Source organism: Mailhella massiliensis (assembly GCF_900155525.1).
Taxonomy (GTDB): Bacteria; Desulfobacterota; Desulfovibrionia; order Desulfovibrionales; family Desulfovibrionaceae; genus Mailhella; species Mailhella massiliensis.
Genome location: NZ_LT706952.1, coordinates 568,406 through 683,748, shown reverse-complemented (window position 1 = coordinate 683,748; position 115,343 = coordinate 568,406). Strand labels below are relative to the sequence as shown.

The following is a 115,343-nucleotide window of genomic DNA, read 5'->3' as shown; positions in this document are numbered from 1 at the left end:
GGCCGCACGGCTCCTGCACCAGGGGGGAAGCATTCCGAAGACGGGTTTTCCCCTGGCCGATGCCAGCCCGCACGACTGGGTGGAGGTGCGCAAGGTTCTTGCCACGGGCATTCCGCAGATCTGTTCCCTCCTGCGCCTGCCCATGGCCACGGTGGTGGTCAGCCGTATGCCTCTGGAGTACAACGGCGTCACGGCGGGCGTCATTACCATGATGCAGGACATCAACAACTTCAGCGCCATCATCCACGAGTTTCCCGAATATGCGAATCTGGCGCGGGAATTTGAAACCGTGGTCGATCAGTTCGAGGATATTTTCCTCACGCTGAACAGCCGCGGCGTCATCCGCAACGTGAATTCCGCCTACGAAAAGCTCATTCTTCTGGGCAGGCAGGGACTTGTGGGGAGGCATATCGAAGACATTCAGCGTTCTCCCCGCAACCTCGTGGCGCTTTTCAAAAAGGCGGGAGCTTCGGGAACGCGGGTCACCATGCCCGTCACGCTGCCCACGGGGCAGACCTATCAGGGCAGCGCCACCCCCGCCTTCGATGATTCGGGCAATCTTTTCCGCGTGATGCTCCAGCTCAAAAGCGAGGCCGCGCCTCAGCCGGAAGCGGAAACGAGCGCCGTTTCCGCCGCTCCCAAGCCCGGCATCCCCTCCGCGGAGCTTCAGCGCATCTGCAATGCCTCGGGTTTTACGGTGCACAGTTCCGTCAAGAATCAGGTGGTGCAGCAGGCCCTCAAGGTGAGCAAGACGAATTCCTGCGTGCTCATCACCGGCGAATCGGGAGTGGGCAAGACCATGCTGGCCTCCCTCATCCACAACAACAGCAGCCGCAGTTCCCGGCCCTTCGTGGTCATCAACTGCGGCGCCATTCCCGAACAGCTTCTGGAAAGCGAGCTTTTCGGCTACGAGAAGGGGGCCTTCACCGGCGCCAGCGCCCACGGCAAGATGGGACTTATCGAAACGGCGGACAAGGGCACGCTTTTTCTGGACGAAATCGGCGAGCTGCAATACAGTCTTCAGTCCAAGCTGCTGGAAGTGTTTGAGAAAAAGTCCTTCATCCGCGTAGGCGGCACGAAGCGCACCTCGGTGGACATACGCATCCTTGCCGCCACCAACAAGAATCTGGCCGAAGAGGTGGAGAAGGGGAGTTTCCGGCGCGACCTTTTCTACAGGCTCAACGTCATTCCCAACGTCATTCCGCCCCTGCGCGAGCGGCCGGAAGACGTCCGCGCCATGATCGATCAGCTCATAGAGCAGTACAACACGCAGAACGACGCCTCCAAGACCATGTCGCCGGAACTTCTGCGCTGGCTTCTGCGTTACCCCTTCCGGGGCAACATGCGCGAGCTCGTCAACATCATGGAATGGCTGCTGGTCATGAGCGAGGGCGATACCCTCGGCCTGCACGATCTGCCCGCGCGCCTGCAGCAGGAGTATCAGCTCACCGCAAAGGAGCGCATGGAGCCCGTTTCTCTGCCCGATATTTCCCAGCCTCCGCCCCCTTCGGGAGGGGCTTGCTTTTCCGCGGGGCTTCAGGAAGGAACCTTGTCTCTCAAGGACGCCATGGCCGCCTTTGAAAAGGAATATCTGGAAAGGGCCATGGAAAAGTACGGCACCATTCAGGCCGTTTCCGAAGCGCTGGACGTGCATTTCTCCACGCTGTGGCGCAAGCTGGTGAAGTATGAACTGGTGCAGAAACATGCCGCGCAGGAGAAAAAATATGTCCCGTGAATCCATGCCGCTGCTCATCAGTGGAATCCAGCATTTTTCTCCCTGTCCCGGGCACGGCCTGCGTACCACCGTGTTCTTCACGGGCTGCCCGCTGCGCTGCTACTGGTGCTGCAATCCCGAATGCCGCCGCAACAGGCCCGTGCTCGTTTGCAATACGGAAAAGTGCATCGGGCCTGCCGTTTGCAGGCACTGCGTGGGAGCCTGCCCGCACGACGCCATTTATGTGAGCAAGAACGCCATCCGCGTGGCGCGCGACCGCTGTACCGACTGCGGGGAATGCGTGTCCCGCTGTCCTTCGGGCGCGCTGTTCATGAGCGGCCGCGCCATGAGCCTTGAAGAGATCATGGAGGATATCCTCAAGGACAAGGATTACATCATGAACGGCGGCGGCATTACCCTGAGCGGCGGGGAACCCATGATGCACCCGCAGCAGGCGGCCGATCTCATGCGCCTTGCCCATGAGGAAGGGCTGCATACGGCCATGGAAACCTGCGGCTTCTTCGACCTCGACGCACCGCATACCATAGCCGCGCTGCGTGAGACGGATCTTCTTTTCTTCGACATCAAGCACAGCGATCCTCTGGCGCACCGCAGGGGCACGGGGGTGGACAATTCCCGCATTCTCTGCAACTTCCAGCGCATCGTGGAAGAATTTCCCGGCCTTGAGATCAACAGCCGCACCCTTGTCGTTCCCGGTTTCAACGACGATACGGTCACCATGCGCAACATCGCCCGCATCGTGAAAAAGACGGGGTCCTTCTTCCATATTCTGGAAACATGTTCCACCCTCTGCGGGGACAAGTACGCCCAGATGGGCCTGCCTTTCGGCTACGACCGTCTTTCCCTGCCGCAGGACAGGCTGGAAGCCATTGCGGACGTATTCCAGGAAGAAGGCCTTTCCGTGGAAATCCGCTGAAGGGCCGGAGCGGAAGAACCGTTCCGGGCTGGCTTTCCGTGTTTCCGCGTATGCGTTTTTGCAAACGCCGGGAGCGGCGTGCCGCCGGGCGGGCTCCGGCGCGGCGGAAGAGCGCAGGAAGGGCCCGGCCTTCCGTTTTTCGGCCGGGAAAGAGGAAGGCGCGGCTTCCGGGGCTTTTGCGTTTGTGCAAGCGACAGGGCGGAAAAACGGAAAGAATGTCTACAACACGCTGAAAAAGAAGAAAAAACAGCGTATGGCATGAAATGTGCAGAAGACTTCGGCATTGTTCATTTCAACGTGGGGGCAAGCCATGCTGCAACTTCAGTTCAAGCCGGAACTTCATTATTTCGATACCTGCCGGGAATTTGCGGAACAGTTCCGCATCACGGCGGATGACGTCGTACTCAGCAACAGGTATATTTACGAGCCTTTCTTCGGGCATCTGAACCTTCCCGCCCGGGTGATCCATCAGGAGGAGTTCGGAGCCGGGGAACCGACCGACGTGATGGTGGACGCCATTCTGGAGCGTATGGAAGGCTTCGGCAAAGGCCGCATCATCGCCATCGGCGGCGGCACCGTCATCGATATCGCCAAGGTGCTGGCCGTGGCTCCTGCGGGCGCGCGCACGGACGATCTTTACCGCGACATGGCGCATCTTGAGGCGCACCGGGAGCTTGTCATTCTGCCGACCACCTGCGGCACGGGGAGCGAGGTGACCAATATTTCCATCCTCAACCGGACCAGGCTGGGCAGCAAGACGGGCCTGGTTTCCCCGGCCATGTTCGCCCGTCAGGCCGTGCTCGTGCCCGAGCTGCTTTCCGCCCTGCCGTGGGGGGTGTTCGCCACAAGTTCCATCGACGCGCTGGTCCATGCCGTGGAATCGGCCCTTTCTCCAAAGGCCACGCCCTATACGCTTCTTTTCAGTCACAGGGCCATGGAACTCATCCTGCGCGGCTATCAGGCCATACGGAACGAGGGCCGGGAAGCGCGCGGAAGGTTCATGAAGGATTTCCTCATCGCCAGCAACTTTGCGGGACTGGCCTTCGGTACCGCGGGCTGTGCCGCCGTTCATGCGTTGAGCTACCCGCTGGGCGGAACGTACCATGTGCCCCACGGGGAATCCAACTACGCGCTTTTCACGGCCGTGCTCGAAGTCTACGGGGAAGCAGGGCTTGAAGGCCGCCTTGCGGAACTTGCGGATACGCTCGCCGCGCTCCTTGCCTGCCGCAGAGAGGAAGCATTTGCACGGCTTGCGGAGCTTCTTGCGGCCATCCTTCCTTTGAAGAGACTGCGCGAATACGGCATGACGGAGCAGGATGTTTCCCTTTTCGCCCGCACCGTCATTGTTTCGCAGCAGCGGCTGCTTGCCAATAATTTCAGGCCGCTTTCCGAGGAGGAGATAGCGAAGATATACGCTTCCCTCCTGTAGCATGAGGCCGGGCCGAGCCGGTACGGCCGCCGTTTCTCTAGGCGCGCCTTTTTGGCGCAGCCCGGGAAAACGGACGGTTACGGAAAACGCCTTTTCGATTCACGGAATCCCAGGTTCCGTGCGTTTCGAAAAGGCGTTTTTTCATGCCCTCGGCTCAGGAGTGGCGCGGGCGTTTTTTCCCGCAGGCTCAGAGCGGCACGATGCTGCCGGAAAGCTCCCGGAACAGCATGTCTATGCAGGCCGCGCTCTGGGGCGGCAGGTGCCTGCGCCGCCGCGTGATCAGAGAATACTGGCGCAGCACGCCTTCTCCGGGCAGAGGATAGATGTCCAGCGTATCTTGGTACCGGCGGACGGTGAAGTCTTCCAGAATGGTCACGCCCATGCCGGCCCGCACATAGGAGAGAATGACGGCGGAATTGTTGGCCGTGGCGGCGACGGAGGGCGTGGCTCCGCTTTTGTGCAGTTCGTCCGTAACCACTCTGCTCAGCGTGCTTGCCGAGGAGAAGGCGACGAAGGGCACGCCGTCCAGTTCCCGCGGGTCGCACAGCACGCCGTTTTCATCGCGTGTGAAGCCGCTGCCGCGCGGGCAGACCAGGACGAGACGGGAGAGAAACAGCGGGCGCGCCTCTATGGTGGGAGGAAATTCCCTGCCCGCCAGAATGCCGAAGTCGATGGCGGAACTGTTGACCAGATCCAGCGTGAAGCTCGATTCCCCGCCGGATTGCAGGGTGAAGCGCGTGCGCGGATACTTCTGATGAAAGAGCGCCAGAGGCCCGGCTATGATGTTGGCCGAAACGCTGTGGGTGGTGGAAAGCGATATCTCCCCCTTGTATTCCGCCTTGCCTCCGCTGCCCACCTCGGAGCGGATTTCCTTCACCAGATCGAACATGGTGATGGCCTTCTCGTGAAGAATGCGCCCCTCGTCCGTAAGTTCCATGCTCTTGTTCCGCCGGTGGAAGAGCTGCACCCCGAGTTCCGCCTCAAGGCACTGCACAAGGTAGCTTACGGCGGGCTGCTTCAGATGGAGGCTTTCCGCCGCCTGCGACATGTTGCCGTATTCCGCCACGGCGTAGAAGCCGCGCAGCCATTGCAGAAAGTTTCCGCTGAAAGGTTCTATCATGGCGTTTTCCCCGGACAAACGCGGTTTTGTCCGTGCCCCTGTGCTGAAAAGGGGCGCAGAACGGAGCGATGGGAGCTGCTATCAAAGCTCTCTATATATCAATCAATACATTTTATCAATAATTGTTTTGACAAAAAAATTTTTAGAGTGTTAGAACGGACCTGACCCTCCGGCGGAAGCCGGGCGTCCCGCCCGGAGTCGTTTTCCCCGGCAATGTTTTCGAGAGGCCGTTATGACTACGCTTATCGCCTGTTCCCGACTGTATGACGCTACCCCCTTCCATGCGGAGGCATGGCGGACCGTGTTTGCCGAGGCGGGCAGACTTGCCGGGGTGGATCTGCGCGTCGTGGAATGGCGGGCGCCCGCGCCTCTCGGGGAGCTGTGGAAGCGGCCCGACATGGGGCTGGTGTTCCTTTGCGGGCGGCCCTATGTGCAGGCCGGAGCAAGGCACCGCATCATCGGCGCGCCTCTCGGCCCCGATTCCGGGGAAAAGGCCGTCTACCGCACGCTTCTTCTGGCGCGCGCCGGAAGCGGCTGGACGAAGGTGGAGGAGAGCTTCGGCGCAAGGCTCGGGCACATGGGCGCGCATTCGCAGTCGGGGTACAATGCGCTCCGTTTTCTGCTTGCTCCCCACGCTTCGGGCCGGAAGCTCTACGCCGAAAGCGTGGAACTCGAAACCCCGGCCGCATGTCTGAATGCCCTGCGGGAAGGGCGCGTCGACGTCGTTCCGCTGGACAGCTACTTTTATCATCTGCTTGTTTCCGCGCGAAAAGAACTGCGGGAAGAGCTCGTCATACTCGGCCGTTCTCCCCTGACGGCCATGCCCTTTCTCGCAGCGTCGCCGGAGGCGGAGGATGCCGTCGTCGCGGCGCTGCGGGGGGCTCTGGCGGAGTGGAGCCTCGCCCCGGGAGGCGAAGAGCTTCGCCGTGCGCTGTGTATGAAGAGTTTTTCCCTGCCGTCTGTTTCCGACTACGCGGTACTGGCGGAGCAGGAGGCCGCGGCGCTTCGCCTCGGCTATCCCTGCCCCGTCTGATATTCACCTGAACCTTCCGGAGTCCACACCATGCAGGAAAGTTACCTTACCTATCTCAACGGGCCCGACGTGGCCGCCCTGAAGATGACCGACGCCGAAATTCTCGCCGCCGTGGAGGAAAGTCTCCGCGCCCAGGGCCTCGGCCAGACGCGCATTGAACCCAGGGTGCATCTTGTGCCGGAGGATTCCGCCAAGGGGCATTTCAATGTGCTGCGCGGCTACATACAGCCCCTGCACGTGGCGGGCGTGAAAATCGTGGGCGACTATGTGGACAACTACAAGCAGGGCCTGCCCTCGGAAATGGCGGTCATGAATCTGTTCGACCCCGAAACCGGCATGGTGAAGGCCATTCTCGACGCCACGTCCATCACGGACATGCGTACCGGCGCGGTGACGGCCCTGGGCGCAAAATACATGGCCCGCAGGAATTCCCGCATTCTCGGCCACATCGGTTCCCGCGGCACCTCGTACTGGAACGTGCGCCTTCTCGATTCGCTTTTCGATTTCGAGGAAATCCGCGTGCATTCGCGCAGGCCGGAAAGCCGCGAGGCCTTCGGCAGAAGACTTTCCGAAGACCTGGGCAAACCTGTGCGCGTGGTGGACGACTGGGAATCCTGCGTGAGGGGGGCCGACATCGTGGTGGAAGCCACGCGTCTGCCCGCTCCCTGCCCCATGCTGAAGACGGAATGGATCAAGAAGGGCGCCTTCGTGGTTCCCTACGGCACCATGAGCGCGGTGGAGCTTTCGCTCACCGACATCATGGACAAGATCGTGGTGGACGACTGGGGCCAGTGCCGCAAGGGCCTGCCCTACGGTTCCCTGCGCCCTCATGTGGAAGCGGACAAGCTCACGCAGGAAAACCTGCACGCCGAAATGGGGCAGATCGTGGCGGGACTCAGGCCCGGCCGTGAAAGCGACGACGAAACCATTCTCTTCTGGCATCGCGGCCTGAGCACCAACGACATCGCCCTCGGCTGCGCCATGCTGGAAAAGGCCGAAAAGCTCGGCATAGGCCAGAAGCTGCGCTACCGCTGATGTACGGGCGAAGCGGCTCGCGCCGCTTCGCCTTTTCCCCGAATCCTTTTTTATTCCCCCTCTTTTCGTCCCCGGCTGGTATGACCATGCGTTCCCGTTCCTTCTCCTATGCCTGCCTGCTTTTTGCCGCGCTGTGCGGCGCCTATTTTCTCGTCTTCTTCCAGAGACTCAGTCTCGGCGTCATCATGCCGGAACTTGCCGCGGAGCTTCAGCTTGCCCCGGCCATGACGGGCTGGCTGGGGTCCGCCTTCCTGTATGCCTACGCGGCCACGCAGATACCGGCCGGACTCATGGTGGACGGCTGGGGTCCCCGCCGGACCATGCTGCTGCTTTTCGGACTCGGCGGCGTGGGCGGCATACTCTTCGCCTCGGCCGAAGGCGCGGGGCAGGCCTTTGCGGGCAGGGCCCTTGTCGGCATGGGCATGGCCGTGGTCACCACGGCATCCTTCAAGATCATGAGCCGCTGGTTCCGCGAGGGCATCTATGCGCGCCTCGTGTCCATATTCATGGCCGTGGGCGGACTCGGCACCTTTTTTGCCGCAGCCCCTCTGGCTTCGCTCAGCGCCGGCTTCGGCTGGCGGCCGGTGTTCTGGTTCATCGCCGTTTTTTCCCTTTTCTGGGGCGCGGTGCTCTTTTTCCTGGTGAAGGACGCGCCTTCCCCCGCGCAGAGGCGGGAACTGGGCCTGCCTGACGATGCGGCGCCTTCCGCTCCTTCCGCCGCGGAACGCGGGCCGGGGGCCTTCCGGGTGCTGTTTTCCTCGCGGCAGTACAGGCTTGTGGTGCTCTGGTACCTTACGGGCGCGTCGCTGTTCTTTTCCTTCGCCGGGCTGTGGGCCGGGGATTATTACCGCAACGTGCATCATCTTTCCGCCGAATCCACGGGGGCGCTGCTTTCTCTCGGCGCTCTGAGTCTCGTCATCGGCACGCCTGCCGGGGCGTGGCTTTCCGACAGGCTGCATTCCCGCAAGATCGTGCTGGCGGCAGGCTCGCTCTGCGCGACGGCAAGCTCGCTTTCGCTCTGTTTCTGCCCCGCGCCTCTTCCGGTATGGGCGCTGTGGCTTCAGTTCGGCGGCATCTGCATCGCGGGCAACGCCACGGCGTCGGTGGTGTTCACCGCCGCGCGTGAGGCGCTTCCGTCTTCGGTGCTCGGACTTTCCACCTCCATGCTCAGCTTTTCCATTTTCGCCTGCACGGCCTGCCTTCAGGCCGTCATCGGGGAAATGCTGGAACGACTGGCCCCCCTCGGCACGGAAGCGGCGTATTCCCGGGCTTTCCTCATCTATCTCGTCTTTTCCGTCATCAGCCTCGTTGCGGCCTTGATGCTGCGCGGGCGCAGCCGGGCCTGAAGGCCCTCGGAGCGAATATGAATGTCATCATACGTCTGACCGGTTCCGACCTGACGCTGGAACAGGTTGCCCTTGTGGCCCGGCAGGGCGCGGTCGTGGAGATTGCGCCGGAAGCGGAGGAGCGCATCCGCCGCACCAGAAGCATGGTTCTTTCCATGGCCGAGGACCGCAGTCTGCCGCGCATCTACGGCTTCAACACCGGCGTGGGCATGAACAAGGACTGGGATATCAGCCGGGAAGGCCTTGCCGCGTTCAACACCATGCTCATCCGTTCGCACAGCGCCGCCGTGGGACCGGAACTTTGCGAAGCCGATGTCCGCGCCACGCTTCTTGTGCGCCTCAACTGCCTTCTGGCCGACGGCACGGGTGTTTCCTGGGAACTGGTGGAGCGCTACCGCGATTTTCTCAACCTGCACATGCACCCCGTCATGCCGGGCCGCGGTTCCATAGGTGAAGCCGACCTCGTTTCCCTGGCCCACATTGGGCTGGCCGTCATGGGCGAGGGCGATGTCGTGTTCCGCGGCGAACGCATGAGCGCAAAGCGTGCCCTGGAACTTGCGGGACTTGAGCCTCTCGTGCTCGGCTGCAAGGAAGGGCTCGCCATCGTCAGCAGCAACGCCATGGCGGCGGGCATGGCCGCTCTGGTGCTGGAAGACTGCGAACGGCTCATGGACGCGGCCGACCTCATCTATGCGCTGGCGCTGGAAGGGTACGGCGGCAATGTGTCGCCGCTGGACCCGGCCTGCTATGCCCGCCGCCCCGTGCCCGGCCCCACGCAGACGGCGGCGCGCGTGCGCCGTTACCTTGAAGGCAGTTTTCTCTGGAAGGGCGGCGTGGCCGCCACCATGCAGGACCCGCTGTGCTTCCGTTCCGCCTGTCATGTGCACGGCGCCGTGCGCGACGCGATTTCCTACCTGAAGCCTCATCTTCTGCTGCACATCAACGCCACGGACGACAACCCCTGCGTGCTGGCGGAGGAGAGGCGCTTCGCCCACAATTCCAACTTCGAGGTCACCTCGTGGGTGCTCGGCTTTGAAATGCTGGGGCAGGCCCTCAGCCATCTGGCGCGCAACATCTGCTATCAGGTCATCAAGATGGACAGCAACGGTTTCAGCCGTCTGCCCCGTTTCCTCAGCCCGGACGGCACGAGCGTCATGGCCTATACCACCAATCAGAAGACCTTCTCCGCGCTGGAAGCGGAGATACGGCATCTGTCCAATCCGGTGAGCGTGGACTACATGGCTCTTTCCGGCGAGGTGGAGGACCATGCCTCCAACGCGCCTCTGGTCGTGCGCAAGACCGCACGGATTCTGGACAATCTCCGTTATATGCTGGGCATGGAGGCCTACCATGCCGCCCAGGCCGTGGATCTTCGCGGTCTGGCTCCCCTCGGCGCGGTCACGGCGCGGGCCTATGAGGCCGTGCGCGCCGTCATCCCCTTCCTTGAACATGACCGCGTGATCAGCGCGGATATTGAACGCGGCTATGACCTCATGGCTTCGGGACGCATGTCGGAGATCGCACGCGACATGACCGGAGTCTGAAATCCGACATTTCAACATGGGAGAGTGTGTTATGCAGGATGTGGTAGTTAACTGGACCGGTCTCGACTGGCTGGCCATCTTCTTGTACCTCGGCATCATGATTCTGGTGGGGTGGTACGTTTCCCGCAAGGTGCGGAACTCGGAAGACTATCTCATGGCGGGCAGGGCGCTGTCCTACCCCATGGTGGTGGCGACGGTGGCCGCCACCTGGTACGGTTCCGGCGCCGTGTTCGGTACGGCGGAACTGGCCTTCAATGCCGGTATCGCGGCCTTCGTGGTATGGTGCGTACCCGCGCATCTCGGCCGTATTCCCCTGGCCCTGTGGGTGGCTCCCCGGGTGCGCGGCGTGAAGGAAAACACCATTCCCGCGCTTCTCGGCAGGCTGTATGCCCGCCCCGTGGCCTTCCTCGGCGCGGTGCTCATCGTGTGCTATTCCAGCCGCCTCATGGACATCGTTTCCGTGGGCATCATGGGCAATACCGTCACGGGCCTGCCCAACTGGGTCATCGGCGCGGTGATCGTGGGCGTGGTCATCTGCTATTCCATGTTCGGCGGACTGTGGTCCGTGGTCATGACGGACGTGCTCCAGTTCTTCCTCATGACCAGCCTCACGCTCCTTCTGCTTCCGGGCGTATGGAGCAGCGTGGGCGGCTTCGAGGGGCTGCGCGCGGCGCTTCCCGCCGGGCACTTTTCTCCCACGGGCGGCCTGCCCATAAGCCAGCTTCTCGTTTTCTTCCTGCTGGGCTTCCAGGTTTATGCCGACCCCGCCGCCTATCAGCGTTTCGGCGCTTCCAACAGCGCCAAGACCGCCAAGCGCGCCTATCTGACCTGCCTGCTCATCTGGATGGCCTTCGATACCGTCATGACCATGCTCGGCCTCGGCGCCCGCGCCATGTATCCGAACCTGCAGGGCAGCAAGGCCTTCCTCACCATGGCCATCAACGCCATGCCTCCCTTCCTTACCGGGCTCTGGATATGCTCCATTCTCGCGGTCATCATGTCCACCATGAGTTCCTTCTTCCTCGTGGGCGCCACCACGCTCACCTGCGACCTCATCAAGCCGCTGCTGCGGCCCTGCATGACGGATAAGGAACAGATCCGCCTGACGCGTTTCTTCATGGTCTGCATCGGCCTGTGCGGATGCCTGCTTGCCTTCCAGTTCTCCGCCGTGCTGGACGCCGTCATCTTCCTCGGCGGCCTGTATCTGGCTTCCGCCTTTGTCCCCGTGCTGGGCGGCCTGTTCTGGCGCTGGCGCTTCACCGTGGCGGGCGGCTTCCTCAGTATGCTCGGCGGCATGGGCACCACGCTCGTATGGCAGTTCATGGGCAATCCCTTCGGCCTGAAGCCCATGCTGGTGGCGCTGCCCGTTTCCTTCATCCTGTTCCTGCTGGGCAACATGATAGGCAAGCCCATCGACCGCGACGCCGAACCCGTCAATGAATGTGAATAAGGGGGTTTCTCATGGATCAGATCCTTTCCGCCGATATCAGGTTTGTTGTGGCCATCATTCTGGAAGCCGTGGTCCTCGTGTGGGGGCTGGTCAGCGGCGTGAGCCTGCTCGGCTATATCCTGCCGGTGATCGTGGCCATAGTCTGCACGACCATCACCGTTCTCGGCATTCGTGATTTCTTCCGTCAGCACCGCTGATGTCTTTTACTGCCCTGCGGGGCGCAATCAGGAGTCGTTCATGGACATGATGGCCACGCCCGTCACGCTTGCCAGGGAAGAGGTGCTTCGCAGGGCGAAGGGTAAAGGAGGCCTTCTGGGCAGGCTTTTCGTCAGGGCGCCTCTTACGGAACTCAGGCTGGAATACGTCCGGTTCTACATGATCCGCCTTCCGTATGAGGTGGAGGCGCGCCGCTTTCCCTTCCGCAGGCATGAAACGGGCGGCGTCATGTCCGTGGCCGTCAACGCGCTGTACGGACGCTGCGCCGTGAAGGATACGGAGCTTGCCCTCGCTCCTGTGCAGGGCGAGCATTTTCAGGGAGGCCGTTTCGAGATGGAGGCGGGCGAAGCCGACGAGCTCGCCATGAACTTCGCGCGGCGCATCATCATGCGCATGTGCCGCAATCTGCCCCGCTTCGGCGAGGTGCAGCACGAAACCTTCTTTCGTCCGTACTGGATGGCCTATTACGGCAGGCCGGACGGCGTAAATCCCCGTTATCTGCCCTTTGAGGCCGACGGCCTGACCTTCAAGCGCTGAGTTTTCAGTCCGCAGAACCTATGTTGAAAGCCCCGGTTCCGGTGCCCGCCGGCCGGGGCTTTTTGTGCATTTCCCGGCGGCACGGAGAAGGCGAAAAGCAAGAGAACAGGGGCTTCTTCCTGCATGGCCGGCGGCGTTTTTCTGCGGAGCCGGATATCCCGGCAGAGGGGCGTGAGGGGAGGGCGTTCCCCTTCGCGCGGCTTTGTGCTAGTCTTGCGACCGCAGGCTTTTCCCGCCGCCTGAACAAGGGCGGGCCGCGGCAGGATGCCGCCATCATTTTTTTCCCAGGGCCAGACATGAAGATTCTTCTCGACAGCGGCAGCGGCGGCAGGGCGTCGCAACGGCTCATTGCCGACGTTTTTCTCAGGCATTTCGACAACGGCATCCTGCGCCGCATGGACGACGCCGCAAGGCTGGAGATTTCCGGCCCCGTGGCCATGAGCACCGACGGCTACACCGTGACGCCGCTGTTCTTTCCCGGCGGCAGCATCGGTACGCTTGCCGTACACGGCACGGTGAACGACGTGGCCATGATGGGCGCACGGCCGAGGTATCTTTCCTGCGCCTTCATTCTGGAAGAAGGCCTGGAACTTGAGGTGCTGGAAAGGGCCGTGACCGACATGGCCCTTGCCGCGCGTGAAGCGGGGGTGCAGATAGTCACGGGCGATACCAAGGTGGTTCCCCGCGGGGCGTGCGATTCTCTGTTCATCACCACGGCGGGCGTGGGGGAAATCATTCCCGGAGCCGCGCCTTCGGGTCACGCCGCCAGGCCGGGCGACGCCGTGCTGGTAAGCGGCTCCATGGGCGATCACGGGCTTGCCGTCATGGCGGGCCGCCTTTCCTTTGTGAGCGACGTGAAGAGCGACAGCGCCCCCCTGAACCGCATGGTGGAGCGCCTTATCCTCGAAGTGGGGGATATTCATGTGCTGCGCGATCCCACGCGCGGCGGCCTTGCCACCACGCTGAACGAAATAGCCGAGCAGTCCGGCGTGGGCATCACGGTGGACGAAGCGGCCGTGCCCGTGCACGACAACGTGCGCGCAGGCTGCGATATTCTGGGGATGGACCCCTTGTATCTTGCCAACGAGGGCAAGCTCATCTGCATTCTTCCCCGCGAAAAGGCGGAGGCGGCGCTTGCCGTCATGCGCGGGTGCCGGTTCGGAGCCGAGGCCGCCGTGGTGGGCGAGGTGACGGAGGCGGAAAAGCCCCGGGTGGAACTTCGCACCCTCATGGGAGGGACGCGCCTTCTTTCCATGCTCGAAGGGGCGCAGCTGCCCCGCATCTGCTGAGGTTCCCATGCGTATCGCCGTCTGGAATACCGCGTTTCTGGGAGATTCCGTTCTTACCCTGCCGCTCATACGCACGCTCAAGGCCGCGTGGCCCGAAGCGGAGGTGGATTTCTATGTGCGCGGCGGACTTGCCGCCCTGTATGAGGAGCAGCCCGAAATAGCCCGCGTCCATGCCTGCGACAAACGCGGAAAGGACAGGGGGATTGCCGCCGTGCTGCGTCAGGGCAGGGCCGTGGCGGAGCGGAAGTACGATATCTGGGTGGACGCCCACCTCAGCCTGCGCAGTTCCTTCATGGCATGGGCCTCCCGCGCGCCCGTACGCGTGGGCTACCGCGAAGCCTGCCTCTCCGGGCTGGTCTTCACGAAGAGCGTCGGCCGCAGATTTCATGAACTTCAGGAAATAGAGCGCCTTCTGCTGCTTGCCGGAGCGCTCGGCGTGCCTTCCTCCCTGCTGGAGGATGAGTCTCTGCACTGGCCGAAGCTCGTGCTGCCCGCCCGCGCCCGGGAGGATGCCCGTGAACTGCTTGCCTCCCTGCCCGAAGGGCCGACCATAGGCCTGCACCCCGGCTCGGTATGGCCCACCAAGCGCTGGACGCCGGAAGGCTTTGCCTTTATTCTGCGCCGTGCGCTGGAGAGCGGAATCAACGCCGTGCTTCTTGCCGGCCCCGGCGAGGAGGAAACGGCGGAACATGTGCGTACCCTTGCCGGACTGAGCGGAAAGGAAGCGCATTTTCTCGATCTTTCCGGCAGAACCTCGCTTCCTTCCCTGGCCGCCGTGCTGGGTATGCTCGACGATTACGTCACCAACGATTCCGGCCCCATGCACCTTGCCTGGGCGCAGGGCACGCCGGTGACGGCACTGTTCGGCCCCACGGTGCGCGCGCTGGGCTTTGCGCCGCGAGGCGCAGAAAGCAGCGTGCTGGAAGTGGAGCTTCCCTGCCGCCCCTGCGGCCTGCACGGCCACAAGGCCTGCCCGAAGGGGCATTTTGACTGTATGAAGCGTATCGACCCCGAAGTTGTATGGCGCGACGTGGAGCAGAAGCTTGCGGCGCGCAATCAGGAATGAATCATGTCTTCTTCCAAGCAGCGGCCCCTGCCTCAGAGCCTGGGCCTTCCCTTCACCGGCGCGGACAGCCACGCCCATCTTGACGACGAACGCCTCCTGCCCGACCTTTCCGGCATGCTGGAGCGCGCCGCTTCTTCCGGCGTATCCCTCATCGTACACATGTTTCTGCTGCATGAACGCTATGCGGCCAACCGCGATACTCTTCTCCAAGCGGCCGCAGCTCTTCCCCAGGCCCCGGCCATCTGCTTTGCCCGCGGCCTGCACCCGGAAGACGTGCGTCGTGCGGGCGAGGAGGAATGGGAACACCTCGCAGAGGCTGTGAGGAACGATCCGCTCATCCGGGCCGTGGGTGAGATAGGGCTGGATAATCATTATGAGGAAGGCTACTCTCCCTCCTCATTGCAGGTGCCGTGGTTCCGCCGCCAGCTCAGACTGGCGAAGGAGCTGGACAAGCCCGTCGTCATTCATTCCCGCGACGCCTGGGACGAGACGTTCGCCATACTCGACGAGGAGAACATGCAGGGCCGCCCGATTCTGTGGCACTGCTTCGGCGGCGACGCGGCACGGGCGCGGCAGATCGTGGAACGCGGCTGGCATATCGCCTTCGGCGGCGCGTCCACCTTCAAGGCCAATGCCTTCGTGCGCGAGGCGCTGCATGAGGTACCTCTGGACAGGCTGCACCTTGAAACGGACTGCCCCTACCTTGCGCCTCAGCCGTGGCGGGGCAAAACCAACGAACCGGCGCTTACCGTGTTCACGGCGGAATGCCTTGCCGGAGAACTTGGCATGAGCACGGAAGAACTCTGGACGCTGACCGGGAAAAACACGCGTCGCTTCTTCGGCATGTAGCGGGGCGCATTTCGACCGCGGGGTAAAAAAGCTCTCAACGGCCTCATATCTTCCCAAGACACCAACGCTCCGGCGAGCGGATATTTTTTCAGGAGACACGATGGGCAAGCCCGGATTTCACTGCATCACCTTCGGCTGTCAGATGAACGTCAACGATTCTCAGTGGGTCGAAAGAGCGCTCATGCGCCTCGGCTTTGAGGAAAAGCCCCTGGAAGAGGCCGACGTGGTGCTTCTCAATACCTGTTCCGTACGCGAGAAGCCGGAACAGAAGGTGTACAGCGCCCTCGGGCGCGTGCGGCAGGCCAACCCCCGCGCCGTGGTGGGGGTGGCGGGCTGCGTGGCTCAGCAGCTCGGCGAAGAGCTCATGCGCCGCCACCCGCAGGTGCGCCTGGTGGCGGGGAGCGACGGCGTTTCCTCCATTCCCGAAGCCTTCGTGCGCCTTCTGCACGAGCCGAAGCTGCGCCTTTCCTTCCTTGATTTCACCGACGTCTTTCCCGACCGCGATCCCTGCCTTGAAGGCGAAACGGCAAAAGGCGGCGTCACGCCCGTGGCCTATGTGAACATCATGCAGGGATGCGACAATTTCTGCGCCTACTGCATCGTGCCCTATACCCGCGGGCCGCGCAAATCCCGCTCCACCAAAGCCGTGCTCGATGAATGCCGCGCCTGGGTGTCCCGCGGCGCGGGGGATATCACCCTGCTCGGGCAGAACGTCAACGTCTTCGGCAAGGATAAGAGCGGCGACGGCACTTCCTTCCCCGAACTTATGCGTCAGGTGGCGGCCATTCCGGGCCTTCGGCGCATACGTTTCGTTTCCGCCCATCCGCGCGATTTCTCGCAGGAAACCATCGACATGTTCGCGGAGCTTCCGCAGCTCTGCCCGCGTCTGCACCTGCCCCTGCAGTCCGGTTCCGATTCCATGCTCAGAAAAATGGGGCGCGGCTATACCATGGAACGCTATCTTTCCGTGGTGGAGGCGCTCAGGAAGGCGCGGCCGGACATCGCCCTTTCCACCGACCTCATCGTGGGCTTCCCTTCGGAAACGGAGGAGGAATTCGAGGATACTCTGAAGGCCGTGGACAGCTGCGGCTTCATGTCCAGCTTTTCCTTCTGCTATTCCGACAGGCCGGGTACGCGCGCTTCGGCCATGCCGTTCAAGATTCCCCATGAGGTGCAGCTGGAAAGGCTGGAGAGGCTCCAGAGCCTGCAGAACGACCGTGCGGAAGCATGGCTGCAAAGCCGCGTGGGCCTTGTGACCGACGTGCTTCTGGAAGCGCCGAGCCAGAGAAGCGCAGAGGGCAACAACGAATGGCAGGGGCGCGACGCCTGGGGCGACATGGTGAATGTGAGCCTGCCCGAAGGGCAGGGCCGACCCGGAGAATTTGTGGATGTGAAGATGGAAAAGGCCCTTAAGCATTCGCTCAAGGCTTCGCCCGTGCAGGCGTAAGCCCGGCCTTTCCCGTAGAAGTCATGAAAAAGGCGACCGGACATCCGGACGCCTTTTTTCATGAGAAGGGGGAACGTATCAGCAGTTGCATTCCGCGCCGGAAACGGCGTCCACGCGCAGCGACTGCTTGGCCTGTTCCAGGGCCTGTCTGTCCATGCCGGGCACGTCGGAAAGCTCGTCGATGGACATGAAGTCGCCCATTTCCTCACGGTAGGAAACAATGGCTTTGGCCATGTCGGCGTTCAGGCCGGGAACGGAGGCAAGTTCCTCCTGCGTGGCGGTGTTTACGTTGACGCCTTCTTCTTCGGCAAAGGCGGCGGGGGCGAGGCTGAGCATGAGGGCCAGGGCAAGGGCGGAAGCGGTAAAGTGTTTCATACAAGGCTCCTTGGGAACGTTTTGCCTTCCGAAAAAGGCGCGGGCACGGCGTTTCCGGGCCGCTTTTCGGAAATGAGCGGGTTTGCGGAGAGGGGACTACCAGCTGAGGTAGGACCAGGAATACAGGAAAAAGCAGACGACGAAGGAAAGCAGGGAGGACGCGGCAAGGCGGAGATACCTGCCTCCTGTGCCGTACCCTTTGCGTCCGGCGCGGAATACGCCCAGGTAAAGGGCCGCCGCCACAGCCTGGAAGAGCAGCAGGGCGAACAGTATCTGAAGGTAGAACGTGATGCCTGTCATAACGGTTCCTCGGGAATCCGGCCGCAGCCGCGGCCGGGGCGATGTTTCGGTTCCGGCCGGGTCTGGTACCCCGGCCGGGCGTTTCGGAGTTCCTGACGCGGTGAGTGCTCCGTCAGGAAACGGGGGGCGGGGCTTTTACAGCAGGCCCGTGCTCTGGAAGAGCACCGCAAGAAGAAGGAACGCAACGGCAAGGAGAATGCCCACCATGTCGCGGTCGTGTTCCTCCTGTCCGGTGTTGTCCATATAGTCGAAGCCTTCCGCGTCGGTGGTGTGGGAATGTTTCATGGCGTTTTCCTCAGATGAGCGGGAAGTGGAACTTTGCCGCCGCGAGCAGACAGGCGGCAAGAAGGACGATGCGGAATATGCCCGAGGCGAAGGTGAGGATAAGTCCCTTCAGTCCCCACTGAGCGATTTCCCGCAGGGGAAGCGAAAGTCCCAGCGCGGCGGCCGCAAGGGAGAAGTCCCACTTCACAAGTTCGAATATCGCAAGGTGTGCGGGTTCCTTCACCACATGGAACTGTACGGCGATCCAGACCGCGATGAACACCGCAATGAAAAGCGGGAACGACCTGTGGGCGCGCGTGGCGTGCACGTTCTCATCGTTGCGCCGGATGCGGGCACGCAGGAACATGACGAGGAACACGAACAGAAAACCTGCGGGCATGAGGGCGTGGCGCACGGGTTCCACATAGTGCGCCCAGTGCCCGGCCTCGTAGCTGTAGCCGAAGGCCGCGTTGAACATCTGCCCCGTGTTGCCGATGCCGAACACGGAAAGTACGGCGAAGGCCTCATCGTCCATGTTGAAGGCACGGCCCAGTACCGGCAGCAGGAAGGAGGCGACAAGCCCGAAGAGCAGGATGCAGGAGAGGGCGTTGATGACCTGCCCGCCCTTGGACTTCAGCATGGGCATGAGTATGGCCACCACATGGGGGTCGCCCGTGGAGAGCGCGCCTGCGATGGTGGAATAGTGGCGGTCGTCCATGGAAAGGAGCCTGCCGAGCGCCAGCGTGAGGGCGGAGGTGAGAATCATGATGGCGAAGGCGAAGAGAATAAGGGGCAGTCCCGCCTTTTCCGCATGGCTGAAAACGAAATGCGGCGCCAGCATGATGATGCCGAGGGGCATGAGTATGTGAATGTAGGAAAGCCCGCGCTTCCAGCAGTCCGGCACGCCGAACACGTTGCCGATGACAAGTCCCAGAAGGAAGGGATTCCACACGAAGTTGGAGTTGAGTATCTGGAAAAGAGGCTGGTGGTTCACCGGGCCGATCACGTTGTCGAGCCAGTGAAACAGGTTTTCCAGGGTGAAGGGATTGGGGCTTCCCGCGAGGTTGTTGGAAAACAGCGCGATGAAGAACATGGCCAGCAGACCGGGCAGGACTTCGCTCATGCCGTAGAGGCAGCTCAGGAAGGAGCGGCGGCGTTCTTCGTAGGATACGTTCATGGTATTTACCTGCCTATTGGAACTTGCGGCTCAGCCATGCGTCGAGCCCGCGTTCGGGGTGGGGATGGGCGCCGGTGCGCCAGTATTCCTGCCAGGCGGAACGCTCCATGAGCGAGGCGCGCAGAAAACCTTCGATGGTACCGTTCACGCCCATGAGCACGTCGACGTTGTTGCGCGGCTGGAAGGCCAGATTGGCGCTTTTGAACACGCGCTTGCGGTAATTGGTTTCGATGTGCCAGGCATGGATCATTTCCCCGTCGAAGCTGTCGATGACGATGCTGAACTGCGGCTTGCCGTCGGCGGTAAGCGGGCCGTCGAAGCGGGGATGCTCCCTGTCGAGAATGATGGGTTCGGGATTGTCGAGCAGCACTTCGTTGAGCTGGTAACAGTGGCCGCACACGTCCGGCCGTACCATGAAGCGGGGATCGCCCTCGAAGGGAGTGTCGCTTTCGAGTTTTTTCAGGTCCACATAGGTGTAGAAGGCGGCTTTGCCCTTTTCAAAGGGCGTTTTCACGTCCACTTCCGCGAGCACCCTGTTTTTCCCTTCATCGAAGGGGAACTGCAGGGAATTCACCACGCGCTGATGCTGGGGCAGGAAGGCGCGCGTTTCGGCATTGAGCGGGCCGAGCACCTTCGTCTGTACGAGGGAGCCGTCGTTTCTGCGGATTTCCACCTCGCTGGTACCGGCCGCTTCGTCCAGGGCGACAAGCTTCAGGGTGTGATGTTTGCCGAGGGCCTTTTCCTCGCCGGGGGCGAGCAGCACGCGCACGGGCTTCTGATAGGTGTATTCCACGCTCTGTATGGCCGGGGTGCCGAAGCTCTTCACGCGCACATAGTCCTCGCCCACGAATTCCGGCTCGATCCAGGTCGCGCCTTCCGCGAAGCGGTCGTGCAGGTAGTAGCGGTCGCCCTGTTCGCGGCTGAGTCCCTGGGCCAGTTCGAAGGGCGCGCCGAAGTTGTTGCCCGAATACTTCACCACGTTGATCTGCGCCATGGGCCTGTCGTCGAGCAGGTGCTTTTCCGTGAAACGCAGCACCTTGTTGTTTACGCCAAGGGGCTGATCCTGCCAGTAGACGGGGTGCAGGCTGGCATCGGGCTGTACGCGCCAGAAGTCGATGTCGAAGTTGCGCCGCGTGAAGGTGGTGGATTCAAAGGTGGCGATATAGGCGCGTCGGCCCAGCATGTAGAAGGTTTCTCCGTTCAGCGCGCGCACGTTGCGGGCGTTGCGCGAGGTGTAGAAGAGGCCGGAGGGCGGAATCACGATGCGGTTGTTCTTCCAGTCCACATAGCTGCCGCGTATGACGAGGCCTTCGGAGGAGGTGAGTCTCTCGCCGCGGCGGTTGGTCACCTGTTCGCGGCCGAAGCCGCGCATGAGTCCGCCGAAGGGCGCCGTGGGATCGGGCGCGTGGAAGGCCATGTCGGGCATGACGGAGGGGAAGGACGTGAAGTGCGAACCCTGTACTTCGGTACCGAATTTCGGCGTGGCGAGGCGGGTGAGGAAGCTGTCTTCCAGAATGGAAATGAAGGTCGGCGTGCGGCCGATGAAGCAGTCGATATTCCTGCGGCCCTTGTCCGTGAAGGCAAGGTTGTCCGTGCGCTGGAAGAAGGCGTCGCGCACATAGTAGCTGAAGACCCTGCCGTCTCTGATGTCGTCGGCCACCAGGCGGAAGGCCGGGCGGTTCCAGATATCGGAATACTTCACCGGGCCGTCGAAGCTGTCGTTGCCGCTGTCGAGAGTGAAGGCCTCGGCGTTTTCCAGGGTAAGACGCTGAAGTTTGCCGGTGAGAAGATTCGCCTCAAGACCCACGGTGTAGCGGTCGTCCAGAGGCCAGGCTTCGCCGTTTTTCACGGTGACGAGGTCGCGGTAGACGACGAGGCTCAACATGCCGTCATGCCAGTCGTGGGGCACGTCCGTGGACCAGGGCATGAAGTCGGAATGACGCAGGTATTCCGGCTGCACGGCTATTTCAATGCGCATGTCCTCGCCGGGCACGGTAAGGCTGTAGGCGTCTTTTTCCTCATCCCTGTCCTTGTAGCCCTGGGAGCTTACGGGACGCACCAGCTTTTCCGCCAGCACCCTGTCGCCGGAAAGGTCGGTCACGCGCACGCGGAAGCCTGCGTTCTCGCGGAAGGCGTAAATGCGTTTCGTACCGTAGAGGCGGTACTCCTCCTGCCTGAGGTCGAGCACCACCGGGCGGGAAAGGGAGAAGGTGGCTTCTTCGATGACGGGGTAGGAAAGGGCGGCGAAATGCGCCATTTCAAAGTCATGATCCTTCACCTCGAAGCGGCTGGCTCCGTATTCGAACACGGGGTCGAGGAAGAATTCGTCAAGCTGCTCCACGTCGCCTTCCATGTGGCTGCGGTCGGGCAGATCCCTGATGGCCGGGAATTTGGAGGAGACGGAGAATTCCATGGGCCAGTGGCCCGAAGGGGCGATGAGCGCCATCTGAATATAGGGCAGGTCATAGTGGTCGGTGGCGTAGTCGAACCACAGGCGGTAGCCTGCATCGTCCACCGTGACCTTCTGGCCCTTTTTCAGCGAGATGTCGCGCACGGTACGCACGCCTGCCTTGCTGTCCACCAGATAGGCGTGTTCCCCGAGAACAAGGAACGGATCGCGCCTGAAGGGCGCCGCATCCTGTTCCGTTTCCGAAATGTAGCAGAGCCCGCCCGCAGGAACGAGGGCCTTGCCGTCCTTGACGGAGCTTTGCCGCACGAGCACGGCTTCGGAAAGGTTGCGCTGCTGACCGTACTGGTTTTTGAAGGCCTTGTGCCGCAGGCCGCCAAGGTCGGGAATGAAGGGCATGTCGCCCGCCGGGGCCAGGCCGTGCGGACTTTCCGAGGCCGGCGCGCCGGAAACGAGAAGGCATACAAGGGCGGCGGCGACGCCGGAAACGAGAAGTTTGCTCATCAAAACTTCCTTGTGGTTTGAAGTGTCTGGCGGGAGGCGTCTTTCCCCGCCTTCATGTGCGCCGAAGGAAACGGGGAAAGGCCGCCGCACAAGAGATATGCATGAATCATTCCAAATTCATTATTATGAATGATGACAATGTGTTATGATGTAACGGCGATATGGGCCGCGCCGCGCGCACGGGCGGGAATGTACGGCGCGCTGCACACTGTGCCCTTCCCCGCGCAGAGCCGTACCGGCAGGGGTTTTTCTTTACGAGGGCACGTCTTGCCGTTACTATGACAGCGCTAAAACGGCCTCAAGGTAAGGATATGAGCGAAAAGAAACAGAGCGGATATCAGATTCTGGTGGTGGATGACGACCCGGAATGGCATGAGATTCTTGCCCTTCTTTTTTCCCGCAAGGGCTGGAGAACGGAAACCGTTCTTTCCGGGGAAAGGGCGCTTTCGCGCATCGCCGCAGGCGGTATCGACGTGGTGGTGTGCGATCTTTCCATGCCCGGCATGAGCGGGCTGGAGGTGCTCCGGCGCGTTCGCGCCATGAATTCCCGCCTGCCCTTCATCATGATGACGGGCGTGGGCACCATTGAAAGTGCGGTGGAGGCCGTGCAGCTCGGTGCCTACAGCTATCTGACCAAGCCCGTGAACAATGCGGAGCTTGCCGCCCTCGTGCAGCGTGCGGCGGAACACGCCCGCCTGCACAGCCAGCTTCAGGAACGCCCCCGCGAGGAGCAGGGGCCGGTTTCTCTGGTGTACAACAGTCCTGCCATGAAGCAGATGCTGGAAATCATCCGCAAGGTGGCGAGCACCAGCGTGCCCATCCTCATCACCGGGGAAACGGGTACGGGCAAGAGCAGGCTGGCGGAATACATACACCGTGCAAGCGCCTTTCGGAATATGCCCTTTCTCACCATCGACTGTGCGGCGCTTCCCGAATCGCTTCTGGAAAGCGAGCTTTTCGGGCATGTGAAGGGGGCCTTCACCGGTGCGGTGAACAGCAGGCGCGGCCTTCTGGAGGAAGCTCAGGGAGGCACGGTGTTTCTGGACGAGATAGGCGAGCTTTCGCCCTCCACGCAGGCCAAACTTCTGCGCGCCATTCAGGAACATGAGATTCGCCCCGTAGGCAGCAACAGAAGCGTGAGCATCAACGTGCGCTTCATTGCCGCCACACACCGCAGGCTGGAAGAGGATGTGAAGACGGGGCGCTTCCGCGAGGATCTTTTCTACCGTCTTTCCGTCATTCCCCTGTATCTTCCGCCGCTGCGCGAACGCCGGGAGGATCTGGCCGCGCTCATCGGCTTCTTCATCAACCGTTTCAACGAGCGCTACGGCCGCAATGTAACGCAGATAAGCCCGGCGGCCATGAACATTCTCTACAGTCAGCCGTGGAAGGGGAACATACGCGAACTGGAAAACGTGCTGGAGCGCGCCTTTCTGCTGACGGAAGGCGACAGGCTCATGCCCGAATCCCTGGGTATGCTTACGGACGGCGCCCCTCTTGTTTCTTCGTCCGCCTCCGGGCAGGAAGCTCCGGAAACGCCCCTTTCCCTTTCCGATGCGGTACGCAATGCGGAAGTGCAGGCCCTTCAGCAGGCTCTTTCCCTGTGCAACGGAAATAAGACGCAGGCGGCCGAACTTCTGGGCATAGGCCGAAGAACGCTTTACGACAAGCTTGAACAGTTCGGACTTATGGAAAGGAAGGGATAGAGCACAGCGTTTTTCCTGCCCTTCTGCAGACCGATTTCGGTAGATAATGTGAAACATCAAAAGGCCTGCATGACGAGATTTCATGCAGGCCTTTTTTCATAACGAATGTGTATGAAATAAGCAGTTCTGATTTTTTGTTCAGTAGCCGATAATGCTTGTTATGGAACGGGCGATATAATACCAGGCTTCAAAGACATCCTTCCATTCGTCGGCGTGACTTTTGACGAAGGTGTTGATGCTGTATGCCGTAGCAAAGACAAGCACCTGCTTCCCTTCATAGTTTTTTTCAGCCAGTACGCCTTTGCCCATGGTGTTGGCATCCTTCATTTCCTTTTCGTTCAGGCAGGCACGAATGATATCGCCGGCCAGAGATTCTTCGGAAGGATTGCCTATGACGAGGCATTTCTCCACGTCCTTGAGCTGTTTTTTATCCTTGATCTGAACGAATGGTACGCCTTCGTTTTCACAGTAGCTTTTCATACCGGTGAGGCTGTTGAACACGGTATCGGAAGCGACGACATAGGCCGTGATATCCTCATTTTCCTCGGCAAGGGCCGGGGTAACCATGGAACACACGGCGAGAAACAATACAAAAGTTTTGATGGCAGCAATCAGTTTCATACTACTTGTCCTTGGTGCGGGGCGGAACACGGTTCCGCCCCGCTTGTCAGTTATTTCTGGATGGTGGGAGCGATGTGGAAGTCTTCATTCTTGGGAGGAACCACGGCGAAGGGCTTGGTCACACGCTTGATCTGCTTGAACTGCGGGCAGTAGTCGTCAAGATAGATGCGGCTGCGCTGAGAGTAGGTAGGCATCATGTATTCCCAGACGATTTCGCCGCCTTCAGGATTCTTCACATCACGGGTAACTTCAAACAGACGGCCGGTGTTGTCTTCGGAAATGAAGGTGTTGCCGTTGGGCAGACGGGATTCGGAGCCCATGGTCTTGCTGAAGAAGTGCATGTTGGAATAGCCCTTGCTTTCATACTGCCATTCCAGCTCGCCGGTGACGGGGTTGAGTTCGCCGAGCAGCGTCAGGCCCACACGGTCTCTGGTCTTGGCAAAGAGGCCGTTGTCGAAGAAGATGATGTTGCCTTCACCGGGCAGACCCTTTTCAATCATCTGAGGTTCATGGCAATGAGCAAGACCGGTCTTGTAGGAGTGGTTGCCCGCCCAGACCACCTTTCCGGTTTCCTTGTCAATGATGTAGAATTCATCGAGGTTGCGGGGGTTCACGAGAAGGTTGCCGGGCTTGAAGCGCTTGTCGCCGCCGTCATACCATTTGTTTTCCGGCAGCTCCTGAATACTGTTCATATGAGTCCAGTCGGAGTTGGGGCACACGGGGGAGAACTTGTTCAGGTCAAGGTGTTCCCATGTATTCCAACGCCAGACAATTTTATCCGTTTTGGGATTGACTTCAAGCAGAACGTCGCCGCGCATGTTTACGCCGCTACGCTTGAAGGTTCCCCAAGGCAGTTCCACGTCTTTGATTTTTTTCTGATATTCTTCAGGAATGACGGAATAGGCGGTGTAGACGATGTTGCCGTTTTTCAGCTTGGTCACGTCGTTGTGCCAGTCCAGTCCCTTGGGCACGGCATGACGCCAGTTTTCTTTACCGTCCCAGCTGAATTCTACTATATAAGAGGGATGTTCTTCGGTCAGCGCTGCGGTGGAGCTCATATCCATGACGGTACCGGCAAGAAGGAGGTTGCCGCTTTTATCCAGACGTGCACGGAGATTTTGCCAGTTGGCGGGAACCTTCCAACTGTGATACTCGTTGCCGTTGCGGTCCATAATCGTCACTCTGTCGTTGTGGACAGCCATGATAAATACATTACTCATGGCCTTTTCAGGGTTGAAGATCGTGGTGCCGGTAGGATAGACGGTCGGTCTGGCGTCGGCAGAAGAAGCCAGAAGCAGAGCTGCGAGTCCACATGCCGTGCAGGTAGCCTTCAGGAAGTTCATACACTACTCCTTAGTTGATGTGTGGATGAAGTAAATAAGCTGTGCCGCATATGAAATACATACGGAGATGCTATGCAAAAAATGTGCCTGTTGTATTTTTTCATGTTGATTTGATAAACGATGAAAAAACAACCGCACAGAGAACGTTGCTGTGCAGTCTGTCGCACAGCAGCATTGTTGCAAGAGAATGCGATGCTGTTAGTACGATCTCATGCCGGGCAGCGCATTGGGGTTGAAAACGAGGTCGTTTTCTTCCTCGATGGGGTCGAGTTCCTTGATGAGCTCTTCCGTCATGCCGGGGATGCCGGTAAGGTCGCCCGAGGTGGTGAAGCGTTTTGTCTCACGCGCCGCTACGATGGCGTTGGCGACATCCATGGGAAGGGTAACGCCTTCCTCCGCGCAGTCGCGCACCATTTTTTCCGCACCGGCCCTGTTGAAGCTGAAAGACCCGGCATACGCGGGGGCAGTCATGATGCAGACTGCAAGCAGCGGTACGGCAATACGGGTCATGTATAAAAATCTCCGGTAAAATCAGCACTTTGACGGGGCCAGCGTCAGTTCGGCGTCAGGATCGTACCACAGTGTGCCATCATGCTCAATGGGATTGATGGCCTGGAGCGTATGGTTGTCCAGTCCCGGAACCTTCAGAAAATCTTCAGGAAGTTCAAAAGGCTTGTTTTTGGCCATGTCCACGATGGTGTTTGCCATTTCCGGGGTGATGTTGGCGTCGGGAATTTCCATGAGCTGTTCGGCCGTTGCCTTGTTCAGGTCGAAGGCGTCGGGGCCGAGTTCCACGTCTTCGGCCAGGGCCGGAGAGGCGGCACAGAGGAATGCGCCGAGAAGAAGGGAAGAGAGCGTTTTTTTCATAAAGGCTCCGCAAGAGCGTTGGAGTGTTTTATTCGTTCGGGCATCCGCCTTCCCCTTCCCCGCAGGGAGGAGGAAGAGATGGAGGCGAAGGCGGATGCCGTTACGCAGGAGGTTATGCCTTGTAGGGCGTCTTGCTGGCGGGAATGGTGAAGGTGGTGTTTTCCGGCGGGGTCACGGCGAATTCCTGCGGCTTCTTGAGCTGGGGCACATAGTCGTAGGGCACGCGGTAGGCGCGGTACACCAGGTTGAATCTGCCGTTGGGGTTGTACCAGGGGCTTATGTATTCCCACACGATTTCGTGATCGGGAGTGACTTCCTGGAACTGCCCCACGGCGCCGTTGGTGATGAGGGTGTTGCCGTTGGGCAGGCGCTGGGCGGAGCTTACATAATCGCTGTAGAACTTGTAGGTTTCGCGCAGGCCCATGGTGGCGGCGGAGTGCTCCCACACCTTTTTGAGCGTGACCGGGTCGAACTCGAGGACGCGGGAATAGTCGCGCCGTGCGTTGCTCCAGCCCATGGGGGAGGTGGGGTTCCGTTCGCCGTAGCCGGCGAAGCCGCCGTTGTCGTACACGAGAATGTTTCCTGCTCCGGGCAGGCCCCTGGGAATCATGTGGCAGTGGTGCTGACCAACGATCTGGCCGAGCCTGTACAGGGCGCGCTTGTATTCCTTGCCGCCGAATTCCCACTTGTCGTCGGGGTAGAAGGTGGGGCCTATCTGCCACACGATTTTCTTGCTCGCCTTGTCGATGATGAAGCAGGTGTTGAGCTGACGGCAGGAGCAGATGATGTTGTCGGGGTGGAAGACCGCGTACTTCACCGGGTCTTCGTCATACCAGTGGTTGGGGCCGAGGGTGGAGGCGGAGTTCATGTGCATCCAGTCCGCCGCCTTCACGCCCGGGGTGCGGGTCATCTGCCAGGTGGGGAACTTGTACATGGTTTTCTTGAGATCTTCGGGGAGCTTCAGCTCGTCGAAGTGCTCGCAGGCCTTCCAGTCCCAGATGATGTTGTTGTCCTTGTCCATCTCGAAGATATAGTCGTCGTCCAGGGGCTTTTTCTTCGTAATGGCCGGGTTTTCGGTGAACAGGTGCGAAAGCACGAGAATTTTGCCTTCCGGCTTGTATTCCACGGGCATGTCCGGGCTGTGGTATCCGGTGGGGTTGCCTTCCACCTGAAAGTCGTGATGCATACCCGCAAGGGGAATGTTGCGTACGATCTTGCCGTTCCAGTCGCAGATGGAAAGGTCGGCGGACATGGGGTCGCCGTAGGTGCGGCCCTTCATTTCCGGCTTCTGGCGGGTGGCGCCCATGATGTAACCGCCCCTGAGCAGTTTTGAGGGGTGTTCGAGCTCGTTCACGTTTTTCCATTCATGCACGACGTTGCCGTTCATGTCGATGAGCACGCAGCCCTGTCCGGCCGTTTCCACACCGAACACGGTATAGCCGTTCCAGCATTTTTCCGGCTTGTAGATGGTAGTGCCGTGGGGGAACACGGATGGGAACGCCCAGCTTAAAGAAGGCGCTGCCGTGGCGGCAGCGGCCGCGGACAGCCCCATGAGAAATTGACGACGGTTCATGTATCTTCCTTTGTGGTTGAAGGCGGAACGTGTTTATCCATGCTTTAGCAAAGAACGTGCCATTGTGATTTTTATTGTTATATCAGGGGGATTTTTATTTTTTGCAACCGGATGCGTGAGGATTTCCGCACAGAGAAGAGCCTTGTGTGCGAAAAACCGCACGCTTTTTTCCCTTGCGGCAAAAGGGCGCATGGTGTTTTATCATGGCGAGGAGTTTTGCCATGCGTCGTACGTTCTTTGCACTTGTCGCCGTTCTGATGCTGTGTCTTGTGCCGTCGCTTTTGTGGAGCGCTCCCTCCGGTCAGGGAAACGGAACGAGGAGGCTCGTCATCGGCGTGCCTCCTCATTCCGCGCCTCTTTCCTTTCTGAACGAAAGCCGCGACGGTCTGCTCGGACTTGCCGTGGACCTCAGCGTGAAAATGGCCCGGGAACTCAAGATGGATATTGTTTTCGTGCAGAGCAACGCGCGGAAACTGGAACAGAAGCTTCAGCGCGGCGAAATCGACGCCATGGTGGGCCTTCTGCCCGTCAATTTGAAGAACGATTTTTCCGATGTTCTGGTCACGCCGCTGGCTCTGAACCGCGCCATTCTGGTGGCGGGGCAGGAGCATCAGTTCACCATGGAGCGCGACCTTGCCGGGCGCAGGGTCATTCTTCAGCGCGGCGATACCTACATTCCCAAGATGCTGGACATGGGCTGCACCGTGGTGCAGGCCGATTCCATCACCAATGCGCTGAACCGTCTGGTGGGGGGCGAGGCGGAAGCCTACATTGCCAGTTCCGTGGAGATGGCCTTCCATATCGTACAGAGCAAGAAATACAAGAATATCCGTGTGATGGGAGGTTCCCTCGAACGTATTCCCATGGTCATGATGGTGGGTCGGCAGTCCGGCCTTCTGGAGCGCATGACGAGCGCTCTGGTACATCTTGAGGAAAGCGGAGAGGTGGAGTCTCTGCGTTCCAAGTGGCTGGGACGTTCGCTGTATGTGCCCGGCATCTGGGAACTGTACCGTTACCATATTCTTTGTACGGCGGCGCTGCTTTTCTGCGTTTTTCTCGCCACGGTCACCTGGATATACGCGCTCAAGCGACAGGTGCGCAAAGTCTCGCGCAGGCTCATACGTTCGGAAAGAAAATATCGCGACCTTATCGAGGAATCGCCGGATATCATCCTTCTGCTGGATGCGGACGGACAGATCAGGCTTTCCAACAGGGCGGCGCGAAGCGTGCTGCATATCGGTGAGAGCGGGCACAGCGCCGTGCTTATGGAGGCGCTCTGCCAGGAAACCAACGGATGCCTGGAACGCTTTGTGGAACTTATTCCGCAGAAGGGCGCCCTGCGCCGGGAAATCACTCTGGCCCCGGGTACGGACAAGGAACTCGTGCTGGAGATCAACCTCTTCATGGCCGATATGGAGGCTTCTCCCTACGCCATCTGCCTCATCGGGCGCGACATGACGGAGCGGCGCAGGCTGGACAGGCAGGTCATGGAAATGGAAAGGCTGGCCGTGCTCGGTAAAATGGCCGCCGGGGTGGCGCACGAAATCAACAATCCCATAGGCATCGTCATGGCCAACGCGGAACTGGCGCTGGAAGACTGCCCGGAAGAAAGTCCCCTGCGGCCGCTTCTGAAGGCCATACACCGCAACGGAGAAAGGGCGGTGAACACCACGCGCCGCCTCATGCATCTGGCCCTGCCCGATTCCGTGCAGTATGAAAGTCAGAACCTTGCCCTCATCGCTCGGGAGGCTCTTTTCTTCCTCAGGCCGCGCCTGCGTACGGTAAGGGTGGATGAGAGTCTGCTGCCGCAAAGCCTGCCCATGCGGGGCAACCGCACGCTTCTGGAACAACTGGTGCTGAACCTCATGATCAACGCGCTGGACAGCATGGAAGAGAAGGATTTCCGCGCGCTGGTGCTGGAGGGCCGCTGCGAGGAGGGGCGCGTGGTGCTGGAGGTATCGGACTGCGGCAGCGGCATAGATGAGGAGAACAGAAAGAAGATTTTCGAGCCGTTCTTCTCCACCAAGGGGAGCCGCGGCTTCGGCCTGGGGCTGTACATTTCCCGGCATATCGTGGAACTGCACGAGGGGCATATCGAGGCCCATTCCGCCGTGGGGGCAGGCTCCACCATGTCTCTTTCCTTCCGTGCGGAAAGAGAAACGCCGTAGTTTTGCTTTTCAGGTCTGCCTGCCGCAAGAGCGTGCGGGGGGGGGAGTCTCAGAATCGTGCGGAAAACAGGGCCATTCCACGGAACAGGGAGAAGTTGCCTTTTGTCGCAGAGAAGAGAAGGGGGGAAAAGCCCGAATCCTGCCGCGGTCTATGCGCTTTCGGCATGTCCGAGCGGCAGGTCGTAAAAGGCCCCGCCTCCGTTCCGGGAAAGGGGGAGGCTGCATGATGAGGGATTGCCGCATGGTTTTGGTTTTGCCATACGTTTCCCCGTACCGGAATGCTGTTCCTTCGTTCTTTGGGTTACACGCGATGGAAAAAGCCGGGCGGAGCTGTCTCCGACCCGGCTTTTATGCGCAGTCATGCCGCAGGGGTACCGCAGGGAACCCCGGCGGCGTGCATCGTGCTGCCTACTTGATGTACTGATTTTCCCACTTGGCCATGGTGCCGTCGGCCTTGATGCCGGCCATCCATTCGTTCACGGCCTTGAGGAGGCTGGGGCATTCCTTGCTCATGAGCACGCCGAAGTGATTCTGCGTGAAGGGCTTGTCCACCAGGGGAGCGGCCACCTTGGGGTTGTCCTTGACGTAACGCACGGCTTCCATGGTTTCGGTGATCATGACGTCGGCCTTGCCTTCGCCCACGAGACCGGGAATTTCGGCGTTGTGTTCATGCATGATGAGCTGGGCCTTGGGCGTGGATTCCTTGGCGAACTTCTCGTTGGTGCCGCCGGGGTTGTACATCACGCGCACGGAAGGCTGGTTCACGTCGTCCAGAGACTTGAACTGGGCTTCCTTGGTCTTGGTGACGAGGATGGTCTTGCCGAAGGTGAGGTACGGGTCGGACATGGCCATCATCTGCTTGCGCGCATCGGTCACGGTAATGCCGCACATGGCCACGTCGAACTTGTCGGCCAGGGTATCTTCCTGAAGGGTCTTCCAGGTGGTGGGCACATACACGAGTTCCACACCGAGCTTCTTGGCCAGAGAGGCGGCCATTTCCGCATCGAAGCCTTCGTACTTGCCGGTTTCCTTGTTCAGGTAGCTCATGGGCTTGTAGTCGCCCGTGGTGCCGACCAGAAGCTTGCCGCTGGACTTGATTTCCGCAAGGCTTCTCGCCTCGGCATCGTTGACGGTGAGGCCGGTGACGGCGGCAAGAATGATCGAGGCCGTAAGGAACTGTTTGAGCATGGGAGGTCCTCCTCAGTTTTGCTCTGTCATGAAAAGTGTTCTTAGACTAGAGTGAAACCGGCCCCGCTGTCCAGAGAAGAGGGGCTTTTCCTGCGGCGGAAACCCCATTTTTCCGCATGAGTTGCCGCCTGCGGCGTTTTTTGCTGCTGCGGCGCGCGTTCTTCCCTCTTGTCCGGTCCGAATGATGCCGTCCGCGCAGCTTCGGGGACTTCCCGTGTCCGGGCAGCCCCTGTCCCGGCGTTTCTCTCTGCGGCATGTTTTTGGGGCATGTTCTGCGCCCGGTTCATGGTGCCCCGTGCAGCGTGGCGCACCGGTTTCGGGAAGCCGCGCCTCCTCTTCCCGCTGCCGTACCGCGAGGAAGCCCCGGGCTGTTCTGGGCGTGGAGCAGTTCTTCGGGGAAGGTTGGCCACAGGAAAAGAGACGGCGCGTTTTGCCGCAGGACTGGGCGCGGGACGTACCGTGCGCTGGTGCGGAGGCGGGGCGATGTGCCGTGAGAGGGGCGCACGGAACGGAAAACTCCCGCCTGTTCTTTCTGCCGGCGAGGAGGATTTTTGGCAGAGCGCATGTTCCCCGGAACGGCAGGTATGTTTCCGGGCATAAAAAAAGCGTCGGCTTGTGCCGACGCTTTTTTACGGAAGGTTCAGTCTACAGCCAGCGGAACCAGTCCTTCCAGCTGCCCTGCTGATGTTCCCTTATGCTCTGGGCTTCTTCCTGGCGGTATTTCAGGTATGCCGCCTCGCCCTTGGTTTTCGCGTATTCCGCTTCTTCCTTCACGTCGGGGTAGGTACGCACGACATGCTGGTAACGCGTCCACGCGGCCTGGTAGTTTTCCATGCCCCAGAACACGTTGGCAATGAACAGCTCTCGCTGGGCCAGCGTTTTCCGGCATTCGGCAATACGCTCGGCGGCGTTTTTGCCGTATTCCGTGTCGGGGTATTCCTGCTGAAGCCTGGTGAAGTATTCCAAGGCCTCGTTCACCGCCGTGGCGGAGTGGTCGATGGAATTATAGGATTTCTTCAGCGACATGCCGAGCTGATAGAGCACATAGGGGATGGCTTCGTGACGGGGGTGCAGCGTCTCGAAATCCTTGTAGGCTTCCGCCGCAAGGATATAGTCCTCATCGAGATAGTGCGCGTCCGCCAGCGCCAGTTCGGATTCTATGACGTAGGGGCTGAAGGGGAATTCATCCTTGATGCGGGTATAATACACGATGGCCTGGGAATAGTTCTTTTCCCGCATGGCATCGTTGCCGGCCTCAAAGATTTCCTGCACCGTATCGTCGGGCGGCGGCAGGAAGTATTCATCCACTATGCTGCAGCCGCTCAGAAAGAGCGTGCAGACAAGCGCCCCCATGACAAACAGTTTACGCATTCCAGTGCTCCAGATAGGACGAAGCCGCGGTGGCCGCGGTGGCTCCGTCGCCCACGGCGCTGCTGACCTGGCGGCAGCGCTTGGAACGTATGTCGCCCGCGGCGAAAATGCCGGGGAGGTTCGTGCACATTTCGGCGTCCGTCTTCACGAAGCCTGCGGCATCGCGGTCAACCCCGGCGGGGAGATAACCGCTGATGGGCTCCATGCCCACATAGATGAAGATGCCCTCGGCGGCGATGGTGCGCGTTTCCCCGCTGTCCACGCGGCGGACGACCACGGAGTCCATGCCGGCGCTGCCGCCGCGGATTTCCTCCACGACGCAGCCGGTCACAAGCTCGATGTTGGCGGCTTCGCGAATCTTGTTCTGGTAGACCATGGCCCCGCGGAAGGCGTCGCGGCGGTGCACGATGTACACCTTGTTCACGATGCGGGAAAGGTACAGGGCTTCTTCCAGGGCGGAGTTTCCGCCGCCCACCACGACCACGTCGCGGCCGCGGTAGAAGTTGCCGTCGCACACGGCGCAGTAGGAAACGCCCCGGCCGAGGAAGCTGTCTTCCCCGGGAGCGCCCAGCGTGCGGTGATGCGCGCCCGTGCAGGCGACCACGGTTTTCGCTTCCAGCTCCCTGCCTTCGGCAAGAGAGATGCGGAAGGTTTTGCCTTCCTGTTCCTCTACGGCAAGCACCTTGCCGCGCACGCGCTCCACGGGGTAGCCGTTAAGATGCGCGTCGAAGAGGTCGGCCAGTTCCCAGCCCTTGATGCTCTTGGGAAAGCCGGGATAGTTTTCTATTTCTGCCGTGCTCAGTATCTGCCCGCCCGTGGCGGAGTTCTCCACCAGCGCCACGCTGAGGCCGGAACGGATCAGATACAGGGCCGCGGTGATCCCGGCCGGCCCCGCGCCGATGACAGCGGCATCGTACAGCATCAGAAAGCCTTTTCAAGCATGGACACAAGGTGGGACTTGGCCACGGCGCCCGTCACCTGATCGACCACTTCGCCGTCCTTGAAGACGATGAGGGTGGGAATGGCGCGAATACCGAACAGGCTGGGAATACGGGTGTTTTCGTCCACGTTGACCTTGCACACGAGAGCCTTGCCTTCGTATTCGGCGGCAAGTTCCTCCACGATGGGGCCGATGCCGCGGCAGGGGCCGCACCAGGGAGCCCAGAAGTCGACGAGAACGGGAATGGAGGACTTGATGACGACGCTTTCAAAATTGGCATCAGTGACTGCGGTGGACATGTTGTTCACTCCTTCATGAAAATGGCTTACAGGAGCGCGGGAACAGTTCCCGGCGCACCCTTGTCTTATCACGGAAAAAAATGATGCGGAATGATTGTAGGTGCAGGGTACTTTGCTGTCAAGGCAGGCATTAACAGCTTTTCCAGTCCTGCGGAATGACCTGCCCCCGGGGTATGGCCGAAAGGGAAAGATCGTGAACGCGTCCCGCCGCGGCCATGTGCCAGCCCGCCTTCGCTATCATGACGGCGTTGTCGCCGCAGAGGGAGAGGCGGGGAATGATGAGGGGGATGCCGCGCTTCTGCGCGAGGCGGGAAAATTCCTCGCGTACCACGCTGTTGGCGGCCACGCCCCCGGCCACCACGATGCTCCCGGGGGAAAAGCGTTCCATGGCGCGGCCCGCCTTGATGGTGAGCGTTTCGGCTATGGCCAGAAGGTAGGATGCCGCCGCATCGCACAGCTTTTGCGAGGCGAGGTGCAGGCGTTCCTTTGCCGGAGTGTCTCCGGCGGGGAAGTGCGCTTCGGGGTGCTGGGAAAGCCAGAGCGCTCCCGCCGTCTTGAGTCCGCTGAAGCTGAAGTCGAGGTTGTCGTTGTGGGTGTAGGGGCGGGGGAAAAGATGCGGATCGGCCTTGCCGCGTCTGCCCAGCGCGTCGAGCAGCGCGCCGCCGGGATAGGGGAGCCCCGCGGCCTTGGCGAACTTGTCGCAGGCTTCGCCCGCCGCGTCGTCCATGGTCTTGCCGAGAACCGTCATGTCCACGGGGCCGTCCATGCGGTAAAGGTGCGTGTGGCCGCCGGAGATGAGAACGCCGAGGGCGGGCCAGGCGATGTCGTTTTCCAGTTCCGCCGCCAGCAGGTGGCCCTGAAGGTGATCGACGCCGATGAGCGGAATGTCGTGTGCCATGGCCAGCCCCTTGGCGAAGGCCACGCCTACGAGCAGGCTTCCCATGAGGCCGGGCCCCCGCGTGACGGCGATGTAATCCACCTTCTTCCACGGATCGGGGCCGAGGTCGGCCTTTTCCAGAAGGCTGTCGAGAAGAGGCCCGATGAGACGGGCGTGTTCCCGGGAGGCGAGTTCCGGCACCACGCCGCCGAAAAGGGCGTGTATGTCGGCCTGACTGGAAATGACGGAGGCGCGGATGCCGGTGTCGTCCACCAGCGCAAGCGCGGTTTCGTCACAAGAACTTTCGATACCCAGAACCAGCATGATGAACCTGAACATGTCGCGGCTTTCGCCGCCGGTGAAGCGTTGCGGAAATCCGGCGGGGCAAGGTCCGGCCCGTGTCGGGAAATTCGGAGTCTTCCTTCGCCGTGGCGCTCGGCGGCCCGGAACACGGGCCGTCTTGCAAAAAAGCGTTTCGTCCTCGGGCGTGGCGGGGGCATGAGGCCGTTTCCGCCTTCTGAGAGAACCAGCCGCGCGTCGGAAAACCGGCGCGCGGCTGCATGGGGGTTATGATTTACGTTCTGAAGACATCAGATCTTGCCGCATTCTCTGTACACGTCGAGCACCTGATCCACGTCGTCGGCGGAACCGATGATGAGCGGAGTGCGTTCATGGATGGTGGCGGGCACCTTTTCCAGAATGCGCATCTTGCCGTCCACGGCCTTGCCTCCGGCCTGTTCGGCCAGGAACGCCATGGGCGCGGCTTCGTACATGAGGCGCAGCTTGCCGTTGGGGTGCTTGGAATCGTCGGTGTAGAAGAACACGCCGCCCTTGAGCAGGGTACGGTGGAAGTCGGCCACCAGGGAACCCACATAGCGGGTGGAACGGGGAGGCATACCCGTAGGCCGGGAGAAGGAATGCACGGCCTTCTGCGTGGCTTCGTCCCAGTAATTGTAGTAACCGTGGTTGGCGGAATAGTACTTGCCCACGCGCGGAATCTGGATGTTGGGATGGGTCAGCAGGAATTCACCGATGGAGGAGTCCAGCGTGAAGCCGTTGACGCCGTGGCCGGTGGAGTAGACCAGCATGGTGGAGGAGCCGTAGAGGAAGTAACCGGCGGCCACCTGTTCCAGGCCGGGACGCAGAAGCGCTTCGGTGTTGAGTTCCCAGTAGTTCTGGGTATCGGAGCGGCGGTAGATGGAGAAGATGGTACCGATGCTCACGCCCACGTCGATGTTGGAGGAGCCGTCCAGCGGATCGAAGAAGATGACGTAATGACCGTGGGGTTCGTTTTCGGGAACGAAGAAGGGTTCGGCCATTTCCTCGGAGCCTACGGCGCACACCGCACCGGAACTCTGCATTCTGTAAACCAGGGTGTTGTTGGCGAAGGTATCGAGCTTCTGCACCTGTTCACCCTGCACATTGACGGCGCCGGTCGCACCCAGAATGTCGACCAGACCGGCCTGGTTGACGTTTCTGGAAATGATTTTTGCCGAAAGAATAAGGTCGTGCATCAGCGAGGTGAACTGCCCCGTTGCCTGAGGCGACCATCTGCGTTGCGATGCGATAAGGTGTTCAATTGCAGTGACTTCAGACATATCCAGGCTCCTTGGTGTCGGCTCCGGTCTGTCGCATGTGGATATATGCTCTGCGGAAGGATCGGAGCAGCTGTTATTTGACGGTATCTATACCATAAACAAGGATGAATGTGCAATAAGGATCAATATACGATTCACAGTTCCTGCAACGCGGAAAGCGGCTTTTCTAACGCAGCGGGGAGGCGAAAACCAGAGGCTTTCCGCCGACATAGCGGGATATCCACATGATGGAGCCGTTTTCATTGGTCAGAATGCCGTCGGAATGTTCCTTGAGATATTCTTCCCAGTTGATGGAAGCCATGGGAGTCGCGGCATAGTCCATGTCTCCGCTCCAGATGAGCACGTCCGCGGAACGGACGATGATGTCGCCCGGCGAGGAGGCGAAGGGCAGCAGCGCGCGGAAGTCGAAGGTGGCCACAAGCAGCACCTGAAGCTGATCTTCCTGCAGGAAGGGCCGCGCGATGAGGATTTCCGGCCCGAGGGGCGTATCCTGCACGCTGGAGCGAAGGTCGCGGGGCAGGGCCTTGGGCGCAAGTTCGAGAAGCGGCGTGTAGTCGAGCTGCTTGAGCGGCACGGAGGGGATGGAGGCGCCGAGCGTGCCGTCCGGGGCCACCATGGCAAGCCCGGAAAGCCACGGGAAGCGGCGCAGGAAGCTTGCGGCGGCCTCGCCGTCGGGCGGGGAGGCCAGAGCATCCAGCGCCTTTTCCAGCCTGGTCAGCTCTTCGTCGATGGGCATGATGCTCTGCACCATGGAACGCTGCGGGGCCTCCAGAACGGTGCGCTCTTCCGTATTCAGCGTGGAGGGGCGGTTGATATGCGTATGATAGAAGGTCTTCGTCTCCTTATAGGCGCTGTTGACCTGCGCGCAGCCGGAAAGGGCAAGGGCCGAGGCTGCGAGAAGACAGAGAACGACGGGGAGTATGCGACTGCGCATGGTATCTCCTGCCGCGCATCAGGCGCGGGATTTGTTTTCCAGCCTGACGGCCAGCGTTTCCAGCATGTCCAGAATGCCGGAGGAGGCGGGTTCGGCGGCGACGGGGTTTTCCGTGCTCTGCCGGAGGCTGTCGAGTTTCGCATTCAGTTCCGCGCGCTCCTCGGGGGAGGCGCTGCTCTCCAGAAGTTCGCGGTAAATATCGGCCGCTTCCACCATGGCGCCCTGTTCTTCCAGAATGCGCGCCATGGAGCGGGTGCACAGGGAGCTTTTGCCTTCCAGAGAGGAACGGGGCACGGCATGGGCCGCGGGATCGCCCAGCCCGTCCTTCCGCGCTTCTTCCGCCGGAGGCTCGGGGAAGAAAAGCTCCTGAATCGCAGGGGAAAGCGCCGGAGCGGGCGCGGCTGTTCCGTCGCTTTCCTCGTCGAAGACATCGTCGTCATCGGGCACGGAATCGAGGCTGTACCAGGGCGTGTCCTCGCTCATGACGAAGCAGGGCGCGGCAGGCGCAGGGGGCACGGGCGCGTTTTCTTCCGTTACGTGCGGCGCGGGGGCGGCATCTGCGGGAAGGGGCGGCGTTTCTTCCTTTTCCCGTGCGGGCAGGGCGTTTTCTTCCGCGTGCTCCTTCGGGGCGTCTTGTGCGGAAACGTCCATGCCGAGGGCCGAGAGGCCCGCACGGAACACGTCGGCCATGCTCGGGCCGCCTTCCTTGAAGGTGGCGCCGAAAAAGAGCAGCAGGGATGCCTGATCGGGCCTTACGCCGGGGCTGCGGCTCCAGACCTTCCAGAGGGAAGGGCACTGCGAAAGAGCCTCGATGAGGGGCGCGGCCTCAAGGGCAGCCGCGTTTTCCTCCCCGGAGGCATGGAGCAGATCGATGAAGAAAAGCCGCGCTTCGAGAAATTCCGGGTGCCTGGCGAGTCCTGCGCGCAGTATGTCCAGCGCTTCGGTACGGCGGCCGTGTTCCACGAGCAGGCGGGCATAGGGAAGAAAGATACGGGAAGCGGGGTCGAGCGAGAGCACTTCCTGATACCAGAGCGCCTTTTCGGGACGGGAATTTTCCGGCAGGGGCGGATTCATGGATGAGGAGCCTTCAGTCATTCTTGCTGTCCGTTCCGGCTTCAAGCCATGCGGAATTCTCCCTGCTTTTGTCGAAGAGGTAAAGAATTTCGTTCTTTCTCACATAGTTGAGGCGCTGACGGATCACCTTTTCCACATAGGCGGGGTCGGTTTTCAGCAGGCGTATCTCACGGGAGAGGGCGGCGCGCTTTTCATCGAGGGCGGCAAGCTCTTCGGAAAGCTCGTTCTGCTTTTCCTTGAGCACGCGCCAGGTGTAGAGACTGTGGGAACCCCATACGATGCGGCTTGCAAGCGCCACGTTGAGCATGACGGCGAGCACGAGCAGGGAGAGCTTCCACCAGAAGGCCTTGTTGGAGGTACGTCGATTCGTGGACACGGGCATACCGTAAGAAGGTTAGCGGTTTTCCGTCAGGTGATCGCGCCACTGGCGGTAGAACAGGTAGAAGTAGTTGCAGCCGGAGAAGATGGTGAGCACCAGCGCGATGTAGAGGATGACGGTGCCTATGAGATGCACGGGCAGCCCCAGGAAGGGGAAGTGTATGAGCAGCGGCACCATGGCGATGATCTGGAACACCGTCTTCCACTTGCCGTACCAGTCGGCGGCAATGACCACGCCCTTGTCGGCGGCCACGGCGCGCAGGCCCGTGACGGCGAGCTCGCGCATGATGATGATGATGACGATCCATGCGGGCACCCAGCCGAGCCCCACCATCTCGATGAGAATGGAGCAGATGAGGAGCTTGTCGGCCAGCGGATCGAGGAATTTGCCGAAGTTCGTCACCTGCTTTTCACGGCGGGCGATGTAGCCGTCGAGAAAGTCGGTGACGGCCGCCGCCACGAAGAGGAACATGGCTATCCAGCAGGTGTAGACGTTGGGGAAGTGGATGAGCAGAAGGATGGGCAGAACCGCCCCGATGCGCATCATGGTGATGCGGTTGGCCCAGCCCATTTTTCTGAAGATCTGCATGATGTCGGAAAGAAACATATCTCAACTCCCGCTCAAGAACGTATCATGGGTAGGGCTTATCACAAACTGTGCCTGCGCGGCAAGGAGGAAGGCGGGGGCGGGAAGGGGAAAAAGCGTGTCGGGGGAAGATAATAGCGCGGGAAAAAAGCTCTTGCGCCAAGGGTGCGGAAAGAAAAATCTCTTTCCCAGCTTCTTGACTTGTTCGCCCACTATGCGGAAAATACCTTCTGCCGTGTCAGCTGGTGGCCCGGCCAGACCTTGGGCCTTGCGCCCGGAAAGGAATCAGCCTTGTTCAAAAGACAATCCATATACCGCTCGTCGTCCCGGCGCTCGTCCTCCGGGCTGTCCGTCGTTGCCATGCTCGTGATTCTGGCTCTTGCCGGGGCCGGTGCGTATTTTCTTCTGCGCGACATGAGCGGCCCCTCCGTGACCATCTCGCCCGAGCTCAAGGGCAGGGTGGGGCTTGCCCAGAACATGGAGCTCGACATGTCCGACAAGTCGGGCGTGCAGTCCGTCACGGTCACGGTGAAGCGGGGCGAGCAGTCCATGACGGTGCTGCAGCAGACCTTCGGCACGCTGGAGACGCAGCGCAGGGTTTCCTTCAATCTTAAGGAAACGCGCCTGCCCGAAGGAGCCTTCGAACTCGAAATCAAAGCCGTGGACGGTTCCTATGCCGGTTTCGGCAGGGGCAACGCCACCACGCTGAACCTGCCCCTCGTGCTCGATTCCCAGCCTCCGCGTATTGCCGTGAGAACCGGGCCTCCCGCCGTGTACCGGGGCGGCAGCGGTCTTATCGTGTACACCGTGTCGGAAGACGTGGATCAGACGGGCGTTCGCGTGGGCGAGCTCTTCTTCCCCGGCTACAAGCAGCAGAACGGGGCCTATGCGTGCCTCTTCCCCTTCCCCATTTCCATAAGCACCGGGAACTTCCTGCCGGAGATCATGGCGCGCGACCTTGCGGGCAACGTGACCTCCAGCCGTCTTCTCGTGCGTGCCCTGAACCGCAACTACCGTTCCGACACGCTGAACATTCCCGAACCCTTCCTTAATTTCAAGGCTTCCGAGCTTGCGCAGCTCTGCCCGGAAATGAGCACCCCCCTGGAGCAGTACCTCTGTTCCAACAACAAGGTGCGCCTGAGCAACGACGCCACCCTCATTGAAGTAGGCTCGAACCCGGCGAACAACTCTCCGCATTTTCTGTGGAAGGGTACCTTCCGCCGCCTGCCCCGTTCTGCGGTGAAGGCCAATTTCGGTGATTTCCGTACCTATGTGGACGGCAACCGGCAGAAGATCGACGAACAGACGCACATGGGGCTCGACCTTGCCTCCGTGGCCCACGCCGAGGTTCCCGCCGCGCAGGCGGGCCGCGTGGTCTGGGTGGACTATCTCGGCATACACGGCAACATGATTCTCGTGGAACACGGCATGGGCCTCATGACGCAGTATTCCCACCTCAGTGAATACGGCGTGAAGGTGGGCGATGTGGTGGAGGCCGGGCAGATCATAGGCCGCACGGGAACGAGCGGTCTTGCCGGCGGCGATCACCTGCACTTCGGCGTGCTGGTGGGCGGCGTGCCCGTCCAGCCTCTGGAATGGCTGGATCCGACCTGGGTGAAGAACAACATCACCTCGCGTCTGAACATTTCCCTGTAGGAAATATCCCCGCCTCAGGGCGGAAACATGGGCAGGGCCCTGCGGAATACCGGTTCCGCAGGGCCTTTTCTTGTTAACTTCCGGACTCCGCATGCAGGGGAAGGCGCGGGCAAGGCGCCCGGCCGTGAGCGTCTCACGCCGTTCTGCGGGCAGAAAACGCGGGTGCGGAGCGGCCCGCGCACGGGCTTTTCCGGCAGCAAGGCATGGAAGAAGAGGGCCTGTACGCAGCATGCAGACGTGGAGCGGCGCAGAAGAGCATGATCTTCGGCTTATGTGCGCGGCGCGGCGATGTACCATGCATCGACTGCGGAGTGTATGGCGCTGAAACAGCGGCCCGGGGCATGGAAAGAGATGCCTGCACCGGCGCAGTTGCTGAGAAGCGTGTCCCGGAAGGAAATCCGTACTGTTGCGCGACATCCCTGCCGGTATTTTCATCATGAATGTCCAGAAGGAAAAGAGGGAAGATGCAATACTTTGTGTTTATTGTCACAATGTCTTGCGTGCGCTGGGGAATGACGAATATTCCCGTGCAGGAATGATAGCTGTCGCAGAAGTTGCGAATAGAGGCGGTTCTGTCGCCTTATGAGGAGCTTTTCTGCATTTTTTCCTGCGGAGTTCTTTCTGCGGGAGCGGAGCCCGGCATTGTGTGCTCGTATATGAACACTTTTGCCCGTATATGGGCGAAAATGGGAAACGGTTTGCGGAATTAAGCACAAATAACTATTTGATATTATTATCATACATATTTTGGCACGGTATTTGCTTTAAAAGGAAATATCTTCACAAGCGTCGTAGGGCATAATCAATTACCGTTCTTTTTAGCAGTAAAGGAGTGAGATTATGGCTGTAGAGTACTTGAAAAAGGCCAGCAGGACCCCGGAAAGCAATACTTCAGCGGCCCAGCAGGTAGTTACCGAAATGCTGGCCGAGATACAGAAGCGCGGAGAAGACGCGGTTCGCGATTACGCGTTGAAGCTGGACAAGTGGTCGGGCGATATCATCATGTCTGAAGCTGATATCGAAAAGTCGATCAAGGAAGTTCCTGACTCCATTAAAAAGGACATCGAATTCGGCGCAAAGCAGGTATATGACTTTGCCCTCGCTCAGCGCGAATCCATCAAGGATATCACTGTCGAACTGTATCCCGGCGTGACGGCCGGTCAGAAAGTACTGCCTGTGAATGTGGTGGGCTGCTATGCCCCCGCGGGCCGCTATGCGCATATCGCTTCCGCCTACATGGGCGTGGCGACGGCAAAGGCGGCGGGTGTGAAGACCATCATCGCCTGTTCTTCTCCTTTCCGCGGCGGCGGCATGCATCCTTATCTTCTTTATGCCTTCAAGGTCGCCGGTGCCGACATCATCATGACTCTGGGCGGGGTGCAGGCCATCGCCTCCATGGCCTACGGTCTGTTCACGGGCAAGGAAGCCGATGTCGTCGTCGGCCCCGGCAACAAGTTTGTGGCGGAAGCCAAGCGTACGCTGTTCGGCAAGGTGGGCATAGACGTCTTTGCCGGCCCGTCTGAAGTGGCCGTGATTGCTGATGAAACCGCCGATCCTGAACTCGTCGCCTATGACCTCGTGGGTCAGGCCGAACACGGTGTGGAATCTCCCGCATGGCTCATCACCACCAGCCGCGAACTGGCCGAGAAGGTCATCAAGCGCGTGCCCGAACTCATCGACGCCCTTCCGCCTCTGGCCAAGGAAGCTGCGGGCAACGGATGGCGTGATTATGGCGAAGTCATTCTCTGCTCCACCCGCGAGGAAGTCGTTGCCAAGTCCGATGAATATGCTCCCGAACACCTCGAAGTGCACGCGGCCGATCATCCGTGGTGGCTCGATCATCTCACCTGCTACGGCTCGCTGTTCATGGGCGAGGAAACCACCGTGGCCTTCGGCGACAAGTGCAGCGGCCCCAACCATGTGCTTCCCACCAAGCGCGCGGCCAAGTACTCCGGCGGCCTGTCTGTTCACAAGTTCCTGAAGACCCTCACCTGGCAGGAAATGACCCGCGACGCGGCCGTGCATATCGGCGGCGTGTCGGCCCGTATTTCCCGCCTGGAAGGCATGGAAGCCCATGCCCGCACATGCGACGTGCGTCTTGCCAAGTATGCTCCCGGTCAGAAGTTCGATCTTGGTGAACCGGTGAAGGTGTAACTCCGTTTCCGACGGTGCGCTGCTTCCGCCAAGCGGCAGGAGCGCACCGTCGCTGGAGGAAAAGATATGAATATTGCAGGGCTGTTTGACCTTACCGGCAGAACCGCGCTGGTCACCGGCGGAAATTCCGGCATCGGAGAGGCCATGGCGCGGGCTCTCGGGCTGGCAGGTGCGAAACTTGTCCTTGTGGCCCGTCGTGAGGCCGCTCTCCGTGAAGCTGCCGACAGGTTCCGTGCCGAGGGCGTGCATGCGGATATCCTGCCTGCCGACCTTTCTTCTCCCGAAAACGCCCTCGCGTGCGGCAGAAAGGCTCTGGAGGCCTTCGGCCCCATGGACATTCTGGTCAATGCCGCAGGCGTCAATCTGCGTCAGCCTTTCATGGAAATCACGCCGGAAACCTGGAGCCGACAGATCATGCTGCATCTGACGGTGCCGTTTTTCCTCACGCAGGCGCTGGCCCCCGTCATGGCGGAAAGAAAATGGGGCCGCATCATCAACATTGCTTCGCTTCAGTCCTTCCGCGCCTTTGCCAACAGCGCGCCCTACGGTGCGGGCAAGGGCGGCGTCGTGCAGCTCACCCGTGCCATTGCGCAGGAATGGTCGTCGAAGGGCATTACCTGCAACGCCGTGGGCCCGGGCTTCTTCCCCACCGGACTGACCAGACCCGTGTTTTCCGATCCGGAACTTGCGGCGCGCAACGCGGCGCAGACCTGCATAGGACGAAACGGCGTTCTGGAGGATCTGTACGGCTGCACAGTGTTCCTGGCCAGCGAGGCATCCTCGTACATCACCGGACAGACCATCATGGTCGATGGAGGTTTCACCGCACGCTGACGTCTTGCAACCGGTTCGGGAGTCTGTGAGAGCGGGGCGCCGTCCCGTCTCACAGGCAAAGGCATGCCGTAATCCTCAGAGTATCTGGAAGGAGTGTTTCATGAAAGCTCTTGTCTATACAGCTCCGGATGAAATCCAGCTTCAGGATTATCCGGATCCGCAGCCTGCTCCGGGGGAGGTCATCATCCGTCTCAGGGCTTCGGGCATATGCGGTTCGGACATGCACGCCTACCACGGCCATGATCCGCGTCGCAAGCCGGGCCTTGTCATGGGACATGAGATCGCCGGTGAAATATGTCACAGCGAATCACCGCTTTTCACGGAAGGACAGAAGGTCACCGCCGACCCGCTCATCACCTGCGGGCACTGCTTCTACTGCCGCACCGGACACGACAATCTGTGTGTGAACCGCGGCATGGTGGGCATGACCAGACCCGGCGCCTATGCCGAATACATGTCCATTCCCGCATCATCCATCATTGTACTGCCTGAGCGGATGTCCTTCGTCACGGGGGCTCTGGCCGAACCGGCCGCCACTGTGGTGCATGCGCTTAACATTTCCATGCCCAGAATGCTCCGGCCCGTGCAGGAGCAGAAGGTGCTCGTCATCGGCGGGGGCGCCATAGGCATGCTCATGGCTCTGCTTCTTGCATCCTACGGGGTGCGTCACGTTCATCTTGCCGAGTCCAATCCCCTGCGGCGGGCCGCCGTCGCTGAACACACCGGTGTCAAGGTCATCGATCCGGCGGCCCAGCCCCCTGCGGAAAGCGCCTATCAGTATGTGGTGGACGCCGTGGGCCGCGAGCAGACACGGAACATGGCCATACATGCGCTCTGTCCCGGCGGTGTTCTGATGCATATCGGCCTGCAGGACTGGGGAACGAAAGTGGACATGCGCAAGATCACGCTTTCGGAGATGGTGGTGCTCGGAACCTATACCTACACGTTTGCGGATCTTCAGGCCACGGTCGCCGCGCTGGATGAAGGCATTTTCGGAGATCTCTCCTGGGTGGAGAGTCGTCCGCTCGATGAAGGCCCTCAGGCCTTCCGCGAACTGGCTGCGGGGCGGATTTCCGCTGCAAAGATCGTGCTGCTTCCGTGAGGCGGCATGTGCGGGGCATGAGGCATTGTCCCGCACGGTTTACAGACTCGGTCAATCATATGTCAAAGGACCATAGCCAAAGGAGTCAAGGATGAAGAAACGTTTGTTTGCCTGTCTGACTGCCGTCTGCATCGGCGGCGCGCTGCTGCTCTCGTCTTTTGCCACTGCCGAAGCCAAACCCGTTGTACGCACGAGCGCGCAGCCCTGCCTGCACGGTATGGAACTCTGGTACGCCGAGCAGGCCGGCTGGCTGAAGGATGCTCCCTTCTCCAGCGAATTTCTGTTCTTCCCCTCCGGCGGCGGACAGACCGAGGCTCTGGCGGCTGCACAGTGGGACTGCGGCGCCATGGGTACCGTGCCCACGATGATGGCCAGCATGCGCTACGGCTACAAGCTCATCGGCATCTCCAATGTCGAATCCGAAACCAACGACCTGTGGGTTCGTCCTGATTCCCCGCTGCTGAAGACCAAGGGCGCCAACCCTCAGTATCCCAACATCTACGGCACCGCTGACGACTGGAAGGGCAAGAAGATTCTCGGCCCCACGGTGACGACGGCTCACTATGCGCTTTCCGCCACGCTCCAGGCTCTGGGCCTGTCGGACAAGGATGTGAACATCGTTCACATGGAACTCGGCCAGGCCATGACTGCGTTCAACGCCGGTGAAGGCGACATCATCATGCTGTGGGCTCCCCAGAGTTACATGGCCGAAGCCAGAGGCTGGAAGAAGGTGTCTTCCGGTACGGCCGCCAACGCCGTCATTGCCGGTGGCATCGGCGTGCGCAAGGAATTTGCGGAAGAACATCCCGACCTCGTGGTGGAATGGCTCGACGTCTATATGCGCGGTGTTGAGATGATGCGCGACAATCCTGCCGGAAGCGTTGATCCTCTGCTGTCCTACTTCAATGACTACTGCGGCCTCGAACTGAGCCGCGATATGGTGGAGAAGGAATTCAAGTATCGTGATCTGTTCAATGTGAGCGAACAGATCGCCGCACTGGAAGACCCGAACAAGCTGCCCACCTGGCTGCGCGGGGTGGCTGACTTCATGCTTGAACAGGGACGTATCAGCCAGAAGGAATACGATGCCTACGTCAATGCGAACTTCAACATCGATTCCTCGTTCATGAAGAAGCTGGCGGAAAAGCGAGCAGCCGCCGCGGCAAAGTAAGAGGTCGAAAAAGCTGCCGGGGCAGCGCACGCTGCCCCGACGTCCCCGTTACCGACAAGGTAAGGAGTCTTTTTTATGCAGGAATCTTCAGACCGCAGTAAAAATGCCCCTACCCAAGCGCTGAATCTGGAAATTGAAAAGGCTAACTATTTTATCTCGGCCGCGAGAGAAAACTGGATTTCCGTCGTTAGCTTCGTGATGTTCATTCTCGCTTGGGAACTGATCTGCCGTTTTGAAATCATCGGTCCCTATCAGCTTGTTCCCCCTTCCCAGGTCGTTGCGCTTTTCATCGACAAGTTCTCCAATCCCAATCCTGACGGTGCGCTTCTGTATCAGCATGCCGCCGCCAGTCTGAGTCTTGCCCTTGTCGGCTTTGTCGTCGCCGTCATCATAGGTGTGCCGCTCGGGCTGTTCATGGGGTGGTATCCCGGGGTGAACATGGCCGTACGCCCCCTGTTTGACGCCATACGTCCCATCCCTCCCATTGCCTGGATTCCCATCGCCATCCTGTGGCTGGGCATCGGCACCACGGCCAAGGCCTTCATTATCTTCCTTGCGGCTTTCGTCCCCTGTGTCATCAACGCGTATACGGGGATCCGTCTTACGAATCCCGTGCTTATCCGCGTGGCGAAAATATACGGAGCCTCCAACTGGGAAACATTCATAAAAATAGGCATTCCGTCGGCCGTTCCCATGATTTTCACGGGTATGAAGCTTTCCCTTAATGCGGCGTGGACGACGCTGGTGGCGGCGGAGCTGCTGGCGGCCTCCATGGGTCTTGGCTACATGATTCAGCTCGGACGAAGACTGGCCCGACCCGACATCATCATCGTGGGTATGCTCACCATTGGTTTCCTCGGCGCGCTCATGTCCTGGATACTGACCAGAATCGAAGCCCGCTTCGCTTCCTCCAGGAGGCTCACATGACTCTTTCCAAGCGCAAAATGGCCGTTGTCGCGCCTGTGGCGTCCATCTGCATCTTTATTCTTCTGTGGGAACTTGTCTCCCTCAATGTGAGCGCGGAATTTCTTCCCTCTCCCCTGGCGGTGGTCAAGGAAGCCGTGCGTCTGTTCCATGCCAACATCAGCGGAACGAGCCTCATCGGCCATATCGGCTGGAGCCTGAGCCGCGTGCTCATCGCCTTCTTCCTGGCCATCATTCTGGGGCTTCCCCTCGGTCTGTACATGGGCTGGAGCCGCATCTTTGAAAAGATCATTTCCCCCATCTTTGAAGTGCTGCGTCCCATTCCGCCCATCGCGTGGATTCCCATCGCCATCCTCTGGCTGGGTGTGGCCGAAGGTTCCAAGATCTTCATCTGCTTTGTGGGCGCCTTCGTCATCATGATCCTCAACGCCTATACCGGCATGCGCTATGTTGATCCGCTGCTGATCGACGCCGCCAAGTCCTTCGGCGCCTCGCGTTCCCAGCAGTTCTTCAATGTTGCCGTTCCCGCATGCATGCCTTCCATTTTCGCCGGTGTGCAGAATGCGCTTTCCATGGCGTGGATGTGCGTGCTGGCTGCGGAAATGGTCGGGGCGCGTCAGGGCGTGGGCTTCATCATCATTCAGGGCATGGACCTGAACAAGCCCGCCATGATTCTCGTGGGAATGGCAATCATCGGCATCGTCGGCTCTCTGCTTGCCGCGGCCTTGCGCTGGGTGGAAAGGCTGCTCTGCCCCTGGCGCAGAGAACTGGTGTAGGAGGATGCAGCGTATGGCAAATGAAAATCAGACCCACGACGGCAGACAGGCCCGGGTAAAGATCGAATGCGACAACATCTCCAAGGCCTTTCATGTTCCCGGGCAGAATCAGCTGCTGCATGTGCTGGATAGGGTTTCCCTGAAGGTGTACGAGAATGAGTTTCTGGTCATTCTCGGCCCCGGCCAGAGCGGCAAGACCGTACTGCTCAACTGCATAGCCGGCCTCATTGAACCGAACGCCGGGGAAACCCGCATCGACGGCAAGCCCATCACCGGCCCCGGCCCGGATCGCGGCATGGTGTTCCAGCGCTACGCCCTGTTCCCCTGGAAGACTGTGGAACACAACGTGGCCTTCGGGCTGGCCGTGCGCGGCGTTCCGCTCAAGGAACGCCTGAGCAAGGCCCACTACTACATCAAGATGGTGGGGCTGGAAGGCTTTGAAAAGGCGTACCCCGCACAGCTTTCCGGCGGCATGAAGCAGCGCGTGAGCATCGCGCGCGCCTATGCCAACGACCCTGATATCCTGCTCATGGACGAGCCCTTCGGCGCTCTGGACGCGCAGACCCGTTACGCCATGGAACAGGAACTCAGAGCCATCTGGGAAAAGGAACGCCGCACGGTTCTGTTTGTGACCAACAACATCGAGGAAGCCATTTATCTTGGCGACCGCGTAGTCGTCATGTCGGCTTTGCCCGGCAGAGTGAAAACGGAGTATCCCATAGATATTCCCGCACCGCGCAACTATACGGATCCGGCCTTCCTTGCTCTGCGTAAAAAGGTGTCTGACGATACTGAGCTGGTTCTGTAAAAGTTCAGCCTTACGCTCCGGTGCAGGGAAACGCTCCCTGTAGATGGCGTTTTTTCAAGACCGTTTTTCTTATCATTACCAGCTCACCAGATTCAGGAGCCCGTCATGCACGTCGGTAACATAAAAGAATACTCAGAATCCAGGGAAGTCAAGGTATCGGTAAAGAACCTTACCAAATGCTATGGCGATCTGCTGGTGCTCAACGACATCAATTTCAACATCTACAAGGGAGAGATGCTGTGCATTGTCGGCCCTACCGGCTGCGGTAAGACGACGTTTCTCAACTGCCTTTCCCGCTTCATCCCCATCACGGAAGGTTCCATTCTCGTGGACGGCGTGCCCGCCGACCCCAGAACGCATAACATTGCCTTCGTCTTCCAGGAAGTTTCGGCCATTCCCTGGCTGACCGTCGAGGACAACATCCGTTTCGGGCTCCGCATCAAGCGTCTCCCGGAAGATGAAATCGAAAAGCGAGTGGAACGGATGCTGGATATCGTGGGCCTTCGGAAATACAGAACGTATTATCCGCAGCAGCTTTCGGCCAGTATGGAACAGCGAGTGGTCATTGCCCGTAATTTCGCCATCAATCCTGACCTTCTTCTCATGGACGAACCGTATGGTCAGCTTGATGTCAAGTTGCGCTACTATCTTGAAGATGAGCTTATGCGAATCTGGAAAGAGCTTGGAAGCACGGTAGCGTTCATTACTCATAATATCGAGGAGGCTGTGTACCTGGCAGAACGTATTCTTATTCTTTCTCCAAAGCCCTGTACCATAAGAGAAGAAGTCATTGTGGATCTGCCGAGGCCGCGGCGTTATGACGACCCCGAATTCGTCAAGATTCGTGATTATGTGACGGAACGTATCAAATGGTGGTAAAATTTATTTTATATTTTATGTCTCATCAGATATAAAATATAAAATAAACTGAATAACAGTAATATCGAAAAGGAGGCACACGATGTCCGTACAGTTTTTGGTCCATCAGGATGGCGACAGTGTTGGCGTCATCACGGTAGAGGGGGTCAAGGCCGGTCAGGAACTGGAAGGCTGGGTCATGAAGGAAGACTACCTTATCAAATTCGTCGTACTCGACGACATTCCCATCGGACATAAGGTGGCCCTCAAAGACCTGAACGTGGGTGATACTGTTATCAAATATGGCGTGGATATCGGCAAGGTCGTCGCTCCCATCAAGAAGGGCGAACATCTGCATGTCCACAACGTCAAGACCAAAAGGTGGTAAATCATGGATCTCAAGAATACGAAAGTTATGGCGTATCGCCGTGAAAACGGCCGAGTCGGTGTCCGCAGCCATGTCATCATCCTGCCCCTCGATGATCTTTCCAATGCCGCCTGTCTGGCGGTGGAAGCTGCGGTCAAGGGAACCATGGCACTGCCTCATCATTACGGACGTCTCCAGTTCGGCGCCGACCTTGAACTGCATTTCCGCACCCTCATAGGTCTTGGCTGCAACCCCAACGTTGCCGGCGTCATCGTCATCGGTATCGAACCTGAATGGACCAAGGTCATTACCGACGGCATCGCCAAGACGGGCAAGCCGGTGTATGGTTTCGCCATCGAACAGCATGGCGACCACAACACCATCTGCGAAGCCTCCCGCAAGGCCCGGGAACTGGTGCAGTACGCCACGGAACAGCAGAGAGTGGAATGCTCCATCGATGAACTGTGGGTTTCCTGCAAGTGCGGCGAATCCGACACCACCTCCGGCATCGCGGCCAACCCCACCGTGGGCAACGCCTTCGACAAGCTGTATGAAAACGGCAACACGCTGTTCTTCGGTGAAACCTCCGAAATCACCGGCGGTGAACACCTCGTCGCCCAGCGCTGCCGCACTCCCGAGATCGCCAAGCAGTTCATGGACATGTGGACGGAATACAATGATTTCATCATTGCCAACAAGACCAACGACCTGTCCGATTCCCAGCCCACCAAGGGCAATATCCTCGGCGGCCTGACCACCATCGAGGAAAAGGCTCTGGGCAATATCCAGAAGATCGGCAAGAAGTGCATGGTTGACGGCTGCCTTGATTATGCCGAGGCTCCGACGCATCCCGGTCTGTGGTTCATGAACTCCTCTTCCGCCGCCGCCGAAATGGTCACGCTGGTCGCCGCCGCCGGTGCCGTCGTTCACTTCTTCCCCACGGGGCAGGGCAACGTCATCGGCAACCCCATCGTGCCCGTGATCAAGATTTCCGCCAACCCGCGTACTGTGCGCACCATGAGTGAACACATCGACGTGAACGTGAATCCGATCATGAGAAGGGAAATGAACCTCGACCAGGCCGGCGATCTGCTGCTGGAAATGATGGTGCGTACCGCCAACGGTCGCTTCACCTGCGCGGAAGCCCTCGGCCATCGTGAACTTGTCATGACCAAGCTGTATCGCAGCGCATAGCGCTTCTTTTGGTATTCTTCACTTTTTCAGATGAGGAGCGGCGGAACTTTCCTTGCGGAAAGTTCCGCCGTCGGATTTTTTATGCCTTCATGTTTATGATACATAAGAGAGCATGCCTCGGCATGTCGTATTAATATTGATTTATTCCTGTAAATGAAATTTTATTTTTTAATCTGTATAGTTCAGTAACTTTCCTGTTGTATGGTTCAATATTGAAATAAAGCATCAATTACTGTAATTGAATTAATTTTTATAAAATTATTTATGTGTGTTTATAATATTATTCCAAATTGATATTGTTTAATATGGATCTTTGGTATTAAAAATGAATGAAGTGAAATCGGATATATGTGATTTTTAGCTAATTTTGCAACGGTTTTATGAATATTATTGCTTTCAGTGGAAATTTTAATTATAAGAGGCCATACAATGTTGTTTAGACTGTTTATCCTTACAAAATAAGGTGGAAAATTTCTGTTCCTGAATCGACGTTGCCTTTCCTCAGATATGAAGAAAGGCTTCTTCCGTGTATGGGGAAGTGTGAAATTTCATAACAGTCCCATAGAATTGTTGTATTTGTTATAATATATTTGTTTCGTCAATTTTTCTAAAAGCATTTTCCTATTAGTTTCTCGTTTTTAAGTTTGATTCAATAGATAATAGTGAATTATAAAGAATTCAATATTATGTATTGGGGGTCTATTTTTATGCAGACTAAAAACTTTCACCAGAAATCAGAGTATGTCATAAAAAATTTACTTCATAGTTTAACTACAAGCGTTTCTCGTACAAACTTTTGCAAAACGCTTTATAATGAGTTGTTGTCGGTTTTTGAATTTGATAGAATGGCTATCAATTTGTATGATTCCGAATGCAGAATGCTTTCCTATTTTACCTCCGTTGAGGGGGTGGTCATCAAGTCGCTGTCGACCATACGTCCTGCAGATCCTATGCAGACCGTTGCGGGAAAGGTGATCGAGGAACGCAAGCCTGTGGTCATTACCGATCTGCCGGGAGCGTTTCCCGATATCATTCAGCACCCTCTGGTGGAAGCCGGGCTGACGACGACCATGGCCTTTCCGCTGATGCTCAATGACAGGATCTTTGCGACGCTGCACTGTTCGTTCTTCAAGCAACCTGTTGATCTTTATGCTATTACCAATTTTTTAACGGAAATTTCCCCCGCCATATCCATCTGCCTGGGAGTGATTCTTTCCCCCCAGTTTTCTTCCACGCCGTTCGTGCTTCAGGAACATGGAGAGCCGCCAGCAAAGGTTTCCTGTTCCGAAAGTGACCTGAAGAGCAATGACCTGAAAGGCAATTTTTTATATTATAACTCCTCCATGCAAACTTTCAGGAAACAGGTTGTATCCATATCAAAATTTGATATTCCCGTGCTGATCATCGGTGAGAGCGGAACCGGCAAATCCATGCTCGCCCGGGAAATTCATTTGAGAAGTCCGCGACATAACAACGCATTTATCAAAGTGAACTGTCCTTCGCTCTCGTCCACGCTGTTTGAGAGCGAGCTTTTCGGACATTGCAAGGGGGCTTTTACCGGGGCAGAGGAAAAACGCATAGGGCGCCTGGAAATGGCCCAGAAGGGCACGCTGTTTCTGGACGAGATAGGCGATCTGAGCAAGGACATGCAGAGCAAGCTGCTGCAGGTTCTGGAGGAATCGACCTTTGAACGTGTGGGGGAGAGCGTCTCACAGAAGGTCGACGTGCGCTTCATTGCGGCGACCAACATTGATATTGACAGTGCCATCAGGGAAGGGTCCTTCCGTACGGACTTGTTCTACCGGCTTTCGGGCTATGTGCTGAAGATTCCGCCGCTTCGGGACAGAAAGGATGATATTCCGTATCTCATGGATAAACTGGTGTCGCAGTTGTCGGAAAAGTATGTCATTCCTTCAGTCCCCATGAACATACTGGTCTCCAGGGAGATGATGAGGGTCTTCAAGGGGTGGGACTGGCCCGGCAATATACGGGAACTGCGCAATGTTCTGCTTCATATCATGGTGATATACAATGAAGCGAAGCGGATCAGCGTCAGGGAGGTCGACGAGCTCATCCGAAGCGGCGTCACCGGCAGCGAACGGTCCTCGCCGCCCTCTTCCGACACGAAGATGAACAGCCGCCTGCAGACGCTGGCGGAAATGGAGCGGGACATATTCTGCAGGCATTGAAGAAAAGCGGCGGAAAGCTGGGAGGAGAGTACGGAGCTGCTTCCCTGCTGGGCATTAATCGTTCGACACTGCAGCACCGCATGAAGAAGCTGGGAATCTGCACCACGGAAAAGCAGATGGACGAGCCCCCTTCCCTGATGTGATGCGTCCCGAGACGGCTGTGTCGCTTTCTGTTCCTCCGGCGTTTGGGAAAGCACGGGAGAGGAAGGCGGAGAAAGGGGCTTCTGCACGGAGAAACTTCGTGCGGCGGATGTGGGCTTTTCAGTTTCCGGGGCGGCGTGAGTCTGCCGCACCGGGGCTTTCTGCCTGCGAAAAAGGCGCGCTTGGGAAAAGCGCGCCTTTTTTTCATGCCGTCATGCTGTCCTTCCGGGGAATTCGCGGTTCTCCGGCACATGTCGTGCAGCATGGGCCGCGCTTTCTAACCCCGCGCAGAAAGCCGGGAGCGCTCATACCCGGGGGAAGGCTTCCGAAGAAGAGGCAGGAGGTCATGTTATCCTCATGATTTCCCGTAGTTGCCATGATGTCGGCAGGGGAAGACACGCCGGCGGGGCCTTTGCCGGTCTCTTGCCAATTTTTGACGGACAGGCTATGAAGGAACGCTCCGGGGAGTTTTTGTTCCTTCCTTTTTTTCTGTGGCACCACCTTCTGCATCGCGCAGAGGTCGGGGCGGCGCGGAAAAGGCGCATTTGCAGCGTAGTATATAATAATATATTGATATTACTATCTATCGGAATATAGTTAAAGAATCGAAATTTTGTTTTCAAGGAGAGAGCCATGCCCCATAAAGGGCCCCACATTTCCATATCGGCAGAATATGTGGTCAACCGCATACTCCGCATCAATCTGGATGAGTTCGAGCGCTGGCCCCAGAGCGTCCGGCAGCTTGCCATTGATATAGCGGAAGAGCTTTTCCTCGTCGCCTACAACCCCTTCATTTCCGCAGGCGACGTGAAGAAGAGCGTCAACGAGCATTATCAGGCGGAATCTCCCTCCCTCGCCCATCAGTACGCCACGGCCATAAGCGAAGGCATCACCATGTTCTGGAGCGCCCACGAGGCGGAGCTGGAATTCTGCCGGGAGCTCACGGGACGGCTTTCCTCCATCATGCCCGACGACTGCATCCTGCGCCGCCGGGGCGCGCTGGTGGCCGCCGCCACCGACGCCACGGACCTGCGCATGGAACTGCCTCTTCTGGTGGTGGAACCCGATACGCCGGAACAGATCAGCGCGCTGGTGCGTCTTGCCAACGAAATGAAGTTCGCCATCATTCCCCGCGGCGGGGCTTCCGGCCTTACCGGCGGCACCGTGCCCACGCGCAAGCGTACCGTGGTGGTGAGCACCACGCGCCTTACGGCAAAATCGGTGAACAGGGCCGCTCGCACCATGACGTGTCAGGCAGGCGTGGTCACGCAGGACGCCATCGACTTCGCCTCTTCCAAGGGGCTGCTCTTCACCGTGGACCCGGCTTCCAAAACGGCCTCCACCATCGGCGGCAACGTGTCGGAAAACTCCGGCGGGCCCTTCTGCTTCGAATACGGCACCACCATCGACAATCTTCTTTCCTGGAGCATGGTCACGCCCACGGGCGAGATCATCCGCATTGAAAGGGTGAATCACCCGGGCCACAAGATTCTGCCCGAGGAAACCGTGGTTTTCGAGGTGAAGGATCTTTCCGGCGGCATGCGCAACGTGGTGCGCCTCAAGGGCAACGAGGTACGGCACGACGGCCTCGGAAAGGACGTGACCAACAAGCTGCTGGACGGATTGCCCGGCATGCAGAAGGAAGGCATAGACGGCATCATCACCGAAGCCACGTTCCTGCTGCATCCCAAGCCTTCCGTTTCCCGCGTGATGGTGCTGGAATTCTACGGCACGTCCATGGTTCCTGCGGCGGAGCTGGTACGCAAGATCGTGAATTTGCGCGACAGAATACGCGAGCAGGGCGGCGACGTGCGCGTTTCCGCCCTTGAGGAGTTCAACTCCAAGTATGTGCAGGCCATCAATTATCAGCGCAAGTCCGACAGGCACGAGGGAAGCCCCATTTCCGTCATCATCGTGCAGGTGGACGGCAACGACGCCTATGTGCTCGACGATACCGTGCAGGCCATACACGCCCTTGCCGAAGGCGACCCGCATGTTTTTGCCGCCATTGCGAAGGACGACAAGCAGGCCGCCGAGTTCTGGGAGGACAGACACCGCCTTTCCGCCATTGCCAGGCGTACCTCCGGCTTCAAGATGAACGAGGACGTGGTGCTCCCCATGAGGAGCATCCCGGAATTCGCCCGTTATCTGGAAGCGCTGAACGTGGTGGCCGCGGCGGATGCCTACCGTTTCGCCCTTCAGGAACTTTCCCGCCTTCAGGGCTTCCCGCTGGAAGACCCGGCCTTCAATGAGGAGTTCTCCTTCGCTTCGCACGTTGCGGCGAGCGACGAATCCAATATCGACCCCGATCTGGTGGATGAAGAGGTGGCCGCCCGTGCCGAAACGTGGCTTCTTGCCCAGAAGGAACGTTTCCCCCGTCTTGCCTCCCGCGTGGACGGCATCATCGCATACATGAAGAGCAGCCGCATCGTGGTGGCGAGCCACATGCACGCGGGCGACGGCAACTGTCATGTGAACATTCCGGTGAACTCCAACGATCCGCGCATGATGGAACATGCCGAGGATGTGGCCATGCAGGTCATGGCCAAAACGCAGGAACTGGACGGCGCGGTTTCCGGCGAACACGGCATAGGCATCACCAAGATCGCGTTTCTGGATGCAAAGCAGATGGAGAGCCTGCGCGAGTTCAAGATGCGCGTGGACCCGCGCGATCTGCTGAACCCGGGCAAACTCGTCACGCGCAAGCTTCCCGTGAGGCCCTTCACCTTCTCCTTCAACAGACTCATTGCGGATATCCGGGAATCGGGCCTGCCGGACAAGGAGTGCCTCATCCGCCTGCTTTCCCAGGTGCAGACCTGCACTCGCTGCGGCAAGTGCAAGCAGGTATGCCCCATGGTGTACCCCGAGCGTTCCTTCCAGTACAATCCGCGCAACAAGAACCTCATTCTCGGCGCGCTTACCGAGGCCATCTATTATTCCCAGGTGACGAGCGGCAAGCCTTCGCAGGAACTTCTGGGCGAGCTGCGCCATCTGGTGGAGCACTGCACCGGCTGCGGCCGCTGTACCTCCGTCTGCCCGGTGAAGATTGAATCGCCGGAAGTGGCCCTGAGCTCCCTTGCCTATGTAAAGCGCGAGGGCATGGGCGGGCATCCCGTCAAGTCGCAGGTGCTGAACATACTCGCGTCCGATCCCGAGAAGCGCCTTCCCGCCTTCGCCAAGATGGCGGCGCTCGGCCAGAACGTGATGAACCAGTTCATTCCGCTGGTGCCCCGCGTCTGGCGCAGACGCATGAGCAGCCCGCTCTTTTCCGCGCGCGGCCCGGCGCTGGGGATGGTGAGCATCTACGAAAGCCTGCATCTCGACAGAAACGCCCCGGCGCATCTCTTCCTTCCCGTGAGCGGCGACATTTCCGCCCAGGGGGTGCTGGAAGGCCGCGTGCCCGCGGTGCTGTATTTCCCCGGCTGCGGCGGCAGCCTGTTCTACCGCCGCATTGCGCTGGCCTCCATCGCGCTCATGATGCACGCGGGCGTGCCCGTGGTGCTGCCCGGCCGTCATCTCTGCTGCGGTTACCCCCTGCTTGCCGCCGGCGGGGCCGACAAGTATGAGGAGAATCTGCAGCACAACCGGCAGGTCATCGCGGCCACGCTTCAGGCCGCATACGAGGCGGGCTTCGACGTGAACATGCTTGTCACCGCCTGCGGTTCCTGCCGTGATTCGCTCATGCGGCACGGCATCACGGGCACGGACGGCAACGTGCTGCCCCACAACGATATCGTGCAGCTGCTGGTGGACCGCCTGCCCCACGGCGTGGAAGTGAGCGACGAGCACATCATCTACCATTCCTCCTGCCATCCGGCATGGTCGGGCGTGAAGGCCACCAAGGACGGCGGCAAGGTGGCGCGGGCGCTTGAACGCATCACCGGCGCATCCATCCTCATCAATCCCGGCTGCTGCGGCGAATCCGGCGCGGGGGCCTACACCTGCCCGGACATCTACAATGTTCTGCGCGAACGCAAGCGTGACCGGCTGCAGAGCGCTCTTGCGGGCTACAAGGCCGATGCGCCCATTCTGGTGGGCTGTCCCTCCTGCAAGATAGGCATTGCCCGTACGCTCATGACCATGGATATGAGTCATCCCGCGCGCGGCAAGAACAAGGCTGCGGGGGATACTCCCGTCATCGATACGCACCGCCCGGTACTGCACAATGCCGAGTGGCTGGCGGAAACCCTGCTCGGCAAAAACTGGCTTGCGCTCTTCAAGGCGCAGGCTTCGCGCACGGAAGGGCATCCCGGCGTGCGCGTGGTGTGCATGGAAGAGAAAAAGCGCTAGTCTGCCGCAATCATGCATGAAAAAGGCGGAACCGACAAAAGTCGGTTCCGCCTTTTGTCGTCCGGGGGAGTCTTCTTCGCGCCGTCTGGGCAAAGGGCGGAAAGGGCCGTCCTTTGCCGCGCGTTTTTGCTGGAGACGCTTTTTTTTGGGGGGGGACACGTTGCGCGGCAATGCGGGAGGCTTCTGCCGCAGGGGGATCGGCAGGAGGCCTTTTTTCGGAACGAATCGCAGGAAAGAAAAAGACGGAATCGGCGAGGAGGTGCCGGTTCCGTCTTCATGCTGCGGCGTTCTGTGCGCTTGCGGCTCATGGGGGGAACGGAGCCGGAAGCGCGCATTGCGCGAAGGGAAGGGGGCGCGTTTTTCGCGCCGGATCAGAAGCTGTAGGTGATGCCGCCGCCGAAGATGTGCTGCGTGTCCCTGTCCACCATGGGGCTGTCTTTCACTTCGTCGCTGAGGAAGGTGATCTTCCATGTGGCGAAGAGACTCCAGTGATCGCTGAGCCTGTAGTTTGCGGCGACGCCGAGGAAGGGCGTGAACGAGGCTTCGGGATCATAGTGGGAAAATCCGCTTCTGGCCGCTTCGGCATGACTTACGCCGTAATAATAGTCGTTGAAGTCGGAACTGGCGAAAATCACGCCCGCGTTGGGGGTAAGGGTCAGCGCGCCCCGGCGCAACGGATAGGCGTAGACTGCGGAAGCGAGAAAACCGTCGCTTGTTCCGGTGACGTCGCCGGACGCCGTGAGCCTGAGCCGTCCGTATTCCGTTTCCAGTTCATAGCCCAGCGTGCCGAGCACGATGATGTTGCGGTTGTCGAGCTGCTTCATGGCCTGATCGTCGCACTTGCCGGTGCGAAGATACAGGGGAAGAAGCGTGAGCCCCGCGGAGAGCCTCTGCCTTTCGTCGCTCCATACATAAACGCCCGCTTCCGCATTCTTGAGAAAGAAGCGGTTGCCTTCATACTGAATCACGGGCATGGGCAGTACTCTCGTGTCGGCGCCTTTGTATTCGGACTGCGTCGCAAAGGCGCCGACGCTCAGGGAAAGCTCGTCGGCAAAGGCCGCGTTCCACGGCAGCAGCACGGCGGCCGCGAGCAGAAACAGGTTGCGCAGATGCATGGGATTCCTCCTGGTCGAACATGATGCGGATGGAGAGTTAAAGGGTTTTCGTCATTAAGTCAACAAGTGTTTACTTGCGTTCGGCCATGAAGCAGGGTATAAGGGAACATGGCGTTATTGTATGAGATTCAAGGTGGATGCGTATGAATGAGGATGTTTTCGAACCTCTGGATTGCCCGTGTGAATCCGGCGCAAGGCCCGGCCGTAATGCCGCGCAGACCAGACTCAGAATACTGAAAAATGCCGAAAAGCTTTTTTCCCGGTATCCGTATGAGCTTGTGTCGCTGCGCCGGGTGGCCGACATGTCGGGGGTCAACGTGGCGCTGATCTCCCGTTATTACGGTTCGAAAAAGGATCTGTTCCGCGCCGTGTTCGAAAGCATTTCCAGCCGCAGGCCGCCGCTCAGCGATGAGAACAAGCTGGGGGATCTGGCGGGCAGAATCGTCCGTTCCTTCGAGATCGGCTTCGAGGATGACGGTCTGCTCGAACTGCTGAACATACTCATGCTTTCTTCCATGTCGCAGGAGGCTTCTCCCGTGATTCAGGAAAAGATGCAGAGCTTTCTTACGGACATTGAGAAGACGGAAGGGGAAGGGGGCGTGCCCTCGGCCCGCATTCTCACATCCTGTATTCTGGGTATGCTGCTGTTGCGTCGTCTTCTGCCCGAAGGCGTGCCTCCCACCGTTTCCACCTCGGAAATGCGCGAGGCGCTGCGTATTCTGCGCCATGCTCTGGACTGCCGCAGCCCGGGCGCGCCTCTGTAAGGTTCCGTATTTTTCCGCTCCTGTTCCGCGCTCTCGGGAATGCGCTGCCTGAGGGGCTGCGCATTCTTCGGCAAGTCATGGTTCCGCCTGTTTTCCGTTCCCTTCTGCAGCAAGGGCGGAGCGTGCTCAGGGGCGGTGTGTGCGGGCAGGAAAGCGGGGGCCCGGTTCCTTCGTGCTTCCGGCAGAAGGCGTGCGCCTTGCCCGTTGCCGCTTTTTATGCAACATTTTGTCCATGACATACGAAGTTGCATTTCCTTTCGGGTTCGACACCCCGGGCGAAGCGTGCCGCGGCGTGCTGCGCCGTTTTTCCCCGGAAGCCGCGGCCGTCCTTCTGGACATGGCCGGAAAGGGAGCTTTTCTGCTCGGCGATGTGACGCTGCTTTCTCCCGCTTTTTCTCTTTTGCTTTCGGAAGAGGAGAGGCTCGCGCTGGGAAGGAGCGAAGACGAGGGCGGGGAGGGACTTTCCGTGTTCTGCCGCATGATCGTGCCCGATGCCGAGCCTCGTTCCGCAGGATTCGACCTGTCGCGTCTTGTGTTGGTGGATACGGGCACGGGCAGAGCGCTTTGCGTGTCGCGCCCCGGTCTTTCTCCGGTGAGTGTGAAGGCGGATGCCGGTCAGGGGTAGGGCGTTTTCCGTGCTCTTTTGAGCGTTTTGATGCTGCATGTGGAAGGCGGGGCTGTTCCCCGCCTTTTTTGTCGTCCTTTTGGGGGAAATTTTCGTAGATATTTTTTATCTATTTGATATACTTGATGATAAAAAGATGGAACGGTTGTCGGAATCTGGCACGATGTTTCCGTAGACTTCTTCGGCATGAGAAAACTGCATGGAAAACGCACAAAGAGGAGCTGCGTTATGATGTCGAAGAATACGGGCGATGTGGAAGTCAGAGATGCCCGGCGCAAAACCGCATTATGGCTCATGCGCGTACTGGAACAGCGCATTCCCATGGATGATCCTTTTTTCGAATGTCTGTTCTGGGTTCTGGGGGAAAAGGAACTGCTGCTCAGGGCCGTGTTGCAGGCCATGCAGACGGGGCGGAACAAAAACGGCGTGACTGCCGCCGTGAAGGCCCTTCAGGATGTGCTGACGAATATGCGTATGCTGAACGCCGCCTCCGTATGCGAGGAACTCATCGGCGATCATCCCTGCATGGAGGCGTTTTTTTATGCCTGCGCGGAAGAAGCCTGCCGGGCAGCGGTCACGGACGGAACGGACGGAAGCGTTTTCGAGCAGGCATCTTGCGGCTTTGAACGTGTGTTCGGACTCGGGCCCGAGGCGTGGAGACTCTGCGAGTTCATTTTTCTGATCCAGCATTTTTCTGCGGTGGAGCACTATTTTGAAGATGAACTCAGGGTGTTCCGTTTCGGCCGCCGGCGTCTGCTTTCCTCCATGCTGGACATATCCTTTTCCCGTCTTCGTCCGCTCATCAATGAACTTATCACTCTGGGCCTCATGGATACGTTCGGCGATTCCCTGAGACTTTCCGAAATCATGCTTGCGTTCTGGGATGGTGAGGAACCCCGGCAGGATCTGCTTTTCTGCCGTCCGCTCGAAGGGGAAAGTCTGCCTCTTTCCGCCTTCCGCATTCCTGAGGAGGTGAAGCGTCATGTGCTGAAGCTTCTGAAGAGCGGGGGCGGGGAACCCGTGCATATTCTGCTTTACGGAGCTTCCGGCACGGGCAAGAGCAGCTTTGTCCGGGCTCTTGCGGAGGCGTGCGGCGTAAGCGCCTGGTCCGTGAGCAGCCGGGAGAACGACAGCGACGCCGACCGCCGCGCCTCGCTTACGGCATGTCTGAATCTGTCCTCCCGTCACAAGGGTTCCTTCGTGGTGGTGGATGAGGCCGAAAGACTGCTCGATACCGATCTCGTCTTCGGCCGGCAGACCAAGGACAAGGCCTGGCTCAACGATTTTCTGGAAAGGCCGGGGCAGCGCATCATCTGGATAAGCAATCAGGTGGAGCACATCGACCCTGCCGTGCGGCGGCGTTTTACCTACAGCATTCATTTTGAAAAACTCGACGTGCGCGACCGCGTGGAAGTGTGGCGGCAGGTCATGAGAAGGCTCGGCATGGCAAGGAGCTTTTCCGAACCGCGCATGAAGGAACTTTCCCAGAAGTATCCCGTGGAAGCTGCGGTGATTCAGGAGGCCGTTTCGCAGGCGCGCAGGCTGTACGGCGGAAGCCGGGATTTTTCCCATGCGCTGGAGCGCATCCTTAAGGCACACCTCACGCTTCAGGAGGGAGGAGACTTTCAGCCCCGGACGATTCCTTCCTCCGAAGAGGACTTCACGATGAACGGCGTGTGCCTGGAAGGCGATGCGGAACGGCTCATGCAGCGCTGCCGTCGTGTGGATGCCGCCCTCCGCAGGGGCGATGCGCCGCGTCCCGGCTGCGGCACCATGCTTTTCTACGGGCCTCCCGGCACGGGCAAGACGGCGCTGGCCCGCCATATCGCGGGGGAACTGGATCGCGAATGTCTGTGCAGGCGGGCAAGCGACCTTATGGGCGCCTTTGTGGGGGAAACGGAAAAGAACATTGCCCGGGCCTTCCGGCAGGCGGAAGACACCGGTTCGGTGCTTGTGATCGACGAGGCGGACAGTTTCCTGATTTCCCGGGAATCGACCCGCCATTCCTGGGAGAACACCATGGTCAACGAGTTTCTTACCTCGCTTGAACAGTGCCGGACGTTCTGCGTCTGCACCACCAACCGCCGGGAGATGCTCGACGCGGCGGCCATGCGGCGTTTTTCGTACAAGGTGGCTTTCGGCTACGCCAAAAGCGGGCAGATTCGCACGCTGTATGAAACCATGCTTGCGCCGCTCTGCGGGGAGTCTCTGCCGGAGCAGCTCTGCCGAAAGCTCCTTGCCCTTCGGAATCTTGCCCCCGGGGATTTTCATGCCGTGCGTATGCAGTACGATCCGCTTTTTACGGAACCCGGTCAGGTGTCCCACGGGGAACTGGTGCAGGCCCTTGTCCGCGAGGCGGAACTCAAGCTGGAAAAGCGGGAAGGCACCGTCGGTTTCCTTTCCCGAAAGGCCTTGTGATTTTTCCTTTCTTCTTGCCCGCAGTCTGCTTTTTTTCTACGTTCTGAGGAACGTCGTACCGCCGTTTCCGGCGGCGCAGAAGGACGGGAAGAGTATGGGCAGGAAATGGAATCAGGATGTGACGCCTGCGGAAAGGCTGCTTTTCGTGTACACCATGCTGCTTTTCAGCGGCCGGGAAATGAGTCTGACGGAGCTGGCCCGCAGGCTGGACTGTTCCAAGCAGACGGTGAGAAGACTCATCGACCAGCTGGAGGCCTCGCGTTTCGGTACGCTGCTTCGTGAAATGCACGGGCGCGAGGTGGCCTACCGTCTGGAGAGGCCCCGGAATCTGCCGAAGCTCAGTCTTGATCCCGAAGGGCTGCGTCAGCTTGCCCTGTGCCGGGCCTTTCTCATGCATCTTCTGCCGGAATCCATGCGCAGAACGGTGGATGCCACGCTTCAGAAGGCTTCGGCCTATCTGCCGGAAGGGGCCGAACCGTGCGGTATCGAGGAGGTGGGCTGCGCCTTTGCCAAGGGGCCCATCGACTATACGCCGTTTCAGGAAACGCTGAGGGAACTTATGGAGGCCATACGGCTGCATCGGGTATGCGAGGTGTCGTACCGGGCGACCCTTCAGGGCGAAGTGAAGCGGCACTGCTTTGCTCCGGTGAAAATCGTGGCCTATCACGAGGCACTGTATGCGCGCGGCTGGCTGGTGTCGGAAAAGGGCAGGGCCGGGGCGCTTTTTTCCTCGCCCACCAGCCTTGCCGTACACCGCATGACAGGGGCCCGCATGACGCGGAGAAATGCGGAATCCCTCCCCGGGGATGCGGATGCGCTGGAAGGCTGTTTCGGCCTGATGGGGGAAGAACCCTTCACCGTGCGCGTGCGCTTTGCCCCCTCGGCCGCGACCTATGCCTCGGAACGGACGTGGAGCCGCGACCAGAAGATCACAAGACATAAGGACGGCTCCGTCACGCTGACCATGACGGCCCGGAGCGAGGCCGAGGTCATCGCCTGGGTGATGAGCTTTGCGGATACGGCGGAAGTTCTGTCTCCGGCAGCGCTCAGAAAGGCGGTGGCCTGCCGCGTGCGCGCCATGAACGCCGTGTACGCCCGGAAGTCCGGCAGAGGGCAGGGCCGCCGGGGAAAACATGCGGAGTCTGCAGGCGGGGAAGAATTCCGTGCGGAGCGGCCCTTTTCTTCGGAAAAACCTGTTTCCGCCGCGTATGCAGCGCAGCAAGAGGAGCCCCGTTCTTCACGAAAGGAGCCTTCCTCCGGGCCTTCGGAAGAAGCGCCAGGTTCTTCCGGCATGATTTTTTCCGCCGGCGCGGAAGGCGGAGCGTTCAGGAGCGACTAGTACAGCGGCACATGAAAGTGCAGAAGTTCGGGCCTTTTCGCTATCCAGAACACCAGTACGCACATGATGAGTATGGCGTATTCCCCGAAGCTTCCGGTACTGCATATCTTCAGGGAAAAGCGCACCCTGCCGAAGGGCAGCAGCGGCACGCCGTGGGAGGTGCACATATCGAGGAGCACATGGGTGAGCGCGCCGAAGCCGAAGCCTCCCACCAGAGCGTCGGGCAGGGGGCCGAGCTGGCCGGTGAGCGACCATATCCATACGGCCAGCCACCAGCCGAACCAGTGCGAGCCCTTTCTGTGCACCTGATTGAATTTTTTCTGCCGGAAAAAGGCGCGATTGGCACTGCGCTGGTCGATGACGTCGGGTATCACGGAACCAGCCCAGGCGGCGGCAATGCCTGCAAGAGGGAATCCGGCGGAAAAGGCGGCCATGAGCGCCACGCTCTGATGGGTGATCCATTTCATGCGTTTCTTCTCCTGTCGAGTTCTTCGGCCGCGCGGCGACGGCGCGCCTCGGCGGCGACTTCGCAGGGGACCACGGTTTTTCCTATGGGGAAGAGGGCGAGTTCCGCCAGCTTCAGGTGCTGCCAGGCAAAGGGGATGCCCACGATGCTGAGTCCGAGGCACACGGCCATGGCCACATGGCCGAGGGCTATCCACAGCCCGGCGAAGAGGAACCAGAGCGCGTTGCCCACCATGCCGGGCGCGCCCGTACCCATGTCGCCCCGTCCGTAGAGAACGTCGCGGGAGATGGATTCATAGCCGAAGGGCATGAAGACAAATCCCGCCATGACGAAGCAGGCTCTGCCCCAGGGCAGGCCGACAATGCTCAGGCAGGCCAGCACTCCGGCCAGAAGCCAGAGCAGGGCCGATATCCAGCCGCCGAGGATGATCCAGAGTATGTTGCCGATAACGCTCATGTTTTTTCCGATATGGTTGGGGAAGGGCCGCGTACTGCGCGGGAGGGGCAGTATAGCGGGCCGGGCCCCGGCCCGCAAGGGGCTGCTGCGCCGTTTCCGAACCTCCGCCGGTATGACGGCATCCCCGCATTCCCGGCTGCGGCGTTTTCCTGGGCCGCGCGCTTTTGCAGAGGCCTTTGCGGCGGTTGCAGAGCGTGCCGCTATGGCGTATGCTGACACACCATTCAAGAGCGGAGCGTTTTTTGCGTAAAAGGCGTGCGGACTGCCCGCGCCGCCGGGCAGGGCGTCTTTTCCGCGCCGTGTTCCGCCTTGCGTTTAAACATCAACCGCCATGCCTCTCTGGAGAGATGTTCCATGCAGCGTACCAGTATCAGCGAAGCTCTGGCTTCCGCCGGACCGCGCGCCGGCATTACCGTATGCGGATGGGTGAGAACCCGCCGCGATTCCAAGGGATTTGCCTTTCTTGAACTCAACGACGGTTCCTGCCTGAAGAACCTGCAGTGCATCATCGACGAGGGCACGCAGGCCTGGGGCGCCCTTGAGGGCGTGAACACGGGCGCAGCGGTGAGCGTTTGCGGCGACCTTGTGGAATCTCCCGGCAAGGGACAGAAGTGGGAAGTCCATGCCCGGAACATGACGGTGTTCGGCCTTGCCGATCCGGCGGTGTTCCCTCTTCAGAAAAAGCGCCATTCCGATGAATTTCTGCGCACCATCGCGCACCTTCGCGCCCGTACCAACAAGTACGGCGCGGCCTTCCGCATCCGTTCCGAGGCGGCGCTCGCCGTGCACGACTATTTCCGTTCCCTCGGCTACTATTATGTTCATGCGCCCATCCTCACCGGCTCCGACTGCGAGGGCGCGGGCGAGATGTTCCGCGTGACCACGCTTCCCGTGGACGGCGGGCCGAAGCCGGAATCCGGCAACGTGTTTGAAAACGACTTCTTCGGCAAGCAGGCCAGCCTTACGGTGTCGGGCCAGCTTGAGGCCGAGGCCCTGGCCTGCGCGCTGGGCAAGGTGTACAACTTCGGCCCCACCTTCCGCGCCGAACATTCCTACACTCCGCGTCACGCCGCCGAGTTCTGGATGGTGGAACCCGAAGCCGCCTTCAACGACCTGTGGGACAACATGGAACTGGCCGAAGGGCTGATCCGCCATGTGGTGCGTCACACGGTGGAGACCTGCGCGGACGACGTGGCCCTGTTCGACAAGTTCGTCTCTCCCGGCCTTCTGGACGGACTCAGAGACATGATGGAAAAGAAGTATGCCCGCATCAGCTACCGCGACGCGGTAAAGCTCCTGCAGGAAAGCGGCAGGAAGTTCGAGTATCCCGTGTCTTTCGGTACCGACCTGCAGACCGAGCATGAACGCTTCCTTGCCGAGGAATATTTCCGCTCTCCCGTAACGGTGTACGACTATCCCAAGGACATCAAGGCGTTCTACATGCGCATGAACGACGACAACGAGACCGTGGCCGCCATGGACCTTCTCGTTCCCCGCATCGGCGAGCTTGTGGGCGGCAGCCAGAGAGAAGAACGCCTCGACCGCCTTGTGGCCCGCATTGCGGAGCTCGGACAGAAGGAAGAGGATTACTGGTGGTATCTCGACCTGCGCCGCTTCGGCAGCGTGCCTCATTCCGGCTTCGGCATGGGCTTTGAACGCATGATCATGCTGCTCACGGGTATTTCCAATATCCGCGACGTGCTTCCCTTCCCCCGTACCACGGGTTCTCTGGAGTTCTGATGCGCGCCATGACCGAACGCCGCCGGGCGAAGATTGAAAAGGTGCTCACGCAGCGCCAGAAGGGCCTCACCCTCGTGATGGACAACGTGTGGGACCCGCACAACGTGTCGGCCATATACCGCAGCTGCGACGCCTTCGGGGTGCCGGAGGTGCATCTGTATTATTCGCGCTGCGCCTTTCCGCAGCTGAGCCGCAAGACCTCGGCCTCCGCCTTCAAGTGGGTGAACACCGTGCGCCATGCGAACAAGGAAGAACTCATGGAATGCCTGCGCGCACAGAACATGCAGGTACTTGCCACGAGCTGTTCCCCGGCCTCGAAGCCTCTCACCGAATATGACTTCACAAAGCCCACGGCCATCATCATGGGCAACGAACACGCCGGCGTCTCGCCCGAGCTGGTTCCCATGGTGGACGGCGAGGTGTACATTCCCATGTACGGCATGGTGCAGAGCTTCAACGTGTCCGTGGCTTCCGCGCTCATGCTGTCCGAAGCCTCGCGCCAGCGTTCCCTTGCGGGCATGTACGAACGCAGGCTCTGGAGCGACGAAGAATATGAAGAGCGCCTGAACGCCTGGCTGGAAAAGGCCTGAGGCGGAAGCGGCGGAGCGCTTTTCCCGGAAAAGCCGGGAAGGGCGTTCCGCCGCCGGGCGCTTTCGGCGGAGTTTTTTCGCCTGACAGGCCCCCGTTTCCTGCGAAACGGGGGTTTTCGTATGCCCGGGCACGTTTTTTTTGCCTCTTTCCCGCCGGAGGCCATTGCCAAGAAAGGGTATGCGGGCTTACACTATGCACGTTTTGTGACGAATGCCTCCTGCGGAGTTTTCATGCTGTTCGACGATCTGCGCGACCTGCTCGGCCGCGCGAGGAATATCGCCATCGTAGGCGCCAAGGACAGGCCCGGTTCCCCAGTGGACCATGTGGGTCGTTATCTCCTCAATGCCGGTTTCAACATCATGCCCGTGCATCCCGTGCGCAGGCAGGCGTGGGGCATTCCCACGGTACGCAACATCACGGAACTTCCCTCCCGCGGTTTTCAGCCCGACATCATCTGTCTTTTCCGTGCGCCGCAGTACTGCGCCGAACATGCGCGCGAAACCCTTTCCCTGCCCAGACTTCCGCTCATCTTCTGGATGCAGGAGGGCATACGCAGCCCCGAGGCCGGGAAGCTCATGGCCGGGGCCGGAGTGAAGGTGGTGGAGGACCGCTGCCTTCAGACCGTGCACACCGCGCTTTTCGATGAATCCTCTTCCGTCTTTGCCTGCCGCATGTGCGGCAAATGCTGCGAAGGCCGCGGCGGCATCGTGGTCGGCCCCCGCGACCTGCCGCGTCTCTGCGCCCATTTCAACCTTCCCGCGGAAGAGGTGCTCGCGCGTTATACCGAGAATCTGGGCGGCAAGCCCACGCTCAAATGCGGGGAGGACGGTTTCTGTCTTTTCTTCCGTGCGGGCAAGGGCTGTTCCATCCATCCCGCGCGTCCTGCCGTGTGCCGTGCATGGCCCTTTTTCCGCGGCAATCTCGTGGACGAGGTGAGTTTCGCCATGGCCGGAGAGGACTGTCCGGGCATAGTACGGCAGACGTCTCATGCCGAATTCGCCCGCGAAGGCTACCGTTATCTGAAGGAGTACAAGCTCCTTGCGGACGACATCCAGCATGAGGGACGCGCCCTTGTGGTGAAGGAAGAGGAGCTTCCGCCTCTGAACAGGGGCTGATATTTTCCTCCCGCATACGGGAGGAGCCGCCGAGGGCGGCATGGTCCGGGGTAGGCCGCGCACGGCGCGGCAGAGGTTGTTAACCATGGGAGCGGGCGTCGCATGATGCCTTTGCTCCGCGTGTATGCCGGGAGCATCCACGCAGGAAGCCCGCCGGGAAGGAACCCCGGGGGCGTTCACGCGCGAAAGCGCCAGAGGATTCTGATGAATATTCTGATTTTTGGCCCCAACGGCAGCGGCAAGGGTACCCAGGGTGCCCTTCTCATGGAAAAGTACGGCATTCAGCACATCGAATCCGGCGCCGTTTTCCGTCAGCACATTGGAAATGGCACGGAACTGGGCAAAAAGGCCAAAGCCTATATCGATAAGGGCGAGCTTGTTCCCGATGAAATCACCATTCCCATGGTGCTGGACATCCTTGAGGCGCAGGGCGACAAGGGCTGGCTTCTGGACGGCTTCCCCCGCAATATGGAACAGGCCCGCAAGCTGGAAGACGCGCTGGAAAAGGAAGGTCTCAAGCTTGACTATGTGGTGGAAATCCTCCTGCCCCGCAAGGTGGCCCGCGACCGCATCATGGGCCGCCGCCTCTGCGTGAACAACAACAATCATCCCAACAACATCTTCATCGACGCCATCAAGCCCAACGGCGACGTGTGCCGTGTGTGCGGCGGCGCGCTGAAGACCCGCCCCGACGATCAGGACGAAGAGGCCATCAACAAGCGCCACGACATCTACTACGACGAAAAGAACGGCACCCTGGCCGCGGCCTACTACTTCAAGGATCTGGCCGCCAAGGGCATGACCAAATATATTGAACTGGACGGCAGCGGCACCATCGACGCCATCCGCGAAGAGCTGCTTTCCAAGCTGAAGTAACGGCATTTTTGCCTGCGGCACAAGGCCCCGGTTCCTCATGAGGAACCGGGGCCTTTGTCGTGCCTTGCAGGGCGGCGTGTCAGCCCGGAGCCTTCGGCATGTTTTTGGGCTCAGGCCGTCGCGAACCTTCGCGGAAAGCGCCTATACGTTTTTCAGCCGGGCGATGGAGCTGCAGTCGTCCTTGTCGTAATCGGAGGCCTGCCGGTAAAGATCATAGGCCAGGCGGGAAAGCGGCAGGGCAAGTTCCGGGTGTTTTTCCGCGCACTGCAGGGCTATGCCCATGTCTTTCCGCAGCAGGGCGAGGGTGAAGGTGGGCTTGTAGTTGTCTTCCACCATCTTGAAGAAGTTTCTGTCGAACTGGGTGGAACCGCCCGCGCTTTTCTTCACCACCTCGGCCACTTCCTCCATGTTCAGCCCCATGGCGGAGGCGAAGCGGTAGAATTCGCCCACGGCGGCAAGGTTCACGGCGCCGAGCAGGTTGGTCATGGCCTTGATGAGCTTGCCGTTGCCCACCTTGCCGAGCTGGAACACCTTTTCGGCCATGGGAGCGAACACCGCTTCCGCTCTCTGGAAGTCTTCCGCCCTGCCTGCGCCCATGATGGTCAGCGTGCCGTCGATGGCCTTGGGCAGTGCGCCGGTGATGGGCGCGTCGATGACGCCGACGTTCTTGTCCGCATAATAGGCTTCCACTTCCTGCACCACCTCGGGGGAGCAGGAGGTCATTTCGATGATGATGCTTCCGGGGCGGACGGCGTTTTTCATGGTTTCGTTGAGGTAGATGTCGCGTACGGAATCGTCGTTGGGCACGACGCTGATGATGAATTCGGCCTTTTCCAGCATGCCTTCCAGATTGTCGTGAATGACGCCGCCAAGTCTTTCCACCTCTCTGGGGCCTTCCATGATGCCGCGGAAGGGCATGACGTGAAGGCAGTGCCCCGCCTTGAGCAGATTGAGGGCCATGGGCAGCCCCATGGTGCCGAGTCCGAAGAATGCGATGTCCGCCATAGATGTATTCTCCTTGCAGTATGCGTGTCCGAAGGACGTTTCTGAAAAGTAGCAATATCCGTGCCAGAGAACCAGCTTGAATTCATTGCAGAAAAAAGTCCGCCATGTATGCAGGAGAAACATGTATGAAGGATACATGTTTATTAAGGATACATGTTGTTTATGGAAGGCGCAAAAAAAGACCCCTCCAGGGAGGGGTCTTGAGGGCGGGGATGGGAACGGCTGTCCCGCCCTGTTATCCGGCGACGTGAGCGCCTACGCCTTCACGACGTTCGGATCTGCAGAAATGCAGGAAGAGAGCAAGGCAGGCAAGGGAAACCACGATGCCCGTGAGGGTGGACACTTCCATGGACAGGCCGAGACCTATGGGCGCGTAGCAGATGTAGGCCGTGCACACCGTGGTCATGAATACGGCCGGAACGGTGGTGATCCAGTGCAGGCGGCCGTGGCGGGCAAGCCACACGGAGAAGGCCCACAGGCTCACGCAGGACATGGTCTGGTTGGCCCAGCCGAAGTAGCGCCAGATGATGGGGAAGTCGAGCAGGGTGAGCGCCACGCCGCCCGCAAACAGGGGCAGAGCGGTGAGCACGCGCTTCGTCACGCTTTTCTGGTCGATGTGGAAGTGATCGGCCAGCATGGCGCGTGCGGCACGGAAGGCCGTGTCGCCGGTGCTTATGGGCAGCAGCACCACGCCGAGGATGGCGAAGATGCCGCCCACCGGTCCGAGCAGCGTGAGGGCGATTTCCTGCACCGCCAGGGTGGGAGCGCCCTTGGGGCCCATGGCCGCGGAAAGAGCGGCGGAATCGGGGTAGAAGGACAGGGCGAGCGTGGCCCAGATGAGTCCGAGAAGGCCCTCGGTGATCATGGCGCCGTAGAAGACGCGGCGACCCATCTTTTCATTGGTCATGCAGCGGGCGCGCAGGGGAGACTGCGTGGCATGGAAGCCGCTGATGGCGCCGCAGGCGATGGTGATGAACAGAAGCGGCCAGACCGGAACATCGGCGGGGTGCACGTTGGTGAAGAAGTCCGTATTCGGCAGGATTTCATAGCCCTGCGCAAAGAGCGCGATGATGAGCCCGAAAGCCATGAAGATGAGCAGCACGCCCACGATGGGGTAGAAGCGGCTGACGATACGGTCGAAAGGAATGATGGTGGCTACGAAGTAATAGGCGAAAATGAGCACGCTCCAGGCCAGCGTGGGCGCGGAGGGGAACAGATTCGTAAGGAAATGGGGGAAGAGGCTGGCAAGCAGCGCGGCCGGAGCCAGCACGAAGGTGGCCCCCACCATGATCATGAAGAGAATGGTGAAGCATTCCATGAACACACGCATGCCCCGGCCGAGGTTGCGGCCTATGATCTCGGGGTAGCTTATGCCGTCTTCACGGATGGAAATCATACCGGCGACGTAGTCGTGCACCGCACCGGCAAAAATGGAGCCGAGCACCACCCACAGCAGGGCCACGGGGCCGTAGAGAGCACCGAGAATGGTGCCCAGCACGGGGCCGAGCCCGGCGATGTTGATCATCTGGCTCATATAGAGCTTCCAGAGGGGCATGGGTTCGAAGTCCACGCCGTCCCTTCTGGTCATGACGGGAGTTTCGCGGGAGCCGTCAGCTCCGAAAACACGTTCAACAAAAGCGCCGTACAGCGCATAGCCGGCTACGAGCAGCGCGCAGCAGCCGAAGAAATAAAGGGTGCCAAACATAACAGATCCGGCCTGAGCCGGCCCTCCATGCCCTCTCCATAAGGGCGTTTTTCGCGATCGGGCGGGTGAAGAATACCCCTTCCGGGGCGGCGGGCTCCCGCTTTGCGGGGCCGCTTCTACCTGAGAGCGGAACGCCGGAGAACAACCCTTCCCTCAATGTTGCTGCCGCGCGGCGGGAAGTCGGCATGTTCTTTGCGTGCGGCGTGTCTTCGCCCTCGTGTCCGTGCGAGTGGAGTTTTCATCTGCTCCGCTCTTATCCCGTTGCCTGAGGAACCGCAATTCCTTGTCACGGGGTAGGGAATGCACGTTGCTCCCGAGCAAGGGGATTTGTCAAGTCTGAATTTTGATACATTTTTGTATTAAAGCGTGCCGTTATGAGGAACAGGCCCCGGCACGAAAGCCTGCGGAGGGCTTTTTCCGCAGAGCGGGGACCCGAAAAAAGGAATTGACAGAAGAAGACAGTAATGAGATTCTTTTCACATGCGCCCTTCGTTCTGGAGGGTCGGTGTTCCGCTTTTCGACGGCGCTGGAAGCGCACGCGCAGGAGCGGACATATCCCGGGTTCAAGGAGAATATCATGAAATACGATCTGGTCATCCATGTAAACGCCAATAACGCCGAAATCTTCAAGCTGGCCTTCAGCCAGGCTGCCAACTACAAGAAGGAAGCCATGCTCAAGCGGCACAAGATTTCCGCCGTGGATATCGCCGCCAAGGCCGGTTTCACGGCCCTGAGCGAGGTGGAGACCTTCAAGCTCATCATGGTGGTCAACGGGCCTGCCGTGCAGCAGCTCGTCAAGGAAAATACCGAACTTCTGGCCAAGGCTCAGGAAGCCGTGGCCAACGGCCTGAAAATCCATGTGGGCCAGTGCGCCATGGATTCCTATAAGCTGGACAAGAGCATGATCTGGTCGTTTGTGGAAGTGGTTCCTTCTGCAACGCTGGATCTGGTGCAGCTTCAGAATTCGGGATTCGCCTACATGAAGGTGTAATCTGAAGCATGAGCGTTACGGGCGGAGGGCCGCGGCCTTCCGCCTTTTTTATCAGGCGGCCTTTTCTTTCCGCACGGCGGAAGGAAGAGGCTTTTTTCTTCTTTTTTCCAGAATACTCCCGGACAGAAAAAACGACGGAAAGGCGCTCAGGCGAAAATGAGGGCTTTCCCTGATAAAAGGGAAGGGAAAGGAGAAAAACGGGGCGGAGAAGGCGTTTTCGGCGGTTGTACGGCCCTTTCTGCCGCAGAAGGGCATACGGAGAGGGCATAACGCGCATCTGCCGCAAAAAGCGGTGTGGGCGGGGTACGGCGCAAACGCCGCCGGAGATGCAGGAGAAAAAAGCGCCGCCTCCGAAGAAGCGGCGCTTTTTTCATGCCCGTGCGGCCTTATCCTACGCGATGGAGGCTCCGGCGGGAGCCTCGGCCGAGAGCAGCGCGAGTTTGCCTTCAAATTCGGCGGTGAGAATCATGCCCTGGGATTCCACGCCGCGCAGCTTGCGGGGCGGGAGATTGGCCACCACCACGACACGGCTTCCCACCAGGTCTTCCGGCTTGAAGTGGGCGGCGATGCCGGAAACGATCTGCCGGGGCTTTTCTTCGCCGAGGTCCACCTCGAAGCAGAGCAGCTTGTCCGCATTGGGGTGCTGCTTTGCGGAAAGGATGTGACCCACGCGCAGATCGAGCTTCTGGAAGTCCGCGAATTCAATGGGAGCCTTGGCTTCTTCCGCAGGTTTGGCAGGGGCTTCCCTGGGAGCGGTCTTCTTTTCCTTCTTTGGCTTGGCGGGCGCTTCTTCCTTTTCCATTTCCAGGCGGGGGAAGAGGTTGGAGGAAGCGGCGATTTCCATGCCGGTACGCAGGTGCATGCGGTAGCGCAAAACATCGTTCAGAGCGTCTTCGGAAAGGGGCGGCTGCGGACGGCCGAGCTGGGCCTGCATGGCGGCGGAAGCGCCGGGCATGACGGGCCAGAGCAGATAGGCCACCTTGTACATGTTTTCCAGAAGCGTGCGGATGACGGTGCCGAGGCGTTCGGTTTCGCCGTTCTTGGCCAGCGTCCAGGGGGCCTGTTCGTCCACATACTTGTTCATGGCGCGGATGGGCGTCCAGAGCGCGTCGAGCGCCTGGGAGAAGCGCAGTTCCCCGAAGAGCTGCACATAGTTTGCCGCGCCGTTGTCCGTGGCTTCGGAAAGCACGTCGTCGGCCTCCAGCTGTTCGCCGAGGGCCGGAATCCTGCCGCCGAAGTATTTGGCGTTCATGGAAAGCACGCGGCTGAACAGGTTGCCGAGGTCGTTGGCGAGGTCGGCATTGACGCGGGTGATGATGGCTTCCGGGGAGTAGGAGGCGTCGGAACCGAAGTTCATCTCACGCAGCAGGAAATAGCGGAAGGCATCCAGTCCGAAGTGCTCGGCGGCCTTGAGCGGGTCCACCACGTTGCCCAGAGACTTGGACATCTTGGTGTCCTTCACCAGCCAGTAGCCGTGCACGTTGAGGTGCCTGTAGAGCGGAAGACCGGCGGCCATGAGCATGGTGGGCCAGAAGATGCCGTGGGGCTTCAGAATATCCTTGGCCACCAGATGTTCGCCGGGCCAGAAGGTCTTGTACGCGCCGGATTCGTCGTTTTCGTTTTCAGGCCAGCCGAGGGCCGTGATGTAGTTGGCCAAAGCGTCGAACCACACATAGCTCACATAGTCCTTGTCGAAGGGCAGTTCGATACCCCAGGTGAGGCGGGACTTGGGGCGGGAGATGCACAGATCTTCCAGCACGCCGCCTTCCAGCATGGCGAGGGCTTCGTTGCGGTAGCGTTCGGGGCGGATGAAGTCGGGGTGATCGAGAATGTACTGCCTGAGCGCGTCCTGATACTTGGACATCTTGAAGAAGTAGTTCTTCTCGCTGATGAATTCCGGCTTGGTCTGATGCTGGGGGCAGAGGCCGTTTTCCAGTTCCTTTTCCGTATAGAAGCGTTCGCAGCCGTAGCAGTAGTGGCCGCCGTATTCGCCGAAGTAGATGTCGCCCTTGTCGTAAAGGCGCTGCAGCAGCACCTGCACGGCCTTCTTGTGCGCGGGATCGGTGGTACGGATGAAGCCGTCGTTCTCAATACCGAGCTTGGGCCACAGGTTGCGGAACACGCTGGAAATGTCGTCCACGAAGGCCTGGGGCGACACGCCCGCGGCGGTGGCGGCCTTCACGATCTTGTCGCCGTGCTCGTCGGTGCCGGTCTGCATCCGGGCGTTTTCCCCGAGCATACGGTGAAAGCGCTTGAGCGTGTCGGCCACGATGGTGGAATACGCGTGCCCGAGGTGGGGACGCGCATTGACATAGTAAATGGGCGTGGTGATGTAGTAGCTTTTCACAAGAACTCCTGTTTACCTGGCGTCGGCGTCCTGCTCGGGAGCAACTTCGGGAGCGGGGCGCTCCTTCTGTTCGCGCGCGGGCCGGGGGCGGCCTTTTCTTTCGTGGTTTTCCTGATGGTGATGCGGGCGTTTGCGGCGGTGCGTCGCTTCCTCGGAATTCATCATGCTGGGTTCGTGGGAAGGGGCCGGAGCGGGGCTGTCCACGACCTCAAGGTCGGCGAGGTCGTCGTCCAGCGTGTCCGGCGCGGTGGAGAACACCATCATGCCGGGGGCGGGCTGGCTTTTCTGTTCCTTGCCGGCGGGGGAGGATGGGCCTTCGCTGCGGCTGGGCTTGAGCGCCTGCCAGTCTTCGAGACTCATTTCCGTTTCCTGGCCGCCGTCGGGCAGCACCACCACGGAATTGCGGAACATGTTGCTGCGCAGCACGCGCATGGGGCCTTCCGTGGTCTGGTAGCGCTTGCCGAGCCTCGGACAGCTGCGGTGGAAGGCGTCGTAATTTTCCTGTTCGTAGCTCAGGCAGCACAGCAGGCGGCCGCAGATGCCGGAAATTTTCGCAGGATTGAGAAAGAGGTTCTGCTCCTTGGCCATTTTGATGGTCACGGGCGCAAACTTGTGCAGGTAGCGGCGGCAGCAGCACACCATGCCGCAGTTGCCGAGCGCGCCGAGCATCTGCGTTTCGTGGCGCACGCCTATCTGCCTGAGCTCGATGCGCGTGCGGTACTGGCGCACCAGATCCTTCACCAGATCGCGGAAGTCGATGCGCGTGGGCGCGGTGAAGAAGAAGACCATCTTGCTGCGGTCGAAGAGAATCTCCACGTCCACAAGCTTCATGTCGAGCCTGCGCTCCGCAATGCAGCGGCGGCAGAACTGATAGGCCTCCCGGGAAAGCAGGGCGTTGTCCTGCGCGGCGAGCTTTTCCTCTTCGGTGGCGCGGCGGGCCGAGGGCATGGGCGTCTGTGCGTTCTCTTCTCCGCCTTCTTCCGTCTCCGTGTTGCCGTTCATGTTCTGCACGGCGGCGTTGGCGGCCTTGAGCGCCTGTTCCAGTTCTTCCTGCCAGGGCCTCTGCCAGACCACCTGGCCGCAGTTCAGGCCGCGCTCCGTCATGACCATGGCGCTTTCGCCCACGGTGAGGGGAGCGTCGCCTTCGGCGTCGTACAGGCAGGCAAGCACCTGACCGTAGCGGCTGAATCGTATGCCTATCGTTTGCTTCATAAATTCGAGGGGGAGTTAAAGAGGTTTCCGTCCGCGGACGGCACGGCCGCCGTCGGGTGCATCCGCCCGAAAGGGCCTTGTGAGCGCCCGCTGCCCGCCGGGGGAATGCGGAACGACAGGCATCGGCACGGCCGATGCGTCAACGCCGCTTCCCCGGAAAGGGATATCCCCGACCCTACGCATGGCGATGAAAAAGGCGGCGTCGCCCGCAGGGAATATCCTTTGGAAGATATCCCCCCCGTAAAACTCTTGTCAATGCCCAAGGCCGCCCGCCGGGCCGCTCCGGCGCAAAGAAAGGGCCCGTACGGAGCGCGCTTCCGGCACGGGGCGGAGGCGCACTGTCGTCGGGCCCTTCACAAGGCTCCGGGGAAGCATCCGCTCCGGGGCGACGCGCGCCGTGCGGAAACGGATGCTCAGTTCCTTTCGTTGCCGGCGGAGGCTTTGTCGTCGGGTTCCGTCACGGTCACTTCGTACACGATGCCGGCGCTCTTTTTTGCCGGGACCTCGAGGTTCCAGAAACGGAGCGCTCCGTCTTCCCCTGCCTTCGCTTCCGGTTCCGCCGTGAAGGCGACCTTCGTGGACGCGTCGCGCACGATGGGCGATGCCGCCTCCACGCGCACGGTCACGGATCTGTCGTGCCCGTTGCGGATGTCCACGCTCTTTTTCCACCGCCGGACGATCATGCCCTCGTCCGTTGCAGGAGCCGCGGAAACGGGGAGATTCCGTTCCGAGGCGCTCACAAGCTGATCCACGCCGAAGAAAAGCTCCTTCCGTCCCGGTTCGAGGCTGAAGACGCCGCGTGCGTTTTCCACGCCGTCCACGAGGAACAGGGCCTGCCCTGCGGGCAGTACCGGTATGACGTCGTCCCTGATTTCGGCCGCAATCCATGCCTTTTCCTCCAGCGCCGGGCGGGCGAGGCGGAAGAAGGAGGCGGAAAACTCGTGGGAGGATACGGGCCGCGTGAGGCTCCCTTCGGCGGGCACGTCCACCTTGCCGAGATTCCACAATGTTCCGGCGGCGTATTCCTGCACGGGCGCGGCATCGGCAACGGCCTTGGCCGCCATGAGGTTGGCCGAGCGCATGACGGGCAGCGTATCTTTGATGATCCAGTCGGGCAGCGCCGGGGGGCTGACCCTGCCGGACGTATCGGCGCCGGAAAGAGTGACGTTCACGCCTTTCCAGTCCGCGCCGCTTGTCTGGCGCAGCACGGCGTCCATAAGCACACGGGCCTTCTGATCCTTTTCTCCGGCCAGCACGCGGTAGCGGGGCTGCCAGGAGGCTCCGGCCAGAAAATAGGTCCAGCGTACCGTCACCGGTTCTTCGCCTTCGAGAACAAGAACGCATTCCTGCACGGCGTCGTTGTGCCTGCCGAGGCTCTCCATGCGCGATTCCAGTACCCGCAGGCGCCGTTCCAGCTCTCTCTGGCGGGAATCGAGCGCAACGTCCCGGTCGGCGATGGCGGCAAGGCGCTCCTGCGTTTCCTTCGCCTGCCTGTGCAGTTCCTTCTTGTTCTTTCCTTCAACAGTGACGGGCGGCTCGGCCCAGAAAAGGCGTTCAAAGGAGATATTTTCGCGTTCGGCCGCCACGCGGGCAAGGCCGCTTTGCACTTCGTCCCGTTCCTTCTGCAGCTTTTTCATGGCAGGGGAGGGCGTGTTCCGGATCCTCATGCGCGATTCCTGCACCGTGCCTGCGGAAAGGGAGACGGAAAGGCTTTCCGCATCCGCTCCGGCGGGCAGAGAAAGGATGATGCGGCCCTGTCCGGGCCGGAAGACTTCCTCTTCCGTCACCATGGCTCCCTGCGGGTACATCGTGACGGAAACGGGCTTCGCCTGACTTTGAAGGGGCAGGGCAAGGGAGATAAGAGCGAGGAGGGAAAGGGCCTTTTTCATGCGTCGTCCTCCCTGAGCGCGCGGTTCAGAAATTCGCGGCGTCTGTTGTGTTCCTCCACCAGGAAGGTTCCCGTCACGGAGGCGGGATTCTTCATGATTTCCTCGGGCGTGCCGGATGCGATGATGGTGCCGCCGTTTTCGCCGCCGCCGGGGCCGAGGTCCAGAATATGGTCGGCCGCCATGATGACGTCGGTATTGTGTTCGATGACCACCACCGTGGCTCCGCGTTCCACCAGGCGGTGCAGCACGCTGATGAGCTTGCCCACCTCGTGCATGTGCAGGCCCGTGGTGGGTTCGTCGAGAATGTAGAGCGTGCGCGGCAGGGATTTTTTGCCGAGCTCGCGCGAGATTTTGATGCGCTGCGCCTCGCCGCCGGAAAGAGTGGTGGCCGCCTGACCGAGGCGTATGTAGCCGAGGCCCACGTCTTCCAGCACTCCGAGCCTGCGTTCCAGAGCGGGATAGCTGGAGAAGAAGTCCCGCGCTTCGTGCACGGTGAGGTCGAGCACTTCGGAGATGTTCAGATCCTTGTAGCGCACTTCCAGCGTTTCGCGGTTGAAGCGGCGGCCCTTGCACACGTCGCAGGTGACGAAGATGTCGGGCAGAAAGTGCATTTCCACGCGGATCTGCCCGTCGCCCTTGCAGGTTTCGCACCTGCCGCCCGGCACGTTGAAGCTGAAGCGGCTGGCGGTGTAGCCGCGCTTTCTTGCGTCCGGCGTCATGGCGAAGATCTTGCGGATGTCGTCGAACACCTTGGTGTAGGTGGCGGGGTTGGAACGGGGCGTGCGGCCGATGGGCGTCTGGTCGATGGATACGATGCGTTCTATCTGTTCAAGACCCTCCACGCCCTTCATGGGGCCGGGCTGTTCGGTACGCAGGCCGCAGTGCCGCGCCACGCGGCGGTAGAGCGTGTCGATGACGAGGGAGCTTTTGCCCGAACCGGAAACGCCGGTGACGCAGGTGAGCGCGCCCAGGGGAATGGCGCAGTCGATGTTCTTGAGGTTGTTGGTGGTCACGCCGCGCAGGGTGAGGAACTTGTCGGAGCGGCGGCGCGTTTCCGGCACGGGAATGGAAAGATCGCCGCGCAGGTAGCGCGCGGTGAGGGAATCGGAATGGCGGATGAGTTCCTTCACCGTGCCCGCGAACACGAGTTCCCCGCCCTGAGAGCCGGAACCCGGGCCCATTTCCAGCACGGTATCCGCCTCGCAGATGGTGGCTTCGTCGTGTTCCACCACAAGTACGGTGTTGCCGCGCCTCTGGAGACTGCGCAGGGTGCGGATGAGCCTTTCGTTGTCGCGCGGGTGCAGGCCTATGGAAGGTTCGTCCAGCACATAGGTCACGCCCACGAGGCCGGAACCGAGCTGCGAGGCAAGGCGTATGCGCTGGGCCTCGCCGCCGGAGAGCGTGGCCATGGAACGGCCGAGGGTGAGGTATTCCAGCCCCACGTTGACCATGAAGCCGAGACGGAAGGAAAGTTCCTTGATGAGCGGCTCGGCAATAAGGGCGTGGCGGCCCGTGAAGGAAAGCCCCTTCACCCAGGCAAGGGCGCGCTCGATGGAAAGGTTGCAGAAGTCCTCGATGGTGAGGCCGTTCACTTTGACGGAAAGCGCTTCCTTCCTGAGCCTTGTGCCGTGGCAGGTGGGGCATTCCACTTCGTAGCTGTAGCGGCTCAGAATGTCGCTCCAGGCGTCGCCCCGCTTCATGCGCTGTTCCAGAAGATACATGACGCCCGGCCAGTGGGAGGTGGAGAGGCTTTCCCCCGCATCGTCGCGGTTCAGGCTCGTGCCGCCCATGAAGTTGCGGCGCAGGCTTCCCGTGCGGGTGATGCCGCCCGCCTCGCCGTTGAAGAGCGCCTTTCTTGCCTTGGCGGAGAAGTCCTTGAGGGGCGTATCCATGGTGAAGCCCTGCCGTTCGCCGAGAGCTTCCAGCGCCTTGCCTGTCTTGGCCATGAAATAGGGGCTGGAGAAGGGGGCGAGGGCTCCTTTTTTGAGCGAGAGCGTTTCGTCGGGAGCGATGAGGGATTCGTCGAAGGCCACCACCGTGCCTATGCCGAGGCACTGGGGGCACGCGCCCTGAGGGCTGTTGAAGGAGAAAAGCTGCGGCGAGGGCACGGGCGCGCTCACATGGCAGGCGGGGCATACCGATTCGGTGGAATGCACGATGTCGGGCTTGCCCGGCACGCTCACGATGACTCTTCCCTTGCCGTGGCGCAGGGCCAGCTCCACGGAGTCGGCAAGGCGGGTGCGCATGTCGTCCTTGATGACGAGCCTGTCCACCACAAGGTCGATGCTGTGCTTTTTGTTCTTGTCCAGAGCGGGAACTTCGTCGAGATTGTATATTGCGGCCTCTTCTCCCAGCGTGGCCACGCGCACGCGCACGAAGCCCTCGGCCCGCAGCTTCTTGAAGCGGTCGGCATGGGTTCCCTTCTGAAGTTCCACCAGGGGAGCCATGAGCATGATGCGTTCGCCCTCGGGCATGGCCATGATGTCCGCAATGATTTCGTCGGAGGCGCGTGCCTCGATGGGCGCGCCGCAGTGCGGGCAGTACACCTTGCCGAGGCGGGCGAAGAACACGCGCAGAAAGTCGTACACTTCCGTCACCGTGCCCACGGTGGAACGGGGGTTGTGCGCCGTGGTCTGCTGCTCCAGCGATATGGCGGGGGAAAGCCCCTCTATCTTGTCCACCAGCGGCTTGTCCATCTTGGGCAGGAACATACGCGCGTAGGTGGAGAGCGATTCCACATAGCGGCGCTGGCCTTCGGCGTACACGATGTCGAAGGCCAGGGTGGACTTGCCGGAGCCGGAAGGCCCGCACACCACCACGAGCTGGTCGCGCGGAATGTCCACGTTCACGTTTTTAAGATTATGCTGACGGGCGCCCTCGATATGGATGCAGGGGCCCGCATGTTTTTCGGGCAGATTCATGTTGTTCCTTGTTGCTTGCGCGGCGACTCAGCGCCGGAAAGAGACTCAGCGCCGTCCGTTTCTGATAAGCGTGATGCGGCGCACCACTTTTTCATAATAAGGATCATTCTCAGTTATGGCAACGGAACGGGAACGGCGGCTTTTCATGCGCATGAGGATGACGTCGAGCTTCTGCATCTGACGCAGTTTTTCCGCGCCGTCCTCACAGTGTTCGAGAAGGTCGAGTATGGTGTTTATTTCCTTGCGGTCGGCAAGTTCGGGCGGCAGATAGCCCGCGTTCTTCAGCACCTTGTAGGCCATGCGCAGTTCCTGGGGAACGGCGGAATCGTCTTCCAGGTCAAGGGGCCGCCCCTCGCCGGGAAGATGGTCGAACGCGCCTTCCTTCTGCGCCTCCTGAATGCGACGCTCCGCCCGGTTCGCCAGAAAATGCAGGAAATTTTCCGCCATGGCCCACCCCCTTGCAACGCCTTCACCTATATCCTCAGCCGCTGGCTTTTTCAATGCGGACCGACGGCCGGGGCGGGCGTGAAAAAGCGGCGGGCCCGGGAAAGGCTCCGCCGCGGAGAGTGAGGGAGAGGAAATGTCAGCGCGCAAGAAAGCGCCGGTAGTCGATGCCGTATTTCTTCATTTTGTAATAGAAGATGCGGTAGGTGATGTCGATGTCGCGCGCGGCCTGATGAATGTTGCCGCCGGAACGGGCGAGGGCCTCTTCCAGCCGGGTTTTCTCAAGCAGGCCCACTTCCTCGTGAAAGCCGAGGGGCGCGGCGTGCGGACTTCCGGCAATGAGTTCCGCCTCCCCGGAGCGCAGTTCCCGGGGCAGGTGGCAGGGGTGCACGGTATCGCCTTCGCAGAGAAGCACCGCGCGTTCCATGACGTTCTGCAGTTCGCGCACGTTGCCCGGCCAGCGCCATGCGGTGAGCGCGTCCGCCGCCTGGGGGGAAAGGCTCTGCGCTTCCCGGCCGTGCCTGCGGGCGAAAAGGTGCAGAAAGTGTTCCGCAAGGGGCAGAATGTCGTCTTTGCGTTCCCGCAGGGGCGGCAGAAAAAGGGGAAAGACGTTGATGCGGTAATAGAGGTCTTCGCGGAAAAGGCCCTGTTCCACCAGTTTTTCCAGAGGCTGATGCGTGGCGCAGATAAGGCGGACGTCCACCTTCACGGCCTTTTCACTGCCGAGTCTGGTGATTTCTCCTTCCTGTATGGCGCGCAGCACCTTGGCCTGCGCGGGCAGGGAAAGGTCGCCTATTTCGTCCAGAAAGAGCGTGCCCGAAGAGGCCTGTTCGAACACCCCGCGCCGCGCCTGCTGCGCCCCGGTGAAGGCCCCCTTCTGCCAGCCGAAGAGTTCGCCCTCCACAAGGTCGGCGGGCAGGGCCGCGCAGTTGAGCTTGACGAAGGGCCCCGCAGATCGGGAACTGCACTGATGGATGGCCGAGGCCATGAGTTCCTTGCCCGAACCCGATTCCCCGCGCAGCAGCACGGTGGTGCCGCTCGGCGCCACCTGCGCCACATGGTGCAGCACATGATTCATGCTCTGGGAACTCACCACGATGGAGGGCATGTTCCGAAGCTCGGAAGGCAGGGGGGCGTCGTCCTGCCGGGTGTAGTGCCCGCTTTCGCGCAGCATGTCTTCCTGCAGGCAGGCTACCTGATGCCCCAGCAGCGCGGCCACGATTTCCAGAAAGCGGCAGCGCAGCGCAAGTTCGGAGGCTTTTGCCCGGGGGGTGTCGGCGCTCAGCGTGCCCACGACGACGGGCCTGGCCCCGCCGCCTTCGGCCGGGCGTTCGCGGGAGATGACGGGTACGCACAGAAAGGCCAGGGAACGCAGCTCCTCGTCACTGCGTTCAAAAAGGCGGTTCTGAAAGTCGGGGTGGTCCTTCATGCATTCCACGATGATGGGTTTGCCGGAGGAAAAGACCTGCCCGGTGATGCCCCTGCCCGGGGCATAGGTAAGGTGAGGCACGCAGGTCTTTCCCTCGGCCATGGAAAGGTGGAGTCTGCCGTTTTCCGGGTGCTGCACCACGATGTGCGCCCGGGTGAAGGGCATATCTCGGGAAATGGCGGCAAGCACGCGGGAAAGGGCCTCCCTGAAGGGCAGACCCGGTTCGAGAGTGCCGACGACGTGGTACAGACCCTCGAGAAAGGGCTCCGGCGAAGAAAGGGAAAAATCGTGCTCGGACATGGGGTATTTTTCCGCAGGATGGGGCCGCGGCGGATTCGGGCCGCCGCGGCCGGGGAGGCGGAAGGGCTTCTTCCGGGGGCGCAGGAAGCTCTTCCGCTGGAGCTCTACAGGGCCTTTTCCAGCCTTTCGAGCGCCTTGACAGTGTTCTCGGGAGAGTTGAAGGCCGTAAAGCGCGCGTAGCCTTCGCCGCTTGCGCCGAAGCCCACGCCCGGGGTGCAGACCACGGCGGCCTTCTCCAGCATGAGATCGAAGAAGCTCCAGGAAGGCATGTTTTCCGGCGTCTGCAGCCAGACATAGGGGGAATGCACGCCGCCGAAGGCGGAAAGCCCCATGCGGCGGAAGGCGTCGAGCATGAGATCGGCGTTCTTCCGGTACACGGAAAGGGCGGCGTCGAGCTGCTGCCGCGTTTCCGGCAGGAACACGGCTTCCGCCGCGCGCTGCACGATGTAGGGGCAGCCGTTGTACTTGGTGCACTGGCGGCGCAGCCACATGTCGTGCAGCTTCAGCGTGCGGCCGTCCGCCGTGCGTGCGGAGATTTTTTCCGGCACCACGGCATAGCCGCAGCGCAGCCCGGTGAAGCCCGCCGTCTTGGAAAGGCTGCGGAATTCCACGGCCACCTCGTCCGCGCCGGGGATTTCGTAGATGCTGTGGGGCAGGGAATCGTCGCGGAGGAAGGATTCATAGGCCGCGTCGAAGAGGATGAGGCATTCCTGCTGCCTTGCGTAGTTCACCCATGAGGTGAGCGATTCCCGGTCGAGCACGGTGCCTGTGGGGTTGTTGGGGCTGCACAGGTAGATGACGTCGGGCCGCGTTTCGGGAAGTTCGGGCTGAAAGCCGTTGGCCCGGGTGCAGGGCAGGTAAACGAGGCGGCTCCAGCGGCCGTTCCGGAACGTGCCCGCACGGCCGGACATGGCGTTGGAATCCTCATACACGGGGTAGACCGGATCGGTGAGGGCCACGACGGCATCTTCGCCGAAGAGTTCCTGAAAGTTGCCGATGTCGCTTTTTGCGCCGTCGCTGATGAAGATTTCCTCTGCGCTCACATTCACGCCGCGCGGCAGAAAATCATGCCTGAGTATGGCCTCGCGCAGGAAGGCGTAGCCCTGTTCCGGGCCGTAGCCGCGGAAGGTTTCGGGCCGGGCCATTTCGTCCACGGCCTTGTGCAGCGCGCTGATGACGGCCGGAGCCAGAGGCTGCGACACGTCGCCGATGCCGAGACTGATGACTTCCGTTTCCGGGCGGCGGGCCTTGAATGCGGAAACCCTGCGCGCCACTTCGCTGAACAGATAATTGCCGGAAAGGCCCGCGTAGGCGTTGTTGATGCTTTTCATGGAAGCTCCGAACATGTTCTCCGGCCGTACCGGAGGAAAGAGTTATGCGACCACGCGCCCTGCGGGGAAGTACATGGGGTCGTTGTTTTTCATGGTCCACACGCCGCAGGGGCATACGCCCGCGCAGATGCCGCAGCCTATGCAGCGCGCCGGGTCGGAAACATAGGCGAAGCCGCCGTCCGTCTCCGTGCGGGAAACGGCTCCTTCGGGGCAGGAATTCAGGCACATGCGGCAGTCGCGGCAGGTGCCGCAGCTGATGCAGCGGGCATCGTCGGCGGCGGGGGCGGGCAGGTCGGCCACGCGTACGCGGCTGAAGTATTCCAGGCTGAGTCTGGCGGAGGCCACGGGTCTTGCCGCTTCCTTTCTGGGCTCACGGCCTTCCAACTGGTTCTTATACACATCTAGATGTGAATAAGAGAGAGGCCTTTGGCCGGGCGTTCGGGGGCGAGGACGGGGGCGGACAGGCAGGCCAGGGAAAGCAAGTCACCGACACTCCGCTAGTTGTGTATAAGAGACGGCCGGAGCCTATGGCCGCGGCAAGCAGGCCGGGCCGCAGTACGTCGCCCGCGGCGAAGACGCCGGGCAGGACGCTTCCGTCCTCTCCGGGAACGAGCCAGTGTTCCCGGAAGGTGGGCGCGCCTTCGGGCAGGAAGGAGATATCCGGTTCCTCGCCCACGGCCACGATGACCATGTCGCCGGCAATGAGGCGGCCCGTGTCGTCCACCACACCTTTTTCCGTGACGGCCTGCGTCCTGAAGGGCCATACCAGCGTGCCGCCGAGGGATTCGATATGGGCGATTTCCCCGTCGAAGGCCGCGGGCTTCTGCACGTCGATGCAGGTCACATGTCCGGCGCCTTCCGCATAGGCTCCGGCCGCCACGTCCATGCCCGCGTTGCCGCAGCCGATGACGATGACGTTTTTGCCCGTGGCGGGGTGTTCGCCCCTGTTCACGGCCTTCAGGTAGTCGATGCCGGGCACGACGCGTTCCTTCCCGGCCCAGGGGAATACGCGGGCCTTCGTGCCGCCCACGGCCACGATGACGGCGTCGTTTTCCCGGCGCAGAGCTTCAAATTTTTTTCCGTCCACGGGGCAGGAGGTCACGAAGGTTACGCCCAGGGACGCGATGCGGGCGATTTCCGCTTCCAGCACGGCGTGGTCGAGCCTTTCTCTGGGAATGACCTGCTCCATCTTGCCGCCGATGACGCGGTCGGCCTCGTACACCGTGACGCTGTGCCCCCTGCGGGCAAGCTGCCATGCCGCGGAAAGCCCGGCCGCGCCGGAACCGATGACGGCAACCTTCTTTCCGCTTGCCGCGGCGGGGGCATCCGCGCGAAGGGCGGCGGATTCCCTGCCGAGAGCGCCTATCTGCACGGGCAGGTCGATGCGCTTGCCGCGCGTGCAGGCCTCCATGCAGGGGTTAGGGCACACATGGCCGCATACGGAACCGGGGAAGGGGGAATAGTCGAGCACCAGGCGCAGGGCCTCTTCGGTGCGTCCTTCACGCAGCAGATTGAAGCGCCTGTGCGTGGGAATGAGCGCGGGGCAGGCGTATTCGCAGGGAGAGGCCGTGGCCGCATTGTCCCACGAGGGGACGCGCAGGCGGAAATCGCCGCGCATCACCAGACTGTTCACATGAAAATCGTCGCCCACCACGTCGCTGAAAATGCCGCCCTTCACCCACTTTTCTTTGCGGTACTCGGTCATGGAAAGCCTGCGGTGAGCATGCTCGCCCTTCTGCAGGGGGAGGAGCTTCTTCCATTCGCTCCAGTTCGTGAGGCGTTCCTTCACGTCCGAGCGTTCCACGGCGTGGAGAAAGTCGTCCATGCCGCCGGAAAGAAAGGCGATGTCTTCCTCGTTCAGGTCATGCACGGCCACGTCGTCTTCGGCGAAGGAACCGGGGTTGCCCCGGAAGTAGACCACGCCGCCCACCATGCCCACGCAGGCCCTTTCGCCGAGGACGGAGGGAAGGTGTTCCGAGTCGAGCCCGCATACCACCATTCTGCCGCCGCCCATGAATTCGCAGGGGAAGGAACCCGTGCTCTTGAGAATCCACATTTCCGGTTCGGGGTAGAGCGGGTCGTGCTTCATGAGCGAACCGGAGCGCGTGCCCGCCCGGCCGCCGATGTAGATGATGCCCGAGGCGGCGCAGTGCCCGGCAGTGTCGCCGGCGTCGCCCTTGATGGTGATGCGGGCGCCGGAGTTGAGCCAGCCCACATCGGCCGGGGCCGGGCCTTCCACCATGATGTCGGTATGGTCGAGGCCCATGCAGCCCACCCTCTGGCCGGGGTTGGTCACAAAAAAGCGCAGGGTGCGGCCTTCTGCGTTCCACAGGGGGCCGCCGATGTCGTGCTGACCGGAAGCATGGATATGAAATTCCGTTTCGCCCCGGGCCACTGCTTCGGATATGGCGAGCAGCAGGCTCTGCGTGGACATGCGTTCGTGCTGAGTGAGGGTATCTATGCAAAACATGGAATTGCCTTTGTGGGATGAGGTTCCGGACTTTTGTCCGGGAGCGCCGGGGCGCTCCCGGAGAATCAGCAGGCGTAGGCTATGCCGAGCTTGTCGGCCACGGCGCGATCCGTGGCTACGAGAGCGTCGGAGCGGCCCACGGGCAGGGAGCTGTTGCCTATGGGAGCCATGAGTTTTCGCATTTCGCTGTCGAAGGCCAGAACGTAGTCCACAATGGCCTGCGCCCCTCTGTCCACATCGAGCCGCGCCACGAGGCGCGGGTCCTGCGAACAGATGCCGTTGGGGCACAGGCCCGTGGAACAGTTGTTGCAGCGGCCCGTTTCGTTACCCACGCAGCCCAGAAGCTGAATGAGCATCTTGCCGATGAACACGCCGTTGGCGCCGAGGCATATCATCTTGAAGGCGTCGGCCGCGGCGTTGCCGGTAAGGCCCACGCCGCCGCCCGCCCACAGGGGAATCTGGCCCTGAAGGCCCTGCCCCACGGCGGCGAGGTAGCAGTCGCGCAGCTTGGAAACCACGGGGTGGCCGGTATGGTCGAGGGAAACCTCGTTGGCCGCGCCGGTGCCGCCCTGTATGCCGTCGATGAAGAAGCCCCCGCAGATGCGGTACGGGTCGCGCAGAAGATTGTTGTACACGGAAACCGAGGTGGCCGAGGCTGCGCACTTGATGGCCACGGGTACGCGGAAGCCGAAGGCCGCGTTGAGGGAAAGGTGCATCTTCTGCACCGATTCCTCGATGGAATACAGGCCCTGATGGTTGGGCGGGGAATGCAGGGTGGACTTCGGTACGCCGCGTATGGCCTGAATGTGCGGGGCCACCTTGGAGGCGGGCAGAAGGCCGCCGTCGCCGGGCTTGGCGCCCTGGCCTATCTTGATGAGCACGCCCGCCGGGTCGACCTTCATGCGGGGAAGGGCCTTGACGATGCGGTCCCAGCCGAAATGACCGGAGGCGATCTGTATGATGAAGTACCTGAGCTTGTCCGACTCCATGAGCTTCACGGGCATGCCGCCCTCGCCGGAGCTCATGCGTACGGGAAGCCCGCATTCCTCGTTGAGGTAGGAGGCGGCCAGGGCGATGGCCTCCCAGGCGCGGGTGGAGAGCGCGCCGATGGACATGTCGCTGAAGATGAGAGGATAAATCCAGTTCACCGGCGGGGTGCGGTCGGTTCTTACGAGCTTTCCGTCCTTCACTTCCAGAGGCATGGAGCCTGTGGGCAGCACGCGGCCCAGGGGGGCGCGCATGTCGAAGGTATGGCGTTCCGAGTCGAGCGCGGGGTCGGTCATCTGGCTGATGCGTCCCACCACCACGGCATCGAGCGTGCGCTGCGTGTTCAGGTTGGTGCGCCCGCCGCGGCGGATGGGACCCTGCGCGCGGCCGATGAGCGGGAAGCGCTGGTCGGCGTTGCGTTCGGGGTGAATGGCCCCGTTGGGGCATACCTTGGCGCAGAAGCCGCAGCCCACGCACAGGTGGGCAAGGTCGGCCTTCTGGCGGATGACGGGCCGGGTGAAGTGCTTTCTGGCCGGTTCGGGCCAGGGCTTTTCGGAAACGGTGATGTCGCAGCGCAGCATGACCGCTTCAATGGCGTTCTGCGAGCACTGGGCCACGCAGCTGCCGCACATGGTGCAGCGGGAAGGATCGTGCCGGATGACCCAGCGCAGATCGCCGGTACAGATGTCGAGAGCGTTTACTGCCTGCATACGCGCACCTTGAGGTCGTTGTCGATGATGATGGTTTCCCGTTCGCCGGGGTAAAGATCGAGGGAAGCGTTGCGTTCCGGCATGACGGCGTTCAGGCCGCATACTTCGGAGGAAACGGCGATCATGCCGTTTGTGCGTCCCACCACCACGGGGCGGAGCTTCTTGGAATCGCAGCAGCAGATCATGCGGTTGTCGGGAAGCATGCCGATGACGGCGTTGGGGCCGTTGATTTCCAGGTGGGCCAGAGTCTGGCGGATGAGGCGCAGCACGTCCGCATCTTCTCTTTTGTCGATTTCCGCAAAGGGCAGGGGGGTGATGACGTGCTTGAAGTATTCCAGCGGCCATTTGAGCTCGTGCAGCACATAGTGCAGGCTGTAGAGCAGGCACTGGGAATCGGATTCGAAGCCGGTGTAGCCCCGGTGCAGGGATTTCTGAAATTCCTTGTTCTTGGTGTAGAAGGTGTTTTCACCGTTGACGCATACGGTGTAGCCCTGAAGGAAGAAGGGGTGGGCGGCGTAGCGCACGATGTCGTAGTTGGTGTTCTGGCGGCACTGGGTGACGATGTTGCGGGCGAGCAGGGGGCAGGAGTCGTCCCAGAGGCGGAAGTAGGCGGCGATGTCGCGCGGGTCGCCTATTTCCTTGAGGGTGAGCACGTCAGGCCAGAAGGAATAGACGAAGCCGTCGTTTCTTTCTTCCAGCATGGAGCGCAGGGCGAGGCGCGTATCGAGCAGAAGGGCGGCCTTTTCCTCTTCGCTGCTGTAGCGGTAATAGGAAGGGTAGTCGTATACGCGGAAGATGTAGCGCTCCATGGGGCGTATGTTCAGGCCGGGCCTTGCGTCGTACTTGGGCGTCCAGCTGAAGAGCAGGGTGAAGTGATGCTCAGCCATGTAGTCGTCCACGGCGCGCATGCCTTCGCGCGTGCATGCGGCGGAAAGAAGGGGCTTGTCCTTCCATTCGCCGAACACCCCGGCCATGTCCTGCATGACCATGGCGTAACCGGAGTTGTCGTGTCCCTCCTGCTGGGGCAGCATGAGGGTGAGAGCCGTACCCGGCCCCACGGGGGTGATGCTTTTAATCGACCCTATTCTGCACATGGTGTATAGTCCTTGAAGGTTTCGCTTTCAGGTTCTTCCCGAAAGGGGCTTCGTCCCGCCCTGCCGGAACGATAACGGCCCGCGATGCGTATTTGTACCGCTCCCTGCGTGGGAGAGGGGCGAACCGGCGTGCGGCCCGCCCCCTCATGTTCCGGGGAGGGAATGTATCAATGCGTCCACATGAGCTCGGCGTAGCCGGGCATGGGGTAATCGGACGCGGACATGACGGATTCCAGCTTGTCGGCCAGGGCACGGCATGCGTTCATGGCCGGGAGCACCTCGTCGCGGGCGAAGCGGGCGCATTCTGCGGCGCCTTCCGCGGCGGCCAGAGCCATGCGCTTTTCGTCGAGCACGCGCAGGGCCAGCATGAGATCGCCGGTGAGGGAACAGAACATCTCGAGGTAGGAACCTTCCGCTTCGGGCACGCCGCCCGTAGCAGCGCGGGTGCGGTTCACCATTTCGGCGGCGGAGCTCTGCGCCTTCATGGCCGCGGGAAGAATGAGGGTGCGGCCGATGCGGCTTGCGGCGGCGGCTTCTATGCCTACGGTCTTGGCATAGTTCTCAAGCAGGATTTCCTGGCGGGAGAGGCATTCCTTTTCGGAGAGAATGCCCTGGCGGGAGAAGGTCTCGAGAACGTCGGCGTCGCTGTAGTGTTCAAGCGCTTCCACGGTGTTCGCATAGTTGGGCAGGCCGCGTCTTGCCGCTTCGAGGGGCCATTCGTCGGTGTAGCCGTTGCCGTTGAACACGATGGGCGCATGTTCGGTGAAGAGGTCGGTGAGCAGTTCCTGTACGGCGAGGTTGAGTTCCTTGCCCGAGGCCGTTTCCGCTTCCAGGCGGTCGGCAATGTCTTCAAGGGCGCAGGCCACGGCTGCGTTGATGGCGATGTTGGCCGGAGCGATGGACTGCGCGGAACCCACGGCCCGGAATTCGAACTTGTTGCCCGTGAAGGCGAAGGGACTCGTGCGGTTGCGGTCGGAATAGTCGCGGGGCAGGGGGGGCAGCACGTCCACGCCGATGTTCAGGGTGGGGCGCGCCTTGCGCGTGCAGGAACCGTTGCCCGTGAAGGAGTTCACCACTTCCGCGAGCTGATCGCCGAGGTACACGGAAATGATGGCGGGCGGGGCTTCGTTGGCGCCGAGGCGGTGATCGTTGCCCGCGCTCACGGTGCCGAGGCGCAGCACGGCGGCATGTTTGTGTACGGCGCGGAGCACGGCGGCGAGAAACACCAGAAACTGCGCGTTGTCCTGCGGGGTGTCGCCGGGCTTGAGCAGGTTGTTGCCTTCGGAATCGGCAAGAGACCAGTTGTTGTGCTTGCCCGAACCGTTCACGCCTTCAAAGGGCTTTTCGTGCAGCAGGCACATGAAGCCGTGGCGGGGCGCGATGTGGCGCATGAGGTTCATGACCAGCATGTTGTGGTCGGTGGCGATGTTCACCTGTTCATACATGGGCGCGAGTTCGAACTGCGCGGGGGCCACTTCGTTGTGTCTCGTCTGTGCCGGAATGCCCAGACGGTACAGCGTCTGTTCCAGATCTTCCATGAAGGCCAGCACACGGGCGGGAATGGCGCCGAAGTAGTGGTCCTCCATTTCCTGGCCCTTGGGCGTGGTGGCGCCGTACAGGGTGCGGCCGGTCATGATGAGGTCGGGCCTTTTCGCGGCAAGGGCCTTGTCCACAAGGAAGTATTCCTGTTCCGGGCCGGCCTGAGCCGTGACGTAGCGGGCCCTGTCGTTGCCGAACAGGCGCAGAATACGCAGAGCCTGACGCGACACGGCGGAAACGGAACGCAGGAGCGGTACCTTTCTGTCCAGCGCTTCGCCGGTGTAGGAATAGAACATGGTGGGAATGTGCAGGGTGCGGCCGATGAGAAAAACCGGGGAGGTGGGGTCCCACGCGGTGTAGCCCCTGGCTTCGAAGGTGGAACGCAGCCCGCCGGAGGGGAAGCTCGAGGCGTCCGGTTCACCGGAAAGCAGGGTCTTTCCCGAGAAGGAGGAAATCATCCTGCCGTCCACGCACTGGAGGAAGGCGTCGTGCTTTTCCGCGGTGAGGCCGGTCAGCGGGTGGAACCAGTGGGTGTAGTGCGTGGCGCCGCGGGCCACGGCCCAGTCCTTCATGGCATTGGCCACGGTTCCGGCAATGGCCGGATCGAGGCGGGTGCCGTTCAGCACCGTCTGTTCGAGGTTGGCGTACACGTCGTGGGGCAGATGCTGACGCATGGTGTCCAGTGTGAAGACGTCGCAGCCGAAATATTCTTCGTCATGCCTTGTCTCGGCGGGATTTGACATGTTTGTAACTCCTTTTGGAAGGGTCGCTTGCTTTTTCTGCCCGAGATAATAGCAAGAAGCGTGCCAAAGAAGAGTGGATTGTTATAATATATGGAAATTATAGGAATAAAAAATTTCCAAAAGGAAGGCTCGGAACAAAAGCGTTATCGTTTTCTACATAAAGGTAGAAAATAGGAGCGAGATTTTATGTACAAAAATGTTATATCCGAGTCGGGGCCATGCCATTAATGCTGCAGAATCAGCATGTTGCCGCAAAAAAAATAAAAATCTACCAAAATGTGGATTTTCCTCCGGCGAAGTTGCAGGCCCGGACGGGAGAAAAGAGGGCTTTTTTGGGGGGAGGCCGTTACCGGCGCAGAGCGGAACAGGCGGTGGGAATGCTGCCGCGGGGGAATGGGGGCAGCTCTCATGCCCTTGCGGAGGGCGGAACAGCGATTTTTTAGGGCAGAGAAGGCTTGCGGTACGTCATGGTGCCGAATATGGGCATTTTCTACATAAAGGTAGAAAATAGGAGGGCGCGGCACGCCGGACGCACGTTTTTGTCGTGCCCCGGTACATGGCCCGGAACAGAAGCGTAAGACCGTCCCTTGCCGGAGGGTCGCGGACCGCTTTCCGGGAGGGGGGCGAAGCTTCCGCCATGGTGCACGGCATTCGGCCTTTTCCGGCAAGGTTTTTACGGCGGAAATGGCCGGAATATCTGCGGGGAGGGGCTTCTTGAAGGGGCGGAATTTTTCCCCTATGATTCACACTGAACCATTCGGAGGTGAAGCATGAACATCCGTTGTCCGCAATGCGGAAGCTCCCGCGTGTTTAAAGATGACCGTTACCGCACGCTGGGTACGGCCGCCGGGGCCGCAGGCGGCGCAGCCGCCGGGCTTTCCGGCGTGGGCGTGGGAGCCGCGGCAGGCGCGGCCATAGGCTCCGTGGTGCCGGTGATAGGTTCCGTCATCGGGGCGCTCACCGGAGGGCTTCTCGGCGCGGTGACGGGCGGCGTTTCCGGCGCGGCCCTGGGCCACAAGGCGGGCCATGCCATGGACAACAGGCACGGCAGGCACCTCTACCGCTGCCGCAACTGCGGCAGGCTTTTCGCGGCATAAGTTTCAGGGCGGAAACAGGAAAGACATTGACAAGCGATGCCTTCACGCATAAAAACATAGAGGTCAGACGTCTGATGAGTAAAAAATCACCTTTGGCCCGCACGGTGGGAGAAGAACTTCTGAAGATCATGCGAGCGCTTCCCGAAGGCGCGCGCAGACTTCCCTCGGAAGAGGAACTGTGCGGTATGCTGGAAGTGAGCAGGGCGACGCTTCGGGAAGCGTTGAGCCTGCTCGACCGCGCCGGTTTCATCACCAAGCGGCACGGAGTGGGGAACATCGTCAACCCCAGCGTTCTCAGCGCCCCCATGCGTTTCGACGCGGAAGTCAATCTGCGCCGCATGCTGGAGAGCGGAGGCGGCAGGGCGGATACGATACGCCTTGCGCCGTGGCCGGAGCGGGAGGATATGTTCGGCGAAGCCGTATCCGCCCGGGTGACGACGCCGCGCCCCTGGATAGTTCAGCGCTCGGAGCATACGCTGAACGATGCCCCCGTCGTGCTCACCTTCAACATCTTTCCCGGAACGGGAAGGCTGCTGGATGAGGCGCAGGTTCAGGGGCTTTCCTACGGGGAGCTTGTCGGCGCGGTAACGGGGGAGGAGCTTTCACATACGGTCACTGCCTTTCATGCCTGCCCGGCATGGAGGGAAACGGTCGCCTTCTTCGGCATGAAGGAGGGGGAAGCCATGGTGTACTGGCATCAGCGCAGCTTCGGCCTGAAGGATGACCTGCTCTGTGAAAGCCTTGTGTTTTTCAATCCCGGACTGGTGACGCTTCATTCCTTCAACCGGTGGGAGTAGCCGGGGAGCGGGGCGTCATGCAAGGAGTGGATATGCTGAAGCGATGGATGGTATCTCTGGCCGTCGCGGCGAGTATGTTCCTGCCCGCCTTTTCCGGCGTGGCGGCGGAAACGTACCCCAAAGGCCCGGTAACGGTGTGGCATCCTTTCGAGCCTACGCCCTACGATGCCCTGAGCAAGGTGTACAACGACCAGATGGAAAAGATTCTGGGCGTGCCCTTCCTCTTTGAATACGGCATGATGGGCAAGGCGGCGAAAGTCGTGCTCGATACCGCGCCCGACGGTTCCAACGTTTTTTTCGCAGCCATGGGTCCCATGGTGCTCAAGCCCAACATGACGGCCCCGGTGTATGAACCCGGTGATTTCCGCTGCGTGGCCCGCGCCACGCTCCTGCCCATTCTCTTCGTGGCGCACAAGGAGGCGCCGTTCAAGACCTTCCGCGAGTTCGAAGCCTATGCCAGGGCCAACCCCGGCAAGGCGAGCATCGGCCTCACCAATGCCCCGAGCTCCCTCCAGGTGGGTATGACGCACTTCATCCGCGACCTCGCCAAGCTGGACGTGAAGCTTGTGGATCAGCCCGAGGGGCCCATCCGCGGCACCATCGACTGCCTCATCGGCTATACGGATGCGCTCATCAGCCATCCGCCGGACATCATGCGCTACATCAAGAGCGGCCACCTCATTCCGCTGGCCACCTTCAATGCCGAAAGGCTCGCCATGCTGCCCGATGTGCCCACGCTCCGCGAACTCGGCTATGACTTCGATCAGACGAGCTGGCGGCTTCTGGTGGTGAACAAGGATACTCCCGACGCCGTGGTGAAGATCCTCACCGAGGCCACGAAGAAGGCCATGGAAAGCCCCGAGATGAAGAAGTCTGCAGAAGAGAACTACGAGATTCTCGCCTACCTTCCCCCGGAAGAGGCGGACGCCTTCCTTCAGAAGGAGTTTGACTACTACAGGGATCTGGCTCTCTCCATGGGCCTGCATTATTCCCAGAAGAAAAAGTAGGTTCCGTCCCTCACGGTTATGGTAAACCGGCTCCGCCTCCCCGGCATCTGCGGCGCGAAAGCGTCCTGATCCGGGGAGGCTTTTTGCGTTCCGCGTACAGGCTGCGTACGGCAGGTTCCCGCAGGAAAAGAGACGCGCATGTCACGGCAAAGCGCGCCGGATGGGCAGCCGCTCGGCAAGCGCTTTGCTGACCGGGAGAACATGCCCATGCCATGCGGCGTTCGGCCGCCTTTGCGAAAGAGCGTGCAGGTTCGGTGCCCGCCCGGGGCGGAAGACACCTCATGCGGCGTTTAGAGCGTGCTGCCTTAAAAGGTGACACGCGGCGCAGCGCCGCCCGGCCCGGAGTGAGCGGAAAAACCGCGTTTTTTTCGTGAAACGACAGGCCGTATGGTTTGAAGAGCAAAGCATTTCAAACGGAAAATACTCTCAAGAACCTGAAGAGAGCGGAAGAGTCCGCCGCTTCCGGGGCGGCTTTCTTTGCCGATGCTCTCGCTCCTGCCGCATGTTGCCGTGCCGGAGCATGCAGGGCAAAAGCGTGAATCGCAGGTTTTGCCTTGCGCGCTCAGGATTCGAGAATGCTTCTGATGATGCCGAGGGCCGCGGCGAGTTCTTCGCGGCTCTGAACGCCGCCGAGGGCAAGGCGCACGCCGTTTTCCGCAGCGCCGTGCCCCATGCGGAAGTGCTCCCCTTCGGCCACGATCACTCCCCGTTCCTTTGCCTGTACGGCCACATTCCTCCCCGTACGGGAATCGGGCAGGCCGAGCCAGCAGAAAAAGCCCGTGCTGCGCGACATGAGGGGAAATCCGTCCAGAATATCGCGGGCAAGGGCATTGCGTGCCGCGGCCTCCTTCCTTTTGGCGGCAAGCACGGCGTCCGCCGTGCCGTCCGTTATCCACCGGGCGGCAAGTTCGGCCATGAGCGGAGGCACCATGGAAATGGTGTGGGATATGCTGCGCTCAAGTTCGTCCAGAGCATGCTGCGGCGGGCAGAGATAGGCCACGCGCAGGCCACCGCCGAGAATTTCGCTGGTGGCGGCGATGAAGCAGGTTCTTTCGGGGGCGAGTGCGGCAAACGCAGGAGCCTGCGGTGCGGCGAAGGCAAGCGCGTAGACATCATCTTCTATGATGAGGACATCGTGCCTGCGGCATACCTCCACAAGTTCCTTCCGTCGGGATTCCGGCATGCGCGTCAGCGTGGGGTTGCGGCAGGAGGGCATGAGATAAACGGCCTTTACTCCGCCGTTTCTGCAGGCGTTTTCCAGTGCGTCCGGCAGCATGCCGCAGGCGTCGGTGCGTACGGGGACAAGAGGAAGGCGGAGCCGCCAGGACATCTGGCGCAGCAGCGGATAGCTCAGGCTTTCCGCGGCGATGCGGTCGCCCGGTGTGCAGAGCGTGAGCAGTATGGTCATGAGCGCATGCTGCGAACCTGCGCAGACAAGAAGGTCTCTGCCGGATACGGGCACCCCGTAGCGGGCCGCCCAGAGCGCTCCGGCCTCGCGGTGGCGTTCCATGCCCGCCGGGCGGTGATAGCTCTGGAGCCCGGCCACGGTTCCCGCATCCATGTCGTGCAGCATGCTGTTCAGCGCCTCACGCAGGGAAGGATTCAGATATTCAAAAGGCGCAATGAAGCCGAGGTTCATGCGGGAAGGTTCTTCCTTCTCCCCGGGCTGTCCGGCGGGAGTCTCTTCCCCGCGGGCAGGCCATGCCGCGGCGGGGGGCAGCGGGGCCGGGGGCGGCATGACGTCCACGTCCGAGGCTCTGGCAGCTACGATGAAGTAGCCGCGGGTTTCCTTTTCACCTTCGAGCAGCACCATGACCCGGGAGCCGCGGGCGAACCGGCCGTGGAAGACCAGGCGGTCTTCGTCCTGTCTCTTTTACACTTCTAGGTGTGTATAAGTGACAGGCATAGCCGTGCGTCGCCGTGCCCGTGGTGACGCCTATTTCGGTTGCCAGGGCGCGCTGTGTGGGCAGGGCGTCGCCGGGGCGGAACACCCCCTGCTTTATGCCTTCCTCAATGGCGTCGGCCACGCGCTGGTAGAGGCAGGGCGCGTCGGCTTCCTCATAAAGGGCGTGCAGCCTGTGAAGGCGTTCTTCTTTTTTGTTCACCGTGTGCTCCGAAGCTGTGCCGGGCATATCATGCCGAGGCAATATTTTTTTGTATCTGTGACAATATGTATTGTCTGTATATTGCAGCATTTTCTGGGCATCGGCAAGGCTGGGGCGTATATCGCCCTTATTCCGGCAGGAAGCGCAAGGGCGCGATGTTTCATAAGGCCGGAGAAGGAGCAAGACATGGAACAGGGAACCATACGACTGAAAACGGGACTGGCCGAAATGCTGAAGGGCGGCGTCATCATGGACGTGACCACGCCGGAACAGGCGGTTATTGCCGAAAAGGCCGGAGCATGTGCGGTTATGGCGCTGGAAAGAGTTCCTGCCGACATACGCAAGGCGGGGGGTGTGGCCCGCATGGCCGACCCTGCTGTGGTGAAGCGCATCATGGAGGCGGTGAGCATTCCCGTCATGGCCAAGGTTCGCATAGGGCATATGGCGGAAGCCGCCATTCTGGAGCACCTCGGCGTGGATTACATCGACGAGAGCGAGGTGCTTACTCCGGCGGACGAGGGGCATCATATCAACAAGCACGACTTCAAGGTGCCCTTTGTCTGCGGCGCGCGCAATCTCGGCGAGGCGCTGCGCCGCATAGCCGAGGGCGCGGCCATGCTGCGTACCAAGGGGGAACCCGGCACGGGCAACGTGGTGGAAGCCGTGCGGCATATGCGCATGGTCATGGGGGAACTGCGCCGTCTTCTTTCTCTGCCGGAAGAAGAGGTGGCCGCCTATGCCAGGGAAATCGGCGCGCCGCTGGAACTTCTGCATGTCGTGCGTTCCAGGGGGCGGCTTCCGGTGGTCAATTTTGCGGCGGGAGGCATTTCCACGCCTGCCGACGCCGCGCTCATGATGCAGCTCGGCTGCGACGGCATTTTTGTGGGATCGGGCATTTTCCACTCCTCGAATCCGGAGCGTTTTGCCCGCGCCATCGTGAGGGCGACCACCTGCTACAACGATGCCGACGTGCTGGCGGAAGTGTCGGAAGGGCTGGGCGAAGCCATGCCCGGCCTTGAGATTGCCTCCATTGCCGCAGAGCAGCGCATGCAGGAGCGGGGATGGTAGGCGCTCTTCATATCGGCGTGCTCGCGCTTCAGGGGGCGTTTCGCGAACACCGGCTGGCGCTGGAGAGCTGCGGCGCGAAGGTGACGGAAATCCGGCGGCGTCCCGGAGATTCGGCCTGCGCAGGGCTGGAAAAGTTTGACGGCATCGTTCTGCCGGGCGGGGAGAGCACCGTCATGGGCAGACTTCTTGAAGAAGAGGGACTGCTTGAGCCTTTAAGGGACTGCGCGCGCATGGGCATGCCCGTGTACGGAAGCTGTGCCGGACTCATTCTGATGTGCCGGGAAGTGGAAGATGCGGACGGTTCCCCCATGAAGCAGCCGGTGCTCGGTCTTCTGGATGCCAGGGTGCGCCGCAACGCCTTCGGCAGACAGACGGAAAGCTTTGAGACAAGGCTGGATGTCGCGGGTGCGGCAGGCGATATGGAGGCGGTGTTCATCCGTGCGCCGCTCATCGTTTCCCATGGGCCGGATGTGGAGGTGCTTTCTCTGGTGGATGGGCCTCTCGGCCGCAGTCCTGCGGCGGTAAGGCAGGGCAATCTGCTTGCCACGTCGTTTCACCCGGAACTTACGGCCGACAGGCGGATACACAGCTTTTTTCTGAATCTGTGCCTTGACGGAAGAAAAGGCGCAGGAAGCATCTGAAGGAATGAAAAGAGGCGGAAGGAGCAGATGCTCCTTCCGCCTTCGGCCTGCGCGCGGGCGGGAAAGTGAAAACCCGGCGAGGGGCGGGGAAGGCCGCCGTGGCGGCCTTCCCCGCAGAGAGGCTTAGCAGAAGATGCTCACGCCGGTCTGGTACTTGGTGTCTTCCACGAGCACCTTGATTTCGTACTTGCCGGAGAGGCCTTCCTTGCTGATGTTCTGCTTGATCACGCGGTCGTCTTCTTCAAGGTAGGCGCCGGAGCACATGGCCAGGTGATAGGAAGCGGCGGTGTTGATGAAGTAGCCGCGGGTTTCCTTTTCACCTTCGAGCAGCACCATGACCAGGGAGCCGCGGGCGAAGCGGCCGTGGAAGACCAGGCGGTCTTCGTCTTCCTCGATGTTGACCTGATGCCAGGAGTCGATGACCTGCTGGGATTCGGGCACGTCGGGGATGGTGTCGAAGGTGGGGGTCACATCGAGGTGGCCGAGGAGCTTGCCCTCGCCGAAGGCGGCGTTGTCGCCGTCATGGTAGGGGAAGAGCTTTTCGGCACGGTAGAAGTTGCCGTCCACTTCCATGGAGTACATGACCACGCCGTCCTTCTGTTCCACGGTCTTGGCGCAGATGTCGGTACCGGGTTCCTTCTTGGGGTTGATGAAGGCGCCGAGCTTGTCGGAGGCATAGCCGTCCTTCCAGCCGATACCGCCGGAGTGGATGAGGTAGTGGCCTTCGTCGTAGTATTCCACGTTGCAGATGTAGGGGGAGAAGAAGCTCTGGCCGAGTTCCTTGCCGTACTGCCACACCTGTTCGATTTCCATCTTTTCGGTGTCGATGCGGTAGCGCACGCCGCGGGAGAAGTTGTCGCGGTTGCGGATGTACTTTTCCTTCACCTTGGAGCGGTACTGGCCGTTGTCGAAGCACATGATGTCGCCGTCGGGGCAGACCACGCAGGCGTGCTGTTCATACTGCCAGTCGAAGTTGTCGAGGTCGCCCACGGGCTTGAAGAAGTACTTCTGCATGTCTTCAGGCCAGCCTTCGGGGTCGCCGATGATCCAGTTGAGCTTGCTGGTTTCGTAGTCGAAGTTCACCACGGCGTCCTGATGACGGCCGGAAATGGTGATGGTGTTGTTCTTTTCGTTGTACCACAGGGCGTTGTTGTGGAACCAGTCGTGGGCATCCTGAGAACCGGAGCCGCCCACGTTCTGGGGCAGGAAGGTCTTGTAGTCCCAGGTACGCAGCACTTCGCCGGTTTCACGGTCGAGCAGGGCGATCATGTCTTCCACGGTGCTCGTGGTGAAGTCCTGGGTGAGGGCCAGGATGTTGCCGTCGGGCATTTCGAAGTGGTCGTGGTGGTAGTTGCCCGGCATACGGTATTCCTTGTAGATCTTGCCGAGCAGGTTGAGTTCGATGAGGCCCGTGGAGCAGTAGGGCATGTGGCAGAAGCGGTGGGAACCGGTCATGATGTTGCCGTTCTTCACGCGCTTGATGTCGAACATGGTGTTTTCGGTGAGCAGCCAGCGGATGTCGCCCATGTAGTCGTAGGCGGTGGGCAGGTTCTTGCCGGCCGGGGTGAGGAACATGAAGTTGTTGCCGAAGTAGTCCATGGACGTGTTGATGTTGCGGCAGCGGCACACGTCTTCAGGCAGGGGCTGGGACTGGATGGAGAAGGTCTTCTTTTCGCCGGTGGAAAGTTCCACGGTCACGTCGGTGGCGATGCCCTCGTACAGACCGATGACCGGAATGAAATGATCGGTGCCTTCGGGGAAGGTATGCACGATGTTTTCACGGGCGTTGCGCTTGCCGTGAAGGGTCATGGTGGCGGAGGCGGGCTTTTCGCTCTTGAAGAGAATCAGCGCGCAGAGGGGGTTGATGAAGTAGGGGTTGACCAGAACATGGGCGTTTTCAAGGGTGGGCTTTTCCGCTTCGAAGGCCGCGAGGAATTCTTTTTCGGCACGGTTCTGGCGGGTGATGAGGTGGTCGCTGTAGGTGTGCATCACTTTGTTGCTCATGGGTTCGGACTCCTTCTTGAGTGTTGCGCGTGTTCTGGTGCTCAGGCCTTGAGCTTTTCGATTTCCTGAATGATGGCGGGCTTCTGCTTCAGGCCTTCGAGGCGGGAAACTTCGGCGCCGTCCTTCATGAAGAGCATGGTGGGGAAGCCCTTCACGCCGCAGCGTTCCTTGAGGTCCTGGTTGGCGTCGAAGTCGACGGTGAAGATGCGGAAGTCGGGGTCGTTCTTGCTGATGTCCTTCAGCACGAAGGAAAGCATTTTGCAGGGGCCGCAGGTCTTGGAATAGAATTCCACCATCATGACGCCGGATTTGTCCATGCTGTCATAGCCGGCGGTATCGATTTCCGTAATCATGGGAATGCTCCTTGAGGTTGTGGGTTGCGGGAAGGGCTTTTGCCGGTGAGAGCTTATCCTCTCAGTTTCTCTACATACTTGGAAGCGCTGTTCGCGGCGATGGCGCCGTCGCCGCAGGCGGTGGCCACCTGGCGCAGGCCTTTGACGATGATGTCGCCGGCGGCGAAGATGCCGGGGCGGGAGGTCTGCATGGCGGCGTCGGTGATGATGCAGCCGGTACGGTCGAGAATGCCGAGGTCGGCGCAGAAGGAGGCGGTGGGTTCAAGCCCGATGTATTCGAACACGCCGTCGCAGGTCACGGTGCGTTCCGTGGCGTCTTCCCTGGTGGACTTGAAGCGCACGCCTTCAAGCTTGTCCGTACCGAGAAATTCCAGAACGTCCTGATAGGGATAGATGGTCACGTTGGGCATGGCGCGCAGCTTGTCGCAGGCGGAAGGATCGGCCGTGAGGTCGAACATGGTGACCACGGTGAGCTTGTTCACGATGCCCGCAAGGTAGATGGATTCTTCCACGGCGGAGTTGCCGCCGCCGATGACGACCACGTCCTTGCCCCTGTACTGCGCGCCGTCGCACACGGCGCACCAGCTGATGCCCGCGCCGGTGTGGGCTTCCTCGCCGGGAATGTGCAGGCGGCGGGGACGGGTGCCGGTGGCGATGATCACGGCGGAGGCTTCGTAGACGGTGTCGTCTTCAAGGCAGACGACCTTCTTCACGTCGCCTTCGTCGATGACGGCGGTCACGGTCTTGTAGTCGAATTCCGCGCCCACTTCCTGGGAGTGCTCGAACATCTTGATGGCGAGTTCCGCACCGTTGATGGTGCCGAAGCCGGTGTAGTTGGCGATTTCGTTGGTGTTGATGATCTGGCCGCCGGGGGCGAGCTTGTCGAGCACCAGGGTTTTCATGTTGGCGCGCACGGCATAGATGGAAGCCGTGAGACCGGCGGGGCCGCCGCCCACGATGATGACGTCGTACTTGTCCATGGAGAGACTCCTTTTCTATGTTTCTGTTCCCCTCGGGAGAACGTTCGTTCAGGCAGGGCGGGCGCGTCGGACGCGCCCGGACAGGGTTAGAAAATGACCATGGCGAGCGGGATGCCGATCACGATGACGACGCCCGCGATGATGAGCGAGGAAGAGACGCTGTAGGTGACGATTTCCCTGGGAGAGAGCCACTGGCTGTTGCCGAAGAGCATGGCCGCGAAGGGCGAGGCCGCAGGGGTGCAGGCGGCGATGAGCACGGCGTAGATGAAGCAGGCCATGAGGGGCCCGGCGTTCATGCCGAAGGCGTTGCACATGGCGAGCAGCACGGGCGTGAGCACGAGGCCGAGCACCACGGAGTTGCAGAAGTTGGTGAAGGTGATGCCGAGCAGGATGACGGCGATGCACAGAGGCACGTAGCCGAAGCCGGAAAGGGCGTTGCGCAGCACATATTCCATGTAGATGGTGACGTTGGTGCCCTTGCCGGTCATGGCGTCGCCGAGGAGCATGGCCACGGCGATGAGCAGGAAGATGCGCCAGGGGTAGGCCGCCGCGGTTTCGCTGATGTCCGCGATGGGCTTTCCGTGCAGGTGTACGAAGCCCACGAGGAAGAGCGCCACCAGCGGAGCGAGCAGGGAATTCTTGGCGAGGAAGGCTCCGACGACATTGTCCTTGCCGATGATGCCGGGCAGCAGAATCCAGCACGCGAAGAGGGCGAAGGCGACGAGCACGCCTATCTGATACCCGGTCATGGGCTTGAGCGGTTCGCGGCGCAGCACCGCGGGGTCGAGCTTCAGCAGGGGGGAAACGTCCACGCGGTAGACGAAGCGCATGGCCGCCATGAGCAGGGCGATGGAAACGAGGGAGACGACGAGGGCGAAGCAGAAGTAGGAGGCCGCGGGCAGGGCGGGCACGTTCATGCCCGGATTCGAGGCGGCAAGGCCCCACACGTTGCCGAGCAGGAGGAAGGCGCCCGTCTTGAACGGGTCGGAAGCGAAGGAGAGCAGCGCCATGACGATGATGTACACCAGCATGACGGAAACGTACTTGTCGCCGCGTTTGAAGCCCACCTGGTCGAAGATGCTGTACATCACGGGCCAGATGAGGAAGCAGATGGAGGTCTGTTCAAAGAAGGCGAGCAGGTAGGAGGTCACCAGAATGACGGCGGTGAAGGTCCACGGGCGGCCTATGATGAAATCGCGCCGGAGTATCCACTGGGCGAGCCACGAGGATACGTTGCTTCTGATGAGGGCGGTGGCGAAGCACAGCGTGAAGAAGATCATCACCACCATGGGGTTGCCGAGGAAGGAGTTCAGCACCTTGGGCGCGGGCGTGAAGCCGCTGAAGGCGAGCATGAGCACGCCGAGGAAACACGGCCAGAGCGTATCGACGAAGGTCCACAGATAGACCACGCCGAGGAAGATCATGGCGTTGACCATGCCCATGCGGGTGATGGTGATGACGGCGTTGCCGTCCGCCACGGGAAAGCCCGCGGCCACGAGGGCGTCGCTTACGGGAACGACGAGGGAAGGGCAGGGAAGAACATGGCCCAGGAACATGAGTCCGATACCGATGACGGTATGGATGATGGTTCCCAGGGAAAGACTTTTGACGGGCATGCTTGCCTCCGGTTATGGAGCGGATCTGCGCTTGATGGGAAACAACGGAATGTTCGGAAAGCCGCGGGCCCTGCGGCCAGGTTCCATGCTTATGATGCCGCTTAACATAGGACGAAGGGAAACAAAGAAAACTAGTCTAAACTAGTGTTGTGAAGATTTTTTCTTGAAACGGGAAAAGGAGCCTTCCTTTCCCGCTCCGGGGCAGTGCCGCTTGTGCGTTTTTCGGGAAAGGGGTGTTTTTCCTCCTCGCTGCGGCCCGGATGGCGTTTTCGGGGCGGAAAAAGGGTTCATGCCGGTCGGCATGAGCATACACGAGAGCGTCGGTGCCGGGCAAGCTCGTCCGCACGGGAAATTTTTATCTTCGGGGCCGGCGTTTCTGCGGCGGCCTCATGCGCGTTCTGCGGCGTGCCGCCGTCTGTGAGGGAAGATGGGGAAGGGGGGCGCGTGTTTGGCGGGCCGACCGGCTCAGGCCGGATAGGCGCGTATGTCGGAATTCTTGTAGGAGAGCAGGCTCTGCTGGGAGGCCAGGCTCATGAGGCGCGCGGGGTCTTTCACAAAGGTGATGCCGTGTTCCCTGTCCAGAATGCCTTCCTTGCGCAGGGACTGAAAGATTTTGGTCACGGTCATGACGTGCAGGGAAAGGTGCCCGGCGATTTCCGTATGGGTGAGGTAGCGGGGAATGGCGTGGGGGGCATCCTGCTGCATGAACACGGAAAGCATACGGCACACCCGCACCGTGGCGGGCAGGGTGCAGTTGTTCACGGACTGCACGATGACCTTGAGCAGGTTGGCGGCAAGTCCCCGGATGAGCAGGGTCTTCACGGGTTCCTCGTCCATGTGGCGCATGAATTCCCTGTGGTCGGTGCAGATGAGGCGGCAGGGCGTTTTGGCGAACATGGAGAGCGATTCGTTGTACAGCAGAAAGTCGAAGGCCTCGTGAGGAATGGCATAGGTGTGGTTCACCGAGGGCATGAAGCTGAGCAGGTCGCCGGGCTCGAAATACACCAGGGAATGGCGTTCCCCCGTGGCGGAAACGACCGTGAGCGTCACGGTTCCCTCAAGCAGGTAGAACACCCGGTTGATCATGAGTTTCGTACCGCGCGGAACGGTGATTTCCCTGCTGAAGCGCATGAGGAAGTTCCGGCATGTTTCCATGTCGGGAAGGGGCGGCCTTTTTCCGCCGTCCGGCAGAGAACCGAGAGGGTTGTTGCCGGGAAGCGGAGGCAGGGGCATGGAGAAGCTCTTCATGATGCGGTGTCCTTTCCTCAAAAGGCGGGGGAACGAAACGTATCCTTCTCAGGATTCCATTGCGGGGATATTTTGTCAATTGGACGCCTTTTTCTGCATTTTCCTGCAGCTCGCAGGGAGCATCGCGGAAGCGCAAAAAAAGGCGGCCTTTTTTCAAAGGCCGCCCGCGTTTTCAAAAAAAAGCCGTTACTTTTCTTCCCAGGCTTCTATGCCGCGCCGGTCCGGGAGCTGTTCGGGGTGGAACACCGGGTCGGCTATGCCCGCCTTCTTCTGCGCCGAGTAGTCCTTCAGGGCGATGAAGGCGTTTCTGCCGAGCAGGGCGATGGCCACGAGGTTCACGATGGCCATGAGCGCCATGAACAGGTCGGCGAGGTTCCATACGAAGGGCAGATCGGCCACGGAACCGAAGGCCACCATGGCCACCACGAGCACGCGGAAGATGAGAAGCGGCTCGGGCCGGGTGCTGAAGAACTGAATGTTGCTTTCGCCGTAGTAGTAGTTGCCCGCAATGGAGCTGAAGGCGAAGAGAAAGACCATGAAGGAAAGCAGCACGCCCGCAAAGCTGCCGAGATGCGAGGTAAGCGCCAGCTGCACAAGTTCGATGCCGGTCTTGCCCGCGTCGGCGTAGCCTTCATAAAGGAGCACGATGCAGGCCGAGGCGGTGCACACGAGGAGCGTGTCCACGAACACGCCGAGCGCCTGCACGAGCCCCTGCTTTACGGGGTGGGAAACGAAGGCCGTGGCCGCGGCGTTGGGCACGGAACCCATGCCCGCCTCGTTGGAGAAGAGGCCGCGCTTGGCGCCGGTAAGGATGGCCGCGCCTATGCCGCCCACCGCGGCGTCGGGGGAGAAGGCCTGGGAAATGATGGTGACGAACATGGCGGGAATGTGCGTGATGTTCATCAGCACGATGACGAGCGCGATGAGAAGGTAGAGCGTGGCCATGACGGGCACGAGCCAGCTGCTCAGGTGGGCGATGCGCTTCAGTCCGCCGAAGATGACGATGGCGGAAAGGATGGTGATGCCCGCTCCGCCCAGAGCGCGGTCGATGCCGAAGGAGGACTGCAGGGAAAGGGTGATGGTGTTGGCCTGCACGGAGTTGAAGCAGAGCCCGAAGGTCACGGATATGAGCACGGCAAAGAGCGCTGCGGCGCTTCTGCTGCCGAGGCAGTTGCGGATGTAGTAGGCCGGGCCGCCCCGGAAGCCGAAGGTTTTCGGGTCCCGCACCTTGTATATCTGGGCGAGCGTGCTTTCCACGAAGCCCGAGGCCGCGCCGATGACGGCGATGACCCACATCCAGAAGATGGCTCCGGGGCCGCCCACCATGATGGCGATGGCTATGCCCGCGATGTTGCCCACGCCCACGCGCGAGGCGGTGCTGATGCAGAAGGCCTGGAAGGAACTGATGTGGGTGTGCCCGCCGTCGTGGCTCACGCCTTCCCTCAGAAGACGCAGCATTTCCCGGAACAGGCGAAGCTGCACGAAGCCCGTGCGGAAGGAGAACCAGAGCCCGAGGGCTATCAGCATGACGATAAGAACATACGACCAGAGGATGTCGTTGGAGAAGGCGATCGCCTTTTCAAGAAATTCCATGCGCAGACCTTTTTTGGAGTGGATGGGTGATGATTCGTGCGATAATTCACGATACGGAGGGAAAAGTCAACCTTCCTTCCGCATCGGGCGGCAGGGGGGGGCCTGCGCGTTTTTCCCGCCGCGCACGGCGCGGAAGGCCGCTACAGGGCCATGAGAAGCGTGCCCAGAGCAATGAGAGCGCCCCCTGCGGCTGCCTTGAGGGTAAGCTCCTCATGCAGGAAGACGACGGCGAGCACGATGGTGAAGACGATGCTCATCTTGTCCACGGGGGCCACCCTGGAGACGTCGCCCAGTTGCAGAGCCTTGAAGTAGCAGAGCCAGGAAGCTCCGGTGGCCAGGCCGGAAAGCACGAGAAAGACCCATGTCCTGGCGCTCACGGCGGAAGGGGAGAACTTCGCCCCGCAGAGGAAGGCCATGCCGCAGGCCATGAAGAAGACCACCAGCGTGCGGATGGCGGTGCCGACGTTGGAATCCACGCCCTGGATGCCCACCTTGGCCAGTATGGACGTGAGCGCCGCGAACACGGCGGAGAGAAGCGCGAGAACGAGCCACATGTTTGCAGTTTCCTTTTTCAGGAGAACTTTCTCATTTCCCGCAATTTCACAGAGTTTTTATAATTTACCAACAACTCCTATGAATACAATAAGTTATATTCACCCATTTTCTCTATTCTTCCCTCTCGTTCGATAACGTGTGCGGACAAAAATGGGGTTGGTGCGGACACGGTGCGGCACAAAAATTAATGAGAAAAAGATAGCGGACAGAACTGAACTTCCTCTGACTACCCGGCAATCTCTTAAAAACTTTGGGAGAGCTTTATGTCAGAGAAGAGCACCGGAAAACTTGTTGCGACGGCGTATCCGGGAGTATTCGCCCGTGTAAACCAGAAAGGCGAAAAATCGTTTTACATCCGCTACAGGACCGGGGGAAGAGGTTCAAAGGAAATTCGTGAACCCGTAGGTAAATCCTCGGCGGGCATGACAGCCGCCAAGGCGTCACGTATTCGAGCGGATCGAATAAACGGCAAGGAGGATTCCAATCATGAACGCAGGAGAAAAGAGGAGGAGAAAAAACGAAAGGCGGAACGCTGGACGATAGCACGACTCTGGGCTGCATATCTTGAAGCGACGAAAGAATCTCCAGGACGACGCCGTACTGATAGATCCATCTATAGTCGCTACCTGGAAGAGCGCTTTGGCAACAAAACGGTTGAGGAGCTCACCACGGAGGATATCGACAGACTATGTAAATATATTCTGAGGAAGGGGAAAAAGCCCGCGATGGCATGCGCGGTTCTTGGGCTGGTAAAGCGTCTCGCTAACTTTGGAAGCCGACGAGGCCTTTGTGTAAAGCCCCAGACACTTATCTTCAACATGCCCCGAGTGGATAATCAGAAAACGGAGGTCATGACGGATGAGGAGCTTATAAGATATGAACAAGCTCTTCTGGAGATAGAGGATTCATATCTGCGGGCATATCTGCAATTCGTTGCTCATACCGGCATCAGGCGTTCTGCGGCCATAGCTTTGCGCTGGGCGGATATCGACTTCGACAGAGGATTTATCACTCTTCGTGGCGTGTCCGCTAAAAATAAAAAGACTGCCTATGTCCCCATGAGCCAGTATGTTCGTGAGCTTCTGGAAAATCTTGGCCATGACAATGGGGCGTTCCTCTTTCCGCAATGGGCGCCTACCACCTATACTGCCAAAGCACGACAGGTTTGCGATAAAGCCGGACTTCCCAAGGATTTCCGTCCGTTGCACGGACTGCGTCACAACTTCGCGTCCCGGCTGGCGAGCTCAGGCAAGGTTGATCTTTACACGCTTCAAAAGCTGCTGACACATTCCAATCCCGTGATGACCCAGCGCTATGCGCATCTGGCGGATCAGGCGATGCTCAAGGCGGCGGCTGTCGCGGACGATGTGCTGACAGCTAAAAAATAACCGTAAAGAAACGCGGGCGGCCTTCCATGACCGCCCATGTTTTTTAGCTTATCACAATTTTTCTCTCGAAATGAACATTGAACGGATTGTCGTTCCAGAACGTGCCCTGATCCTCGGCATCGTCGGCATATTCTCCCAGACGCATGAAGCGGTAATCCTTCAGAGGTAATTCGCGCAGCAGTTGGGAGAAAAACCGGACTTCCTGGAAGTCCTCCCTGTCCTCATACCACTTCACGTTTTTCCAGAGAAAGATTTCGCCGCCCGTGCCGGAATCCACACGATGAAGATCGGCGGAGGATATGAAGCGTCGTACTTCTTTTGCTGTTGCACTCCGACCGAGTCCGCGCAGCCGTTCCTTCATGATCTCCCTGCCCTGTTTTGTGAGCATGATGCACACGTCGCTGTAATAGCCCATAAAGCCCTCCCGTCAGCGTTTATCCTGGAGAACGGCGATGATTCCGCCAAGAATGGCAATAAGAATTTCCACATAGATATTCGGCATGGAAGCCTCCCTAATGATTACGGCTGTGCAGAGTCTTCAGCAGGAGCGAAGAGAATGCGCCAGGTAATTCTGCGATATGTTTTATGGAAACAGAAGCCGGAATGACATGCTGAATTGAGTGGACGTTGTAGGCTATGCCGTAAACTTCCACACCATTGCTTTCGGCATCCTGCACGGCAGCAGTCGCGGCCGCCACGCTGTCGGGAAGTCCGTCGGTGAACACAATGAGGATTTTCCTTGTCTTCCGCATGGAACACAGCCGAGACAGCACACGCCACATGGCGGACGCAAGAGGAGTCAAACCATAGGCGGGGACATCAGGAAAGCCGCGACATATTCTCCGGCCGTGACAGAAAATGTCTGCCATAGCCGGAGAACATTCATCATAGAAGTCGGCGTCCTGCACGGGAAAGACAGATACTCCGCAGGAGATGCCTCGCAGTCCCTGTAATGCCAGGGCTATGGCATAGGCCGAGATGAGCTCTTCACGGACAATGGGAGTCGTGGAGCCGGACACGTCAAGCAGCAGATGCACAGCCGCAGACCTCATTCTGGCCGGAGCGTCCCGCAGGAACACCTTGCTTTCACCAAGAGCAGCAGTGTGGAGCTTGCGAGAGTTAAGCCTGCCGAAAACTGCCGCACGACGGCCTTCAAGAGTATCTGCCTGAAGCAGACCGGCGACTGACGTCCTGAGACGGGCCGCAAGGCTCAGCGTCTGGGTTACAGCTTCGGGAGGCATGTTGGGAAAGGTGCAGGAGGCAAGTCTTGCCACATGAAAGGAGTCGTCCACGGAACCAGCAGAAGCAGCTTCCAGTTCCTGCTTCAGTGTATCGCCGACGTTCATGGGCAGAACAGAGTCCGGTTCAAAGAGTGCAGAAAAGGGTGATACGCTGTTCGTATCACCCTTTATGCTTTCCTGAGTGTCTGAGCTTTCCGACGATGTTTCGTTTCTTTCGCCTTTTTCCTCCTGAGTGGTTTTGTTGCCATCGCTGTTTCCGCTTTCCTGTCTTTTCTGCGAAGGCGGCACATAGTTTTTCAGAATAGCAGCAAGCTGCCCGGCATACCGCAGAGAATCTTCCGTGCTTTGGCATTGCCTCCTTGCTTCATTCAAGACGGTTCGAAGTTCTCCTACAAGACCGGGAGCGTTTTTCTCCAGTTCCCGGCCGAGGCGTCTATATTCCTTACCCAGCATGGGTTCACTCCATGACCGCGCATAAAGCAGGCACCAGTTCAGAGGACAGACATCCGTCTGGCCTTTCAGAAACATGCGCCTTGTCAGTTCCGAAAGGTTTACGGCGCTGCCGACATAACGATTGGCCATAAGTCCCTCGACGCGAACATCCTCAAGCATGTTGAGAAGCCAATGCTCAACGTTGTCCCGGGCTCTACCGGCAACGGAGAAGTCCGTGAAAAAGCAATGCGCTATTTCATGGTCAGCATATCCTCTGACGACACCGGCAAGAGTTTCGTCCACATGCAATGGAAGTGACGGCAGATGAATAACCTTTCCGTTCGTGTAGGCTTCCGAGCCGCCTATTTCCACACGGATGCCGGTTCTTTCGGTAAGAGCCTGCGCAACAAGAGGAAGAGAGCTTCGTATGGATTCAGATGCGTTCATTACCATAACCCCTGACTTTCTATTCTGGCGGGCTTCCCCGGCACGGGAACTTTCCCCTGTTCGGGCATATGCAGCCTGTCCAGCAACGTTCTGGTCTTTTGGCCTTCAGCCATACGACCTGTGAAGTCCTCCAGAGCTTCAGGACTCTTCAGAAGACAGAGCAGACCAAGCAGCCTTGAGAGTTCCTGTCCCTGAATGACGCCTTTCGAGGGGAGTTCTTCAAGAGCCGCATGTATAAGTTCCGCCGCGTGACCGACCCGAGGCTCAAGAAATGCCAGCCCGGCCAGCTTGTTTTCCATGGCCTTCAGCGGCCCGAGTGCCCGTCGCGTAATCTGCTCTTTGTCGGCGAAGATGTTCCTGTAGGCATCGGCGGCCTGCCTTGCGATGTCTGAGAACACAGACTCCGCAAGGTGAACCACATCGTCGGCGATATTGCTGTCCCGGGCCATGGAAAAACGGAAGCTCTTCCAGTCGAAGCTCAGTTTCGATGACACGTAGTCAGCCGAAGGCACAGCGCGGGCAAGCATTTCCGCCCATTGCGGATGCTTTGCAATCCAGTCCTGTACGGTAGCATCGTAGGAAGCCAGAAAGGCGGCCTTTTCTGCCAGGAATTCCTGCTTCAGACCTTCGAGGCCAGCAGTGATATCCTTGACCTTTTCCTTCGGCACAAGCCAGCTTGAAGCTATGAACTTGATGCCGTGTCTGTCCAGAAGAGCAATGCAGCGGGCTTTCAATGTGAGGAAAACGCGCATCTTTTCCGGGGGACAGAGTTTCTTCGTGCCGAGATCCATGATTTCAGAGGGAGGAAGCTCGTCAGTGTTCACTCCGTAGTCCGTTGCCAGCATCTTGCGTTTGCCAGACCAGATGGTGATGGCCGGAGAGATGGCCGTGAGTCCGTTCAATACCTTGATATCGTTTGTCATGGTTTACTCCTTATTGTTGGAAATGCCGAAAATTCTCTGACAGAGTTCATGGAGAAGCGCTCTGCCTTCGCGTCCGGCCCGGAATCCCGCCGCTCTGTCCAAGGCATACAGCACCGGCGAGATGCCGGAAGACGCCAGGCTTTGATAACAGAGCGTGAGCTCACACCAGCGCAGCAGGGTGCGTGTTGACAGAACGATATCCACGCCCGGTGCATGTTCAGGATTATCTGAGGAGAGCATCGCCCGTACCTTGCCCGCCACTTCGACCATGCCCGAACGCACCTGTTCCGGCAGAGCGGGATACCGTGCGGCCAGCAAACGTTTTTCTTCTTCCGGGGCGGGATAGTCAGCCTTCAGAATGGTGAAGCGGTCCATGAAGGCCTGATTGAGCTGATTCGTACCGGTGAAGCGACCCGTTTCATCACCATTACCGGCGGTGTTGGCCGTGGCCACGAAGCGGAAGGTCGGAGCCGGAACAACAAGTTCGTTTGTTTCCGGTATCAGAAGAGGTTGATGATCAAAGAGCGTGTTCAGCATGATGAGCACGGCCGGGTTCACGGCATCCAGCTCATTAAGCATGAAAACGCCCCCTGCCCGCAGAGCAGCGGTAAGGGGGCCGTCCGAGAATTCCATATTCCCTTTTTTCAATGTGAGATGACCGATAAGGTCGCCTACCTCCAGGCGTTCGCTGCCTGTGGCTTCCCAGACAGGATAGCGCAGTCGGCCTGCAATCTGTCGGACCAGAGAGCTTTTACCCGTGCCGGTGTCTCCGAAGATGAACAGAGGATCGGGCTTCGCCTGCAGAAAGAACACCACAAGGTCTCTGGCAAGGTCGCCGAAGATAAAGTTTTCGTCTACGCCCGGGGTGTTCGGCGATGAGCTTTTAAAGCCTGTAATGGGCGTGTTGCTTTTCTGCCCGCTGAAGACCTCTCCTGCGTCGAGCTGCACGGTTTCATATGCCTGTTTCATAAAAACTCCTGTTAATGATTTGCATGTTCTCTCCACCACACCCGTCTTTCCGGCGACCATCTGAAGCCGCAGATGCGCAGTTCGTCCTTGTGGCTCATGGTTTTGCCCGAAGCAAAGACCAGTTTTCTTCCTGACTTTTCATCCAGAACTTCCGAGTACGTAACATCCGATATTTCCGGCAGATACGACGCAAATCTGCTGTCATGGCTCGCTGGATGCTGTGCTGTCTGCGCCGATACCCGGAACTCCGCGTCGGTGTCGTCGTCCACGGCGGCCATGCCGAGCAGGCTCATAAGGCCGTAGCGTCTGCCATAGCTCAGACAGGCACCGATCTTCTGAGAACTGTTCATCCGTCCTTCCTCTTCCGGCACGGGGATGGTGGTCAGGCCCATGATCCATTCCCCGGAAGGCGCATGAATAAGCCTTGTTTCCACGGTTACCGTTCCTGGCGAGGACGCCACTCCGCGCTGGATGAGCAATATGCCGTTGTCTCTGAAACTCTGGCGACATGCTTCCAGAACGCTGGCGAGGCTCGCGTATCTGGAGTTCGTAAACGGATTGGAAGAGTCCTTGCCGATGGGGCCGAGAGACTGCTGAGTCTTAAGCAGCGCCGGGGCTATGTTTGAGATGGAGTCCGAAGAAAATTCCATAATACACTCCTAACTTGTTGGTTTTCTTATTCTTATAACAAATAACAGGTCTTTTTTTTGCAAGTGCTGAAATTTTTTCGGAAGCCCTGCAACTTTTATATAAATACATTTTCACACCTCCGCAGACGGAGGTCGTTTCAGGAGTTTTTTATGATCGATAGAGCGAAGAATACCATCATATCCGGGGCAGTCAGGCAGGTGGATAAGACAGAGCTTCATGCCCTTGTTCAGACATCTCCTTCCCGCATGACAGTATCGTCACTCATCAGTTATTTCGTACGGTTTGCCGTTGCCCTCGGTCATGGCAATTTCAGAGAGCTGACGGACATGCAGCCGGAACAGGCTGCAAAAATCATGTGTGCTGCGTTGAGCTGTCGATCGGACGGTAAATGATGGCAGCAGACAACATGGAAATACAGAATCTGGAAGTTTCCCTGCCAGAGGCGAAACGTGACCAGACGACGCATATCAGGGTACGTTGCCATGAGCACGGGCTGACTCCTGTACTTATTGATGGGGAAAACTATGCGCAATGGCTGGACAGACTCTCGCATGCTTTTGGGACGGAAGAAGGGGAACTGGCCAGGTACATTCTTGAAAATCTCGCACGGGCGGACGATCGCAGGCCGTCTGAGACCACTCTGAATGCCCTGATATCTGCCGTTCGGGAAGCCCATCCTCGGGATACCCTCGAGCGTATGCTTGTCGTTCAGATGTTTCTTGCCGCGCATCGCGGCATGACGGCTCTTTCGCAAAGCTCAACTGCAACACTGCTTGAAGACAAGATATCCTGCTCTAAAATAGCCCGGCGCTTCATGTACCTCTATGCCAGACAGCTTGAGGCATTGCGTAAGTACAGAAATTCCGGACAGCAGACCATCACCGTAGTGCACGCGGACAAGGCCATTGTCGGCAACGTGGTCACGGCGGGAGGTACGGAGTGAACATGCGTAAACACCGGGGAGCTCCGCCGGGCAATACCTTCGCCCTCAAGCACGGGCTCAGAACTGCGGAAAGGCGGGCTGAAGCGGCGGAGCGTTTCCGGTTCTATACAGAGTGTCAGGATACCATCGCAAGGATAACGGAACTGTGCGGACGCCCGAAGAAGGTGGTCCGCAGGGAGAATAACCATGATTCAGAATGATTTGATGACTGTGAACGAGAAAGAAGCTGCCCGCATAACGGGCTTTTCCGTCAAGACGTTGCAGAACCGAAGGTATCTCAGGCTGCCGCCGACTTTTCTGAAGGTAGGCAGACTGATTCGTTATCGGATTTCCGACCTGCAGAGCTTTCTTGAGAGTTGCGTTGTGGAACCGGGCTCGGATCGTGGGTAGCTCTAAGAGGCCCTTTGCTTAGGCTCCAGACTCATTAATTGCCAAAAGGGTAAAAAGTTCTTATTGCCGGCATACGGAGAATGCCATGAAGGAATTTTTTATCTTTCTCATGAACAGATTGCTCGTATCAAACGCTACTTTCCTCGTTCCCATGGCATTCCGAGAGTCGATGACAGGCGTGTCGTCAGCGGCATTATCTATGTCATCAAGCACGGCCTGCAATTGAAAGATGCCCCGCACGAGTATG

101 protein-coding genes (1 of these 101 cut by a window edge) are annotated in these 115,343 nt (G+C 60.0%); 49 read left to right on the top strand and 52 right to left on the bottom strand.

Annotation, left to right across the window (positions count from 1 at the left end; translation table 11 throughout):
• The 3 genes from CZ345_RS13300 to CZ345_RS13285 form a co-directional block, all read left to right on the top strand.
• Positions 1-1,735 carry the 3' portion of a sigma 54-interacting transcriptional regulator gene (locus tag CZ345_RS13300; RefSeq protein ID WP_077073582.1) on the top strand. Its footprint begins 143 nt before the window's first position, so the window shows 1,735 of its 1,878 coding nt (coding positions 144-1,878); its start codon lies beyond the left edge, outside the window; it ends in the stop codon at positions 1,733-1,735.
• A complete protein-coding gene (locus tag CZ345_RS13295) occupies positions 1,725-2,651 on the top strand; it encodes a glycyl-radical enzyme activating protein (RefSeq protein WP_077073581.1) in 927 nt (308 codons plus the stop codon). Before CZ345_RS13300 ends, CZ345_RS13295 begins: the two co-directional genes overlap by 11 nt.
• Positions 2,652-2,961: 310 nt before the next feature.
• Positions 2,962-4,080 carry a 4-hydroxybutyrate dehydrogenase gene (locus CZ345_RS13285; protein ID WP_077073579.1) on the top strand — a complete coding sequence of 373 codons (1,119 nt, stop codon included), beginning with the start codon at positions 2,962-2,964 and terminating at the stop codon, positions 4,078-4,080.
• Between the two features lie 187 nt (positions 4,081-4,267).
• Here the strand turns inward: CZ345_RS13285 and CZ345_RS13280 are convergent, their stop codons facing one another.
• Positions 4,268-5,200: a LysR family transcriptional regulator gene (locus tag CZ345_RS13280; RefSeq protein ID WP_077073578.1), complete on the bottom strand. Its 933-nt coding sequence runs from the start codon at positions 5,198-5,200 to the stop codon at positions 4,268-4,270.
• Between the two features lie 232 nt (positions 5,201-5,432).
• Here CZ345_RS13280 and CZ345_RS13275 point away from each other — a divergent pair, with 232 nt between their 5' ends.
• The 11 genes from CZ345_RS13275 (at position 5,433) to miaB (ending at position 17,012) form a co-directional block, all read left to right on the top strand.
• Positions 5,433-6,233, top strand: coding sequence for a phosphate/phosphite/phosphonate ABC transporter substrate-binding protein (locus tag CZ345_RS13275; protein ID WP_077073577.1), 801 nt, complete (start codon positions 5,433-5,435; stop codon positions 6,231-6,233).
• A 30-nt stretch (positions 6,234-6,263) separates the two neighbouring features.
• On the top strand, positions 6,264-7,268 hold the full coding sequence (locus tag CZ345_RS13270; protein ID WP_077073576.1) for an ornithine cyclodeaminase family protein: 1,005 nt from the start codon (positions 6,264-6,266) through the stop codon (positions 7,266-7,268).
• An 86-nt stretch (positions 7,269-7,354) separates the two neighbouring features.
• Positions 7,355-8,614 carry an MFS transporter gene (locus CZ345_RS13265; protein WP_162274979.1) on the top strand — a complete coding sequence of 420 codons (1,260 nt, stop codon included), beginning with the start codon at positions 7,355-7,357 and terminating at the stop codon, positions 8,612-8,614.
• Between the two features lie 17 nt (positions 8,615-8,631).
• Positions 8,632-10,158: an HAL/PAL/TAL family ammonia-lyase gene (locus CZ345_RS13260; protein ID WP_077073574.1), complete on the top strand. Its 1,527-nt coding sequence runs from the start codon at positions 8,632-8,634 to the stop codon at positions 10,156-10,158.
• 40 nt (positions 10,159-10,198) lie between these two features.
• Positions 10,199-11,608, top strand: coding sequence for a sodium:solute symporter family protein (locus CZ345_RS13255; RefSeq protein WP_162274978.1), 1,410 nt, complete (start codon positions 10,199-10,201; stop codon positions 11,606-11,608).
• A gap of 11 nt (positions 11,609-11,619) precedes the next feature.
• Positions 11,620-11,805, top strand: coding sequence for a hypothetical protein (locus CZ345_RS13250; RefSeq protein ID WP_077073572.1), 186 nt, complete (start codon positions 11,620-11,622; stop codon positions 11,803-11,805).
• A gap of 40 nt (positions 11,806-11,845) precedes the next feature.
• Complete coding sequence (locus CZ345_RS13245; protein WP_077073571.1) at positions 11,846-12,361, top strand: hypothetical protein; 516 nt, start codon at positions 11,846-11,848, stop codon at positions 12,359-12,361.
• Between the two features lie 296 nt (positions 12,362-12,657).
• The gene (gene hypE, locus CZ345_RS13240; protein WP_077073570.1) at positions 12,658-13,650 is read left to right on the top strand and encodes a hydrogenase expression/formation protein HypE; all 993 of its coding nucleotides are present in this window, start codon (positions 12,658-12,660) and stop codon (positions 13,648-13,650) included.
• 7 nt (positions 13,651-13,657) lie between these two features.
• Positions 13,658-14,716, top strand: coding sequence for a glycosyltransferase family 9 protein (locus CZ345_RS13235; protein WP_077073569.1), 1,059 nt, complete (start codon positions 13,658-13,660; stop codon positions 14,714-14,716).
• Positions 14,717-14,719: 3 nt separating this feature from the next.
• On the top strand, positions 14,720-15,565 hold the full coding sequence (locus CZ345_RS13230) for a TatD family hydrolase (protein ID WP_077073568.1): 846 nt from the start codon (positions 14,720-14,722) through the stop codon (positions 15,563-15,565).
• 100 nt (positions 15,566-15,665) lie between these two features.
• A complete protein-coding gene (miaB, locus tag CZ345_RS13225) occupies positions 15,666-17,012 on the top strand; it encodes a tRNA (N6-isopentenyl adenosine(37)-C2)-methylthiotransferase MiaB (protein WP_077073567.1) in 1,347 nt (448 codons plus the stop codon).
• A 78-nt stretch (positions 17,013-17,090) separates the two neighbouring features.
• On the opposite strand, the gene CZ345_RS13220 is transcribed toward miaB, so the two are convergent.
• From CZ345_RS13220 to CZ345_RS13205, 5 genes are all read right to left on the bottom strand, one after another.
• Positions 17,091-17,387 (bottom strand): helix-hairpin-helix domain-containing protein, encoded by a 297-nt coding sequence (locus tag CZ345_RS13220; protein ID WP_077073566.1) that lies wholly within the window; start codon positions 17,385-17,387, stop codon positions 17,091-17,093.
• Between the two features lie 96 nt (positions 17,388-17,483).
• A complete protein-coding gene (locus tag CZ345_RS13215) occupies positions 17,484-17,687 on the bottom strand; it encodes a hypothetical protein (protein WP_077073565.1) in 204 nt (67 codons plus the stop codon).
• A 135-nt stretch (positions 17,688-17,822) separates the two neighbouring features.
• Positions 17,823-17,972, bottom strand: coding sequence for a hypothetical protein (locus CZ345_RS17225; protein ID WP_204224303.1), 150 nt, complete (start codon positions 17,970-17,972; stop codon positions 17,823-17,825).
• Between the two features lie 10 nt (positions 17,973-17,982).
• A complete protein-coding gene (locus tag CZ345_RS13210; protein WP_077073564.1) occupies positions 17,983-19,128 on the bottom strand; it encodes a putative sulfate exporter family transporter in 1,146 nt (381 codons plus the stop codon).
• A 13-nt stretch (positions 19,129-19,141) separates the two neighbouring features.
• On the bottom strand, positions 19,142-22,039 hold the full coding sequence (locus tag CZ345_RS13205) for a hypothetical protein (RefSeq protein WP_077073563.1): 2,898 nt from the start codon (positions 22,037-22,039) through the stop codon (positions 19,142-19,144).
• 311 nt (positions 22,040-22,350) lie between these two features.
• Here CZ345_RS13205 and CZ345_RS13200 point away from each other — a divergent pair, with 311 nt between their 5' ends.
• Positions 22,351-23,745, top strand: coding sequence for a sigma-54-dependent transcriptional regulator (locus CZ345_RS13200; protein ID WP_077073562.1), 1,395 nt, complete (start codon positions 22,351-22,353; stop codon positions 23,743-23,745).
• Positions 23,746-23,883: 138 nt separating this feature from the next.
• Here the strand turns inward: CZ345_RS13200 and CZ345_RS13195 are convergent, their stop codons facing one another.
• The 5 genes from CZ345_RS13195 to CZ345_RS13175 form a co-directional block, all read right to left on the bottom strand.
• Entirely contained in the window at positions 23,884-24,366 is a 483-nt protein-coding gene (locus CZ345_RS13195) for a hypothetical protein (RefSeq protein WP_077073561.1), read from the bottom strand.
• Positions 24,367-24,416: 50 nt separating this feature from the next.
• Entirely contained in the window at positions 24,417-25,709 is a 1,293-nt protein-coding gene (locus tag CZ345_RS13190) for an arylsulfotransferase family protein (protein WP_077073560.1), read from the bottom strand.
• Positions 25,710-25,907: 198 nt separating this feature from the next.
• Positions 25,908-26,219: a hypothetical protein gene (locus CZ345_RS13185; RefSeq protein WP_077073559.1), complete on the bottom strand. Its 312-nt coding sequence runs from the start codon at positions 26,217-26,219 to the stop codon at positions 25,908-25,910.
• A 21-nt stretch (positions 26,220-26,240) separates the two neighbouring features.
• A complete protein-coding gene (locus CZ345_RS13180) occupies positions 26,241-26,576 on the bottom strand; it encodes a ComEA family DNA-binding protein (RefSeq protein ID WP_077073558.1) in 336 nt (111 codons plus the stop codon).
• A 112-nt stretch (positions 26,577-26,688) separates the two neighbouring features.
• Positions 26,689-28,149, bottom strand: a complete 1,461-nt coding sequence (locus tag CZ345_RS13175; protein ID WP_077073557.1) for an aryl-sulfate sulfotransferase — start codon at positions 28,147-28,149, stop codon at positions 26,689-26,691.
• Positions 28,150-28,370: 221 nt separating this feature from the next.
• Here CZ345_RS13175 and CZ345_RS13170 point away from each other — a divergent pair, with 221 nt between their 5' ends.
• Positions 28,371-30,317, top strand: a complete 1,947-nt coding sequence (locus CZ345_RS13170; protein ID WP_077073556.1) for an ATP-binding protein — start codon at positions 28,371-28,373, stop codon at positions 30,315-30,317.
• Between the two features lie 408 nt (positions 30,318-30,725).
• Here the strand turns inward: CZ345_RS13170 and CZ345_RS13165 are convergent, their stop codons facing one another.
• The 10 genes from CZ345_RS13165 to pgsA form a co-directional block, all read right to left on the bottom strand.
• Positions 30,726-31,505, bottom strand: a complete 780-nt coding sequence (locus CZ345_RS13165; RefSeq protein WP_077073555.1) for a transporter substrate-binding domain-containing protein — start codon at positions 31,503-31,505, stop codon at positions 30,726-30,728.
• A gap of 645 nt (positions 31,506-32,150) precedes the next feature.
• Positions 32,151-32,876, bottom strand: coding sequence for an outer membrane protein assembly factor BamD (locus CZ345_RS13160; RefSeq protein ID WP_077073554.1), 726 nt, complete (start codon positions 32,874-32,876; stop codon positions 32,151-32,153).
• Positions 32,869-33,801: an NAD(P)/FAD-dependent oxidoreductase gene (locus CZ345_RS13155; RefSeq protein WP_144277360.1), complete on the bottom strand. Its 933-nt coding sequence runs from the start codon at positions 33,799-33,801 to the stop codon at positions 32,869-32,871. Before CZ345_RS13155 ends, CZ345_RS13160 begins: the two co-directional genes overlap by 8 nt.
• Positions 33,798-34,115, bottom strand: coding sequence for a thioredoxin (gene trxA, locus CZ345_RS13150; RefSeq protein WP_077073552.1), 318 nt, complete (start codon positions 34,113-34,115; stop codon positions 33,798-33,800). The genes CZ345_RS13155 and trxA overlap by 4 nt, the downstream gene beginning before the upstream one ends.
• A gap of 130 nt (positions 34,116-34,245) precedes the next feature.
• Positions 34,246-35,316 (bottom strand): tRNA (adenosine(37)-N6)-threonylcarbamoyltransferase complex transferase subunit TsaD, encoded by a 1,071-nt coding sequence (tsaD, locus tag CZ345_RS13145; protein ID WP_077074107.1) that lies wholly within the window; start codon positions 35,314-35,316, stop codon positions 34,246-34,248.
• 266 nt (positions 35,317-35,582) lie between these two features.
• Positions 35,583-36,590 (bottom strand): class 1 fructose-bisphosphatase, encoded by a 1,008-nt coding sequence (gene fbp, locus CZ345_RS13140; protein WP_077073551.1) that lies wholly within the window; start codon positions 36,588-36,590, stop codon positions 35,583-35,585.
• Positions 36,591-36,756: 166 nt separating this feature from the next.
• Positions 36,757-37,524: a hypothetical protein gene (locus CZ345_RS13135; protein WP_077073550.1), complete on the bottom strand. Its 768-nt coding sequence runs from the start codon at positions 37,522-37,524 to the stop codon at positions 36,757-36,759.
• Positions 37,525-37,542: 18 nt separating this feature from the next.
• Positions 37,543-38,619 (bottom strand): hypothetical protein, encoded by a 1,077-nt coding sequence (locus CZ345_RS13130; RefSeq protein ID WP_144277359.1) that lies wholly within the window; start codon positions 38,617-38,619, stop codon positions 37,543-37,545.
• Positions 38,612-38,980, bottom strand: a complete 369-nt coding sequence (locus CZ345_RS13125) for an FtsB family cell division protein (RefSeq protein ID WP_077073548.1) — start codon at positions 38,978-38,980, stop codon at positions 38,612-38,614. The genes CZ345_RS13130 and CZ345_RS13125 overlap by 8 nt, the downstream gene beginning before the upstream one ends.
• A gap of 12 nt (positions 38,981-38,992) precedes the next feature.
• On the bottom strand, positions 38,993-39,583 hold the full coding sequence (gene pgsA, locus CZ345_RS13120; RefSeq protein WP_239446694.1) for a CDP-diacylglycerol--glycerol-3-phosphate 3-phosphatidyltransferase: 591 nt from the start codon (positions 39,581-39,583) through the stop codon (positions 38,993-38,995).
• A 270-nt stretch (positions 39,584-39,853) separates the two neighbouring features.
• Here pgsA and CZ345_RS13115 point away from each other — a divergent pair, with 270 nt between their 5' ends.
• From CZ345_RS13115 to CZ345_RS13045, 14 genes are all read left to right on the top strand, one after another.
• Entirely contained in the window at positions 39,854-41,218 is a 1,365-nt protein-coding gene (locus CZ345_RS13115; protein WP_239446693.1) for a M23 family metallopeptidase, read from the top strand.
• An 840-nt stretch (positions 41,219-42,058) separates the two neighbouring features.
• Positions 42,059-43,372 (top strand): sulfopropanediol 3-dehydrogenase, encoded by a 1,314-nt coding sequence (gene hpsN / locus CZ345_RS13105; RefSeq protein ID WP_077073546.1) that lies wholly within the window; start codon positions 42,059-42,061, stop codon positions 43,370-43,372.
• A gap of 66 nt (positions 43,373-43,438) precedes the next feature.
• Positions 43,439-44,206, top strand: a complete 768-nt coding sequence (locus CZ345_RS13100; protein WP_077073545.1) for an SDR family NAD(P)-dependent oxidoreductase — start codon at positions 43,439-43,441, stop codon at positions 44,204-44,206.
• 100 nt (positions 44,207-44,306) lie between these two features.
• Positions 44,307-45,308 (top strand): alcohol dehydrogenase catalytic domain-containing protein, encoded by a 1,002-nt coding sequence (locus tag CZ345_RS13095; protein ID WP_077073544.1) that lies wholly within the window; start codon positions 44,307-44,309, stop codon positions 45,306-45,308.
• Positions 45,309-45,399: 91 nt separating this feature from the next.
• Positions 45,400-46,479, top strand: a complete 1,080-nt coding sequence (locus CZ345_RS13090) for an ABC transporter substrate-binding protein (protein ID WP_077073543.1) — start codon at positions 45,400-45,402, stop codon at positions 46,477-46,479.
• 75 nt (positions 46,480-46,554) lie between these two features.
• Complete coding sequence (locus CZ345_RS13085; protein WP_077073542.1) at positions 46,555-47,406, top strand: ABC transporter permease; 852 nt, start codon at positions 46,555-46,557, stop codon at positions 47,404-47,406.
• Positions 47,403-48,179, top strand: coding sequence for an ABC transporter permease (locus tag CZ345_RS13080; protein WP_077073541.1), 777 nt, complete (start codon positions 47,403-47,405; stop codon positions 48,177-48,179). Before CZ345_RS13085 ends, CZ345_RS13080 begins: the two co-directional genes overlap by 4 nt.
• A 13-nt stretch (positions 48,180-48,192) precedes the next feature.
• Positions 48,193-48,987, top strand: a complete 795-nt coding sequence (locus tag CZ345_RS13075) for an ABC transporter ATP-binding protein (RefSeq protein ID WP_077073540.1) — start codon at positions 48,193-48,195, stop codon at positions 48,985-48,987.
• A gap of 105 nt (positions 48,988-49,092) precedes the next feature.
• Positions 49,093-49,866, top strand: coding sequence for an ABC transporter ATP-binding protein (locus tag CZ345_RS13070; protein WP_077073539.1), 774 nt, complete (start codon positions 49,093-49,095; stop codon positions 49,864-49,866).
• 82 nt (positions 49,867-49,948) lie between these two features.
• Entirely contained in the window at positions 49,949-50,233 is a 285-nt protein-coding gene (locus CZ345_RS13065) for a UxaA family hydrolase (RefSeq protein ID WP_077073538.1), read from the top strand.
• A gap of 3 nt (positions 50,234-50,236) precedes the next feature.
• Complete coding sequence (locus tag CZ345_RS13060) at positions 50,237-51,406, top strand: UxaA family hydrolase (RefSeq protein WP_077073537.1); 1,170 nt, start codon at positions 50,237-50,239, stop codon at positions 51,404-51,406.
• Positions 51,407-52,092: 686 nt separating this feature from the next.
• Positions 52,093-53,595 (top strand): sigma 54-interacting transcriptional regulator, encoded by a 1,503-nt coding sequence (locus CZ345_RS13055; protein WP_077073536.1) that lies wholly within the window; start codon positions 52,093-52,095, stop codon positions 53,593-53,595.
• Entirely contained in the window at positions 53,592-53,738 is a 147-nt protein-coding gene (locus CZ345_RS17750; protein WP_204224301.1) for a helix-turn-helix domain-containing protein, read from the top strand. Before CZ345_RS13055 ends, CZ345_RS17750 begins: the two co-directional genes overlap by 4 nt.
• Positions 53,739-54,369: 631 nt before the next feature.
• Positions 54,370-58,026 (top strand): FAD-binding and (Fe-S)-binding domain-containing protein, encoded by a 3,657-nt coding sequence (locus tag CZ345_RS13045; protein ID WP_077073535.1) that lies wholly within the window; start codon positions 54,370-54,372, stop codon positions 58,024-58,026.
• Positions 58,027-58,397: 371 nt separating this feature from the next.
• Here CZ345_RS13045 and CZ345_RS13035 read toward each other — a convergent pair whose 3' ends face one another.
• Positions 58,398-59,141 (bottom strand): MipA/OmpV family protein, encoded by a 744-nt coding sequence (locus CZ345_RS13035; protein ID WP_077073533.1) that lies wholly within the window; start codon positions 59,139-59,141, stop codon positions 58,398-58,400.
• 143 nt (positions 59,142-59,284) lie between these two features.
• On the opposite strand from CZ345_RS13035, the gene CZ345_RS13030 reads away from it, so the two are divergent.
• The 4 genes from CZ345_RS13030 (at position 59,285) to CZ345_RS13015 (ending at position 64,287) form a co-directional block, all read left to right on the top strand.
• Entirely contained in the window at positions 59,285-59,905 is a 621-nt protein-coding gene (locus CZ345_RS13030; RefSeq protein WP_077073532.1) for a TetR/AcrR family transcriptional regulator, read from the top strand.
• A 232-nt stretch (positions 59,906-60,137) separates the two neighbouring features.
• The gene (locus CZ345_RS13025) at positions 60,138-60,530 is read left to right on the top strand and encodes a hypothetical protein (RefSeq protein ID WP_144277358.1); all 393 of its coding nucleotides are present in this window, start codon (positions 60,138-60,140) and stop codon (positions 60,528-60,530) included.
• A 228-nt stretch (positions 60,531-60,758) separates the two neighbouring features.
• A complete protein-coding gene (locus CZ345_RS13020) occupies positions 60,759-62,948 on the top strand; it encodes an AAA family ATPase (protein WP_239446691.1) in 2,190 nt (729 codons plus the stop codon).
• Between the two features lie 94 nt (positions 62,949-63,042).
• Positions 63,043-64,287, top strand: a complete 1,245-nt coding sequence (locus tag CZ345_RS13015; RefSeq protein ID WP_077073530.1) for a helix-turn-helix transcriptional regulator — start codon at positions 63,043-63,045, stop codon at positions 64,285-64,287.
• Here CZ345_RS13015 and CZ345_RS13010 read toward each other — a convergent pair.
• Both CZ345_RS13010 and CZ345_RS13005 read right to left on the bottom strand, forming a co-directional pair.
• Entirely contained in the window at positions 64,284-64,754 is a 471-nt protein-coding gene (locus CZ345_RS13010; RefSeq protein ID WP_077073529.1) for a metal-dependent hydrolase, read from the bottom strand. The genes CZ345_RS13015 and CZ345_RS13010 overlap by 4 nt on opposite strands.
• Positions 64,751-65,209 carry a YccF domain-containing protein gene (locus CZ345_RS13005; protein WP_077073528.1) on the bottom strand — a complete coding sequence of 153 codons (459 nt, stop codon included), beginning with the start codon at positions 65,207-65,209 and terminating at the stop codon, positions 64,751-64,753. The genes CZ345_RS13010 and CZ345_RS13005 overlap by 4 nt, the downstream gene beginning before the upstream one ends.
• A gap of 354 nt (positions 65,210-65,563) precedes the next feature.
• Between CZ345_RS13005 and asnS the strand changes: the two genes are divergently transcribed.
• From asnS to CZ345_RS12980, 4 genes are all read left to right on the top strand, one after another.
• Positions 65,564-66,949, top strand: coding sequence for an asparagine--tRNA ligase (asnS, locus tag CZ345_RS12995; protein WP_077073526.1), 1,386 nt, complete (start codon positions 65,564-65,566; stop codon positions 66,947-66,949).
• A complete protein-coding gene (locus tag CZ345_RS12990) occupies positions 66,946-67,539 on the top strand; it encodes a TrmH family RNA methyltransferase (protein ID WP_077073525.1) in 594 nt (197 codons plus the stop codon). The genes asnS and CZ345_RS12990 overlap by 4 nt, the downstream gene beginning before the upstream one ends.
• 231 nt (positions 67,540-67,770) lie before the next feature.
• Positions 67,771-68,655, top strand: coding sequence for a CoA-binding protein (locus tag CZ345_RS17610; protein ID WP_077074103.1), 885 nt, complete (start codon positions 67,771-67,773; stop codon positions 68,653-68,655).
• A 204-nt stretch (positions 68,656-68,859) separates the two neighbouring features.
• Positions 68,860-69,531 (top strand): adenylate kinase, encoded by a 672-nt coding sequence (locus CZ345_RS12980; protein ID WP_077073524.1) that lies wholly within the window; start codon positions 68,860-68,862, stop codon positions 69,529-69,531.
• Between the two features lie 141 nt (positions 69,532-69,672).
• Here the strand turns inward: CZ345_RS12980 and CZ345_RS12975 are convergent, their stop codons facing one another.
• Together CZ345_RS12975 and CZ345_RS12970 are read right to left on the bottom strand one after the other, a co-directional pair.
• Positions 69,673-70,536 carry an NAD(P)-dependent oxidoreductase gene (locus CZ345_RS12975; protein WP_077073523.1) on the bottom strand — a complete coding sequence of 288 codons (864 nt, stop codon included), beginning with the start codon at positions 70,534-70,536 and terminating at the stop codon, positions 69,673-69,675.
• A gap of 235 nt (positions 70,537-70,771) precedes the next feature.
• Positions 70,772-72,241, bottom strand: coding sequence for a carbon starvation CstA family protein (locus CZ345_RS12970; protein ID WP_077073522.1), 1,470 nt, complete (start codon positions 72,239-72,241; stop codon positions 70,772-70,774).
• A 577-nt stretch (positions 72,242-72,818) separates the two neighbouring features.
• Here CZ345_RS12970 and CZ345_RS12965 point away from each other — a divergent pair.
• A complete protein-coding gene (locus CZ345_RS12965; RefSeq protein WP_144277357.1) occupies positions 72,819-73,232 on the top strand; it encodes a DsrE family protein in 414 nt (137 codons plus the stop codon).
• 391 nt (positions 73,233-73,623) lie between these two features.
• Here CZ345_RS12965 and metG read toward each other — a convergent pair whose 3' ends face one another.
• From metG to CZ345_RS12905, 12 genes are all read right to left on the bottom strand, one after another.
• Positions 73,624-75,579 (bottom strand): methionine--tRNA ligase, encoded by a 1,956-nt coding sequence (gene metG, locus CZ345_RS12955; RefSeq protein ID WP_077073519.1) that lies wholly within the window; start codon positions 75,577-75,579, stop codon positions 73,624-73,626.
• A 12-nt stretch (positions 75,580-75,591) separates the two neighbouring features.
• A complete protein-coding gene (locus CZ345_RS12950; protein ID WP_077073518.1) occupies positions 75,592-76,791 on the bottom strand; it encodes a PSP1 domain-containing protein in 1,200 nt (399 codons plus the stop codon).
• Between the two features lie 413 nt (positions 76,792-77,204).
• Positions 77,205-78,680 (bottom strand): DUF4139 domain-containing protein, encoded by a 1,476-nt coding sequence (locus CZ345_RS12945; RefSeq protein ID WP_077073517.1) that lies wholly within the window; start codon positions 78,678-78,680, stop codon positions 77,205-77,207.
• Entirely contained in the window at positions 78,677-81,601 is a 2,925-nt protein-coding gene (uvrA, locus tag CZ345_RS12940; protein ID WP_077073516.1) for an excinuclease ABC subunit UvrA, read from the bottom strand. Before uvrA ends, CZ345_RS12945 begins: the two co-directional genes overlap by 4 nt.
• A gap of 45 nt (positions 81,602-81,646) precedes the next feature.
• Positions 81,647-82,048: a DnaJ family domain-containing protein gene (locus CZ345_RS12935; RefSeq protein WP_077073515.1), complete on the bottom strand. Its 402-nt coding sequence runs from the start codon at positions 82,046-82,048 to the stop codon at positions 81,647-81,649.
• A gap of 136 nt (positions 82,049-82,184) precedes the next feature.
• Positions 82,185-83,774, bottom strand: coding sequence for a sigma-54-dependent Fis family transcriptional regulator (locus tag CZ345_RS12930; protein ID WP_077073514.1), 1,590 nt, complete (start codon positions 83,772-83,774; stop codon positions 82,185-82,187).
• A gap of 104 nt (positions 83,775-83,878) precedes the next feature.
• Positions 83,879-85,105, bottom strand: coding sequence for an LL-diaminopimelate aminotransferase (locus CZ345_RS12925; RefSeq protein WP_077074102.1), 1,227 nt, complete (start codon positions 85,103-85,105; stop codon positions 83,879-83,881).
• 42 nt (positions 85,106-85,147) lie between these two features.
• Entirely contained in the window at positions 85,148-85,450 is a 303-nt protein-coding gene (locus CZ345_RS16340) for a 4Fe-4S dicluster domain-containing protein (RefSeq protein ID WP_083717441.1), read from the bottom strand.
• 46 nt (positions 85,451-85,496) lie between these two features.
• Positions 85,497-87,575 carry an FAD-dependent oxidoreductase gene (locus CZ345_RS12920; RefSeq protein ID WP_083717439.1) on the bottom strand — a complete coding sequence of 693 codons (2,079 nt, stop codon included), beginning with the start codon at positions 87,573-87,575 and terminating at the stop codon, positions 85,497-85,499.
• A gap of 65 nt (positions 87,576-87,640) precedes the next feature.
• Complete coding sequence (locus CZ345_RS12915) at positions 87,641-89,272, bottom strand: glutamate synthase-related protein (RefSeq protein ID WP_077073513.1); 1,632 nt, start codon at positions 89,270-89,272, stop codon at positions 87,641-87,643.
• Positions 89,260-90,366 (bottom strand): class II glutamine amidotransferase domain-containing protein, encoded by a 1,107-nt coding sequence (locus CZ345_RS12910; protein WP_077073512.1) that lies wholly within the window; start codon positions 90,364-90,366, stop codon positions 89,260-89,262. Before CZ345_RS12910 ends, CZ345_RS12915 begins: the two co-directional genes overlap by 13 nt.
• Before the next feature lie 167 nt (positions 90,367-90,533).
• Positions 90,534-92,648 carry a glutamine synthetase III family protein gene (locus tag CZ345_RS12905; RefSeq protein ID WP_077073511.1) on the bottom strand — a complete coding sequence of 705 codons (2,115 nt, stop codon included), beginning with the start codon at positions 92,646-92,648 and terminating at the stop codon, positions 90,534-90,536.
• A 770-nt stretch (positions 92,649-93,418) separates the two neighbouring features.
• Here CZ345_RS12905 and CZ345_RS12900 point away from each other — a divergent pair.
• The 3 genes from CZ345_RS12900 to CZ345_RS12890 all read left to right on the top strand — a co-directional run bounded on the left by CZ345_RS12900 (position 93,419) and on the right by CZ345_RS12890 (position 95,549).
• The gene (locus tag CZ345_RS12900) at positions 93,419-93,745 is read left to right on the top strand and encodes a hypothetical protein (RefSeq protein WP_077073510.1); all 327 of its coding nucleotides are present in this window, start codon (positions 93,419-93,421) and stop codon (positions 93,743-93,745) included.
• A 74-nt stretch (positions 93,746-93,819) separates the two neighbouring features.
• On the top strand, positions 93,820-94,542 hold the full coding sequence (locus CZ345_RS12895; RefSeq protein WP_077074101.1) for a GntR family transcriptional regulator: 723 nt from the start codon (positions 93,820-93,822) through the stop codon (positions 94,540-94,542).
• 32 nt (positions 94,543-94,574) lie between these two features.
• Positions 94,575-95,549 carry a Bug family tripartite tricarboxylate transporter substrate binding protein gene (locus CZ345_RS12890; RefSeq protein ID WP_077073509.1) on the top strand — a complete coding sequence of 325 codons (975 nt, stop codon included), beginning with the start codon at positions 94,575-94,577 and terminating at the stop codon, positions 95,547-95,549.
• A 562-nt stretch (positions 95,550-96,111) separates the two neighbouring features.
• Here the strand turns inward: CZ345_RS12890 and CZ345_RS12885 are convergent.
• Together CZ345_RS12885 and CZ345_RS17745 are read right to left on the bottom strand one after the other, a co-directional pair.
• Complete coding sequence (locus CZ345_RS12885) at positions 96,112-97,362, bottom strand: aminotransferase-like domain-containing protein (RefSeq protein WP_077073508.1); 1,251 nt, start codon at positions 97,360-97,362, stop codon at positions 96,112-96,114.
• Entirely contained in the window at positions 97,343-97,681 is a 339-nt protein-coding gene (locus CZ345_RS17745; protein ID WP_077073507.1) for a GntR family transcriptional regulator, read from the bottom strand. Before CZ345_RS17745 ends, CZ345_RS12885 begins: the two co-directional genes overlap by 20 nt.
• 159 nt (positions 97,682-97,840) lie before the next feature.
• On the opposite strand from CZ345_RS17745, the gene pdxS reads away from it, so the two are divergent.
• Both pdxS and pdxT read left to right on the top strand, forming a co-directional pair.
• Positions 97,841-98,722 (top strand): pyridoxal 5'-phosphate synthase lyase subunit PdxS, encoded by an 882-nt coding sequence (gene pdxS / locus CZ345_RS12875; protein WP_077073506.1) that lies wholly within the window; start codon positions 97,841-97,843, stop codon positions 98,720-98,722.
• On the top strand, positions 98,716-99,363 hold the full coding sequence (gene pdxT, locus CZ345_RS12870) for a pyridoxal 5'-phosphate synthase glutaminase subunit PdxT (protein ID WP_077073505.1): 648 nt from the start codon (positions 98,716-98,718) through the stop codon (positions 99,361-99,363). Before pdxS ends, pdxT begins: the two co-directional genes overlap by 7 nt.
• A 123-nt stretch (positions 99,364-99,486) precedes the next feature.
• On the opposite strand, the gene CZ345_RS12865 is transcribed toward pdxT, so the two are convergent.
• The 7 genes from CZ345_RS12865 to CZ345_RS12835 all read right to left on the bottom strand — a co-directional run bounded on the left by CZ345_RS12865 (position 99,487) and on the right by CZ345_RS12835 (position 107,711).
• Positions 99,487-101,367: an aryl-sulfate sulfotransferase gene (locus CZ345_RS12865; RefSeq protein ID WP_077073504.1), complete on the bottom strand. Its 1,881-nt coding sequence runs from the start codon at positions 101,365-101,367 to the stop codon at positions 99,487-99,489.
• Between the two features lie 41 nt (positions 101,368-101,408).
• The gene (locus CZ345_RS12860; protein WP_077073503.1) at positions 101,409-101,720 is read right to left on the bottom strand and encodes a thioredoxin family protein; all 312 of its coding nucleotides are present in this window, start codon (positions 101,718-101,720) and stop codon (positions 101,409-101,411) included.
• Positions 101,721-101,773: 53 nt separating this feature from the next.
• The gene (locus CZ345_RS12855) at positions 101,774-102,700 is read right to left on the bottom strand and encodes an NAD(P)/FAD-dependent oxidoreductase (protein WP_077073502.1); all 927 of its coding nucleotides are present in this window, start codon (positions 102,698-102,700) and stop codon (positions 101,774-101,776) included.
• A gap of 86 nt (positions 102,701-102,786) precedes the next feature.
• Positions 102,787-104,316, bottom strand: coding sequence for an SLC13 family permease (locus tag CZ345_RS12850; RefSeq protein ID WP_077073501.1), 1,530 nt, complete (start codon positions 104,314-104,316; stop codon positions 102,787-102,789).
• A gap of 465 nt (positions 104,317-104,781) precedes the next feature.
• Positions 104,782-105,564 carry a Crp/Fnr family transcriptional regulator gene (locus CZ345_RS12845; protein ID WP_077073500.1) on the bottom strand — a complete coding sequence of 261 codons (783 nt, stop codon included), beginning with the start codon at positions 105,562-105,564 and terminating at the stop codon, positions 104,782-104,784.
• A 186-nt stretch (positions 105,565-105,750) separates the two neighbouring features.
• Entirely contained in the window at positions 105,751-107,157 is a 1,407-nt protein-coding gene (locus tag CZ345_RS12840; protein ID WP_077073499.1) for an alanine/glycine:cation symporter family protein, read from the bottom strand.
• Between the two features lie 140 nt (positions 107,158-107,297).
• Positions 107,298-107,711 (bottom strand): EamA family transporter, encoded by a 414-nt coding sequence (locus tag CZ345_RS12835; RefSeq protein WP_077073498.1) that lies wholly within the window; start codon positions 107,709-107,711, stop codon positions 107,298-107,300.
• 264 nt (positions 107,712-107,975) lie between these two features.
• Here CZ345_RS12835 and CZ345_RS12830 point away from each other — a divergent pair, with 264 nt between their 5' ends.
• Complete coding sequence (locus CZ345_RS12830; protein WP_077073497.1) at positions 107,976-109,100, top strand: tyrosine-type recombinase/integrase; 1,125 nt, start codon at positions 107,976-107,978, stop codon at positions 109,098-109,100.
• Between the two features lie 43 nt (positions 109,101-109,143).
• Here the strand turns inward: CZ345_RS12830 and CZ345_RS12825 are convergent, their stop codons facing one another.
• From CZ345_RS12825 to CZ345_RS12805, 5 genes are all read right to left on the bottom strand, one after another.
• Positions 109,144-109,515 carry a hypothetical protein gene (locus CZ345_RS12825; protein WP_077073496.1) on the bottom strand — a complete coding sequence of 124 codons (372 nt, stop codon included), beginning with the start codon at positions 109,513-109,515 and terminating at the stop codon, positions 109,144-109,146.
• A gap of 97 nt (positions 109,516-109,612) precedes the next feature.
• Positions 109,613-111,220, bottom strand: a complete 1,608-nt coding sequence (locus CZ345_RS12820) for a hypothetical protein (RefSeq protein WP_077073495.1) — start codon at positions 111,218-111,220, stop codon at positions 109,613-109,615.
• Positions 111,220-112,143, bottom strand: coding sequence for a DUF3150 domain-containing protein (locus CZ345_RS12815; protein WP_077073494.1), 924 nt, complete (start codon positions 112,141-112,143; stop codon positions 111,220-111,222). The genes CZ345_RS12820 and CZ345_RS12815 overlap by 1 nt, the downstream gene beginning before the upstream one ends.
• Positions 112,144-112,146: 3 nt before the next feature.
• The gene (locus CZ345_RS12810; RefSeq protein ID WP_077073493.1) at positions 112,147-113,112 is read right to left on the bottom strand and encodes an AAA family ATPase; all 966 of its coding nucleotides are present in this window, start codon (positions 113,110-113,112) and stop codon (positions 112,147-112,149) included.
• Between the two features lie 11 nt (positions 113,113-113,123).
• Positions 113,124-113,762: an ERF family protein gene (locus CZ345_RS12805; protein ID WP_077073492.1), complete on the bottom strand. Its 639-nt coding sequence runs from the start codon at positions 113,760-113,762 to the stop codon at positions 113,124-113,126.
• A gap of 150 nt (positions 113,763-113,912) precedes the next feature.
• On the opposite strand from CZ345_RS12805, the gene CZ345_RS12800 reads away from it, so the two are divergent.
• The 4 genes from CZ345_RS12800 to CZ345_RS17220 form a co-directional block, all read left to right on the top strand.
• Entirely contained in the window at positions 113,913-114,155 is a 243-nt protein-coding gene (locus CZ345_RS12800; protein ID WP_077073491.1) for a hypothetical protein, read from the top strand.
• A 14-nt stretch (positions 114,156-114,169) separates the two neighbouring features.
• The gene (locus CZ345_RS12795; protein WP_144277355.1) at positions 114,170-114,706 is read left to right on the top strand and encodes a hypothetical protein; all 537 of its coding nucleotides are present in this window, start codon (positions 114,170-114,172) and stop codon (positions 114,704-114,706) included.
• Positions 114,707-114,892: 186 nt separating this feature from the next.
• Positions 114,893-115,096: a helix-turn-helix domain-containing protein gene (locus CZ345_RS12785; RefSeq protein WP_077073488.1), complete on the top strand. Its 204-nt coding sequence runs from the start codon at positions 114,893-114,895 to the stop codon at positions 115,094-115,096.
• A 93-nt stretch (positions 115,097-115,189) separates the two neighbouring features.
• Positions 115,190-115,343 (top strand): transposase (locus CZ345_RS17220; protein ID WP_275425395.1); only part of this gene is annotated, 154 nt, incomplete at its 3' end.

Coding starts and splice junctions, on each gene's coding strand:
- CZ345_RS12915 (WP_077073513.1), bottom strand. CDS start 89,272: ATGCAGGCAGTAAACGCTCTCGACATCTGTACCGGCGATCTGCGCTGG.
- tsaD (WP_077074107.1), bottom strand. CDS start 35,316: ATGCTGGTTCTGGGTATCGAAAGTTCTTGTGACGAAACCGCGCTTGCG.
- CZ345_RS13010 (WP_077073529.1), bottom strand. CDS start 64,754: ATGAAATGGATCACCCATCAGAGCGTGGCGCTCATGGCCGCCTTTTCC.
- CZ345_RS12805 (WP_077073492.1), bottom strand. CDS start 113,762: ATGGAATTTTCTTCGGACTCCATCTCAAACATAGCCCCGGCGCTGCTT.
- CZ345_RS13280 (WP_077073578.1), bottom strand. CDS start 5,200: ATGATAGAACCTTTCAGCGGAAACTTTCTGCAATGGCTGCGCGGCTTC.
- CZ345_RS12815 (WP_077073494.1), bottom strand. CDS start 112,143: ATGACAAACGATATCAAGGTATTGAACGGACTCACGGCCATCTCTCCG.
- asnS (WP_077073526.1), top strand. CDS start 65,564: ATGCAGCGTACCAGTATCAGCGAAGCTCTGGCTTCCGCCGGACCGCGC.
- CZ345_RS12905 (WP_077073511.1), bottom strand. CDS start 92,648: ATGTCAAATCCCGCCGAGACAAGGCATGACGAAGAATATTTCGGCTGC.
- pgsA (WP_239446694.1), bottom strand. CDS start 39,583: ATGTTTCTTTCCGACATCATGCAGATCTTCAGAAAAATGGGCTGGGCC.
- CZ345_RS12930 (WP_077073514.1), bottom strand. CDS start 83,774: ATGTCCGAGCACGATTTTTCCCTTTCTTCGCCGGAGCCCTTTCTCGAG.
- CZ345_RS13060 (WP_077073537.1), top strand. CDS start 50,237: ATGGATCTCAAGAATACGAAAGTTATGGCGTATCGCCGTGAAAACGGC.
- CZ345_RS12840 (WP_077073499.1), bottom strand. CDS start 107,157: ATGGAATTTCTTGAAAAGGCGATCGCCTTCTCCAACGACATCCTCTGG.
- CZ345_RS12795 (WP_144277355.1), top strand. CDS start 114,170: ATGGAAATACAGAATCTGGAAGTTTCCCTGCCAGAGGCGAAACGTGAC.
- CZ345_RS13285 (WP_077073579.1), top strand. CDS start 2,962: ATGCTGCAACTTCAGTTCAAGCCGGAACTTCATTATTTCGATACCTGC.
- CZ345_RS13295 (WP_077073581.1), top strand. CDS start 1,725: ATGTCCCGTGAATCCATGCCGCTGCTCATCAGTGGAATCCAGCATTTT.
- CZ345_RS13015 (WP_077073530.1), top strand. CDS start 63,043: ATGGGCAGGAAATGGAATCAGGATGTGACGCCTGCGGAAAGGCTGCTT.
- CZ345_RS13070 (WP_077073539.1), top strand. CDS start 49,093: ATGCACGTCGGTAACATAAAAGAATACTCAGAATCCAGGGAAGTCAAG.
- CZ345_RS12860 (WP_077073503.1), bottom strand. CDS start 101,720: ATGATTACGGAAATCGATACCGCCGGCTATGACAGCATGGACAAATCC.
- CZ345_RS13090 (WP_077073543.1), top strand. CDS start 45,400: ATGAAGAAACGTTTGTTTGCCTGTCTGACTGCCGTCTGCATCGGCGGC.
- hpsN (WP_077073546.1), top strand. CDS start 42,059: ATGGCTGTAGAGTACTTGAAAAAGGCCAGCAGGACCCCGGAAAGCAAT.
- CZ345_RS13270 (WP_077073576.1), top strand. CDS start 6,264: ATGCAGGAAAGTTACCTTACCTATCTCAACGGGCCCGACGTGGCCGCC.
- CZ345_RS13275 (WP_077073577.1), top strand. CDS start 5,433: ATGACTACGCTTATCGCCTGTTCCCGACTGTATGACGCTACCCCCTTC.
- CZ345_RS12800 (WP_077073491.1), top strand. CDS start 113,913: ATGATCGATAGAGCGAAGAATACCATCATATCCGGGGCAGTCAGGCAG.
- uvrA (WP_077073516.1), bottom strand. CDS start 81,601: ATGAATCTGCCCGAAAAACATGCGGGCCCCTGCATCCATATCGAGGGC.
- CZ345_RS13075 (WP_077073540.1), top strand. CDS start 48,193: ATGGCAAATGAAAATCAGACCCACGACGGCAGACAGGCCCGGGTAAAG.
- CZ345_RS13260 (WP_077073574.1), top strand. CDS start 8,632: ATGAATGTCATCATACGTCTGACCGGTTCCGACCTGACGCTGGAACAG.
- pdxT (WP_077073505.1), top strand. CDS start 98,716: ATGGTAGGCGCTCTTCATATCGGCGTGCTCGCGCTTCAGGGGGCGTTT.
- CZ345_RS12975 (WP_077073523.1), bottom strand. CDS start 70,536: ATGGCGGACATCGCATTCTTCGGACTCGGCACCATGGGGCTGCCCATG.
- CZ345_RS12980 (WP_077073524.1), top strand. CDS start 68,860: ATGAATATTCTGATTTTTGGCCCCAACGGCAGCGGCAAGGGTACCCAG.
- CZ345_RS13005 (WP_077073528.1), bottom strand. CDS start 65,209: ATGAGCGTTATCGGCAACATACTCTGGATCATCCTCGGCGGCTGGATA.
- CZ345_RS13025 (WP_144277358.1), top strand. CDS start 60,138: ATGACATACGAAGTTGCATTTCCTTTCGGGTTCGACACCCCGGGCGAA.
- CZ345_RS12820 (WP_077073495.1), bottom strand. CDS start 111,220: ATGAACGCATCTGAATCCATACGAAGCTCTCTTCCTCTTGTTGCGCAG.
- CZ345_RS12850 (WP_077073501.1), bottom strand. CDS start 104,316: ATGCCCGTCAAAAGTCTTTCCCTGGGAACCATCATCCATACCGTCATC.
- CZ345_RS12935 (WP_077073515.1), bottom strand. CDS start 82,048: ATGGCGGAAAATTTCCTGCATTTTCTGGCGAACCGGGCGGAGCGTCGC.
- CZ345_RS13125 (WP_077073548.1), bottom strand. CDS start 38,980: ATGCCCGTGTCCACGAATCGACGTACCTCCAACAAGGCCTTCTGGTGG.
- miaB (WP_077073567.1), top strand. CDS start 15,666: ATGGGCAAGCCCGGATTTCACTGCATCACCTTCGGCTGTCAGATGAAC.
- CZ345_RS12825 (WP_077073496.1), bottom strand. CDS start 109,515: ATGGGCTATTACAGCGACGTGTGCATCATGCTCACAAAACAGGGCAGG.
- CZ345_RS12890 (WP_077073509.1), top strand. CDS start 94,575: ATGCTGAAGCGATGGATGGTATCTCTGGCCGTCGCGGCGAGTATGTTC.
- CZ345_RS13220 (WP_077073566.1), bottom strand. CDS start 17,387: ATGAAACACTTTACCGCTTCCGCCCTTGCCCTGGCCCTCATGCTCAGC.
- CZ345_RS13170 (WP_077073556.1), top strand. CDS start 28,371: ATGCGTCGTACGTTCTTTGCACTTGTCGCCGTTCTGATGCTGTGTCTT.
- CZ345_RS13035 (WP_077073533.1), bottom strand. CDS start 59,141: ATGCATCTGCGCAACCTGTTTCTGCTCGCGGCCGCCGTGCTGCTGCCG.
- CZ345_RS12885 (WP_077073508.1), bottom strand. CDS start 97,362: ATGGTGCTGCTCGAAGGTGAAAAGGAAACCCGCGGCTACTTCATCGTA.
- CZ345_RS13165 (WP_077073555.1), bottom strand. CDS start 31,505: ATGCTCAAACAGTTCCTTACGGCCTCGATCATTCTTGCCGCCGTCACC.
- CZ345_RS13205 (WP_077073563.1), bottom strand. CDS start 22,039: ATGAGCAAACTTCTCGTTTCCGGCGTCGCCGCCGCCCTTGTATGCCTT.
- CZ345_RS17225 (WP_204224303.1), bottom strand. CDS start 17,972: ATGAAACATTCCCACACCACCGACGCGGAAGGCTTCGACTATATGGAC.
- CZ345_RS12950 (WP_077073518.1), bottom strand. CDS start 76,791: ATGAAGCAAACGATAGGCATACGATTCAGCCGCTACGGTCAGGTGCTT.
- CZ345_RS12970 (WP_077073522.1), bottom strand. CDS start 72,241: ATGTTTGGCACCCTTTATTTCTTCGGCTGCTGCGCGCTGCTCGTAGCC.
- CZ345_RS13200 (WP_077073562.1), top strand. CDS start 22,351: ATGAGCGAAAAGAAACAGAGCGGATATCAGATTCTGGTGGTGGATGAC.
- CZ345_RS13020 (WP_239446691.1), top strand. CDS start 60,759: ATGATGTCGAAGAATACGGGCGATGTGGAAGTCAGAGATGCCCGGCGC.
- CZ345_RS13030 (WP_077073532.1), top strand. CDS start 59,285: ATGAATGAGGATGTTTTCGAACCTCTGGATTGCCCGTGTGAATCCGGC.
- CZ345_RS12945 (WP_077073517.1), bottom strand. CDS start 78,680: ATGAAAAAGGCCCTTTCCCTCCTCGCTCTTATCTCCCTTGCCCTGCCC.
- CZ345_RS13130 (WP_144277359.1), bottom strand. CDS start 38,619: ATGACTGAAGGCTCCTCATCCATGAATCCGCCCCTGCCGGAAAATTCC.
- CZ345_RS13210 (WP_077073564.1), bottom strand. CDS start 19,128: ATGAACGTATCCTACGAAGAACGCCGCCGCTCCTTCCTGAGCTGCCTC.
- CZ345_RS12900 (WP_077073510.1), top strand. CDS start 93,419: ATGAACATCCGTTGTCCGCAATGCGGAAGCTCCCGCGTGTTTAAAGAT.
- CZ345_RS12965 (WP_144277357.1), top strand. CDS start 72,819: ATGAAATACGATCTGGTCATCCATGTAAACGCCAATAACGCCGAAATC.
- CZ345_RS12865 (WP_077073504.1), bottom strand. CDS start 101,367: ATGAGCAACAAAGTGATGCACACCTACAGCGACCACCTCATCACCCGC.
- CZ345_RS12835 (WP_077073498.1), bottom strand. CDS start 107,711: ATGTGGCTCGTTCTCGCGCTTCTCTCCGCCGTGTTCGCGGCGCTCACG.
- CZ345_RS13235 (WP_077073569.1), top strand. CDS start 13,658: ATGCGTATCGCCGTCTGGAATACCGCGTTTCTGGGAGATTCCGTTCTT.
- CZ345_RS12810 (WP_077073493.1), bottom strand. CDS start 113,112: ATGAAACAGGCATATGAAACCGTGCAGCTCGACGCAGGAGAGGTCTTC.
- pdxS (WP_077073506.1), top strand. CDS start 97,841: ATGGAACAGGGAACCATACGACTGAAAACGGGACTGGCCGAAATGCTG.
- CZ345_RS12785 (WP_077073488.1), top strand. CDS start 114,893: ATGATTCAGAATGATTTGATGACTGTGAACGAGAAAGAAGCTGCCCGC.
- CZ345_RS13055 (WP_077073536.1), top strand. CDS start 52,093: ATGTATTGGGGGTCTATTTTTATGCAGACTAAAAACTTTCACCAGAAA.
- CZ345_RS13185 (WP_077073559.1), bottom strand. CDS start 26,219: ATGACCCGTATTGCCGTACCGCTGCTTGCAGTCTGCATCATGACTGCC.
- CZ345_RS12855 (WP_077073502.1), bottom strand. CDS start 102,700: ATGGACAAGTACGACGTCATCATCGTGGGCGGCGGCCCCGCCGGTCTC.
- CZ345_RS12925 (WP_077074102.1), bottom strand. CDS start 85,105: ATGAAAAGCATCAACAACGCCTACGCGGGCCTTTCCGGCAATTATCTG.
- fbp (WP_077073551.1), bottom strand. CDS start 36,590: ATGTCTGAAGTCACTGCAATTGAACACCTTATCGCATCGCAACGCAGA.
- CZ345_RS12845 (WP_077073500.1), bottom strand. CDS start 105,564: ATGAAGAGCTTCTCCATGCCCCTGCCTCCGCTTCCCGGCAACAACCCT.
- CZ345_RS17610 (WP_077074103.1), top strand. CDS start 67,771: ATGCTGTTCGACGATCTGCGCGACCTGCTCGGCCGCGCGAGGAATATC.
- trxA (WP_077073552.1), bottom strand. CDS start 34,115: ATGTCCACCGCAGTCACTGATGCCAATTTTGAAAGCGTCGTCATCAAG.
- CZ345_RS12895 (WP_077074101.1), top strand. CDS start 93,820: ATGAGTAAAAAATCACCTTTGGCCCGCACGGTGGGAGAAGAACTTCTG.
- CZ345_RS13215 (WP_077073565.1), bottom strand. CDS start 17,687: ATGACAGGCATCACGTTCTACCTTCAGATACTGTTCGCCCTGCTGCTC.
- CZ345_RS13135 (WP_077073550.1), bottom strand. CDS start 37,524: ATGCGCAGTCGCATACTCCCCGTCGTTCTCTGTCTTCTCGCAGCCTCG.
- CZ345_RS12920 (WP_083717439.1), bottom strand. CDS start 87,575: ATGTTTTGCATAGATACCCTCACTCAGCACGAACGCATGTCCACGCAG.
- CZ345_RS13085 (WP_077073542.1), top strand. CDS start 46,555: ATGCAGGAATCTTCAGACCGCAGTAAAAATGCCCCTACCCAAGCGCTG.
- CZ345_RS13195 (WP_077073561.1), bottom strand. CDS start 24,366: ATGAAACTGATTGCTGCCATCAAAACTTTTGTATTGTTTCTCGCCGTG.
- CZ345_RS13190 (WP_077073560.1), bottom strand. CDS start 25,709: ATGAACTTCCTGAAGGCTACCTGCACGGCATGTGGACTCGCAGCTCTG.
- CZ345_RS13080 (WP_077073541.1), top strand. CDS start 47,403: ATGACTCTTTCCAAGCGCAAAATGGCCGTTGTCGCGCCTGTGGCGTCC.
- CZ345_RS13095 (WP_077073544.1), top strand. CDS start 44,307: ATGAAAGCTCTTGTCTATACAGCTCCGGATGAAATCCAGCTTCAGGAT.
- CZ345_RS13230 (WP_077073568.1), top strand. CDS start 14,720: ATGTCTTCTTCCAAGCAGCGGCCCCTGCCTCAGAGCCTGGGCCTTCCC.
- CZ345_RS13160 (WP_077073554.1), bottom strand. CDS start 32,876: ATGCGTAAACTGTTTGTCATGGGGGCGCTTGTCTGCACGCTCTTTCTG.
- hypE (WP_077073570.1), top strand. CDS start 12,658: ATGAAGATTCTTCTCGACAGCGGCAGCGGCGGCAGGGCGTCGCAACGG.
- CZ345_RS13100 (WP_077073545.1), top strand. CDS start 43,439: ATGAATATTGCAGGGCTGTTTGACCTTACCGGCAGAACCGCGCTGGTC.
- CZ345_RS13065 (WP_077073538.1), top strand. CDS start 49,949: ATGTCCGTACAGTTTTTGGTCCATCAGGATGGCGACAGTGTTGGCGTC.
- CZ345_RS13245 (WP_077073571.1), top strand. CDS start 11,846: ATGGACATGATGGCCACGCCCGTCACGCTTGCCAGGGAAGAGGTGCTT.
- CZ345_RS12910 (WP_077073512.1), bottom strand. CDS start 90,366: ATGTGCAGAATAGGGTCGATTAAAAGCATCACCCCCGTGGGGCCGGGT.
- CZ345_RS12830 (WP_077073497.1), top strand. CDS start 107,976: ATGTCAGAGAAGAGCACCGGAAAACTTGTTGCGACGGCGTATCCGGGA.
- CZ345_RS13265 (WP_162274979.1), top strand. CDS start 7,355: ATGCGTTCCCGTTCCTTCTCCTATGCCTGCCTGCTTTTTGCCGCGCTG.
- CZ345_RS17745 (WP_077073507.1), bottom strand. CDS start 97,681: ATGCCCGGCACAGCTTCGGAGCACACGGTGAACAAAAAAGAAGAACGC.
- CZ345_RS13045 (WP_077073535.1), top strand. CDS start 54,370: ATGCCCCATAAAGGGCCCCACATTTCCATATCGGCAGAATATGTGGTC.
- CZ345_RS13180 (WP_077073558.1), bottom strand. CDS start 26,576: ATGAAAAAAACGCTCTCTTCCCTTCTTCTCGGCGCATTCCTCTGTGCC.
- CZ345_RS13250 (WP_077073572.1), top strand. CDS start 11,620: ATGGATCAGATCCTTTCCGCCGATATCAGGTTTGTTGTGGCCATCATT.
- CZ345_RS13175 (WP_077073557.1), bottom strand. CDS start 28,149: ATGAACCGTCGTCAATTTCTCATGGGGCTGTCCGCGGCCGCTGCCGCC.